The organism is Acidithiobacillus sp. IBUN Pt1247-S3, from assembly GCF_041146875.1.
Lineage (GTDB): Bacteria > Pseudomonadota > Gammaproteobacteria > Acidithiobacillales > Acidithiobacillaceae > Igneacidithiobacillus.
In genome coordinates, this window is the sequence record NZ_JBFRXP010000008.1 from 1 (window position 1) to 110,196 (window position 110,196).

The 110,196-nt window shown below is 59.5% G+C and carries 121 protein-coding genes, 1 other RNA gene and 2 pseudogenes (1 of these 124 only partly in view); 69 read left to right on the forward strand and 55 right to left on the reverse strand.

Features of this window, described 5'->3' with window-relative positions; translation table 11 throughout:
- A pseudogene (locus AB4090_RS07045) lies at positions 1–543 on the reverse strand (IS1380 family transposase); the annotation flags it as partial.
- A 295-nt stretch (positions 544–838) separates the two neighbouring features.
- On the opposite strand from AB4090_RS07045, the gene rplU reads away from it, so the two are divergent.
- From rplU to proB, 4 genes are read left to right on the forward strand one after another with little or no spacing between them, the layout of a single operon-like run.
- Complete coding sequence (rplU, locus tag AB4090_RS07050; protein WP_369573166.1) at positions 839–1,150, forward strand: 50S ribosomal protein L21; 312 nt, start codon at positions 839–841, stop codon at positions 1,148–1,150.
- A gap of 17 nt (positions 1,151–1,167) precedes the next feature.
- Entirely contained in the window at positions 1,168–1,425 is a 258-nt protein-coding gene (gene rpmA, locus AB4090_RS07055; protein ID WP_215872921.1) for a 50S ribosomal protein L27, read from the forward strand.
- Positions 1,426–1,476: 51 nt separating this feature from the next.
- A complete protein-coding gene (gene cgtA, locus AB4090_RS07060) occupies positions 1,477–2,610 on the forward strand; it encodes an Obg family GTPase CgtA (RefSeq protein ID WP_369573167.1) in 1,134 nt (377 codons plus the stop codon).
- Positions 2,607–3,731, forward strand: coding sequence for a glutamate 5-kinase (proB, locus tag AB4090_RS07065; RefSeq protein ID WP_369573168.1), 1,125 nt, complete (start codon positions 2,607–2,609; stop codon positions 3,729–3,731). The genes cgtA and proB overlap by 4 nt, the downstream gene beginning before the upstream one ends.
- Before the next feature lie 3 nt (positions 3,732–3,734).
- Here the strand turns inward: proB and AB4090_RS07070 are convergent, their stop codons facing one another.
- A complete protein-coding gene (locus tag AB4090_RS07070) occupies positions 3,735–4,709 on the reverse strand; it encodes a cation diffusion facilitator family transporter (protein ID WP_369573169.1) in 975 nt (324 codons plus the stop codon).
- A gap of 113 nt (positions 4,710–4,822) precedes the next feature.
- On the opposite strand from AB4090_RS07070, the gene htpX reads away from it, so the two are divergent.
- On the forward strand, positions 4,823–5,701 hold the full coding sequence (gene htpX, locus AB4090_RS07075) for a protease HtpX (protein WP_369573170.1): 879 nt from the start codon (positions 4,823–4,825) through the stop codon (positions 5,699–5,701).
- 5 nt (positions 5,702–5,706) lie between these two features.
- Here the strand turns inward: htpX and fur are convergent, their stop codons facing one another.
- Positions 5,707–6,150, reverse strand: a complete 444-nt coding sequence (gene fur / locus AB4090_RS07080; RefSeq protein ID WP_369573171.1) for a ferric iron uptake transcriptional regulator — start codon at positions 6,148–6,150, stop codon at positions 5,707–5,709.
- A gap of 69 nt (positions 6,151–6,219) precedes the next feature.
- On the opposite strand from fur, the gene AB4090_RS07085 reads away from it, so the two are divergent.
- Positions 6,220–6,558 carry an outer membrane protein assembly factor BamE gene (locus AB4090_RS07085; RefSeq protein ID WP_369573172.1) on the forward strand — a complete coding sequence of 113 codons (339 nt, stop codon included), beginning with the start codon at positions 6,220–6,222 and terminating at the stop codon, positions 6,556–6,558.
- A gap of 10 nt (positions 6,559–6,568) precedes the next feature.
- On the opposite strand, the gene AB4090_RS07090 is transcribed toward AB4090_RS07085, so the two are convergent.
- Positions 6,569–7,018: a type II toxin-antitoxin system RatA family toxin gene (locus AB4090_RS07090; protein ID WP_369573173.1), complete on the reverse strand. Its 450-nt coding sequence runs from the start codon at positions 7,016–7,018 to the stop codon at positions 6,569–6,571.
- 13 nt (positions 7,019–7,031) lie between these two features.
- Positions 7,032–8,177 (reverse strand): phosphatidylserine/phosphatidylglycerophosphate/cardiolipin synthase family protein, encoded by a 1,146-nt coding sequence (locus AB4090_RS07095; protein ID WP_369573174.1) that lies wholly within the window; start codon positions 8,175–8,177, stop codon positions 7,032–7,034.
- A gap of 175 nt (positions 8,178–8,352) precedes the next feature.
- Here AB4090_RS07095 and smpB point away from each other — a divergent pair, with 175 nt between their 5' ends.
- The 4 genes from smpB to AB4090_RS07115 are packed head-to-tail and all read left to right on the forward strand — an operon-like array spanning position 8,353 to position 11,566.
- The gene (gene smpB, locus AB4090_RS07100; protein WP_369573175.1) at positions 8,353–8,817 is read left to right on the forward strand and encodes an SsrA-binding protein SmpB; all 465 of its coding nucleotides are present in this window, start codon (positions 8,353–8,355) and stop codon (positions 8,815–8,817) included.
- A complete protein-coding gene (locus AB4090_RS07105) occupies positions 8,810–10,465 on the forward strand; it encodes an ArnT family glycosyltransferase (RefSeq protein WP_369573176.1) in 1,656 nt (551 codons plus the stop codon). Before smpB ends, AB4090_RS07105 begins: the two co-directional genes overlap by 8 nt.
- A complete protein-coding gene (locus AB4090_RS07110) occupies positions 10,455–11,072 on the forward strand; it encodes a thioredoxin fold domain-containing protein (RefSeq protein ID WP_369573177.1) in 618 nt (205 codons plus the stop codon). The genes AB4090_RS07105 and AB4090_RS07110 overlap by 11 nt, the downstream gene beginning before the upstream one ends.
- A complete protein-coding gene (locus tag AB4090_RS07115) occupies positions 11,045–11,566 on the forward strand; it encodes a disulfide bond formation protein B (RefSeq protein ID WP_369573178.1) in 522 nt (173 codons plus the stop codon). The genes AB4090_RS07110 and AB4090_RS07115 overlap by 28 nt, the downstream gene beginning before the upstream one ends.
- Here the strand turns inward: AB4090_RS07115 and AB4090_RS07120 are convergent.
- From AB4090_RS07120 to purE, 3 genes are read right to left on the reverse strand one after another with little or no spacing between them, the layout of a single operon-like run.
- Entirely contained in the window at positions 11,547–12,419 is an 873-nt protein-coding gene (locus AB4090_RS07120; RefSeq protein ID WP_369573179.1) for a fructosamine kinase family protein, read from the reverse strand. The two genes, AB4090_RS07115 and AB4090_RS07120, sit on opposite strands and share 20 nt — an antisense overlap.
- A 3-nt stretch (positions 12,420–12,422) precedes the next feature.
- A complete protein-coding gene (locus AB4090_RS07125; RefSeq protein ID WP_369573180.1) occupies positions 12,423–13,547 on the reverse strand; it encodes a 5-(carboxyamino)imidazole ribonucleotide synthase in 1,125 nt (374 codons plus the stop codon).
- Positions 13,544–14,044, reverse strand: coding sequence for a 5-(carboxyamino)imidazole ribonucleotide mutase (gene purE / locus AB4090_RS07130; protein ID WP_369573181.1), 501 nt, complete (start codon positions 14,042–14,044; stop codon positions 13,544–13,546). Before purE ends, AB4090_RS07125 begins: the two co-directional genes overlap by 4 nt.
- A 47-nt stretch (positions 14,045–14,091) precedes the next feature.
- Between purE and trmB the strand changes: the two genes are divergently transcribed.
- The 5 genes from trmB (at position 14,092) to AB4090_RS07155 (ending at position 17,941) form a co-directional block, all read left to right on the forward strand.
- Positions 14,092–14,778: a tRNA (guanosine(46)-N7)-methyltransferase TrmB gene (trmB, locus tag AB4090_RS07135; protein ID WP_369573182.1), complete on the forward strand. Its 687-nt coding sequence runs from the start codon at positions 14,092–14,094 to the stop codon at positions 14,776–14,778.
- Positions 14,775–15,473: a Crp/Fnr family transcriptional regulator gene (locus AB4090_RS07140; protein WP_369573183.1), complete on the forward strand. Its 699-nt coding sequence runs from the start codon at positions 14,775–14,777 to the stop codon at positions 15,471–15,473. Before trmB ends, AB4090_RS07140 begins: the two co-directional genes overlap by 4 nt.
- A 95-nt stretch (positions 15,474–15,568) precedes the next feature.
- Positions 15,569–16,255, forward strand: coding sequence for an MBL fold metallo-hydrolase (locus AB4090_RS07145; RefSeq protein ID WP_369573184.1), 687 nt, complete (start codon positions 15,569–15,571; stop codon positions 16,253–16,255).
- A gap of 12 nt (positions 16,256–16,267) precedes the next feature.
- Positions 16,268–16,765: a hypothetical protein gene (locus AB4090_RS07150; RefSeq protein ID WP_369573185.1), complete on the forward strand. Its 498-nt coding sequence runs from the start codon at positions 16,268–16,270 to the stop codon at positions 16,763–16,765.
- A gap of 33 nt (positions 16,766–16,798) precedes the next feature.
- Complete coding sequence (locus AB4090_RS07155) at positions 16,799–17,941, forward strand: NAD(P)/FAD-dependent oxidoreductase (protein ID WP_369573186.1); 1,143 nt, start codon at positions 16,799–16,801, stop codon at positions 17,939–17,941.
- Here AB4090_RS07155 and AB4090_RS07160 read toward each other — a convergent pair.
- From AB4090_RS07160 to AB4090_RS07170, 3 genes are read right to left on the reverse strand one after another with little or no spacing between them, the layout of a single operon-like run.
- A complete protein-coding gene (locus tag AB4090_RS07160) occupies positions 17,932–19,065 on the reverse strand; it encodes a glycosyltransferase (RefSeq protein ID WP_369573187.1) in 1,134 nt (377 codons plus the stop codon). The two genes, AB4090_RS07155 and AB4090_RS07160, sit on opposite strands and share 10 nt — an antisense overlap.
- Positions 19,065–20,198: a PilT/PilU family type 4a pilus ATPase gene (locus AB4090_RS07165; protein WP_369573188.1), complete on the reverse strand. Its 1,134-nt coding sequence runs from the start codon at positions 20,196–20,198 to the stop codon at positions 19,065–19,067. The genes AB4090_RS07160 and AB4090_RS07165 overlap by 1 nt, the downstream gene beginning before the upstream one ends.
- Positions 20,199–20,212: 14 nt before the next feature.
- Entirely contained in the window at positions 20,213–21,262 is a 1,050-nt protein-coding gene (locus AB4090_RS07170; protein WP_369573310.1) for a type IV pilus twitching motility protein PilT, read from the reverse strand.
- Positions 21,263–21,349: 87 nt separating this feature from the next.
- Here AB4090_RS07170 and AB4090_RS07175 point away from each other — a divergent pair, with 87 nt between their 5' ends.
- The 4 genes from AB4090_RS07175 to bioB are packed head-to-tail and all read left to right on the forward strand — an operon-like array spanning position 21,350 to position 24,073.
- Entirely contained in the window at positions 21,350–22,015 is a 666-nt protein-coding gene (locus AB4090_RS07175; RefSeq protein WP_369573189.1) for a YggS family pyridoxal phosphate-dependent enzyme, read from the forward strand.
- Positions 22,016–22,840, forward strand: coding sequence for a pyrroline-5-carboxylate reductase (proC, locus tag AB4090_RS07180; protein WP_369573190.1), 825 nt, complete (start codon positions 22,016–22,018; stop codon positions 22,838–22,840).
- A gap of 2 nt (positions 22,841–22,842) precedes the next feature.
- Positions 22,843–23,112, forward strand: coding sequence for a YggT family protein (locus tag AB4090_RS07185; RefSeq protein WP_369573191.1), 270 nt, complete (start codon positions 22,843–22,845; stop codon positions 23,110–23,112).
- A 25-nt stretch (positions 23,113–23,137) separates the two neighbouring features.
- Positions 23,138–24,073 (forward strand): biotin synthase BioB, encoded by a 936-nt coding sequence (gene bioB / locus AB4090_RS07190; RefSeq protein ID WP_369573192.1) that lies wholly within the window; start codon positions 23,138–23,140, stop codon positions 24,071–24,073.
- Positions 24,074–24,096: 23 nt separating this feature from the next.
- Here the strand turns inward: bioB and AB4090_RS07195 are convergent, their stop codons facing one another.
- Positions 24,097–24,858 (reverse strand): acyloxyacyl hydrolase, encoded by a 762-nt coding sequence (locus AB4090_RS07195; RefSeq protein ID WP_369573193.1) that lies wholly within the window; start codon positions 24,856–24,858, stop codon positions 24,097–24,099.
- Between AB4090_RS07195 and AB4090_RS07200 the strand changes: the two genes are divergently transcribed.
- On the forward strand, positions 24,824–25,837 hold the full coding sequence (locus AB4090_RS07200; RefSeq protein ID WP_369573194.1) for an efflux RND transporter periplasmic adaptor subunit: 1,014 nt from the start codon (positions 24,824–24,826) through the stop codon (positions 25,835–25,837). The genes AB4090_RS07195 and AB4090_RS07200 overlap by 35 nt on opposite strands.
- Positions 25,838–25,888: 51 nt before the next feature.
- Here AB4090_RS07200 and AB4090_RS07205 read toward each other — a convergent pair whose 3' ends face one another.
- From AB4090_RS07205 to AB4090_RS07215, 3 genes are read right to left on the reverse strand one after another with little or no spacing between them, the layout of a single operon-like run.
- The gene (locus AB4090_RS07205; RefSeq protein ID WP_369573195.1) at positions 25,889–26,575 is read right to left on the reverse strand and encodes a pyrimidine 5'-nucleotidase; all 687 of its coding nucleotides are present in this window, start codon (positions 26,573–26,575) and stop codon (positions 25,889–25,891) included.
- The gene (gene argB / locus AB4090_RS07210; RefSeq protein ID WP_369573196.1) at positions 26,572–27,435 is read right to left on the reverse strand and encodes an acetylglutamate kinase; all 864 of its coding nucleotides are present in this window, start codon (positions 27,433–27,435) and stop codon (positions 26,572–26,574) included. Before argB ends, AB4090_RS07205 begins: the two co-directional genes overlap by 4 nt.
- Positions 27,436–27,447: 12 nt before the next feature.
- Positions 27,448–28,083 carry a TetR/AcrR family transcriptional regulator gene (locus AB4090_RS07215; protein WP_369573197.1) on the reverse strand — a complete coding sequence of 212 codons (636 nt, stop codon included), beginning with the start codon at positions 28,081–28,083 and terminating at the stop codon, positions 27,448–27,450.
- Between the two features lie 150 nt (positions 28,084–28,233).
- On the opposite strand from AB4090_RS07215, the gene AB4090_RS07220 reads away from it, so the two are divergent.
- Positions 28,234–29,169 carry a hypothetical protein gene (locus tag AB4090_RS07220; protein ID WP_369573198.1) on the forward strand — a complete coding sequence of 312 codons (936 nt, stop codon included), beginning with the start codon at positions 28,234–28,236 and terminating at the stop codon, positions 29,167–29,169.
- An 11-nt stretch (positions 29,170–29,180) separates the two neighbouring features.
- On the forward strand, positions 29,181–29,468 hold the full coding sequence (locus AB4090_RS07225) for a zinc ribbon domain-containing protein (RefSeq protein ID WP_369573199.1): 288 nt from the start codon (positions 29,181–29,183) through the stop codon (positions 29,466–29,468).
- A 64-nt stretch (positions 29,469–29,532) separates the two neighbouring features.
- Here the strand turns inward: AB4090_RS07225 and AB4090_RS07230 are convergent, their stop codons facing one another.
- The 9 genes from AB4090_RS07230 to AB4090_RS07270 all read right to left on the reverse strand — a co-directional run bounded on the left by AB4090_RS07230 (position 29,533) and on the right by AB4090_RS07270 (position 36,830).
- Positions 29,533–29,895: a hypothetical protein gene (locus AB4090_RS07230; RefSeq protein WP_369573200.1), complete on the reverse strand. Its 363-nt coding sequence runs from the start codon at positions 29,893–29,895 to the stop codon at positions 29,533–29,535.
- Between the two features lie 60 nt (positions 29,896–29,955).
- The gene (locus AB4090_RS07235) at positions 29,956–30,975 is read right to left on the reverse strand and encodes a CDP-6-deoxy-delta-3,4-glucoseen reductase (RefSeq protein WP_369573201.1); all 1,020 of its coding nucleotides are present in this window, start codon (positions 30,973–30,975) and stop codon (positions 29,956–29,958) included.
- Positions 30,976–30,978: 3 nt separating this feature from the next.
- Positions 30,979–31,632 carry a ribonuclease T gene (gene rnt, locus AB4090_RS07240; RefSeq protein WP_369573202.1) on the reverse strand — a complete coding sequence of 218 codons (654 nt, stop codon included), beginning with the start codon at positions 31,630–31,632 and terminating at the stop codon, positions 30,979–30,981.
- Entirely contained in the window at positions 31,629–32,411 is a 783-nt protein-coding gene (gene fetB, locus AB4090_RS07245; RefSeq protein WP_369573203.1) for an iron export ABC transporter permease subunit FetB, read from the reverse strand. Before fetB ends, rnt begins: the two co-directional genes overlap by 4 nt.
- An 81-nt stretch (positions 32,412–32,492) precedes the next feature.
- Positions 32,493–33,350: a M48 family metalloprotease gene (locus AB4090_RS07250; protein ID WP_369573204.1), complete on the reverse strand. Its 858-nt coding sequence runs from the start codon at positions 33,348–33,350 to the stop codon at positions 32,493–32,495.
- Positions 33,351–33,438: 88 nt separating this feature from the next.
- Positions 33,439–34,077, reverse strand: coding sequence for a dethiobiotin synthase (gene bioD / locus AB4090_RS07255; RefSeq protein ID WP_369573205.1), 639 nt, complete (start codon positions 34,075–34,077; stop codon positions 33,439–33,441).
- On the reverse strand, positions 34,077–34,916 hold the full coding sequence (gene bioC, locus AB4090_RS07260) for a malonyl-ACP O-methyltransferase BioC (protein ID WP_369573206.1): 840 nt from the start codon (positions 34,914–34,916) through the stop codon (positions 34,077–34,079). Before bioC ends, bioD begins: the two co-directional genes overlap by 1 nt.
- Positions 34,906–35,649 (reverse strand): alpha/beta fold hydrolase, encoded by a 744-nt coding sequence (locus tag AB4090_RS07265; protein ID WP_369573207.1) that lies wholly within the window; start codon positions 35,647–35,649, stop codon positions 34,906–34,908. The genes bioC and AB4090_RS07265 overlap by 11 nt, the downstream gene beginning before the upstream one ends.
- Entirely contained in the window at positions 35,646–36,830 is a 1,185-nt protein-coding gene (locus AB4090_RS07270; RefSeq protein ID WP_369573208.1) for an aminotransferase class I/II-fold pyridoxal phosphate-dependent enzyme, read from the reverse strand. The genes AB4090_RS07265 and AB4090_RS07270 overlap by 4 nt, the downstream gene beginning before the upstream one ends.
- A gap of 80 nt (positions 36,831–36,910) precedes the next feature.
- Here AB4090_RS07270 and AB4090_RS07275 point away from each other — a divergent pair, with 80 nt between their 5' ends.
- The 6 genes from AB4090_RS07275 to ovoA all read left to right on the forward strand — a co-directional run bounded on the left by AB4090_RS07275 (position 36,911) and on the right by ovoA (position 42,457).
- Complete coding sequence (locus AB4090_RS07275) at positions 36,911–37,126, forward strand: type II toxin-antitoxin system VapB family antitoxin (protein ID WP_369573209.1); 216 nt, start codon at positions 36,911–36,913, stop codon at positions 37,124–37,126.
- Entirely contained in the window at positions 37,113–37,508 is a 396-nt protein-coding gene (locus AB4090_RS07280) for a PIN domain-containing protein (RefSeq protein WP_369573210.1), read from the forward strand. Before AB4090_RS07275 ends, AB4090_RS07280 begins: the two co-directional genes overlap by 14 nt.
- Positions 37,509–37,533: 25 nt before the next feature.
- A complete protein-coding gene (locus tag AB4090_RS07285) occupies positions 37,534–38,256 on the forward strand; it encodes a double zinc ribbon domain-containing protein (RefSeq protein ID WP_369573211.1) in 723 nt (240 codons plus the stop codon).
- Entirely contained in the window at positions 38,253–38,732 is a 480-nt protein-coding gene (trmL, locus tag AB4090_RS07290; RefSeq protein WP_369573212.1) for a tRNA (uridine(34)/cytosine(34)/5-carboxymethylaminomethyluridine(34)-2'-O)-methyltransferase TrmL, read from the forward strand. Before AB4090_RS07285 ends, trmL begins: the two co-directional genes overlap by 4 nt.
- Positions 38,733–38,835: 103 nt before the next feature.
- A complete protein-coding gene (locus tag AB4090_RS07295; RefSeq protein ID WP_369573213.1) occupies positions 38,836–40,236 on the forward strand; it encodes an MFS transporter in 1,401 nt (466 codons plus the stop codon).
- A 100-nt stretch (positions 40,237–40,336) separates the two neighbouring features.
- Entirely contained in the window at positions 40,337–42,457 is a 2,121-nt protein-coding gene (gene ovoA / locus AB4090_RS07300) for a 5-histidylcysteine sulfoxide synthase (protein WP_369573214.1), read from the forward strand.
- A 38-nt stretch (positions 42,458–42,495) separates the two neighbouring features.
- Here the strand turns inward: ovoA and waaA are convergent, their stop codons facing one another.
- The 8 genes from waaA to AB4090_RS07340 all read right to left on the reverse strand — a co-directional run bounded on the left by waaA (position 42,496) and on the right by AB4090_RS07340 (position 49,442).
- Complete coding sequence (waaA, locus tag AB4090_RS07305) at positions 42,496–43,752, reverse strand: lipid IV(A) 3-deoxy-D-manno-octulosonic acid transferase (protein ID WP_369573215.1); 1,257 nt, start codon at positions 43,750–43,752, stop codon at positions 42,496–42,498.
- On the reverse strand, positions 43,752–44,429 hold the full coding sequence (locus AB4090_RS07310; protein ID WP_369573216.1) for a protein tyrosine phosphatase: 678 nt from the start codon (positions 44,427–44,429) through the stop codon (positions 43,752–43,754). The genes waaA and AB4090_RS07310 overlap by 1 nt, the downstream gene beginning before the upstream one ends.
- A complete protein-coding gene (gene waaC, locus AB4090_RS07315; RefSeq protein ID WP_369573217.1) occupies positions 44,426–45,484 on the reverse strand; it encodes a lipopolysaccharide heptosyltransferase I in 1,059 nt (352 codons plus the stop codon). The genes AB4090_RS07310 and waaC overlap by 4 nt, the downstream gene beginning before the upstream one ends.
- Positions 45,481–46,005 (reverse strand): N-acetyltransferase, encoded by a 525-nt coding sequence (locus AB4090_RS07320; protein WP_369573218.1) that lies wholly within the window; start codon positions 46,003–46,005, stop codon positions 45,481–45,483. The genes waaC and AB4090_RS07320 overlap by 4 nt, the downstream gene beginning before the upstream one ends.
- Entirely contained in the window at positions 46,002–46,286 is a 285-nt protein-coding gene (locus AB4090_RS07325; RefSeq protein ID WP_369573219.1) for a DUF1778 domain-containing protein, read from the reverse strand. The genes AB4090_RS07320 and AB4090_RS07325 overlap by 4 nt, the downstream gene beginning before the upstream one ends.
- A 70-nt stretch (positions 46,287–46,356) precedes the next feature.
- Positions 46,357–47,136 carry a glycosyltransferase family 2 protein gene (locus AB4090_RS07330; RefSeq protein WP_369573220.1) on the reverse strand — a complete coding sequence of 260 codons (780 nt, stop codon included), beginning with the start codon at positions 47,134–47,136 and terminating at the stop codon, positions 46,357–46,359.
- On the reverse strand, positions 47,133–48,332 hold the full coding sequence (locus AB4090_RS07335; RefSeq protein WP_369573221.1) for an O-antigen ligase family protein: 1,200 nt from the start codon (positions 48,330–48,332) through the stop codon (positions 47,133–47,135). Before AB4090_RS07335 ends, AB4090_RS07330 begins: the two co-directional genes overlap by 4 nt.
- Positions 48,333–48,335: 3 nt before the next feature.
- A complete protein-coding gene (locus tag AB4090_RS07340) occupies positions 48,336–49,442 on the reverse strand; it encodes a glycosyltransferase family 9 protein (RefSeq protein ID WP_369573222.1) in 1,107 nt (368 codons plus the stop codon).
- 161 nt (positions 49,443–49,603) lie between these two features.
- On the opposite strand from AB4090_RS07340, the gene AB4090_RS07345 reads away from it, so the two are divergent.
- Positions 49,604–49,930, forward strand: a complete 327-nt coding sequence (locus AB4090_RS07345) for a type II toxin-antitoxin system Phd/YefM family antitoxin (RefSeq protein ID WP_369573223.1) — start codon at positions 49,604–49,606, stop codon at positions 49,928–49,930.
- Here the strand turns inward: AB4090_RS07345 and AB4090_RS07350 are convergent.
- Together AB4090_RS07350 and AB4090_RS07355 are read right to left on the reverse strand one after the other, a co-directional pair.
- Complete coding sequence (locus tag AB4090_RS07350) at positions 49,887–50,294, reverse strand: type II toxin-antitoxin system VapC family toxin (RefSeq protein WP_369573224.1); 408 nt, start codon at positions 50,292–50,294, stop codon at positions 49,887–49,889. The two genes, AB4090_RS07345 and AB4090_RS07350, sit on opposite strands and share 44 nt — an antisense overlap.
- Positions 50,294–50,545 carry an antitoxin gene (locus AB4090_RS07355; RefSeq protein WP_369573225.1) on the reverse strand — a complete coding sequence of 84 codons (252 nt, stop codon included), beginning with the start codon at positions 50,543–50,545 and terminating at the stop codon, positions 50,294–50,296. Before AB4090_RS07355 ends, AB4090_RS07350 begins: the two co-directional genes overlap by 1 nt.
- 166 nt (positions 50,546–50,711) lie before the next feature.
- Here AB4090_RS07355 and AB4090_RS07360 point away from each other — a divergent pair, with 166 nt between their 5' ends.
- Positions 50,712–51,161: a hypothetical protein gene (locus AB4090_RS07360; RefSeq protein WP_369573226.1), complete on the forward strand. Its 450-nt coding sequence runs from the start codon at positions 50,712–50,714 to the stop codon at positions 51,159–51,161.
- A 6-nt stretch (positions 51,162–51,167) separates the two neighbouring features.
- Here AB4090_RS07360 and AB4090_RS07365 read toward each other — a convergent pair whose 3' ends face one another.
- Positions 51,168–52,139, reverse strand: a complete 972-nt coding sequence (locus AB4090_RS07365; RefSeq protein WP_369573227.1) for a cation diffusion facilitator family transporter — start codon at positions 52,137–52,139, stop codon at positions 51,168–51,170.
- A gap of 76 nt (positions 52,140–52,215) precedes the next feature.
- Here AB4090_RS07365 and AB4090_RS07370 point away from each other — a divergent pair, with 76 nt between their 5' ends.
- On the forward strand, positions 52,216–52,650 hold the full coding sequence (locus AB4090_RS07370; protein ID WP_369573228.1) for a Cd(II)/Pb(II)-responsive transcriptional regulator: 435 nt from the start codon (positions 52,216–52,218) through the stop codon (positions 52,648–52,650).
- 120 nt (positions 52,651–52,770) lie between these two features.
- Positions 52,771–53,427: a peroxiredoxin gene (locus AB4090_RS07375; protein ID WP_369573229.1), complete on the forward strand. Its 657-nt coding sequence runs from the start codon at positions 52,771–52,773 to the stop codon at positions 53,425–53,427.
- A gap of 57 nt (positions 53,428–53,484) precedes the next feature.
- On the opposite strand, the gene AB4090_RS07380 is transcribed toward AB4090_RS07375, so the two are convergent.
- The 17 genes and pseudogenes from AB4090_RS07380 to secA form a co-directional block, all read right to left on the reverse strand.
- Entirely contained in the window at positions 53,485–54,339 is an 855-nt protein-coding gene (locus tag AB4090_RS07380; protein WP_369573230.1) for a hypothetical protein, read from the reverse strand.
- A pseudogene (locus AB4090_RS07385) lies at positions 54,336–54,683 on the reverse strand (M23 family metallopeptidase); the annotation flags it as partial. The pseudogene AB4090_RS07385 and the gene AB4090_RS07380, both read right to left, overlap by 4 nt.
- A 568-nt stretch (positions 54,684–55,251) precedes the next feature.
- Entirely contained in the window at positions 55,252–58,404 is a 3,153-nt protein-coding gene (locus tag AB4090_RS07390; RefSeq protein ID WP_369573231.1) for a type I restriction endonuclease subunit R, read from the reverse strand.
- A 198-nt stretch (positions 58,405–58,602) separates the two neighbouring features.
- Entirely contained in the window at positions 58,603–59,511 is a 909-nt protein-coding gene (locus tag AB4090_RS07395; protein WP_369573232.1) for a hypothetical protein, read from the reverse strand.
- Positions 59,504–60,085 carry a hypothetical protein gene (locus AB4090_RS07400; RefSeq protein ID WP_369573233.1) on the reverse strand — a complete coding sequence of 194 codons (582 nt, stop codon included), beginning with the start codon at positions 60,083–60,085 and terminating at the stop codon, positions 59,504–59,506. The genes AB4090_RS07395 and AB4090_RS07400 overlap by 8 nt, the downstream gene beginning before the upstream one ends.
- Positions 60,082–61,836, reverse strand: a complete 1,755-nt coding sequence (locus AB4090_RS07405) for a restriction endonuclease subunit S (RefSeq protein ID WP_369573234.1) — start codon at positions 61,834–61,836, stop codon at positions 60,082–60,084. Before AB4090_RS07405 ends, AB4090_RS07400 begins: the two co-directional genes overlap by 4 nt.
- Positions 61,820–62,233, reverse strand: a complete 414-nt coding sequence (locus AB4090_RS07410; protein WP_369573235.1) for an HI0074 family nucleotidyltransferase substrate-binding subunit — start codon at positions 62,231–62,233, stop codon at positions 61,820–61,822. Before AB4090_RS07410 ends, AB4090_RS07405 begins: the two co-directional genes overlap by 17 nt.
- Positions 62,226–62,432 (reverse strand): hypothetical protein, encoded by a 207-nt coding sequence (locus tag AB4090_RS07415; protein WP_369573236.1) that lies wholly within the window; start codon positions 62,430–62,432, stop codon positions 62,226–62,228. The genes AB4090_RS07410 and AB4090_RS07415 overlap by 8 nt, the downstream gene beginning before the upstream one ends.
- Entirely contained in the window at positions 62,429–64,126 is a 1,698-nt protein-coding gene (locus tag AB4090_RS07420) for a type I restriction-modification system subunit M (RefSeq protein ID WP_369573237.1), read from the reverse strand. Before AB4090_RS07420 ends, AB4090_RS07415 begins: the two co-directional genes overlap by 4 nt.
- 90 nt (positions 64,127–64,216) lie before the next feature.
- Positions 64,217–65,305, reverse strand: coding sequence for a glycosyltransferase family 4 protein (locus tag AB4090_RS07425; protein WP_369573238.1), 1,089 nt, complete (start codon positions 65,303–65,305; stop codon positions 64,217–64,219).
- 1 nt (position 65,306) lies between these two features.
- Positions 65,307–65,576 (reverse strand): CopG family antitoxin, encoded by a 270-nt coding sequence (locus AB4090_RS07430; RefSeq protein ID WP_369573239.1) that lies wholly within the window; start codon positions 65,574–65,576, stop codon positions 65,307–65,309.
- Positions 65,557–65,859 carry a BrnT family toxin gene (locus AB4090_RS07435; protein ID WP_369573240.1) on the reverse strand — a complete coding sequence of 101 codons (303 nt, stop codon included), beginning with the start codon at positions 65,857–65,859 and terminating at the stop codon, positions 65,557–65,559. Before AB4090_RS07435 ends, AB4090_RS07430 begins: the two co-directional genes overlap by 20 nt.
- Before the next feature lie 37 nt (positions 65,860–65,896).
- Positions 65,897–66,613, reverse strand: a complete 717-nt coding sequence (locus AB4090_RS07440; RefSeq protein WP_369573241.1) for a polysaccharide deacetylase family protein — start codon at positions 66,611–66,613, stop codon at positions 65,897–65,899.
- Positions 66,613–67,575 carry a glycosyltransferase family 2 protein gene (locus AB4090_RS07445; protein WP_369573242.1) on the reverse strand — a complete coding sequence of 321 codons (963 nt, stop codon included), beginning with the start codon at positions 67,573–67,575 and terminating at the stop codon, positions 66,613–66,615. Before AB4090_RS07445 ends, AB4090_RS07440 begins: the two co-directional genes overlap by 1 nt.
- Entirely contained in the window at positions 67,568–68,566 is a 999-nt protein-coding gene (locus AB4090_RS07450; RefSeq protein WP_369573243.1) for a Nudix family hydrolase, read from the reverse strand. Before AB4090_RS07450 ends, AB4090_RS07445 begins: the two co-directional genes overlap by 8 nt.
- A gap of 3 nt (positions 68,567–68,569) precedes the next feature.
- Positions 68,570–69,787: a bifunctional glutamate N-acetyltransferase/amino-acid acetyltransferase ArgJ gene (gene argJ, locus AB4090_RS07455; protein ID WP_369573244.1), complete on the reverse strand. Its 1,218-nt coding sequence runs from the start codon at positions 69,785–69,787 to the stop codon at positions 68,570–68,572.
- A 9-nt stretch (positions 69,788–69,796) separates the two neighbouring features.
- A complete protein-coding gene (secA, locus tag AB4090_RS07460) occupies positions 69,797–72,535 on the reverse strand; it encodes a preprotein translocase subunit SecA (protein WP_369573245.1) in 2,739 nt (912 codons plus the stop codon).
- Positions 72,536–72,563: 28 nt separating this feature from the next.
- Between secA and AB4090_RS07465 the strand changes: the two genes are divergently transcribed.
- Entirely contained in the window at positions 72,564–73,079 is a 516-nt protein-coding gene (locus tag AB4090_RS07465) for a DciA family protein (RefSeq protein WP_369573246.1), read from the forward strand.
- Here the strand turns inward: AB4090_RS07465 and lpxC are convergent.
- Positions 73,016–73,933: a UDP-3-O-acyl-N-acetylglucosamine deacetylase gene (lpxC, locus tag AB4090_RS07470; RefSeq protein ID WP_369573247.1), complete on the reverse strand. Its 918-nt coding sequence runs from the start codon at positions 73,931–73,933 to the stop codon at positions 73,016–73,018. The genes AB4090_RS07465 and lpxC overlap by 64 nt on opposite strands.
- Positions 73,934–74,171: 238 nt before the next feature.
- Here lpxC and AB4090_RS07475 point away from each other — a divergent pair, with 238 nt between their 5' ends.
- Both AB4090_RS07475 and AB4090_RS07480 read left to right on the forward strand, forming a co-directional pair.
- On the forward strand, positions 74,172–74,792 hold the full coding sequence (locus AB4090_RS07475) for a glutathione S-transferase N-terminal domain-containing protein (RefSeq protein ID WP_369573248.1): 621 nt from the start codon (positions 74,172–74,174) through the stop codon (positions 74,790–74,792).
- Positions 74,792–76,495: a long-chain fatty acid--CoA ligase gene (locus AB4090_RS07480; protein ID WP_369573249.1), complete on the forward strand. Its 1,704-nt coding sequence runs from the start codon at positions 74,792–74,794 to the stop codon at positions 76,493–76,495. Before AB4090_RS07475 ends, AB4090_RS07480 begins: the two co-directional genes overlap by 1 nt.
- A gap of 18 nt (positions 76,496–76,513) precedes the next feature.
- Here the strand turns inward: AB4090_RS07480 and AB4090_RS07485 are convergent, their stop codons facing one another.
- Positions 76,514–76,780, reverse strand: coding sequence for a hypothetical protein (locus AB4090_RS07485; protein WP_369573250.1), 267 nt, complete (start codon positions 76,778–76,780; stop codon positions 76,514–76,516).
- Between the two features lie 99 nt (positions 76,781–76,879).
- On the opposite strand from AB4090_RS07485, the gene rnpB reads away from it, so the two are divergent.
- From rnpB to AB4090_RS07590, 21 genes are all read left to right on the forward strand, one after another.
- Positions 76,880–77,225: RNase P RNA component class A (gene rnpB, locus AB4090_RS07490), an RNA gene on the forward strand.
- Between the two features lie 222 nt (positions 77,226–77,447).
- Positions 77,448–77,900: a division/cell wall cluster transcriptional repressor MraZ gene (gene mraZ, locus AB4090_RS07495; protein WP_369573251.1), complete on the forward strand. Its 453-nt coding sequence runs from the start codon at positions 77,448–77,450 to the stop codon at positions 77,898–77,900.
- On the forward strand, positions 77,897–78,850 hold the full coding sequence (gene rsmH, locus AB4090_RS07500; RefSeq protein WP_369573252.1) for a 16S rRNA (cytosine(1402)-N(4))-methyltransferase RsmH: 954 nt from the start codon (positions 77,897–77,899) through the stop codon (positions 78,848–78,850). The genes mraZ and rsmH overlap by 4 nt, the downstream gene beginning before the upstream one ends.
- On the forward strand, positions 78,840–79,103 hold the full coding sequence (ftsL, locus tag AB4090_RS07505) for a cell division protein FtsL (protein WP_369573253.1): 264 nt from the start codon (positions 78,840–78,842) through the stop codon (positions 79,101–79,103). Before rsmH ends, ftsL begins: the two co-directional genes overlap by 11 nt.
- A complete protein-coding gene (locus tag AB4090_RS07510) occupies positions 79,100–80,842 on the forward strand; it encodes a peptidoglycan D,D-transpeptidase FtsI family protein (protein ID WP_369573254.1) in 1,743 nt (580 codons plus the stop codon). The genes ftsL and AB4090_RS07510 overlap by 4 nt, the downstream gene beginning before the upstream one ends.
- Positions 80,829–82,271, forward strand: coding sequence for a UDP-N-acetylmuramoyl-L-alanyl-D-glutamate--2,6-diaminopimelate ligase (locus AB4090_RS07515; RefSeq protein ID WP_369573255.1), 1,443 nt, complete (start codon positions 80,829–80,831; stop codon positions 82,269–82,271). The genes AB4090_RS07510 and AB4090_RS07515 overlap by 14 nt, the downstream gene beginning before the upstream one ends.
- Positions 82,268–83,617 carry a UDP-N-acetylmuramoyl-tripeptide--D-alanyl-D-alanine ligase gene (gene murF, locus AB4090_RS07520; protein WP_369573256.1) on the forward strand — a complete coding sequence of 450 codons (1,350 nt, stop codon included), beginning with the start codon at positions 82,268–82,270 and terminating at the stop codon, positions 83,615–83,617. The genes AB4090_RS07515 and murF overlap by 4 nt, the downstream gene beginning before the upstream one ends.
- Positions 83,618–84,700, forward strand: coding sequence for a phospho-N-acetylmuramoyl-pentapeptide-transferase (mraY, locus tag AB4090_RS07525; RefSeq protein WP_369573257.1), 1,083 nt, complete (start codon positions 83,618–83,620; stop codon positions 84,698–84,700). It abuts the gene before it with no gap.
- Positions 84,697–86,055 (forward strand): UDP-N-acetylmuramoyl-L-alanine--D-glutamate ligase, encoded by a 1,359-nt coding sequence (gene murD, locus AB4090_RS07530; RefSeq protein ID WP_369573258.1) that lies wholly within the window; start codon positions 84,697–84,699, stop codon positions 86,053–86,055. Before mraY ends, murD begins: the two co-directional genes overlap by 4 nt.
- The gene (ftsW, locus tag AB4090_RS07535) at positions 86,048–87,229 is read left to right on the forward strand and encodes a putative lipid II flippase FtsW (protein WP_369573259.1); all 1,182 of its coding nucleotides are present in this window, start codon (positions 86,048–86,050) and stop codon (positions 87,227–87,229) included. The genes murD and ftsW overlap by 8 nt, the downstream gene beginning before the upstream one ends.
- The gene (gene murG, locus AB4090_RS07540; protein ID WP_369573260.1) at positions 87,222–88,295 is read left to right on the forward strand and encodes an undecaprenyldiphospho-muramoylpentapeptide beta-N-acetylglucosaminyltransferase; all 1,074 of its coding nucleotides are present in this window, start codon (positions 87,222–87,224) and stop codon (positions 88,293–88,295) included. The genes ftsW and murG overlap by 8 nt, the downstream gene beginning before the upstream one ends.
- Positions 88,288–89,685, forward strand: coding sequence for a UDP-N-acetylmuramate--L-alanine ligase (gene murC / locus AB4090_RS07545; RefSeq protein WP_369573261.1), 1,398 nt, complete (start codon positions 88,288–88,290; stop codon positions 89,683–89,685). The genes murG and murC overlap by 8 nt, the downstream gene beginning before the upstream one ends.
- Positions 89,682–90,560, forward strand: a complete 879-nt coding sequence (gene murB, locus AB4090_RS07550) for a UDP-N-acetylmuramate dehydrogenase (protein ID WP_369573262.1) — start codon at positions 89,682–89,684, stop codon at positions 90,558–90,560. The genes murC and murB overlap by 4 nt, the downstream gene beginning before the upstream one ends.
- A complete protein-coding gene (locus tag AB4090_RS07555) occupies positions 90,553–91,467 on the forward strand; it encodes a D-alanine--D-alanine ligase (RefSeq protein WP_369573263.1) in 915 nt (304 codons plus the stop codon). The genes murB and AB4090_RS07555 overlap by 8 nt, the downstream gene beginning before the upstream one ends.
- A gap of 3 nt (positions 91,468–91,470) precedes the next feature.
- Complete coding sequence (locus AB4090_RS07560) at positions 91,471–92,340, forward strand: cell division protein FtsQ/DivIB (protein WP_369573264.1); 870 nt, start codon at positions 91,471–91,473, stop codon at positions 92,338–92,340.
- A complete protein-coding gene (gene ftsA, locus AB4090_RS07565; RefSeq protein WP_369573265.1) occupies positions 92,337–93,620 on the forward strand; it encodes a cell division protein FtsA in 1,284 nt (427 codons plus the stop codon). The genes AB4090_RS07560 and ftsA overlap by 4 nt, the downstream gene beginning before the upstream one ends.
- Positions 93,621–93,659: 39 nt before the next feature.
- The gene (gene ftsZ / locus AB4090_RS07570; protein WP_369573266.1) at positions 93,660–94,829 is read left to right on the forward strand and encodes a cell division protein FtsZ; all 1,170 of its coding nucleotides are present in this window, start codon (positions 93,660–93,662) and stop codon (positions 94,827–94,829) included.
- Positions 94,830–95,067: 238 nt separating this feature from the next.
- Positions 95,068–95,850, forward strand: coding sequence for a ferritin-like domain-containing protein (locus tag AB4090_RS07575; RefSeq protein WP_369573267.1), 783 nt, complete (start codon positions 95,068–95,070; stop codon positions 95,848–95,850).
- Between the two features lie 133 nt (positions 95,851–95,983).
- On the forward strand, positions 95,984–96,346 hold the full coding sequence (locus AB4090_RS07580) for a glycine zipper domain-containing protein (protein ID WP_369573268.1): 363 nt from the start codon (positions 95,984–95,986) through the stop codon (positions 96,344–96,346).
- Positions 96,347–96,349: 3 nt separating this feature from the next.
- A complete protein-coding gene (locus AB4090_RS07585; protein WP_369573269.1) occupies positions 96,350–96,793 on the forward strand; it encodes a hypothetical protein in 444 nt (147 codons plus the stop codon).
- A 30-nt stretch (positions 96,794–96,823) separates the two neighbouring features.
- The gene (locus AB4090_RS07590) at positions 96,824–97,414 is read left to right on the forward strand and encodes a TMEM175 family protein (RefSeq protein WP_369573270.1); all 591 of its coding nucleotides are present in this window, start codon (positions 96,824–96,826) and stop codon (positions 97,412–97,414) included.
- A 3-nt stretch (positions 97,415–97,417) separates the two neighbouring features.
- Here AB4090_RS07590 and AB4090_RS07595 read toward each other — a convergent pair whose 3' ends face one another.
- Positions 97,418–97,723: a hypothetical protein gene (locus AB4090_RS07595; RefSeq protein WP_369573271.1), complete on the reverse strand. Its 306-nt coding sequence runs from the start codon at positions 97,721–97,723 to the stop codon at positions 97,418–97,420.
- Between the two features lie 111 nt (positions 97,724–97,834).
- Here AB4090_RS07595 and AB4090_RS07600 point away from each other — a divergent pair, with 111 nt between their 5' ends.
- The 13 genes in view from AB4090_RS07600 to AB4090_RS07660 are tightly spaced (at most 4 nt apart) and all read left to right on the forward strand, a layout consistent with a single transcriptional unit that may run on beyond the window.
- Positions 97,835–98,194, forward strand: a complete 360-nt coding sequence (locus tag AB4090_RS07600) for an NADH-quinone oxidoreductase subunit A (RefSeq protein ID WP_369573272.1) — start codon at positions 97,835–97,837, stop codon at positions 98,192–98,194.
- On the forward strand, positions 98,185–98,670 hold the full coding sequence (locus AB4090_RS07605; protein ID WP_369573273.1) for an NADH-quinone oxidoreductase subunit B: 486 nt from the start codon (positions 98,185–98,187) through the stop codon (positions 98,668–98,670). Before AB4090_RS07600 ends, AB4090_RS07605 begins: the two co-directional genes overlap by 10 nt.
- On the forward strand, positions 98,670–100,352 hold the full coding sequence (locus AB4090_RS07610) for an NADH-quinone oxidoreductase subunit D (protein WP_369573274.1): 1,683 nt from the start codon (positions 98,670–98,672) through the stop codon (positions 100,350–100,352). The genes AB4090_RS07605 and AB4090_RS07610 overlap by 1 nt, the downstream gene beginning before the upstream one ends.
- Positions 100,353–100,356: 4 nt before the next feature.
- Entirely contained in the window at positions 100,357–100,827 is a 471-nt protein-coding gene (locus AB4090_RS07615) for an NAD(P)H-dependent oxidoreductase subunit E (protein WP_369573275.1), read from the forward strand.
- The gene (locus tag AB4090_RS07620; RefSeq protein ID WP_369573276.1) at positions 100,824–102,086 is read left to right on the forward strand and encodes an NADH-quinone oxidoreductase subunit F; all 1,263 of its coding nucleotides are present in this window, start codon (positions 100,824–100,826) and stop codon (positions 102,084–102,086) included. Before AB4090_RS07615 ends, AB4090_RS07620 begins: the two co-directional genes overlap by 4 nt.
- Positions 102,079–104,355 (forward strand): 2Fe-2S iron-sulfur cluster-binding protein, encoded by a 2,277-nt coding sequence (locus AB4090_RS07625; protein WP_369573277.1) that lies wholly within the window; start codon positions 102,079–102,081, stop codon positions 104,353–104,355. Before AB4090_RS07620 ends, AB4090_RS07625 begins: the two co-directional genes overlap by 8 nt.
- On the forward strand, positions 104,355–105,314 hold the full coding sequence (gene nuoH, locus AB4090_RS07630; RefSeq protein WP_369573278.1) for an NADH-quinone oxidoreductase subunit NuoH: 960 nt from the start codon (positions 104,355–104,357) through the stop codon (positions 105,312–105,314). The genes AB4090_RS07625 and nuoH overlap by 1 nt, the downstream gene beginning before the upstream one ends.
- Positions 105,311–105,814 (forward strand): NADH-quinone oxidoreductase subunit NuoI, encoded by a 504-nt coding sequence (nuoI, locus tag AB4090_RS07635; protein ID WP_369573279.1) that lies wholly within the window; start codon positions 105,311–105,313, stop codon positions 105,812–105,814. The genes nuoH and nuoI overlap by 4 nt, the downstream gene beginning before the upstream one ends.
- Positions 105,811–106,305, forward strand: a complete 495-nt coding sequence (locus AB4090_RS07640; RefSeq protein ID WP_369573280.1) for an NADH-quinone oxidoreductase subunit J — start codon at positions 105,811–105,813, stop codon at positions 106,303–106,305. The genes nuoI and AB4090_RS07640 overlap by 4 nt, the downstream gene beginning before the upstream one ends.
- Positions 106,298–106,612 carry an NADH-quinone oxidoreductase subunit NuoK gene (locus AB4090_RS07645; protein ID WP_369573281.1) on the forward strand — a complete coding sequence of 105 codons (315 nt, stop codon included), beginning with the start codon at positions 106,298–106,300 and terminating at the stop codon, positions 106,610–106,612. Before AB4090_RS07640 ends, AB4090_RS07645 begins: the two co-directional genes overlap by 8 nt.
- Entirely contained in the window at positions 106,605–108,470 is a 1,866-nt protein-coding gene (gene nuoL, locus AB4090_RS07650; protein ID WP_369573282.1) for an NADH-quinone oxidoreductase subunit L, read from the forward strand. Before AB4090_RS07645 ends, nuoL begins: the two co-directional genes overlap by 8 nt.
- Complete coding sequence (locus tag AB4090_RS07655; RefSeq protein WP_369573283.1) at positions 108,467–109,915, forward strand: NuoM family protein; 1,449 nt, start codon at positions 108,467–108,469, stop codon at positions 109,913–109,915. Before nuoL ends, AB4090_RS07655 begins: the two co-directional genes overlap by 4 nt.
- On the forward strand, positions 109,902–110,196 hold the 5' portion of the coding sequence (locus tag AB4090_RS07660; RefSeq protein WP_369573284.1) for an NADH-quinone oxidoreductase subunit N. The gene runs 1,043 nt beyond the window's last position; only the first 295 of its 1,338 coding nucleotides appear in the window; its start codon is at positions 109,902–109,904; its stop codon lies off the right edge, out of view. The genes AB4090_RS07655 and AB4090_RS07660 overlap by 14 nt, the downstream gene beginning before the upstream one ends.

Here is a 110,196-nt window from a genome sequence, read left to right on the forward strand (position 1 = left end):
ATCGTCATGAATGACGACCCCGGCTTCCGCCAAATGACCGACCATGGGCATGTAGCCCCGCTCTCCCTTGTAGGTCCACTCGGCTGTGCGTTTTTCGGCAAGGATTTGCGTGGCATCCATGTCCAGCGTGTGGGTGTGACGCCCGAGCTTCCGCAACCGGCGCGCAACCACCCGTTGATTCACGCGGCTCAGACCGTCGAGTCCCGCTCCGGCTCCGGTGCGTCGCAACCAATCCCCCGTCGCATCCGTGCTGGGCAGCGCATCCAGATGCAGCAGGCGCCGCAATACCGGGTCTGCATGAATCATCCGTAGATCCTCCAGAGAACGTCCCCCGCCGGTCAACATCAACACCAACGGCAAGGCCTGCTGGATCGCAGCGTAGGCATGACCACTGCCCGGCTTCGGCATCTCCCGCTCCACCCAGCGCGAAAACTGGATGCCGTACAAATACTCCCCAAAAAGCGTCAGCCCCGCCTGTGCGGTCATTGATTCTTCCGTTGCCTGCAACTGGAATGGAAGCACGCTCTGTGCCATCTTACTCATCGCCCCTCCTGCAAGTTCACCTTCTGGGTGATGCTTTTCGACAAAGCTATTCTAACAGAAATGCTTGCAGATCGGGGCCTTATCTATCTACCTCGTTACAGCAATCGCGGAATTAGGGTAAGGTCTTGCCCCTTGCCCAAAAGCTTGTCTCCAAATGGTGCAGAGAGTTTCTCGCTTATTACCCGTACTGCCCTGTACGCATTCCCGCCAAGCGCTTGACGGCAGAGGGCTTTCTCCCTATGATTCTGGCCTTTTCCGGCAGCGCCCGCCGGTAGTCCCTTTGCTGGAGGTTCAGATGTACGCGGTATTTGAGAATGGTGGTAAGCAGTATCGAGTTGCAGTGGGTGACAAGCTGCGTCTGGAGAAAATGGAAGCCGAAGCTGGCAGCGAGTTGGTTCTCGACCGCGTATTGATGCTGGGCGAAGGCGAAGAAGTACAGGTGGGACAACCGCTCGTGGCTGGCGCCACTGTCAAGGCCACCGTGTTGAGCCAGGGGCGCGCCGACAAGATCCACATCTTCAAGATGCGCCGCCGCAAGCATTTCCGTAAGCGTCAGGGACATCGTCAGTACTTTACCGAAGTACGCATTACCAGCATCGACGCCTAAGCAAGGAGCAAACCAATATGGCACATAAGAAAGCAGGCGGTTCTTCGCGCAATGGTCGCGATTCCGAGTCCAAGCGCCTGGGCGTCAAGCGTTATGGCGGGCAAGCGGTCATCGCTGGCAACATCATCATTCGCCAGCGCGGCACCCAGTACCACCCAGGCGCCAACGTCGGCATCGGCAAGGATCATACCCTCTTCGCCCTGAGCGATGGTGTGGTACAGTTTGAACGCAAGGGTCCGCGCCAGGTGCGCACCGTCAGCGTCATCAACGGCTAAAAACAGCCATCGGGAAAGCCCCGCCCCGGTTCTGCGGGGCGGGGTTTTTTCATGCAATTTCTCGACGAAGTCCGCATCGTGGTCGGGGCCGGCACCGGCGGCCACGGCTCTGTCAGTTTTCGCCGGGAAAAATTTATTCCCTTTGGTGGCCCGGATGGTGGTGACGGCGGACGTGGCGGCGATGTCTACCTCGTTGCGCACGAAAACCTCAACACGCTGATCGACTTCCGCTTTCAGCGTCGCTATCGCGCCGAAAACGGTCACGGTGGTGCAGGCCGACAGATGACCGGACGCGCCGGCAAAGATCTGGAAATTGCGGTGCCCATTGGCACCCTGATCTATGACGAAGACACCCGCGAGTTGCTCGGTGACCTGCGCGAAGGCCAACAACGCTTGCTCATAGCCAAGGGAGGGCGCGGCGGCCACGGCAATCTCTGGTACAAGACCAGCGTCAACCGCGCGCCACGGCAATTTGAAAAGGGCGGCATTGGCGAAGAACGAAACCTGCGCCTGGAACTGCGCCTGCTTGCAGACGTCGGCCTTCTCGGGCTACCCAATGCCGGGAAAAGCACCTTCATCCGCGCCGTCAGTGCCGCCAAACCGAAAGTCGCCAGCTATCCCTTCACTACCCTGCACCCGCAGCTGGGCGTGGTACGCGTAGGGGAACACGAATCTTTTGTTCTTGCCGACATCCCCGGCCTTATCCCTGGCGCTGCCGAAGGCGCAGGCCTCGGCACACGCTTTTTGCGCCATCTTCGCCGCACCCGCCTGTTACTGCATCTGGTCGATATTGCACCGCTAGAAGAAAGCGACCCGGCCGAGAACGTCACTGCCCTGGCCACCGAACTCGCGGCTTACAGCAGCGAACTGGCCAGCCGCCCGCGTTGGCTGATTGGCAATAAAGCCGACGTCTTGCTACCCGAGGAGGCAGAAGAACGCTTCCGAGCCATTTGCCAGGCTCTTGCCTGGGATGGCCCAGCCTTTCTCGTCTCGGCAGCGACCGGGGCCGGCTGCAAGGAACTGGCGCAAGCCATTTGGCGCGCCCTGCCGGAACTTCCGCCTGCCCCCGAGCCGCGCAGCGATGTCGATTGGGAAGAAGAAGACGAAACCGCAGAGGAAGGGAACTGGGGCGAGGAGGATTGGGGCGATGCCGATTGGGATGACGAGGACGCGGAGGAGGAATGAGCCGCAGCGAACTCGTAGAAACCCGGCGTTGGGTCGTCAAAATTGGCAGCAGCCTGCTCACCAGCGATGGCAAGGGTCTGAACCACCCCGCCATCGCTGGATGGGTGGCGCAACTTACCCAGTTGCGCAAGCAAGGTCTGGAAATGATCCTGGTGAGCTCTGGCGCCGTGGCAGCGGGTATGGAGCGCCTCGGCTGGCAGACCCGTCCTCGCGCCTTAGCCGAATTGCAGGCCGCGGCTAGTATTGGCCAGGCCGCCCTCGTTCAAGTCTACCAGGGGTATCTGCAAGCCGGGGGCATGATTGGTGCCCAGGTACTCCTTACCCATGAGGACTTGCGTGATCGCCAGCGCTATCTCAGCGCCCGGGCGACCCTACGCACCCTATTAGAGATGGGCAGCTTGCCGATCATCAACGAGAATGATGCCGTCGCCAGTGCGGAACTGCGTTTTGGCGACAACGACACCCTGGCGGCCATGGTAAGCAATCTGCTCGAAGCCGACCTGCTGGTGATTCTTACCGACCAGGCGGGACTCTATGAGGCCGATCCGCGCCAACAACCCAATGCCGCCCTTCTTCACGAAGTGCGTGCGGGTGACCCAGAGTTGCTGGCGATGGCCGGGGGTGCGGGCACCGGGGTGGGCACCGGCGGCATGCGCAGCAAGGTCATGGCCGCAACCCGAGCGGCACGTTCGGGCACCAGCACCATTGTCGCCAGTGGGCACGAGCCCGAGGTGCTACTGCGCCTGCAGCGTGGCGAGGTCCTCGGCACGCGTTTTCACCCGCAAATCCCCAAACTCACCGCACGCAAACGCTGGTTGCTCGGGCAACTGCGCCCGACGGGCACGCTGCAACTGGATGCCGGTGCCGCCCGCGTCTTGCGCGACAAAGGTTCCAGCCTCCTGCCCGTGGGCGTGACCGCCGTCGAGGGCGTATTTCAGTGCGGTGACCTTGTCTCTTGCTGCGACCCCGAAGGGCGGGAAATTGCCCGCGGTCTGATCAATTTTGCCAGCGCCGAAGTCCTGGCTCGCCTGGGGAAGAACAGCGCTGAAATTGCCGAGCTTTTTGGCGAGCAGGAAGCGGTTGAGCTGATTCACCGCGACAATCTCGCCCTGCTCCCCTAAGTCCTAGACATGTCCCTCCGGGGCGAGCACACAATAGTGCTCGCTATCCCCAATTTCCACTTGCAAGGTGGGATGGTGGATATGAAAATGCTCCGACAACTCTTCGGCAAGGTGATGTAAAAAATCGTCACCGTGCAGTCCATCTGGCATTAGCAGGTGTGCAGTCAGCGCATTTTCGCTGGTGCTCATGGCCCAAATATGCAAGTCATGTACTTCTTCTACCCCCGGCTGGTCCAGCAAAAACTGGCGCACAGCAACGGCATTGATGCCCATGGGCACCGCATTCAGGGCCAAGCCCACCGACTCGCGCAGCACACCCCAGGTAAACCAGACAATAAACGCACTCACCAAGATACTGACAGCCGCGTCGAGCCAGAGCCAGCCGGTGAACAAAATCGCGATCCCAGTACAAACCACCCCAAGAGACAGCGCTGCATCACCAGCCATGTGCAAAAAAGCGGCGCGCAGATTGAGGTCCTCTTTTTGCCCGGCAGCAAAGAGGAGGGCCGTGGCGGTGTTGATGACGACACCAATGGCAGCCACGATGATAATGTCCCAGGCCGCAACCGGCGCCGGCTGCAAGAGGCGCAAGACTGCTTCCCACACAATGCCGCCGGTAACGAGAAGCAGAAATACCGAGTTCCCCAGGGCAGAGAGGATCGAAGCCCCGCGCAGGCCGTAGGTAAAGCGTAACGAGGGAGCACGCTGGGCCAGCCGGCTACCGCCCCAGGCCAGCAGCAAGCCAAAAACATCGGCAAAATTGTGCCCAGCGTCGGCTAGTAGCGCGAGCGAGTCACCGAGGATTCCGAAAGCAACTTCCACCAAAACAAAGGCAAAATTCAGGCAGATGCCAATGGCGAAGGCACGGCCGAAATTTGCTGGCGCATGGCTGTGACCGTGATGGTCATGCCCGTGATGGTCATGCCCGTGATGATGATCCTGGTGGTGATGATCAGACAGGTCCGCCGTGTGCTGCATTGCCCCTCCCAAGGTCCGTTAGCGTGCAATTGTACGCGCCGATTCGCGCGCTTGCATCCAGCAGGTGGATTTGCGTTTAATATGGGTAGAGCGTCTGCGCAGGAAGTCAAATCATGAAGCGCGTCATGTTGTTTCTGGCAACCAATCTGGCCATATTGGTCGTCTTGAGTATTTCCTGGACGATTCTCTCCCATCTCTTCGGTTTTGATCAGGCCAGTACGGGCATACAGCTTCCGTCATTGCTGTTTTTCTCTGTGCTCTTCGGCTTTGGCGGCTCTTTCATCTCCCTGCTGATGTCGAAATGGGTAGCCAAGCGTAGCGTCGGCGCTCGGGTGATTCAGCAGCCCAGTAACTCCAGCGAACAGTGGCTTTTGCAAACCGTTCAGCGGCAGGCAACTGCAGCCGGGATTGGCATGCCCGAGGTCGCCATCTACCCCTCGCCGGAAATCAACGCTTTCGCGACCGGGGCCAGCCGCAATCATGCCCTGGTTGCCGTCAGTAGCGGTCTCTTGCAGCAGACGAATGCCGATGAAGCGGAAGCGGTACTCGGGCATGAGATTGGGCACATCGCTAATGGCGACATGGTCACCCTGACCTTGATCCAGGGCGTGGTGAACACCTTCGTGATTTTTTTTGCACGCATCATTGGCAATCTGGTCGATCGCGTCGTTTTCCGCAATGACGAGGGGAACGGTATCGCCTACTGGATTACCACCATCCTCGCCGAGATGGTCCTTGGCGTGCTCGCCAGTATCATCGTCCTGTGGTTTTCGCGCCAGCGAGAGTTTCGCGCCGATGCCGCGGGCGCGCGATTTGCGGGACATAACAAGATGATTGCCGCCCTGGAACGACTGCGTGCCTTGCATGAACCGAGCCACTTGCCCAAAGCCATGGCGGCCTTTGGCATCAATGGAAATAGCGGCATGGCCCACCTGTTCATGAGTCATCCACCGCTGGAAGAGCGCATCGCGGCCCTGCGCCAGCAGAGCTGAGAGTGTTAGCTACCCTGCCCCTCCAGGGAGCAAACGCCTTTTTCTTGCATGCCCTTGCAGGTACCGTAGAGCGAGAGGCTGTGATCGGTAATATGAAAGCCGCGCTCGGCAGCGATTTCCAGCTGGCGGCCTTCCAGGGTTTGGTCAAAAAATTCCAAAACCTTGCCGCACGCAGTGCAGACCATGTGATCGTGATGCCCGCTTTCATTCAGCTCGAAGACGGCGCGGTCGCCCTCAAAATGGTGTCGGCGAACTAGCCCCGCCATCTCGAATTGGGTCATGACCCGATAGACGGTTGCCAGCCCAACTTCTTCACCAGCGTCGAGGAGTTGTCGATAGACTTCCTCAGCGGTGAGATGCCGGGTATCGCTCGCCTCCAGTATCTGCAAAATCCGCAGACGCGGCAGGGTAGCCTTGAGACCGGCGCGTTTCAGTTCTTCACTATTCATGCAATCCACAATGGCAAGTAGCGCTCTGTTTTAGTAGCATAGTGGCACCGTACGCCCAAGACAAGGACTATGCGCACACTCTCTCTTCTCGCCAGCTCCCTCCTCGTCTGCACTGCGCTAAGCGCTTGCAGTATTTATCGCGTCAATGTGCAGCAAGGTAACGTTGTCAGCCAGAAAGAACTGGCACAGATTCACAAAGGCATGGACAAGGCCGAGGTAAGCGCTGTGTTAGGCGCACCGCTGCTGCAAGACCCGTGGCACTCGGATGAATGGGTGTACAGCTACAGCGACAAGCCCGCCTACGGCAGCACCACCGTGCGCAACATCATGCTGCATTTTGGGCAGGACGGTGCCCTGCAAAGCATCGGCGGGGATGTGCACGCGTTGCAAGGTGAAAAGCAGGGCTGAAAACTCAGCCCTAGTTTTTCGCTACCCGCTGAATACCGTAGACCTGCCGCGCACGCTGGCCAAAACGCTGCACCATGGTCTCGGCTGCCTGCTTGAAGATAGGCTCTAAAAACGCACCGATTAAACGGCTGGCGAACTCAAAGCGCATGTCCAGGGTCACGCGTGTGCCCCCTTCTACCGGTTCCAGTTGCCAGAGCCCTTCCAGAAAGCGGAAGGGGCCATCCACTAGGCGCACCTCAGCCAGTTTGGGGCGTTGATAGCGATTGCTGGTAGAGAACGCCTTGCCAAAGGAATTGTGGGCAATACGAATCTCGGCCACTACCTCGTCTCCCCGATCCTGAAGGATGCGCGTGGCGCCACACCAGGGCAGAAATTGCGGATAACTGCGGATATCTTCGACTAGGGCAAAAATCTCTTCGGCGCTGTAGGGCAACACCGCCGTCTTGCGGATATGGTGCATTGAGCTCCTCGACTCAGTAACGGCGCGAACCCAACGCTCGCGCCTGAATGCGACGATCGACCTGGGCAAGCACCCACTCCAGCGGACGCCGCCACCAGGGTCGACGCCGCCAGTGCTCCGCAGAAATCTCTCGGGAGCGGGCAAATTCGCGCAGAAACAGGGTGCGCAGAAGGGTCAGAGGAGGCAAGCCTGTTATCTCCAGGTTTAGCTCGCGGTTGAACCAAAGGCTCAAAAAATCGAGATTGGCCGAGCCAACACTCCCCCATTGACCATCCACCAAAATATATTTGGCGTGCAGGAAACTATCCTGATATTCGTAAACGCGCACACGATGTCGCAACAGTTTTTGATAATACGCCTGAATACCCAGGCGCAAAAGGGGATGGTCTGTGACCCGCCCGGCCAGCAGCACGCGCACGTCAACGCCACGGCGCACCGCAGAGTACAGGGCGGAAAGGACGATGGGATCGGGATTGAAATAGGGCGTGGCTAACCACAGGCTCTCGCGCGCCGAGCGAAAGGCCGCCAGATAACGGCGGCGGATGGTAAAGCGATCCGGCGGCGAGCCGGCGAGCAGGCGAACGACGACGTCAGGATCCGCGTCCATTGCGACGCTGGGCAGAGCACGCAGCTCCTTGCGCGACAAGGGGCGATTTTTCAGGAAGAGATGACGTACCAAGGGCACGATCGGACCCCGGCAGGCAAAGAGCATTTCGCGGTAGGGAAGCTGTCCTGGATTACTGCACAGCCAAGCGTCGGCGAGGGCAAAACCGCCTACTGCCAGCCATTCCTGATCGATGAGCACAATACGCCGATGGCTACGGCGCAGACTCTTCTCCCAACCGCGCCAACCCACGCGATGATACCACTCGAATTCTCCTCCAGCAGCCTGTAGGCGCTGTATCCAGCGCTCGGGGAAGCCATGGCTTCCTAAAGCGTCCAGACGCAGATGCACACGCACACCTTCGCGCGCCTTCACACAAAGAATATCGAGGATCTCCTCCGGCCAGTTACCCACCTGGAAGATATAATTCTCGAAGAGAATTTCGTGCTCTGCGGCACGTAGCCGTTCCACCAGCCAACGTGCAATTTTTGGCATCTCGGCAAGCAGGGTCCAGTCCTCTGCTGGCAGCCAGGCCGGGTTACGCTGCCGCTTCATTCTTCTTTTCCCGGACACTTTTCATGCAATCGTGTCAGTTTCTCTGCTGCTTTCCGATCATTTCAGTCTACCCCAAGCACTGCGCAGGGACTACGACGCGGCTTACGCGGTGCATTGTGCGTCGCGGCGCGCTTTGCGCTAAGATCGCCGCTCTGATCTGGGGATTGTGGATGATATGAGCAGCAGTACCATTGCCCTCAATCGTGAGGCGAAGCACGAGTATTTCATTGAAGAGCGGTTCGAGGCCGGCATCGCCCTCGAAGGCTGGGAGGTGAAGTCTTTGCGTGCAGGGCGCTTGCAGCTCAAAGACAGCTACGTGGTCATCAAAAATGGTGAGCTTTGGCTCCTGGGTGCGCATGTCAGCCCTCTGCCTACCGCCAGCACCCACATTCAGCCCGATCCTACCCGTACTCGCAAGCTGCTGATGCATCGCCTAGAAATCAATCGCTTGATTGGCGCGGTGGAGCGCAAGGGCTTTACCATCGTCCCCTTGGCGATGTACTGGAAACAGGGCCGCGCCAAGACCGAGATTGCCCTGGTCAAAGGCAAGCAGGAGCATGACAAGCGCGCGACCCTGAAAGAACGCGAGTGGCAGCGCGACAAGGCACGCATCCTCAAGGGTGGTGCGCGCGATGGCTAAGGGGCAGGAAGCGGGCGAACACCACCTGCTGCACGCTCTGCTGCTCTTCGCCTTTGCCTTCTGGCTCTTTGCCTTTCATACCGGTAACGCCAGCCTTTGGGACATCGACGAACCCAACAACGCCCAGTGCCTGAAGGAGATGATCGCCCACAACAACTATGTGGTGCCTACCTTCAACGGCCACCTGCGGCCCGACAAACCTATTCTCAATTATTGGCTGATGGACTTGGGCGTGCGTACCCTGGGCATGAACAGTTGGGGCTTGCGCATGGGCTCGGTGCTCATGGGTGCGCTGCTGGTGCTATACCTGACCTTGGCATTGCGACGCCTATTGGGCGCGCGCGCGGCTTTGCTTACTGGGCTATTTACCGCGACGGCATTACACAGCCAGATCATTTTTCGCGCGGCGGTGCCCGATCCGCTGCTAATCCTCTTGGTCACTATTGCCTTATTGAGCTATCTACGCGGCTACCTGTACCCCGAAGAGCGGCGCTGGCAATATCTCGTTTCCTATGCCGCTATGGGCCTGGGCACCCTCACCGAGGGGCCAATATTTTTTCTGCTGCCTGGTTTAATTATTACGGTCTTCTTGCTACTGCGCCGTGATCTTCCACATCTTTGGCGGGAAGGACAATTGCGCTGGGGCCTGCCGATCTTTCTCGTGCTCACCTTGCCCTGGTATATCGCCGTGGGCATCGAGACCCACTGGCGCTGGGATCTGCTTTTTATTGCTCAGCAGAATGTTGCCCGCTACACCGGTGCCATGCAGGGACACCAAGGACCCATCTTCTACTATGTAGTCACAACCTTCCTCGGCCTGCTCCCTTGGTCGGTCTTTTTCCCGCAGATGTTTGCAACTTTGTGGCTGCAGCGGAAAGAGTATTTTCGCTCCCGTCCCGATCTGGTGTTTTTTGGCCTTTGGGCGGGGATCTGGATCGCATTCTTCAGCCTCGGCGCCACCAAACTACCCAACTATGTTTGGGAGGCCTACCCGCCGCTGCTCGCCCTGCTCGCCTGGCGCATGGATATTGCCCTGAGCGGAGTGCATGCCTTCTGCGGCCGGGGCGTGATTGCGTCGCTGCTGGTGCTGGGGGCGATTGGCGGGATTCTGTTGGGGCTGGGTGCGACCCTGGTGCCGGACAAGATTCCCCCCCTGGGCTCGGTCGCCTATCTTGGTTTGCCCTATATCGTTGCCGCGCTTCTCGGTCTGTACTTTGTTTATCGGCATCAGTTTCTCGGCGTCATTGGTAGCCTTGGGGCAGGAGCCGTGGCCCTGGCCTTTTGCATGATCTTGCTGCTCATGCCCGCGCTCGACCACCTCAAGCCCTCAGTCACCATGGGCGAGATGGTACACAGCATGGGTGGCGACAAACCCTACGCCATTGCCACCTGGAACTGGTGGGAACCGAGCTATCTCTTTTACGCCGGTCGTGGGGCAATGACCGCCACGCAAATCAAGCAGCCCGAGCGGCAGATTCCGGCGCTCCTTGCGCGTACGCATGGCCCGTTGTTCCTGGTCCTGCCGGAAAAAGACATCAAAGCACTGCGTCCCAAGCTCACCGCGCAGGAAAGCATGACGGAACTCTACGCAGCATACGAGCTCTATAGCCGACACAATATTGCCCTGGTACGGATCAATGCGAAATAAATCCCTCTTTCTGCGTTTTATGGTTCTCTGCAGCACACTGCTACTGCTCAGTGGCCTCAGTTTGCAAGCCGCTTGGGGACAGGGTGCGCCAGCAGACCATGATGAAGACTTCTGGAAGGCCCTGACCCACACCCAGTACATTCAGGAGGGGAACAAGGGGCCAATAGTCTATTTGTTCATGGACCCCAACTGCCCCTACTGTCACCAACTATACACTTGGTTACAGAATCCGGCGGCGGCGAACAAAATACGGCTACGGGTAATCGTTGTTGGCTTTCTCACTCCGTCGAGCGAAGCGAAGGCGGCGGCGATCCTCGGTGCCAGCAATCCGCGCGCTGCCTTGCAGAAAAATGAAGACGGTTTTGCCATCCATGACGATGCGCCGGAAGGCGGCATTGCGCCCGCTGCGCCTGCCCTGGTGAAGAAAGAGGCGGGAATCTTACACAGGAATTTTGCCTTTCTCATGGGCAAGGAATCTCTGCTCAGCGACGTTCCTCCAAATACCGCGACTGTTCCTCTTTTGGTCTATCTCTACCACGGCCAAACGCGCTACCTCCCCACGCTTCCAGACTATCAGCAATGGCAAGAAATCCTGCACAGCAATTAGGCGTTGCCCGACTATCTCCAGTCCTGGCGGCAGTTTCTTTGCTGGCGGGACTCACAGCATTGGGAGCAGTGCTGTATCTGCAATTTGCCGATATCGTACAGCCTTGTAGTCTATGCATTTATCAGCGTTTAGCTGACTTAGCGATGTTGCTTGCCATTGCCGTGGGATTTTTTATTGCACGACGTTGGCTCTGGACCCTAGGAGTACTCGCGGCATTGACGGGAGCGGTACTGGCGGGATGGCAGTGGCACTTGACGAGCGCAGCGGCGCGTCAGGTCCACGCCTGCGCTGCCATCCAACTGCTGCCTAGTCAGGGCTTCTCGTCGGACAGTTTTGCCGGAAATCTGGCTACGGCGCTAGCCGGGCACGGCTCCTGCGCCGTGGCCGGGCAACAGAAAATCGCCGGCTGGCCAATCACTCATTGGAGTCTCGCTTTTTTCCTCGTTTGCGCCGCGCTGCTCCTGCTTGCAGTGCTCAGCGCGCGGCGGCGCTGAGGGCAGCCTGCGCTGCCGCCAGGGCCCGCCCGGTATAAGAGCGGCCAAAGAGCAGCCAGTGATTGAGTAGGTGGTAGAGCTGGTAGAGGGGACGCCGAGCTGCGTAGCCCGCGGCATCGAAGTCGGGGGTCGCCAGCTCTTGATAACGCTGCCAGAACTGCATCGGCGGCTGGGCAAAGAGCTCAAGCATGGCGAGATCCATCTCTCGGTCGCTTACGGCAACGGCCGGATCAAAGAGCCAGACGCCACCATCTACAGCGGCACCCCAGTTACCGGACCAGAGATCGCCGTGGGTGAGGGAACCTTGTGGGGCATGATCGCGCAAGATCTCCGGTAGGGCCCCGAGTAGATTTTGCAAGAGTAACTTTTCCTCGCGCCGCAAATCGATTTGCGCGAGCAAGATTGCCAAACGCTGCTCGTGCAAGAACGCTAGCCAGTCTGCCGCCGTGCTTCCCGAGGTCTGCTGATTGTGCTGCAGGGTAGCCCCGAGAAAATTGTTGCGCGCCCAACCAAATTGCGGCCACGCTGCGCGATGCAAATTGGCAAGAACCCTGGCCAGTTCGCTCCAGGCATCGACGCCCTTGTGCTGAAAGGCAAGTAGTTGCAGGGCAAGAACACTTTCCCACGCAGCATCCCATAAACCAAAGACCTGGGGCACCGGGGCACCCGCTGCTTGTAACGCACGCAGACTATCGGCCTCCGCCTCTGCCTGCTCGCGCGCCTTGCCCACCTTGAGAAACAGGGATTGGTCGGCGCTATGGGCGCGAAAAATGCGAAAAAAATCGCTGGCACCACTGGCCTCAACCTGCCAGTCTCCACCAAGTTTCTGGTTTAGCAGGCGTTCGAGGTCCATTGCTTACTCCAAATCACATCCGCGCAGCGTGGCCACCGTACGCAAGGCAGCGGCCCGGCTCTCCGCCAGAATGTTGAGATGCCCCATCTTGCGCCCCGGACGTGCTTCTGTTTTTCCATAGAGATAGGGCTTGACCTGTGGGTGACAGAGCCAAGTGTCCCAATCAACACCAGCGTCCTGCCAGAGCTCACCGAGCAGGTTCTGCATCACCACCGGCGAAAGAAGCCGCGTGTCGCCCAAGGGCAAGCCGGCCAAGACACGTAGCTGTTGATCAAACTGACTATGCACGCAAGCGTCCAAGGTGTAGTGACCACTGTTGTGCGGGCGCGGCGCCATCTCGTTGAGGAGCAGCTTGCCGTCTTCGGTTAGGAAAAATTCGACCGCGAGGACCCCCACGTACCCCAGGGCCGCGGCCACCCGCCAGGCCCAGTGCCGCGCCTGTTCCTGCAGTTCTGCGGAAAGCTCGGAAGGCACGATGCTGAGGTCCAAAATTCCCTGCCGATGACGATTTTCGGCAATCGGATAAAAGACCGCCAGACCATCGCTGTTGCGCGCAAGGACAACGGAAAACTCCTGCCGCAGCACTACCCGCGCTTCGAGAACGGCGGGCCGATGTCCGAGTTGCTGCCAAGCCGACGCCAACTGGGCAGCATCTTCTATCGACACCTGACCCTTGCCATCGTAGCCATCTTGCGCCGTCTTGAGGATTGCCGGAAACGCAATTTCGGCCGCCATCGGCAAATCAGCTTCCTGTTCCAACATTGCAAAAGGGGCGGTGGGTAGACCCAACTCACGGAAAAAGGCCTTTTCCAGGCGCCGATCCTGGGCAATGCGCAGGGCCTCTATGCCCGGACGCAGGGGCCGCCGCTCGGCGCAATATTCGAGTGCTGGCACGGGAATCTGTTCGCGCTCGACCGTAATGGCAGCAACACCAGCACAAAACTCCGCCAGTCCGGATTCATCCGTGAACGGCGCGCAGAAGTGTCGCGCCGCGACCTCTGCCGCCGGCGCATTGGGATCGGGGTCGAAGACCCAAACGGCATAGTTGAGTCGGCGGGCGGCCAGGGCAAACATCAGGCCCAGTTGCCCGCCGCCAAGAACGCCGAGGATGCTGCCAGGAGGAATCATGGCGCGGCCGGGGGTATGGTGCTCTGCAGTGCCTGCTCGGTTTGTGTCGCACGGAATTGCTGCAGACGAGCATGCAAGTTGGAGTCGTGTAGCGCCAATTGCGCCGCGGCAAAAAGGGCGGCATTGGCAGCCCCGGCTGTGCCAATGGCAAAGGTAGCGACAGGCACGCCCTTGGGCATTTGCACAATGGAAAGTAGGGAGTCCTGCCCCTGCAAATGCCGCGAGGGTACCGGCACGCCCAATACTGGAATCAAGGTCTTGGCGGCGAGCATGCCCGGCAGGTGGGCAGCACCACCGGCGCCAGCGATGATGGCATGCAGCCCACGCGCGGCGGCCTCTTCAGCGTATTGAAAGAGGAGATCGGGGGTACGATGGGCGGATACTACGCGAGCCTCATAAGGTATCTGCAAGTCCGCGAGAGTCTTGACGGCAAACTGCATCACCTCCCAGTCGGTTACGCTGCCCATTACCACACCGATAATCGGCCCCTGCTGCATTGTTCTCTCCTTCGGCACTACGCCGGAAACCAGCTATAATGCCGGGCATGAATGAGACTCTCAAGCCCGAATTTCGTCCCATCCGTAGCTTTGTCTTGCGCCAGGGGCGCTTAACCACTGCGCAAGAGCGCATTTTGCAGGAGCGCGGGGACTTCTACTGCCTGGATGCGCGCAAACCCTGGCAATCGCCTTGGGATACATCCCGCCCCCTGATGCTGGAAATTGGCTTTGGTAACGGCGAACATCTGGCACAGTTCGCGCAAAGCCACCCGGACTGGGGCTGCCTAGGTGCTGAGGTACATGGCCCTGGCGTCGGCTCGCTCTTGCTGCGCGCCGAGGCAGCGGGACTGATGAACCTGCGTGTGCTGCATGAGGATGTCGTACCCTGGCTGCGTGCCCTACCCGACAGTACCCTCTCCCTGATCGTAGTCCAGTTTCCCGACCCTTGGCCGAAAAAACGCCACCACAAACGCCGTATCATCCAGGCCGATTTTCTGGCGTTGCTGGGGCGGGTTGTCAGGCCCGGGGGCGAACTGCAACTGGCCACCGACTGGGAGCCCTATGCCGAACAGATGCTGGCGCTGCTCGATGCTGCGGACGGCTGGGAAAACCTGGCCGGCGTCGGGAATTATGGCTCGCCCCCGGAAAACCGTATTCAGACGCGCTTTGAGCGGCGTGGAACAGCACTTGGACATCAAGTTTTCGACCTGCATTTTCGGCGCCGCGGCAGATGAGCCAAACGCGCCTGTCGGACTGCCTACACTGCCAGATGCGCGGCGAGAGCATCTTTGCCGGGCTTGATCCGGTCGAGCTCTGTACCCTGGGCATGGAGGTGCAGGACATCGACTGCGCCGCCGGTGATGTCCTCTACCGCGCAGGAGACCAGGCGCGCTACGCCTACACCCTGCGTGAGGGAGCGGTGAAACTGGTAAAAACGCTCAGCAATGGTCAGGAGGTCATCCTGCGCCTGCTGCATCATGGTGACCTCTTTGGCTTTGAGGGCATGCACGAGATGGAGCATCGGCACGACGCGATCAGCTTGGCCCCAGGAAAGCTTTGCCGTCTGGATCTCATTGAACTGCGACGCCTTTCCGAGCGCCTTCCCAAAATTCGCGACGCCATCTTTCAGCGCTGGCAAGATGCCCTACGCGATAGTGAGGAACGGGTGGTAGAGCTGGGCGCCAAGAAGGCCGAGGCCCGCCTAGCGACTTTTTTGCTGCACTGGGCACAACGCTATCCGCAGTTGCGCATCCTACCCTTCCCACTGACCCGCCAGGATCTCGCCGCTTTTCTCGGACTCTCGGTGGAGCATGTCAGTCGACTCATGGCCGAGTTCAAACGACAGGAACTACTTCGCGAAACGCGCAACCAACTGGAGATTCTTGGCACGCAGAGACTCCAGGAGATTGCCGAAGCCAAACCCGACTAATTCACTCAAGATTGATCTTTATCAATGCATGCCTGGCTTACCGGGTGCAAGATAACGACATTGACGAGGTGGTCCCTTGGACAAGGAGTGAACCCATGTTTTTTCGCCAGCTATTCCATCGCGAAAGTAGCACCTATACCTATATCCTGGCTGACAGCACCTGGCGTGATGCGGTCGTGATCGACGCTGTTTCCGATGCCACCGACGAGGTACTCGCCATCTTGCGCGAGCAGGATTTGCATTTGACCCATATTCTCGAGACCCATTTGCACGCCGATCACATCAGCGCCGCCCGCAAGCTGCGCGAGGCCACGGGCGCGCAAGTGGTACTCAGTGACCAAGCAGGAGCAGATTGCGCCGATCTTCAGGTCAGCGACGGGGATTTCGTGGTCCTAGGCGACGACGTCATCCGGATATTGACCACTCCCGGACATACCCCTGAGTCCCTCAGTTTTCGCTGGCATGATCGCGTTTTTACCGGCGATGCCTTGCTCATCGGTGGCTGTGGACGCACCGACTTTCAGGGCGGCAATGCCGGCACCCTGTATGACAGCATTACGGAAAAGCTCTTTACGCTTCCCGAAGAAACCTTGCTCTATCCGGGGCATGACTACAAAGGTCGTATGGTGAGCTGCATCGGTGAAGAAAAGCAGATGAACCCGCGTCTGGCGGACAAGTCGCGGGACGAATTCATCGAGATCATGCGCAATCTCGATTTACCCAAGCCCAAGATGATCGATGTGGCGGTACCCAGTAATCGCCTCTGCGGCACAGCAAACTGAGGGGACTAGACTATGAACGACACCAGTTCCCCGATGATTCGCAGCAGCGGTTTTGGCCGGGGACGGGCGGGCGCAGATCCCGCTCGCGCTGCCCGACACCAACATGACCAGGCCGTATTTCACCGCCTGCTGGCCCTGCACGAGAAAATCGAGCGGGAGTTGGAACTTCTGCCACACGGCGTGCGAGCCCGTACCCGCTCCAACGATCCCGAGATCGTCGCCCTGCTACACGATCATGTCCCGTCGATGAAACAACGCTTGGAAGAAAAATTCGGGCTGCGCTTCTGGGATCCGGCCTTTGCCGAACTGTTTGCCCAGCACGACAAAATCCATATGGAGCTCACTCTGCTTCCCGATGGTGTATTGATCGAGGAGACCAGCGAAGAACCCAACGTCGTCACCCTTATCCAAGCCCACGGCCAAATCATCAATCTCTTCGTCGCCCATGGCGGCATGCAGGCGCAGCAGGAGAGCCCATTGCCCGACACATACCAACGTGTGCTGGTCTGAGTTATCTTGATAAGAACACAAGGAGGAATGAGTATGGCGCAATTTACGATCATTGGTAGCGGTTTTGGCGGCCTGACGGCGGTACGCGAACTGCGCCGGCAGGCCCCGGACGCGCAGATTCGCCTCGTCGCTCCCAAGCCGGAGTTCATCTATTACCCCAGCCTGATCTGGGTGCCCACCGGGCTGCGCCAGGGAGACGACCTGCGTATCGATTTGCGAGATTTCTTTACACGGCAAAAGGTGGAATTTATACCGGGCATGGTGCAATCCATTGACAAAGAAGGACGCGTGCAACTGGAATCCGGCGCCAGTCTGGACCAGGATGCCCTCATCATTGCCTCCGGTGGACGCGGGCTGCGCAAGCTGCCAGGGATCGAGCACAGCCTCGCGATCTGCGACGGCATCGAAACCGCGCAGCAGATTCGGGAGCGCCTCCACGCCATGCAAAGCGGCAACATCGCCTTTGGCTTTGCTGGCAACCCGCAGGAGCCCAGCGCCGTGCGCGGCGGGCCCATCTTTGAGCTGCTCTTTGGCATCGACACCTACCTGCGGCGTCAGGGTACGCGCGAAAAATTCACCCTGACCTTCTTCAACCCCATGCGCGAGCCCGGCAACCGCCTCGGCGCGGATGCCGTCGCTGGGCTTCTGGCGGAAATGGAAAAACGCCAGATTCATGCCCACTTGGGACACAAAATCACTGGCTTCGACGCCCAGCAGGTACATACTGAAGGCGGCAACATCGATGCCGATCTGATCCTCTTCATGCCCGGCATGACCGGTCCGGCCTTTGCTGCCAATAGCGCCCTGCCGCTTTCTTCTGGTGGTTTTCTGCAAGCCGACAATCACTGTCAGGTTCCCGGCATGCCCGGCGTCTATGTGGTGGGCGATGCGGCCTCCTACAGTGGCGCCCCTGACTGGCTACCCAAACAGGGGCACAGCGCCGACCTGCAGGCGAAAACCGCGGTGCACAATGCCCTGCGCCATGTGCAAGGGCAAGCGGCAGACACGGAATTCCGCCAGGAACTGATTTGTATCGTTGATAGCCTCGATGGCGGTAACTTGGTCTATCGCTCACCGAGTATGGCGCGCATAGTGCCGGGTTCCTGGTGGCATCTGGCCAAACGTGCCTTCGAGTGGCGCTACCTAGCCCCCTACCGTCCGCGTTCTCAGGGGTAAGTACGCCCCTTCCAGGCCCCACCGCGTCCGCGATAATGGCGGCGCGCGGAGTCCAGGGTCATCAGGGTATAGAGCCAGGCTGCTGGCTGCAGACTGAAGACCCAGAGAGGAGAGAGTCCGTAGTCACGCAGGGTCGGCCAAAACATCCGCCAGGAGAGTAACAGGCTGATCAAGGCCAAGCCCCACACCCAAGGCTGCGCATTCGCCAAGCCAACGATCACAAGAACCCAGGGTAGCAGATAGAGAAATAGCATCCCCAAGGTCGCACCGAGCAAACGTGGCAGACGAAAATCGAGCTGCACGTAGGCCGAGCGCACCACCATTTGCCAGATTTCCGCCAGATGCGTATACCGGCGCAGGCTAAAACTATGGTCAGCGAGGCCCAGCCAGATGGATCCCTGCGCCTGGAGTTGCGCGGCCAGTGTGCAGTCGTCGATTAAGGCGCCGGACATGGCCTGCAAGCCGCCACTCGCCGCCAGTGCCGCGCGTGCTACCAGCATGCAGCCGCCCGCGGCACCCGCCAGTTTGCGCTGCGGGTCATTTACCCAGGCAAAGGGATAGAGCTTTTGGAAGAAGAAGAGAAAGGGCGGAATCAGCCAGCGCTCCCAGATCGTCTGGCAAGACAAACGCACCATGAGGGACACCAAGACCCGATTTTCCGTTACCGCTTTGGCAACCAGTGCGCGCAAAACCTGCGGCTGGTGCACAATGTCGCCATCGGTAAACCAAAGATAGGGAACGGAAGCGGCGGCCTCCACACCCTGCGCCATGGCCCAGACCTTGCCTGCCCATCCTGGGGGCAGTTCTCGCCCTAACAAAACCGTCAAACGCGATGCGGCGCCAAGTTCCATAGCCGCAGAACGCGCCAGCTCGGCGGTGCCATCCGCACTTTGATCATCGATGACCAGCAGGCGCAGGTCTCCCGGATAGTCCTGGGTGAGAATCCCGCGCACACAAGCGGCAATCCCCTCTGCCTCATTACGCGCCGGTACCACTGCCGTAACGGCTGGCCAATCCGCCATCACGTTGCTAGGAAGGCGTTGATCAGCGCGCCAGAATCCTCCGCGCGCCAGGTACAGTACCAGCCATGCAAACAAAACAGCGGCGGCAGTGGCCAACAGCATCAGGTATCGCCACTAATACGCCAATTCGTCGCCTCGGCTTTCGCACCCGGATCCTCCAGGCCGCGCTTCATACACTCCATCTTGATCGCCAGTCGCAGGTCATTTTGCGAATCTGCGGCGCGGATGGCATCCTGATATTCGATCAGCCCGTCCATGTATAATTTCACGAGAGACTGATCAAAGGTCTGCATCCCCACATCATTGGGTCGCGCCATTGCATCTTTCAACAACCCCACTTCCCCGCGATAGATAAGATCAGCAATGGTAGGCGTATTGATCAAAACCTCCATGGCTGCAATTCGCCCTGACCTGCCCTTCAGGGGCAGAAGACGTTGCGAAACCACGGCTTTCAAGTTCAGTGACAGGTCCATCAACAGCTGTTTTTTACGCTCTTCCGGGAAAAAGTTAATGATACGTTCTACGGCCTGATTGGCATTATTGGCATGCAAAGTAGACATACAAAGATGACCCGTTTCCGCATAGGCGACGGCATGCTCCATGGTATCGCGGCTGCGCACCTCGCCGATCAAAATCACATCCGGTGCCTCACGCAAGGCATTTTCCAGGGCATTCTCGTAACTGCGCGTGTCAATACCGACTTCGCGTTGATTGACAATCGATTTGATATTTTTGTGCAGATACTCGATGGGATCTTCGATGGTAAGAATATGCCCTGCCGAGCTGGCATTGCGATGCTGAAGCATGGAGGCAAGCGAGGTACTTTTTCCCGAGCCAGTAGAGCCGACGAAGAGCACCAGTCCGCGTGAGGTCATCGCCAGCTCTTTCAGAATCGGCGGCATATGCAATTGGTCGAGTGTCGGAATCTGCGTCTTGATGGCGCGAATAACGAAGGAAATTTCGTTTCTCTGAAAAAACCCATTGACGCGGAATCTGCCGACGCCGGGGAGAGACAACGCGAGATTTGCTTCTTTTTCGTGTTGAAAGTCCTGCAGACGCTCAAGACCCAAAATTTCTTTCGCCAAGGCCAGACTTTGGCCCGGTTTCAGGGGCTCATCGCCAACCGGCACGGCGCGCCCATCAATCTTGATTACCGGCGGCGATCCGACGGTAAAATATAAATCAGAACCATTTTTCTCGACCATCAAACGGAGCAGATCATCAAGCACTGGCATTCATTTTTCTCCCATCAAGCGACGTTGGAAAAACTGTCTTTATTCTGCGCTCTACGTAGCGCGTCGTCGCGGCTGATCTTGTGCGCGCGCAGTAAATTGCCAAGACATTGATCAAGGGTCTGCATCCCCTGATTCTGGCCGGTCTGGATGACAGAATACATCTGCGCCACCTTGTTTTCCCGAATCAAATTGCGGATCGCGGGATTGGCAATCATGATTTCATGCGCCGCCACTCGGCCTCGATGATCCGCCGTGGGGATAAGGGTCTGCGCAACCACCGCGCGTAAAGACTCTGAAAGCATGGCGCGCACCATATCCTTTTCGCCGCCAGGGAAGGAGTCGATAATACGATCAATAGTCTTCGGTGCGGAACTGGTATGCAGGGTACCAAACACTACGTGACCCGTTTCTGCCGCGGTCAGGGCCAAACGCATGGTTTCCAAGTCACGCAATTCACCCACCAGAATCACATCGGGGTCTTCGCGCAAAGCCGAACGCAGGGCATTTTCGAAGGATTTCGTATTCGGCCCTACTTCACGCTGGTTGATCAGGCACTTGTTCGGTGTGTGCAAAAATTCGATCGGATCTTCAATGGTAATGATGTGATCCTGACGATTGTTGTTGATATGGTTCACCATAGCCGCCAGGGTAGTAGACTTACCAGATCCAGTTGGCCCCGTCACCAGAACCAATCCCCGTGGCACATCGATGATTTCCTTGAACACCGTTGGCGCATTCAACTCCTCCAGGCTCAAGACCTTGGCCGGAATCGTACGAAACGCGGCCGCGGGTCCGCGATCCTGTTGAAACGCATTGATACGAAAGCGTGCTACCTGGGGAACCTCGATCGCAAAATCGATCTCGAGGTTCTCTTCATACCATTTGCGTTGGGCATCATTCATGATGTCGTAAATCATCGAATGCACGAGCTCTTTGCTCAAGGGAGGCACGTTTACCGGCTTAATTTCGCCATTGATACGCACCATCGGTGGCAAGCCGGAAGAAATGTGGATATCGGAGGCATTGTTTTTTACCGCAAAACCGAGCAAATCGGTCACATCCATTTGGCTCATCTGCGACTTCCTTGTTTGGGAAACTAGCGTTAAGCCCGTAATATAGACGAGCTTCTCGATTCCGCCCAAGAGATCTTCATGGACCTTCAGCAACGTTTGCAGAGCATACAAGCACAGCTCCAGGAGCATTCGCCGGCCCGCCTGCTTGCCGTTAGTAAACACGTGAGCGCCGATCGTATACGTGCTGCCCACGTATTAGATCTGCGCCATTTTGGTGAAAACTATGTGCAGGAGGCCCTTGGCAAGATGGTAGAGTTGGCAGATCTCGAAGATATCTGCTGGCATTTCATCGGCCGCATACAGCGCAATAAGACGCGCGAGATTGCCCGGCACTTCGATTGGGTGGAGAGCGTTGACCGCGAGATTCTGGTGCAACGCCTGGATCGCGAGCGGACAGGGCTCCCGCCATTACAAGTACTGATCGAAGTAGCCGCGAGTGGCGAGGAGAGCAAGGGCGGCTGCGCCCCCAGCGATGTTCCCATGCTAGCGGAAGCCATCGTCGCCAGCACCAATCTCCGGCTGCGCGGGCTCATGGCCCTAGTCCATCCCAATCCTGAGCAAGCCCCAAAAAACTTTGCGCAACTGGCAGAATTATATAAACAATTACAGAAACAATTTACCAACCAGCGTGTCGACACCCTTTCCATGGGCACTTCAGGCGACTATCCTGAGGCGCTGGCCCATGGGGCCACGGAAATTCGACTGGGGACCGTGCTCTTCGGCACCCGTCCCAAGGAGCATTGATTGCAACAACAGCAGATTGTTTTTCTTGGTGCCGGCAACATGGCCCGTGCCCTCATTGCCGGTATCTGTAAAGGCGGTTTCCCGGCCGAGCGGATTCAAGTACACGCCCCCCATCCCCAGCGCCGCAGCGCCCTGGCAGCAGACTTTGGCATACAGAGCCGAGATGCCGAACCTTGCGCCCTGCCGCAGGGTGCCATCGTCTTCTATGCCGCAAAACCCAAGCAGATGCGCGCTGTGCTCAGTGCTTGGGCGACTGAACTACGCGCCGCACAGGCGCTGCTGATATCGGTGGCCGCAGGGATTCGCATCGCGTCTTTGCAGCAACTGGTCCCAGACATCGACATCGTGCGCGTCATGCCCAACACACCAACACAGATTGGTGCTGGTGCCAGCACTCTCTGTGCAGCCCCAGGTGTGACTGCCGAACATCAGGGACAAGCGGAAAAGCTGGTGCAGAGTACCGGACTGGCCGAGTGGCTGCCCGACGAAGAGAGTATGGACATGGCTACGGCCTTGGCAGGAAGTGGTCCTGCCTATGTGTTTTTGTTCTTGGAGGCCTTGGAAGATGCCGCCGTGGCTGGCGGACTCTATCGCGACCAGGCTCGGCGGCTGGCCATCGCCACGCTGCGCGGGGCAGCAGAGCTGGCCGCGCAAAGTGAGCTAGCACCGGCTTTATTACGCCAACAGGTGACCAGCCCCGGCGGCACCACCGCGGCTGGCCTGGCCGCTTGGGAAGAAAATCTGCGTCCCCTCGCCAAACGCGCCCTCGACGCCGCCAGCCAACGCAGTCAGGAATTGGCAGACAATCTGGCAAAAGGACTCTGACCATGCTGCTTTTCGATCTCTATCGCCTGCTGGAATTTGTCCTGACGCTACTGTTCTGGGCAATTTTCATCCGCGCCATTCTGTCCTGGGTACAACCCAACCCGTATAACCCCGTAGTGCGTTTTCTCGACCGCGTGACCGACCCTATCCTGCGGCCGCTACAGCAACATCTGCCGCTCCTTGGCGGGATTGATCTCAGCCCCCTGGTTGCCATGTTGCTGATCGAGGCGGCCAAGATGCTCCTGCCACGCTTACTCTTCGGCAGTTTCTAATCGTTTACCTTTTTGGACCCACACCATGACCCAGCCCACTCTGGAAGAAATTCTCGAACTCTTCGCCCTACCCTTCAACGATCTGCTTTTTCGCGCGCAACAAGTGCATCGCGAGCATTTTCCTGCCAACGCCGTGCAGTGCTCCACGCTGCTTTCGATTAAGACCGGAGCCTGCCCCGAGGACTGCGGTTACTGCGCCCAGAGCGTACATCACGAAGCCAAGCTACCCGTGACGCCATTGATGCCTTTGGCAGAAGTGGTAGCCGCAGCACAAGCCGCGAAGTCTCAGGGAGCGCAACGCTTCTGCATGGGTGCCGCTTGGCGCAGCCCACACGAACGTGACCTGGAAAAGGTGGCGGAAATGGTGCAGGCGGTGAAAGAGTTGGGCCTGGAAACCTGCGTCACCCTGGGGATGCTCAAGCCCGGTCAGGCCGAGCGCCTGCAAGTGGCGGGCTTGGATTACTACAATCATAATCTCGACACCTCGCCGGAATTCTATGGGCAGGTGATCCACACCCGCGGCTACGCGGAGCGTCTGGAAACCCTGGCTGCCGTCCGCGCTGCGGGGCTCAAGGTTTGCAGTGGCGGAATACTGGGCATGGGCGAGAGTCGCCGTGACCGCGCCCGTTTGCTGCAGAGTCTCGCGGCCCTGGAGCCCGCCCCGGAAAGCATTCCTATCAATGCGTTGGTGCCCATCGCTGGCACGCCTTTGGCCGAGGCCGCGCCAATTGATGAGATCGAATTTGTGCGCACGATTGCCGTGGCGCGAATTCTGTTCCCCAGCAGTTATGTGCGCTTGGCCGCGGGGCGGGAAAAGATGGGTGATAGTCTGCAAGCGCTGGCCTTTTTGGCTGGCGCCAATAGTATCTTTTTGGGCGATCGCTTACTCACCACCAACAACGCCAGCAGCGACCACGATGCTGCACTCTTCGCCAAACTCGGCTTGCAGGCGGCGGTCTGATAAGGGCCGCCTGCACGGCAAGCTCAGGAATGTTCGCCGAAGGAGAGCGGAAACGAGTAGGTAATTAACGCCTCATTCTCGCCGGGGTCTTGGGAAACAATATAGGCATTCGAAATATGGGCGATTTTTAGCCCCAAGCGCCCCCCATTGGCAAACTGATAGGCAAGACCGAGTTCCAGACGAAATTCAAAAGGGCTCCCCAATTGCTTGCCATTGCCAGCGTCATAACCACCAAAGCCAAGCACCGGCGTCAGTACCCAACGATCCCAAGCAATATCAGAGTAAAAACCTGTATAGCCCATAAAACCGCCACGGGTGTTGGCCATCAGGCCCCATGCCGCACCGATGCCAAAGAGCTTCGATGCCGACTGATACTCGACGTTGATCTCCGGCACGCGGGGATTGGGACCAGCAATCGGGTGAATCCCAACCCCATTGAATACACCTACGCCAGCGCTGAGGTAGGCCGGCCCACCCTGGATCACGTGCAATCCTTCTGCACTGGCAAACGGTGCCACCACTAACATGGCTGAGGCCATGACCCATGTCTTCATGCGAAATAACCGCATTCTGTGCTCCTTGTCTCTACACAAAAATGACTTGCCCAGTGGCGCGCCATGCGCTACCTTATCGACCGAACGGTCAGTATGTCTTTTGTTACGAATTGCGTCAAAGGTTTTGGTGCCTTGTAACGCTGCCCAGGCGGGAATGTAGTATCTTGCGTTTTGCTGCGGGAGAAGGGAAATCGCTATGCGTTGGATCAAACGGTTTGCGGTGATCATCATTGTTGCAGTGGTTGCCTTTGGCGCTTACGCCTATTTCCAAATCTCCGACTACTACCCGAGCACCGACGATGCCTATGTGCATGCGCATGTCGTCAATGTTGCCCCACGCGTAACTGGGCATGTGATAGCCCTCTATGTGCGCGATAATCAGGTCGTTCACCAAGGCCAGCCGCTGCTCAAGATTGATCCGCGCGCTTATCAGTATAAGCTACAGCAGGCCGAGGCTGAACTCGCGCAAGCACAGCGTCAGCGCGCCAGCATTGCCGCCAACATCGCCTCGGCACAGGCACAGATGCAAGCCAACCAAATTAACTATGCCAACGCCGCGCGCAATGCCGAGCGCGCCAAGAGCTTGGCTGCCCAACGCTACCTCTCGGTTCAGGCAGCAGACAATGCACAAACCAAGGCAGCAGAGTTCCAGGCGCAAATTCAGGCGAACCGCGCCACTGTATCGGGTGCCACCGCCCAGGAAGCGCTCAACAAGGCTCGCATAGCGGCGGCGCAGGCGGCCGTGGGTATGGCCAAGCTGGATCTGTCCGAGACGACGATCTACGCCTCCATCACCGGAGTCGTCAGCAAGGTAGACAAGATTCATGTCGGTGATGTGGTGTCGGTCAATCAGGATCTTTTTCCTTTGATTGGCAACCAAGCATACTGGATCGAAGCCAATTATAAGGAAACCGATCTTGACCGTATTCACCCAGGTCTGGACGCAGGCATCAATGTCGACATGTACCCGAACCATAGCTTCAAGGGTAAGGTAGTGAGCATTAGCGGCGGGGCAGGAAATGCCTTTTCACTACTACCCCCAGAAAATGCGACTGGCAACTGGGTAAAGGTCACGCAGCGCGTGCCGGTGCGCATCGAAGTACTCAACCCGGATACCAAGCTACCCCTGCGGATCGGCACGAGTGCCACGGTTACCGTGACGACAAAAAATATTCCTGGTTGGGTGACCTTCCTGCAACCGTATTTTTGATGCCATAAAAATCCGACAGGCAGGCGCGTCGCGCTTGCCTTCAATTTCGACTTACTCTCGATGCGGCGGTAGCTGCGCCCATTGCTCCCGCCGGCGCTGGCGTGGATGAACCCAGGTAGTACGCATTCCAAGGAGGCGCGCAGTATGTAAATTGGCGCGGCTATCATCAAAGAAATGGCAGTGGCAGGCAGGCACCCCATAGAGTCGCAATAAACGTCGATAAGCCTGGGCATCCGGCTTGCCACGCAAATCTGCCGCTGGCAAATCAAAAATTCCCAAAAAGTGCTGGCGTACCTGCAAGCGTTCCAGCACCCGCTCGGCATGCGCCGCAACACTGTTGGTGAAGATATATGCTGGACCATCCAAGCTGGCCAGCCAGCGGTCGAGCCGGGGATTCGCCGGTACGCTCGCGGCCAGGGCGGGAGGATGAATGGCACGCAAAAATTCTTGCGGGTCGGTATCATGATGCCGCATCAAACCTGCCAAGGTCGTGCCATAACGACGCCAATAGCGCTGTCGCACCAGCTCGGCTGCCGCACGATCCAGACCCAATCTTTCCTCCAGATAGGCATGCATATAGCGATGCATCTGTGGAAAACAGTGTACATTGGCATCGTAGAGGGTGTTATCAAGATCGAAGAGATACACCTGCCAGGGGCGCCGGCGCAGGCCAAGAAAGCGCGGCAGAAAGGCGTCCGCGCGTGGCGCCCCACGCCGTTGTCCGCGTCGTTTTTTCAATCGAGGTCCGAGATGAGTGTGCCGACTCCAAGGCGGGTAAACACCTCGAGCAGAAGTGCGTGCGGCACGCGGCCGTCTATAATGTGCGCGGCACGCACTCCGCCAGCCAGGGCATCAAGGCAGCAACGCAGCTTGGGGATCATGCCCCCGCTAATCACGCCATTACCCATTAACTGCTGCACCTCGGCAATGCGCAAACGCTCATAGAGCTGTCCGTCAGGATCAAGCACACCAGCAACATTGGTCATGAGAACAAATTTGTCAGCATGCAAGGTGCTCGCCAGAGCTCCAGCCACAAGATCGGCATTGATGTTATAGGATTCACCGCCAATACCGACGCCAATGGGAGCAATGATCGGGATCAGGCCACCAGAATCGAGAAAGCGGATGAGATCGGCATTCACGCGCGTCACCTCGCCTACCCAGCCCAAATCGACACCATCGTCGCGATCTAGTTTCCGCGCCTGGATCAGATTGCCATCCTTGCCCGTCAACCCCACCGCCTTGCCACCAGCGCGCTGAATTCCTTGCACAATCTGCTTGTTTACCAGCCCACCGAGGACCATCTCTACTACTTCCATGGTCGCGTCGTCGGTGACACGCATACCATCAAGCATCTTTGATGGTAGACCTAAGCGTCCCAAGAGCGAGTTGATCTGGGGACCGCCACCATGCACGATGATGGGGTTCATACCCACCTGCTTGAGCAGGGTAACGTCATAAGCAAACTGCTCTTGCAGGGCAGGTTCGGTCATGGCGTTGCCGCCATACTTGATCACCAGGGTGCTGCCCTGGAAGCGTTGCATGTAGGGCAAGGCCTCGATGAGAAACTCGGCCTGCAGGCGGGGATCAGTAGTCATGGAAGGCAAATCCTATGCGTTGGAACTTTGGCGGATTCCGCGTAATAGCACCTCGACCATCGCCCGGTCATAGTCCTCGGGGCGATCGACGAAGTGCACTGTGGGATATTGTCGCAACAAATCGCGCGATTGGAAAAAGATGACGTTGGCGCCGAGTAACATGGTCGCTACTAGGGCAGGATCAAAATCGTTACGCAATTCGCCCCGTTCTTGGCCGACTTGTAAAATCTGCACCAGACTGGCGAAGAGGTCGGCCAGGCCGGCATCCGCCAGATCGCGAGCGCGAGGTTCCCCCTTTTCCAGTAGCTCCCGCAAAAAGAGGCGTACCAAACGTGGGCGTGCCAACAGATGCTGTAAGTGATTGGCGGCAAAATGATGCAAGGCCTCACTCGCGGTGCCACTACTGTCGACCGCTTCCTGCAAGAGCGCGCGCAGGCTTGCCCCAGCACTCTGCAACACCGCCAAATAGAGGGCATCTTTGTTGGGAAAGTAATGGTAGATATTCGCCTTGCTGATGCCCGCATCTGTCGCTATCGCATGCATGGAGACGGCATCGAAGCCATGGTCGGCAAAAAGCTTTTCCGCTGCTGCAACAATCTTGCGGCAGCCTTCCCCTTCACTGCATACGCTGCTGGCGTCATTTCCCATTCCGTTTCCCGTGACCGCCCGATACTGACTCGTCGGTCAGTCAGTCTAGCATCGTAATACTGCGTAAGGCCATCCGTTCAATGCGCATCCGTTCAATGCGCGTGGCTTCGCCATTTGCTATTCTAGTCGCCGTTCATAGAAAGGTGCCAAATGTTTCATCAGCAAAATAGCCACGGTGATTTCTCTTTTAGCCTGCTGCTGCAGGCCTTACGCGGCGTCACACTCTGGCGCCCCAATGTGGTGTATGGCGGCTGCATTCTGATTGGGGCAATCATTTGGGAAGGGCTGGATGCCTGGGGTCAGGATACAGCTAGCGCACTTTTGGGCGCAGTCCTGTTCGTGCTAGCGATTTTGATCGGCTACTTGGCAGCGGGACGTTTATTGGTATTTGATGCCCGCGGTGAGCGTAGCCCAGGTATTTGGCGCAGCATCGGCTTTGCGCTGCGCGCCTGGCCGCGTCTTCTATTACTGGTGATAATGGAGGGCCTGTTACTGTTGGGTATTGGTGCTGTCGAAATGCTGGCCTTCGGTCTCACCCGTATACCCGCGTTCGGGCCGTACCTCGTCGTGCCACTCTTTCCTTTGGCCGTGCTCTTTAATGCAGCGTTACTCATTCTCGCCATTATTGTCTTCAATTTATCCGGCCCAGCGCTCTGGCACGGGGAGGGCGTGGCAAAGGCGTTGCGGCATACCATTGCTATTGCCAGTAAACGACCTGGCTCCGTACTGCTGATGATGTTATTGCTCGGACTATTGAGCAGTGCAGTAGCATTGGTAATCATTATGGTACTGTATGGCGGCTATGCCCTGACCCTGGCGGCGGCAACACCATTCCTAGGCAACGTTCTCTTCGATCATGGCGGTGGCGAAGCACTATTTCTCGATTGGCTACCCAATTTGAATGTCGCCGCGCAGCAATGGCAGCTAACGGTCTCCCCCATTGTTCACTGGACTCATATCGGCCAGCGTTTGTCCTGGTTCGCAGCTGGCACCCTCACCTTTTTGTTGCCCAACGTCGTATTTCTGTTGGGTATGGCTCACCTATACCTGGAGGCCCTGGAACTGGAAGCCCCAGAAGACTTGTAATGAAGGATTGAATGAAAAAACTGAAACGGCAGTGGGAGTTGGAAAAGCAACGTTGCCAGAGCTGCGGCATGCCTCGCTGCTTCGATCCAAAAGGTGGTGGTACAGAGGCTGATGGTAGCATAAGCAAAGAATTTTGTAGCTTTTGCTATGACTCTGGCAAGTTCAAAGAACCAGAACTTCAGCTCAGTCAAATGCAACAGCGCGCGCGCATGTTACTTCGCAAGCGAAATCAGCCTTGGTACATTCGTGCCTACATGGCGCACCGGATCACCACCCTATCGCGTTGGCGAAAGAAATAACGTGGCCAAAAGAGAAGGGCCTACTTTGCTAGCAGGCCCTTTCTATCACTGCATTACCGCGTGATTAAATACTGTTGCGCGGGCGACGTCCACGACGCGGCTTGAGTTCCTGCATCAAAGCCTCACCACGCTGGTGCAGCGCATTCATCTTTGCTTCGTCACCATTTACTTTCTCATACACTTCGGCAACTGCGGCAAGGATTTGCGTCGCCTCCCAGCCATTGGCCAAACGCGAGATCCGATCAACCAGCATGCGCCGCTGCGCGTCACGCTCACGCTTGAGCTTGGGATTTTCCTGCAAGCGGCGCTTCTGATCCTCAATCTTACTCATTTGTTCGCGCATACGCGCTTCCATCTGTTGACGCTTTGCTTCCAAATCTGCCAAGCGCTCTTCCGCCGTACGCCGATGTCTTTTCTGCTTTTCCATTTCCTGATCTCCCGATTACCTAAAACTTTGGCGTCAGCTCCGCCATAGGCGGTGATTATGTCAGCTCATTTTACTTTTCGCAAATACAAATGCATCAGAAAATACATACTCAGAATCGAGACCGGACTGCTGCAAATGTGCCGATAAGTCGAAGACCATATCTGGATGTCCGCAGAGATAGGCAACCACATCGTTTGGCTGCGGGAAGTCTGCACTGATGGCATCGGTAATATAGCCCGTTCTCCCCGCCCACGATGCGTCGGGACGAGAAACGACGGGATGAAAATGAAAGCTCGCGTGCTTCGCCTGCCATTGCTGTAACAATTCCTGATAATAAAATTCCTGGGGATAGCGCACGCCCCAGTAAAAATGAATATCTCGGGTATCGTCATTGGCAAAGAGTTGTTCCAGCATTCCCTTGATCGGCGCAAACCCGGTTCCCGTTGCTGCCAACAACAGCGGACGTTGCGGCCAGTCATCGCGGATAAAGAAAGTACCAAGCGGCCCCTCAAAGCGAAGAATATCTTTTTCTTTCATGGTAGAGAAAACGTGTCCCGTAAATTGTCCCCCTGGCACATGTTTGATGTGCAGCTCCAGCTGCGCGCCAGGGCCGGGAATATTGGCCAAGGAAAAGCCACGTCGACTGCCGTCCTTGAGCAGAATATCGATATACTGTCCGGGCAAAAAACGAAACTCCTGCGTGCTTGGCAACTGCAAAAAGAGCGCCCGCACCTCGGGCGCCAGGTCGACAATACGCGCCACCCGCGATGGCAGGGTCTTGATCTCGATCCCGGCTGCCGCTCCCACTTCCCGCGCCTCAATAGATAAATCGGTTAATGGCGTCGCCTGACAAAAGAGGGCAAAACCGGCTTCCATTTCTGCATCCGGCAGCATTTTTTCATCTACTTCCCCATAATCTACCGAGCCCTCCAAAACCTTTCCTTTGCAGGTGGCGCAGGTACCACTGCGGCAACTATAGGGCAACGCATAACCGTGGCGCAGGGCCGCCTCAAGAATGGTTTCATTGGCCTCGATATCCATCTCGTGGCCACTGGGTTCGATGCGCAAACGATAAGTCATGAACTACTCCTGTCGGGAAGGGGTCGTAGCCCCTGCAAGAGGATGAAAGGGCGAAAGCGTGCTCCGATCAAAACGGTTCCAGATCCAACAAAATAATGCGGCAGTTCTCTCTGCATCATATAGCGCCGAGTGCGCCTGTTTTCCATCCCATTCCAGGCCCGCTCTCATCACCGCCTTGGCGAGGACCGTTTCGCCCAGGGCGAGGGCGGCGAGGGTTACGGTATCTAGGGTGCTGAAGGGATGAAATGGACTATTTTTGAGGTTTTCCCGTGCTGCTGCCGCGTGGATAAAAGAGAGATCGAAATTGGCATTATGACCGACCAAAACCGCGCGCCGGCAGCCCTGGCTACGCACCTGCGTACGCAACTGCCGAAACAAATCGCGTAGTGCTTCTGCCTCGGAAATCGCGCCACGCAGGGGATGTTCGGGATCAATGCCATTGAATGCCAAGGCTTGTGGATCGAGGATAGATCCGGCAAATGGTTGTATGTGGTAGTGCAGGGTCTGCACCGGCTGCAATTCGCCGCTCTCTCCAGCAATTACTACAGCCGCAATCTCCAGTAGGGCATTCCGCTGGCAATCGAAGCCAGCGGTTTCGACATCCACCACTACTGGCAAAAAGCCGCGTACGCGCTTGGCGATAGGCGTCGCACTCATGCGAGACTCCCCCTAGCCGGAAAGCGCAGGGCCCGTGGTCCTGCCAAGACCACAGCGCTGGCGACGCTCAGGCTAACTGCGGCGGTCAGCATGAGCATCACCACAAGCTGCATGGATACTGCCGCCAGGGGCGCCATGCCGGCCAAGATCATCCCCGCAGTAATGCCAGGAATGTGGATCATGCCCACACTTTTCAGACTATCTAGGGTAGGAATCAGGGAACTGCGCACCACCATGGCATAGAGTTGGCGCATGGCCTGACGCTCGGTGGCACCCAAAGCCAGCATGGCCAAGAGCAGATCCTCGCGCTGGTCGACCTCACTGCGCAGCCGATTGAGCGCCAAGGAAACGGCATTCATCGAGTTGCCGATGATCATCCCGCCAATCGGCACCAGCGATTGCCCTTTCCAGGTGACGAGACCCGAAATCAGCATCCACGCCAAGGTGACACTGGTAGCAATAAAGATGCTCACAGTTCCCACCCAATAGGCGTGCGGAATTCCGGCGCCACGTTTGCGATTGAAAAACCCCGCAGCAAAAATCATCAGGGCCAGAAACAGGACGAGCAAGGGTGGCGACTGCTGGCGAAACAGCCAACCCAAGACAAAGCCCATAGCTGCGAGCTGAACAGTAGCGCGCAGTGCTGACCACCACAATTCCCGCCCCACTTCGAGCCGCTGCCAGGCAGACAGGGCCCAAGCGCTGCCCAGCAGGCCAAAGACCCCGGCAATTGCCCAGGGCGAAAAATGACTGAACAGGCCAGTTGCAGCGTAACCCATGCAATTCTCAGAGATTGGAAGAGCTGGGACTATAGCAAAAAAAGCTTTATTTGGCTTTTCTGCAGCGCCAGCGCAACAACGTTATTCCAACTTTTGCAGGGCTGCGATACGTTGTTCTACCATCGGATGACTGGCAAAAAACCCCCGCGTTTCCCCAAAAGTTGCGAGGGGGGCCAACGGTCCGCAGCAGGCATCATGTGCCGGAACAGCAGCATGCGTGCGCAGCAGCGAAAGCATCCCTGCTACGCCATATTGCTCTGCTGCAAAGCGATCTGCAGCATACTCCCGCCGTCGCGAAAACCAGGCAATAGGAAGCAGGGAAAAGAGAAAAAAGAGCGCCTGCAACACAAGAATGAGAAGAGCCCGCATAGGTTGTTGCGCATGGAAGAGCGTCGCCAGAACCTGCGCAAAGGCAAAAGCAAAAACAATGGTCGTCCCTTGCAACAGTTGCATGCTCAGCATGTCACCAGAGTAAATATGGGCCATTTCATGGGCAACCACAGCGCGCAGTTCTGCATCCGAGGCTGATTGCAGCAGGCTGGAGGAAAAGAGCAGCCAAGCCCGCTGCCGGCCAAGGCTGAGCACCAAGGCATTCGGGCCCGTGCCTGCAAAGCTGTAGAGTTCTGGTTCGCGCATCCCCAATCGTTGCGCAAGATTGCTGGCAATCTTCTTGGCAAATGCCTCTCGCTCCGTTGCCATCAACGGCTGTAACGCAAGCGAATGTTTGACCACCTGTGGCATCAGCAACCAAGAAAACAAGGCGCTGAACAGGCCGAAGCAAAAGATCGTGAGAGCCAAGTAGACGATGGGTAGGGCAGCCACAGAAATTGCACAGCACGCGGAGAGTATCTCTGCGGCGAGATAGACCATGAGCACCATCCCGCCGGTCACGAGGAGATTGCTCAACAATAGCCACAGCAATGCCTTGATCCACACCATCTTGCGCTCCCATCTCTATTTTTGCGGCGTGGCGGCGTTGACAGAAACGCCTTTTGCATCTGTGGCCAGTGTAGACGGAATGGAATCGTTACGGAAGCGCAGCGATAGAAAATTCCGTAGCTGCGTATGGAAGCTCGCCGAGAAAAGATCCGCGCAAAACATTGCGCAAAGTCTCCAGGGTGCCCGCGGCGACCTGCTGCTGGCAGTGATTCGCGATCCAACCCGCATAGGGTACGGCACGCTGCTGAATAACAGTCTCCGTGAGGCGAGCATGATTGATGGCACCAAGGCGCAAGCCTACCACCAAAATGATGGGCAGCCCCAGTTCCTCGGCCCAATCAAGGGTGTCCCAGCCTTCTCCGAGGGGAACGAGCAAGCCACCCGCACCTTCCACCAGAATACGATCGACCTTTTGCGCACGCTTGCGCACAAATTCCGTGAGACCAACACGATCCATTTCTTGCCCCGCCAACCGCGCTGCCCAGTGCGGGGCGATCGGCGGCACGAAGCGATAGAGATTGCAATCGTTTTGCGCCAGCGGTGGATGACTGGCCAGCCGTAACTGCTCGACATCTGTCCAGCTACCATTCGCTTCTCGCCCGGAGGCATAGGGTTTGAGGGCGGCAACCGTGGCGCCGCTTGCAGCAAAGGCGCGGGCCAGGGCAACGGTGACCCGCGTTTTGCCCACTTCGGTGTCGGTCCCGGTAATGAAATAGCCTTGTGCCATTACTCGCGTCTCCGCGGAATGAATTGTAGTGGCTGAAAGTCTTGCGCCGGGCGATCGGCAGCACGCCAGGCGTGGGCATGCACCACCTCATAATGCAGTGGGAGCTTACCGGCGGGGGTGCGGAATTCCTCGTAGGCGGCACGCAAGCGCTGCAATTTGCGCGGCGTGAACAGCCCTTGCCGCGCCTGGGAATTACCGGCACCAATGCCGCGCAGATCACGCAATAAACCATCGAGATCATCGTAGTGCAGTTCGTAGTGCTCGACGTCGAGCACGGGATCGGCAAAGCCTGCCTGCACCATGGCATCCCCCAAGACGTGCATATCGAGAAATTCATGCACATGCGGTTCACTGTCCACGGCACGGAAGGCCTGGCGCAGCTCGCGCAGGCTATCTGGGCCCAGAGAACTGCACAACAACAAGCCCTCTGGCTGCAATACCCGTCGCATTTCGCGCAAAGCGGGCATGGGGTCGGGCAGCCATTGCAGAACGAAGTTGGAATAGATCATCTGTAGCGACTGGTCGCGCAAGGGCAGTTGCTCGGCATCGCCCTGCAAATACCACTGCCGCTGCCGCCAGGACTTGCGCCGCCGCGCCTCTTGCAACATCGGTAGGGCAAGATCGATGGCCAGAATTCGGGCGCGCGGGTAGCGACGATTCAGGCGTCGGCTCTGCAATCCGGTGCCAGCACCAAGGTCGAGAAGAAATTGTGGATCGATTTTCAGCAAATCCAGACGTTCAAGCATCTCTTGCCCTACCTGGTCCTGCAGGGTGGCCAGCGCCTCGTAGTCTTGCGCGGCATGGGAAAAGTGTCGGCGCACCAGACGCTTATTGAGCATGAAGAAATACCTCGCGCAGGGCTTGGGCGCAGGCCACGGGTTGGCTCAGGAAGGGGGCATGGCCGCAATGCAGTACGCGCAGCACGCTCGTCGGCAGGGCGCGCCGCAGATATTCCGCCGCCGCTGACGGCACAATACGATCGCCTTCTCCCTGCAGCAGCAACACGGGTATATCCAAAGCATGCAAAGCGGGGCGAAGATCAATGTCCTGCAGAAATTGCAAGCCCGCCAGCAGACAAGCCGTATCTGGCAGCGGCCAGTCATCGACCTGCGGCATACGTCCGCGGGCGTTGGGATCGCCCAAGACCTGTAAGGCGAAAAAACGTCGCCGCAGCCCCTGGGCATTCTGCGTCAGCTCCGCAGCAAAGTCGTCGAGCAGTTGCGGGGCAATGCCAGCAGGCCAGTCCACTCGTTGCTGGAAGCAAGGCGAGCCAGCAAGCAAAACCAAGCCAGAAAGCGGGGCCTGGGGGCGCAGCGCCAGAGCCAGACTAACGAGGCCACCCAGGGACCAGCCGAGGAGAATAGGTCTTTCCAGAACGCTCAGGTGCGCTTGTAACAGATCGAGCTCTGTCTCCCACTGCCAGCCCTCTGCCGGGCAAGGGCGCGCGCCGTGCCCAGGGAGCTCCCAGGTATGCACCGTAAAATCCTCTGCCAGCATCGGCAACCACGGCGCGAATACCCGTCTTTCCATGCCCCAGCCATGCAGCAGAACCAGGTTACGCCGCTCGCTCATCGCGCATTACCGTCCACGCCCTGCAAGGCAGCCAGAAGACCCTCGATATCGTGCAGATCATGCGCGGCGCTCAGGCTGATGCGTAGTCGTGCCTGGCCAGCGGGTACCGTGGGCGGTCGTACCGCCGGGCAGTACATACCGGCAGCACGCAGTTGCGCCGCTGCCTGCAAGGCCGCGTCATTGCCACCCAGGATGAGGCCCTGGATGGGCGTGCTACTCGGCAGATAGGACCGTCCCTGTAGCCCCGTCTGCAGGGTGTCGCGCAGATCACCCAGATGTTTGCGTAAGGCTTCCCCCTGCCGCAGGAGATCAAGAGCGGCGCGACTGGCAGCAGCGACATTTGCCGGCAAGGCAGTATGGAAGAGATAGCTGCGTGCTGCCTGCTGCAACCAACGCATGAGGCTACGCGGCCCGGCAACAAAGGCACCATAAGAACCGAAGGCCTTGCCCAGGGTACCCACCCGCAGCGTCACTGCGTCCGCAGTCAGCCCCCAGTGTGCCAAACTGCCTCGCCCCTGTTCGCCCAGCACGCCAAAGGCATGCGCCTCATCCAGTAGTAGTCCAGCGCCATAACGCTCAGCTAAGGCTGCAAGCTCCGGCAAAGGTGCCAGATCACCATCCATACTGAAGACACCTTCTGTCACAATCCAGGCGCGACCGGCGGTTGGCTTTTGCAATAAGGTCTCCAGATGGGCGAGATCGTTGTGACGAAAACGCTGAAAACGGACACCACTGAGCCGCGCGCCATCGATGAGCGAGGCGTGGGCGAGACGATCCAGAAAGAGCTGATCGCCGGCCTCGACCAGAGCAGTCAGGATGCCCAGATTGGCCAGATAACCCGAACCAAAGAGCAAGACCTCTTCCACCCCCAACCATTCAGCCAGGGCCAGCGCCAGCGCCGCATGCTCCGTGCGCACGCCGCCGAGCAAGGGCGCGGCGCCCGCTCCATACTCTCCTCCTTCCAGACTCTCAATTGCCGCGCTGCGCAGGGCAGGATGCCGCGCCAGGCCCAAATAATCATTGCTGGCAAAGGAGAGTAGCGTCATCCCGGCCGTGTCCCGATAGCACGGGCGCGATCCCGGCAGGGGCTGCAACACTTCCGTTTGCCGTAACAGGCCGGCACGGGTCCGCACCGCGACCGCTTCTTCCCAACCTGTCTGCAAGGTACTTGGTATGGACATGGGCACGGTATAGGGGAACCGGGCGCGCCTTGTCAACGCGCGGAAAGGCGGCGTACCCTACACATCAGGAGGTGTATGACATGCGCACCAATATTGTTCTGGATGACAAGCTGATTGATGAAGCCATGCGGGTAACGCGGGTGCGGAGCAAGAAAGCGGTTGTCGACCTAGCCTTGCGCGAACTGGTCGCGCGTCATGCGCAACGACGCCTGCGCGAGTTGGTCGGGCAAGGTCTTCTAGCGCCCGATTACGACGTAGCCAGCGTACGTGCCGGCATGACCCGTGATCTTGGTTGATAGCTCGGTGTGGATCGATTGGCTACGCGCAGGAAACCATCCGGCGACGCTGCAGCTTGATCGCCTGATCGACGAAGACGAGGTAGTGCTGAGCCCGGTCACAGAGCAGGAAATCCTGATGGGCGCACGCGGCGCGGCACAACTCGCAAAATTACGCAGTTATTTTGGTGCGATTCCGGTATTGATGCCAACCCGGAGCACCTTCTCTGATGCTGGCGCACTATATGCGCGCTGCCGCTGGGCGGGTGTTACGCCGCGCAGCCCGCATGACTGCCTGATTGCACAAAGCGCCGTAGAGCATAAGATTCCACTGCTCACAAACGATCGCGACTTTGCACAGATCGCCAAGATCGAGGAACGCTTACAGTTGTTGGCTTTTTGATGATCGCACATCATTTTGGGGAACTGTGTTGCTGACAAGGATTATCGGATCGCAGGGGCGAGAATTTTGGGGTAATGGCAGTAGGCGCCTGGCGTCCTGGTTGCTACCGGAAAACTGCCGTTTCTGCTCCGCTCCTGGGGCTGCGATTTGTGCAGACTGCTTGCGGGAACTACCGCGCCTGCCAGCAGATCGCTGCAGTTGGTGCGCCTTACCGGTGAATGATGATGGCGACTGCCCGGTCTGCAGTGTCGAAGCGCCAAGCTACGACTATACGTTTTGCCCCTTTGTCTACACGACACCCCTGGCAGAGGCCATCAGCGCCTGGAAATTCCATGCGGGCCTGGATTGGACCCGGCCGCTGGCCAACGCCTGGATCGAAGCCTGGGCGGACGCGGCGCCAGCGAAGCCAGATGCACTGCTGCCGGTACCTGCGCATCCAGCCCGCCTGCGTGAGCGTGGCTACAATCAGGCGATGCTGCTCGCGCAGCACTGGGGGCGTCACTATGGCATAGCACGACGCGACGTCCTGCGGCGGGTGCGTAATACCCCGCACCAAGTCGGGGGCAGCCGTGACCAGCGTCGCGCCAACCTGCGGTCCGCTTTTGCCGTGCGGGCACAATTGCCGGCACACGTAGCGCTGGTGGATGACGTATTGACCACCGGCAGTACCGCGGAGGCTTTGGCTCGATTACTCAAGGCACACGGTGTCGAACGCGTTGATTTGTGGATACTGGCGCGTGCCTTATGAGCGACGTCTTTCTCGATCTCGTGCTCTACCAACCGGAGATCCCGCCCAATACCGGCAATATCATCCGTCTCTGTGCCAACACTGGCGCACGATTGCACCTGATTGAGCCCCTCGGCTTTGCCTGGGATGATCGACGCCTGCGCCGCGCAGGCCTGGATTATCATGAATTTGCCGAGGTGCAGCACCACGCCTCCTGGGAAGACTGCGCGACGCCATTTGCCGGGCGACGGATCCTCGCCTTCAGCACTAAGGGCGCGCCGGGGAGCTTTGCCCAAGCCCGTTTTGCGCCAGGCGATGTCCTGCTCTTTGGCCCAGAGACCCGCGGCCTGCCAGACCATATTCTCGCCAGCTTCCCCGCCGAGCGACTATTGCGTCTACCCATGCGTACTGGGCAGCGCAGTCTCAACCTCTCCAACTCCTGTGCCATTGCAGTATTCGAGGCCTGGCGACAACTGGGTTACCCCGGCGGGACGTAACTTGTCATAAAAGTGTCACAAAAGCTTCATCATACTGTCACAAACAAGTTGTAGACTCAGTTTGCCGATACATACACTGCCGCAAACTGCAGGAGGTCACACCATGAGCAACACCGCCACCGCGGTGAGCGATAGCGATATCGCCAGCGCCCTAAACACCGCCACCTTTAGTCCCTTTCACTTGAAGGCCATCTGGGCCTCCTCCATGGGCTTTTTCACCTCAGCCTATGATCTCTTCATCATCGGTACCGCCCTGGTGCTGATCAAGGAACAATGGCACCTGAGCCCCGACGAGGTGGGGCTGGTCGGCGCCATCTCTCTTATTGCCACCTTCGTCGGCGCGTACTTCTTCGGCATCCTCGCCGACAAGCTCGGACGCAAAAAGATTTACGGTCTGGAAGCCCTGCTTATGACCATCGGCGCACTGCTCTCTGCCGTCGCCCCCAATGTCAGCGTGCTGATTATCGCGCGCATCATCCTGGGGCTGGGCATTGGCGGCGATTATCCGATGTCGGCGGTGTTGATGTCGGAATATGCCAATGCCAAATCGCGCGGACGTATGGTGTCCCTGGTCTTTTCTGCGCAGGCCATCGGCTTGGTCACCGGCCCCGTGGTTGCCTTGACCCTACTTGCCGCTGGGGTGAATCATGACCTTGCCTGGCGCCTGATGCTCGGCCTCGGTGCCTTACCTGCCCTGGCAGTGATCTATATTCGCCGCACGCTGCCCGAATCCCCCCGCTGGTTGGCGCGGGTGAAGGGCGACAGCGAGGCAGCCGCGCGCGAGCTGGCCTCCTTCAGTCTGGGTACCGCCGTAGCCAGAAAGCCGGAAACCAAGATCATTAAGCAGCCCTTGTCCAAATACCTGCTTACCCTGCTCGGTACGGCCGGCAGTTGGTTCGTTTTTGACTACGCCTACTATGGCAATACCATCTCGACACCAATGATCATGCATCGCCTAGCCCCCCATGCCGATGTCATCCAGAGTACAGCGCTGAGCCTGATTGTCTTTGCCGTAGCGGCCGTCCCCGGCTATTTCCTGGCCGCCTTTACGATCGACCGCATCGGCCACAAGACCCTGCAAATGCTCGGCTTTTTCATGATGGGTTTGATGTTCCTGCTCATTGGCGCTTTCCCGCTGATTTCCGAGTCCATCGGCGTCTTTCTGGTCATCTATGGCCTGTCCTATTTCTTTGCGGAGTATGGCCCTAATACCACCACCTTCGTCATTGCAGGCGAGGTCTTTCCGGTCAACCTGCGTACTACCGGACACGGGATTTCGGCGGGAACAGCCAAGGTTGGCGCCTTCATTGGTGCCTTCCTCTTTCCCGTCTTGCTGCATGACTTTGGGCTGCACGGCACGCTGATGATTACCTTCTTCTTTGCCCTTGCGGGTCTCTTGTTGACCGTATTCTTCATCCCCGAACCCAGCGGCAAAACTCTGGAAGAGGTAAGTGGCGAAGACACGGTCGTACCGATGAAGCATTCGAACCCAGCGCACGTCTGAGTCCCGCAGTTAGTGCCAAAAACCCCGCTTACGCGGGGTTTTTGTTTTCCGACCGACCGGTATCTTGTGTTATACTGGTTCTACATCGGGAGGGCACTTAATGAGCGGAATGCGGATTCACCCTTTGCGTCTGGATGGCCAGCGCAGCGAAGAAAAGCGCGAAGAAATTCGCCGGGTCTTTCATCAAACCTTCAGCCTTAACGAAACCCTGTTCGAGCACTTGCGCGACCCCGCAGCATGGACTGGGAAAGCAATTTCTCTGCGTCATCCCCTGATTTTTTACTTTGGCCATGCAGCCACCTTTTATACCAACAAATTTCTCGTTGCTGGCCTGATCGATCAACATATCGACGCAGATCTGGAGTCGATATTTGCCGTGGGCGTTGATGAAATGTCGTGGGACGATCTCGACGAGACCCACTACGATTGGCCGAGCGTGGAACGGGTACGCGCCTATCGCAATCAAGTGCGGGAGATGGTCGACAGCGTGATCAGCCGCCTGCCCCTGGACCTGCCAATTACCTGGGACTCGCCCTGGTGGGCAGTGCTGATGGGCATCGAACACGAAAACATCCACATCGAGACCAGTTCGGTACTGATGCGCCAGCTACCTTTGGCACGGGTGCGCCCGGTAGCGGCCTTTACGCCAGCGCCCCTAGATCGAAGAGCCAAAGAATTTCCACAAAATCACTTGCGCGCAGTGGCAGCTGGGCGAGTGCGCCTGGGTAAGGCAGAGGATGCCCCACGCTACGGTTGGGACAATGAGTACGGCTACCACGAACAGGACTTACAGGGCTTTGCCGCCAGCGAATTCCTCGTCAGCAACGGCGAATTCCTCGCCTTTGTCGAGGATGGCGGCTACCGGGAATCACACTGGTGGAGCAACGAGGGGGACGAGTGGCGTCGCTTCAGTCGCGCCGAGTACCCGACCTTTTGGGTACACGATGCGGGTGGCTGGCGGCTACGCCTGATCGCCGAGGAGCGGCCCATGCCTTGGGTCTGGCCGGTGGAGGTCAACTATCACGAGGCTGCAGCCTTCTGCCGCTGGAAATCTGCTCAGACAGGGCAGAGTCTGCGCCTGCCAAGTGAGGACGAATGGCGTCGTCTGCGTGACCTTTCGGGCCTGGCCGACAACGATAGCTGGGGTGAGATGGCGCCAGCGCAGATCGGTCTTGCCCACGGTGCCTCGCCCTGCCCGGTGGATCGGCATCGCCACGGTGACTTTTACGACGTAGTCGGTAATGTCTGGCAATGGACGGAGACGCCCATCTACCCCTTCGATGGCTTCCGCGTACATCCGTACTACGACGACTTCACTGTCCCCACCTTCGACCAGCGCCACAATTTGATGAAGGGCGGCTCCTTCATTAGCCTTGGCAACGAGACCCAGATCGAGGCGCGCTACGCCTTCCGGCGTCATTTCTTTCAACATGCCGGCTTCCGCTATGTGCACTCAGACAACCTCCGGCCGGAAGTGCCCATCTACGAAACCGATACCGCCGTGGCGCAGTATTGCCATTTTCATTTTGGCCCGGAGTACTTTGGTGTGGCGAATTATGCCCAAGCCATTGCCGATCTTGCCCTGCGTGCCTGGGGTAATCGCCCCCTACGTCGAGCCCTCGACATTGGCTGTTCTGTGGGTCGCAGCAGCTTTGCCTTGGCCACACGCGCTGAGGAAGTAGTCGGCATCGATTTCTCCACCCGTTTCGTACAGGTGGCGGCGCGCCTGCAGGAAAAACACCGTTTTCCGTACGCCATTACCGAAGAAGGGGAACTGCAGAGTCATCACTGGGCCGACCTGCGGGTCCTAGGGCTGGCAGAGACCGCGCCTCGCTGCCAGTTCGTGCAGGGTGATGCCAACAATCTCAAGCCGGTACACCGTGACTTCGACCTGGTCGTCGCCGCCAATCTGATCGATCGCCTCAGTAATCCGGAGAAATTCTTGCGCGGTATTGGCGAACGCATCCGTCCCGGAGGAATGCTGGTAATCAGCTCACCATACACATGGCTGGAGGAGTTTACCCCCAAGGAGCGCTGGATTGGCGGCATGCGTCGCAATGGCGAGACCCTGGACACCCTGCAGGGCTTACTTTCGATTCTGGCAGAGCAGTTTGATCTGCACCCCGACTACCCGCAAGATCTGCCCTTCGTCATTCGCGAAACCGCACGTAAATACCAGCACAGCATTGCCCAGGTTAGCGTGTGGAGCAAACGCGCGTGAGTGATTCGACTAGGTCGCCGAGCAGCGTTGTACCAAGACTAAGACCCTACATAATCTTGAATGCGTTGCAACGAGCGTTCCAAGGCGCCGCGTTGTCCGGCAAACCAGTCTGCGGCGCGTTGACCTAGCGCCAGCGCCGCTGGCGGGTCTTGCAGCAGATGTCGTAGGGCCGTCAAAAGCGCATCTTCATCGGTACAACGCTCGATGGCGCCGGCGCTGAGCATGTCATCGTTTAGGCTCTGAAAATTATCCATGTATGGCCCTACCAATATCGCTTTGCCCAAAGCCGCCGGCTCCAGCGGATTGTGCCCACCATGGGGCACAAAGCTCCCCCCCATGCTCACCACATCGGCGGCGGCGCAAAAATCCACCACCTCCCCCAGGGTATCCACCAAAAATACTCCCATCTGCGGATCGGGTTCCTGCCCCTGGCTGCGCCGGGCCACGCGCAAGCCCGCAGTCTCCATCAGCTTGGCGATGGCCTCGCCGCGCTCGGGGTGGCGGGGGATGAGGACCAGCAGCAGGCTGGGCACTGCTTCGCGCAGGCGCGGCAAGATTGCGGCAGCCATTGCCTCTTCCCCCCCATGGGTGGAGGCAAAAACCCAGACTGGGCGGATGCCAAAGCACTCCCGCCACTGCCTCCCCCGCTCCCGTTGCGCCGGGCTGATCTCCAGATCGAGTTTGAGCTGACCCAGCATGGCTACGTGCTGCGCCCCCAGTAGGGCAAAGCGCTCGGCATCCGCCGGCGACTGCGCCGCCACCAGGTCCAGCCCCGCCAGGGCCGGGGCGAAAAGCCCGGCAAAGCGTTGGTAGCCGTGCAAAGACCGGGCCGAGAGCCGTGCATTGAGGAGCAGGACGGGCACCCGCTGATGTCGGGCTGTAGCCAGCAGATTGGGCCAGAGCTCCGTCTCCATGAGCAGGCCCAGGCGCGGTTGCTGGCGGCGCCAGAAGCGCGCCACCGCGCCCGGCAGGTCGTAGGGCAGATAGAGCTGGGTGACGGTATCACCCAGACGCGCACGCAGCAGCGCCCGACCCGTGGGGGTGGTGCTGGTGACCAGGATGGGCAACTCGGGATGGCGTTGTTGCAGGGCATGGATCAGGGGCAGGGCGGCAATCCCCTCCCCCACACTCACGGCGTGAATCCACAAGGGCCGATCCTGGCGCCGGGGGACAAGGCCGAAACGCTGCCACCAAAATGCCCGATAGCTGGGCCGCCGCCAGGCCCGCCATAGGGTAAAGCCCAGCACCGCAGGCGTCAGCAGCCAGAGCAGGACGGCGTAGAGGCGGCGCAACATTACTCGCGGCGCAGCAGGCGGTCGGTGACCCAATCGAGCCGATACCAAGGCCGAAAGCTCGCCAGCAGGGCCTCGCGGTCATAGGCGGTGGCCACCCACTGGCGCAGGTCGAAGCCTGCCGCGTTTCCGCCCGCCGCCGCGACCTGGGCCAAAAACCAGTCGAGAATGCCGGTGTTGGCGTAGCGGATGTGCCCGTAAGGCCAGAGCCGCAACTGTTGCCGCGCCTGCTCCAAGGACCAGCCGCATTCCTGCCAGACATACAGGGCGGAGATCAGCCCCGCCCGATCCGCCCCCGACTTACAATGGATGAGCAGGGGCCGTTCCAGTTGCGGGAAGAGCTCCAGGGCCGCCAACAAGCGTTCACGCTCGGGCAGGTCGCGGGACCCAAAGCCTTGCAGGGGCAGATGGCGAATGCCCAGTTGATCGCAGATGTCCTGCTCCAAGCGGTAATGGGGCTCGTGGGGCGCCGGAGAACGAACGTTAAGCACGGTACGTAAGGGCACTTGGGCGTGCCAACGCCGCAGTTGCGCCGGAGAAGGCTGCGCCGAGCGGTAGACCCCCGGCGCAATCTGGTGAAAGTTGGCATAGAACAGCTCCCGAAAGACCCCGTGATCGGTCCAGAACTGATGGCGACGGAAACGCCGATAGTCGGCGGGACTGAGGGAGCTGATGCTCATTGGGGTGCGATCTCCAGCAGGAGGGCCAAGGCCGACCATAGCGACTGGGGTAGCAAAGACTCTTGGCAGGGGATGGGCTCTCCCGCCGAACTGATCCGACGGCAGCGCACCGTCCCGCAGGGGGCACAAGGCTCCCCGCTGACCAGCGTGGGCCAGCGTCCCTCCTCTACCCCTTGCTCCGGCGCCGTCGGCCCATAAAGGGTCACCCCCCGCACCCCCAAGGCCGCAGCCAGATACGAAAGCCCCGTATCCATCCCCACAAAGGCCTGCGCCCGCACCATCACCATGGCCAACTCCTCCAACCCCGCCGCCGGCAAGGGCAGCACGTTATCCGATGTTTTGGCAATGGATTCTACCCGGCTCCGCTCCCGCGCGTCGACGGCGGGCAGCAGCAGGCGCAGGCCTGCCGCTGCCAATTGTCGGGCGAGCGCCTGCCAGTGCTGCACAGGCCACTCCTTGTTGGTCCACGCCTGGGAGGTGGCGTGAAAGCCGATCACAAAAGGCTGCGCCGTCAGCCCTGCCCAGGGTGCGGACAGGGGCATCCGACGCCAAGCCTCCGCCACCGCCGCCAGGCCATAATCCGGCTGCTCATTGGGGAGGCCATAGCCCAGGGCCTGGGCAAAAAGCTGACGATTGCGCAGGATGGCCGGCTGCCCCCAAGGCACCGCAAAGCGCCGCGTGTAGAGCCGGCTGGCCCCCGGCTCGCGCGCGCTCTGCCGGTCCAGCCCCCACACCGGAGCCCCCGCCAAACGGGCCAGCAATGCGCTCTTGTAGAGCCCCTGACTGTCCAGCACGCCCGCGTAGCCCGCCGTTCGCAGCTCCCGACGTAATTCCACCAAGGCCTTGGGAAGCCCTCGCCAACGCCCCTTGAACTGACGCAAGGAAAACGGCAGCACCCGCGCCACCGCCGGATGCCAAGCGGCAATGGCGGCAAAGCCCGGCTCCAGCAACCAGTGCAGTTCCAGCTCCGGCCGCGCCCTATGCAGGTCCGTCAGGGCCGGCAAAGTATGCAGCACATCGCCCAGGGAGCTGAGGCGAACAAGCAGGAGTTTCATTGCCGATCCGCGAATAGCTGCCGAATGGCCCGGAGAGGAATCCATAGGGTTAGGGGATGATCGGGGAGGGTGTCGAACTCATAACGACCATAAAAGCGCCGGGCAGTCTCGTGCTTTGCATCTACCAAAAGGGCGACGAAACCCAGCGCACCGGCGACCTGCAAGGACCGGTACAGGGCATCCATCAGGAGGGCCTCGCCCCAGCCCTCGCCCTGGCGGCCCAAGGCCACAGCCAAACGGGCGAGGCGGACTACCGGCAGGGGAAAGCGCGGAAAGCGGCGGGCAAAGGCAGCAGGAAAACAGGTCTTATCAATGGCTCCAGCACTCAGGGCGTAATAGCCGACGATTTGCGTTGGCGCCGCATCCTCCACCGCCACAAAGCTGCGCGCCAATCCACTTTTCTGGCTCTGCCCGCCATAGCGTTGCAACCAGTCATCCAACGCCGCCTCGCCACAGCGAAAGTCCTGCCGATGGTGATGATCCTGCAAGGCTTCCACCCGCCATCCGGTGGCTGGAATCATGGAGCAGAGGCCCGCCCGCGATAGCGTTGGGCCGCGGCTGCCAAGCGCGGACGCTCCCGCTCCGCATCATCCAGACCTTGCACAAAGGCCTCCCAGTCCCGTGCCGACAGGGTCAGGTTCTCCGCCTCATCAATGATCTGATCCGCCCGTTCCACGGCGGCAGAGAGCAAAAACACGGACAAGGGCATTCCCAGATGTGAGGCCGCCCGCCCCAGGCGCTGCTTGAGGGCCGCCGGTAGGCGTATGTCGATACGGTCGTTCTTGTCCAAAACCGATGGCATCTTGCATCCCTCCGCGCCCAAAAAGTACGGTCATTGTACGGTAACCAACCCGACGGCGTCGATAACGTCTTCAGTGCCCGTCGGACAGGCCCTGCCCCTGCTGCATCTCCCGGGCGATGGCGTATTTCATAAAGGCCCCCAGGGCGGTCGTCCAGGCAATGGCCGCGCCGTCCACGCCATCCAAAAAACCCAGGCGCAGCAAATAGGTGCGCAGAAATGCCGCCATAGCGTGGGACATGGGGGCGGAGGCCGCTACCGGCCTGCCCCGGGCGTAGACCTTTTGCGCGTTGAGTTGGGCGTATTGTTGCATTTTACCGAGGAGCTGGGCGTAATCGGTGTAGGAATAATGATCCAGGGCCATGACCCCCAAGTCGCCCACGGGCCCCTCACAATGCCAGGACTCGTGCACCGTTTCTGTCAGGTCGTAGCGGCCCCGCCGCCGGTCAAAAAGGCGCAGTACCGTGTCCTGGGCCCAGTCGCCATGACGAATCCGCCGTCCATGAAAGGAACTGCACCGGCGCAGACGGTAGGCAGCCTGGCTAGGTGCCATAAGGGTAGCTTGGATGGCCTCTCGCCCTTCGGGGCGCAGCACCTCATCACTATCGAGCATGAGCACCCAGTCCTGCTGTGCTTGCTCCACGGCAAACTGTCGCTGCGCCGCAAAGCCCGCCCAAGGCCGATCGATTACCCGCGCCCCAAACCCTTCGGCGATCTCGCGCGTCGCATCCGAAGAGCCCCCATCCACCACCACAATTTCATCTGCCCAGCCCTGCACACTCGCAAGGGAACGCGGCAGGACGGCCGCCGCGTTCTGCGCCACATACACTACCGACAAGGGTAGTCGGTTCACGGCATGGCCTTGGGTGACCAGCGCATCAACAAGGGCAGACCGGCCATCCAAGCAATATTCACTGCATCGGCATAGCCCCAGCTCAGGGAGTCGAACAGGCCGCCAATCAAAAAAATCGCCACATAGGTCAAGGCAAACCACCCCTGTGGCGTCCAGCGCGCCCGCCAAGATTCGCGCGTAATGGCCCACAGTACCCAGAGAAAGAGTAGCAAACCGATAATCCCCAGACTTGCCGCCTCACTGATATAACTGTTGGCAGCGGTATTCATCACAAAATCTCCGGTTGCAGGAATCACATGCTGCGCCTGCAACTGCATCACGGCGGGATAGAAATTGCCGGTACCCACGCCAAACAAGGGATGCATCCAGAACAAGACCAGCCCCCCCCACATGGCGACCAGACGAATCCCCCAGCTACTATGTACGTCGGCTTGCGCTGGAGAGAAATGCTGCAACTCCTGAATACCCACCAGAAAATGGGCGCGCAAATCCGGGATGGCAAACAACCCCACCGCCGCCAGCACACCCACTACGGGTACAGCCCAACGCCAACGCCCGGGATAGAGGATAAACAAAGCCACCGGCAGCAACAGCACCAAGAGGAGTTGCCCCGAGCGCCCTGGGGTCAGGGCCATTTGCAGGGCAAAAACGACAATCAACAGCCAATTGGCCCAACGCGGGAAATTCCATTGCTGCTTTTGGTCATATACCAACCACAATATCGCATGGGCAAGCACCAGCGATAAGAAGATATGGTCGCAAAATCCAGTGTAGGGGATCCAGTCGGTATTTTGCCAAGGCAGAATTTTCCAAGTCATCAAAAATGCCAGCAATTCGTTAATAAAAATCCCGGCCAAGAACCAACGAATCACCCACTTCACCCAACGCTCGCGCCAGGGCAAAGTCGCCCCCATAAAGGCAAAGATGGCGTCGAAAGTAGAGACCGTGACCTTTTGCCCGAAAAACATATTGCTCGTCCACAGCAAGCCAATTGCCGTCCACGCCATCAACAAGAGCCAGGGCAGCCACCATCCGCGCTCGCCAATAGCGCGCCAGTCGCGCCAATGACCACTGAGACCATAGGCTACAATCAATAACCCCATGGCAATGCCCGAGCCGGCGGTGCTCAAGGGAAAGAAAAAAAGCGGCAGGGCGTACAGGCTAAACATCCAGGGATCGGGAATACGCAGGCGCATGGTTTACTCGGGTAGGGGCAATAGGCAGTGAAGGGCGTCGCTAATCTGCTTTGCACTGGGGTCGACCAGTACCTTGAGACCTGCGGCCACATGATAGTGCTCGGGATTGGCCCAGCGAAAGAGGGCCATCGTCGCCTTTCCCAGACCCACAGCCATATGGTAAGGGCCTGAATCGCTGGAGAGAAAGACGTCACAACTGGCAATAATGCCGGTAAGCAGTACCAAAGAACCCGCCCCCGCCAAGTTGTGTAGGGGGACGGCATCCCCCCAACGCTGCCGATACCGACGTAAGAACTCGTCGTTGATCTCGGCTTCATTGGCCGCCCCCGTCAGCCACAGGGAAAATGACTGCGGAAAGGCGCTTGGGTTCAGGGCTTCCACCAACAAATCCAAATCGGGCCGCTTGGGTAGGGCATCGGGTGTGCCGCAGCCAATGTTAAGCCCAATGCGCCACTCCCCTGGCAACCGGGGATGGGCCGATTGCCAAGCGCGCCCTTCGGGGCCAACTTTCAGGACAATGCCCTGCCCGTCCCGCTCCAGCCCCAGCGCCGCCAGGGCCGCAAAGTCGCGATGGGTGTAGTCCATGGGATCAGGCAGGCCCCGCTCCTTGGCGTAACGGCCAAAACTCGGGCCCGCCATGTCGTAGAGCGCCCCGCGGCCCGGCACCTGGGCGACACCCACCGTCACCGCGCCGGGGCTATAGGCGCGCAGGATGCGCGTTGCTACGGTGCTTTCCAAGCCATGGGGCTCATGGTCGATGATCAGGTCCGGTCGGATCTTCTGGGCCAAACGCCGCAACTCCGGCAGCAGCGTCCGCCAACCCGTCGGCCCCACCCCCCGCATCCCCAGCCAGCGGCCCTCCCGCAACGGCAAAAAATGGGCGCTGCGCAAGAGGTGGTGGCCGGCAATCAGGGATTCACTGGGGTAACCCGGCCAACGGGTCAGAAAGATCAAGTGCAGTTCCGCATCCGGCCAACGCTTTTTGAGCGTCGCCCAGGCCGCAGAACTGCGCAGGATATCCCCCACCCCGGCGCTGTGCGCCTTGATCAGGACAATGCGCCGGGGCGGTCCAGACAATCGGCGACGCATCCGCACTTCTCCCCAAGTCATGGATCAAGGGCATCCATGATACGGAGCCCGCTGGTTGCTGTCATGCTCCGGAACCCTTTCAAAGCACTGCAGAATGCAAATACCCTTTGGCCACAGGCCCAAAGTCCCTGTATATTTCAGCTCTATCAAGTCAGACTCATCAAGTCGTTGAGGAAACGATCATGCACAGTTGGCAAATGCAAACCGCCAAGGCGCGGTTCTCGGAACTGGTCAAGCACGCGGCACGGGAGGGCCCCCAGGACATCACCCTGCACGGTCGTTCTGTCGCGGTAGTGGTATCGCGGGAACTGTTTGATCGCCTGTCTGGTAACGAACAGTCTCTGGTGGACTTCATGCGCAACTCACCGCTGGCCGGACACGACGACATCAACTTCGAACGTGACTACAGCCTGCTGAACATCGACGAGAAAATCGCGTATCATTGGGGCCGCACCAGGTTGGCGGCTACACTGTCCAATCCTCCACAGTCAAATCCGGTACCCGGCTAAAGACCTTGTCTCGCGTTACCAGAGTTGCCTGGTGCGCCATCAGGTGCTTTGCGTGTGCAGCGATCATCATATCCATCGGTGCCAGAGTGACGCCGATTCGTTCGCACACCGTCCGCAATTCGCTGTAGGTTTCCGCCGTACCAGACTCCCAAGGCAATATCGACACGCGCGACAAAAACTCCCGAACCCGCAGGGTCAAGCCTTGAGGATGCCCGCGCCGGGCAACCCCATATAGCAGTTCAGCCTGTGTAATCACCGACACTGCCAGCCAATCTATTGGTACCGCGACCAATCGCTCTCTTGCTTGAGGAATATCCCCTTTGATGATGTGGCTGGCGATGTTCGTGTCCAGCAGATAAAGCATCATAAGTCTCCAAAGGGGTCACGGGCCTGCGCCCCCTGACAACGATCGGCCTCACTCATAAAGTCTTCTGGCACGTCCGTTGTGGCGTCTAACGCAAAGAAAGCGTCCCAAGATCCGGGGCGACGCGACAGAATCACGTCTCCCGTTACCGCGTCTCGGCGAATGTAGACTTCCTTGGCATCAAACCGATACTCCAAAGGCAATCGCACTGCCTGACTGCGCCCAGTCATGAAAATTTTGGCTGTTTGCATACATCCTCCAAGTCAGATGGATGGCTGATATATATCCAAAAGCATACCACCGCCCTCAGTGACTGCCAACGCGCGGGTCGAGGACTGTTAGCCCCAAGCACTGGAAAAGTCCCCCACTGGCTCCAAACTGTTAGGATAACGAACCGCGTATAGTCAGGAGGACACCATGAGTAGTCAGATGAAATTTGCTAAAGGATTCGCAGAGCTGCCGATCACCTTGCGGCTCGATCATCCCCTGCGCCTGCGTCCGGCGCGGGAGTTTCGCTCGCGGCTTCTGCGCTATGTTGCGGTGGCTACGGGGTTCTTGGGGTTTTCCCTGGGGATTGGGGTGTTTGGTTATCACGCCATCGCTGGCCTGAGTTGGATCAACAGCCTGCTCAATGCCAGCATGATTCTCAGCGGCATGGGCCCCGTATCGAGCCTCAATGGCACCGGCGCCAAGCTCTTTGCCAGCGCCTACGCCCTTTACAGTGGGGTGGTGTACTTGGCGGTTTCGGCGGTGATTCTCTACCCCTTGGTGGAACGCCTGTTGAAGATTTTGCACCTGCAGGCCATCAACACCCTGCAATCTGACCCCGGCAGCGCAGCCGATCCGTCCCAGAATCCTCCCCATTAGACTCGGCTAAACCCGGTCGTCGAGGGCTAGGGCACAGGCATGACCAACGGCGCCGGTCTCCACTTGCAAGGTGGGATGATGGATCTGGAAGCGGGCCTCCAGGGCCTCGGCCAATTGGTGGAGATAGGGATCGCCGGGGGCGCCATCGGGCATGACCAGATGGGCCGTGAGGGCGGTTTCCGTAGTGCTCATGGCCCAGATGTGGAGGTCGTGGACCGCAGTCACCCCCGGCTGCTCCAGCAGCCATTGGCGCACCGCCGTCCCTTCAATCCCGGGGGGCACAGCATCCAAGGCCAGGCCCACCGACTCCCGCAGCAGGCCCCAGGTAAAGAGGACAATAAAGGCGCTGATGACGATACTCACGGCAGACTCCAGCCAGAGCCAGCCGGTAAAAAGGATCAGCACACCGGTGAGGACCACCCCCAGGGACAAGGCGGCATCGCCCGCCATATGCAGAAAGGCGGCGCGCAGATTGAGGTCATTTTTGCGCCCGGCCATGAACATCAAGGCAGTGGCGGTGTTGATGAGCACCCCAATGGCGGCGACGACAATCATGATGGGCGCTGACACAGGCTCGGGATGGAGCAGACGGAGCACCGACTCCCAGACAATGGCGCCCGTCACCAGCAAGAGAAAAATGGCGTTACCCAGGGCCGAGAGGATGGAGGCACCCCGTAGACCGTAGGTAAAGCGGGCGCTGGGGAGGCGCCGGGCCAAGTGGCTGGCGCCCCAGGCCATGAGCAGGCCGAGCACGTCGCTGAGGTTATGCCCCGCATCGGCAATCAGGGCCAGGGAGTCCCCCCAGAACCCAAAGACCACCTCGGCAATCACAAAACCCAGGTTGAGGGTGACACCGACGGCAAAGGCGCGGCCAAAGCTCTTGGGGGCATGGTGGTGACCATGCCCCCCGTGCTGGTGTCCGTGGTCATGGTCATGGTCATGGTCATGGTCATGGTCATGGTGGGAGTGCTCGCTCATCTCGCAGTTCCTGAAAAATTCGATTATGCTGATTAAAAACCTTGTAGCCACTTCAAAGTAAAAAGGGGGGGGGTAGATGCGTATTGGAGAGTTAGCCACCGCCACGGGTGTGGAGACGGAGACCATTCGCTATTACGAGCGCCTGGGTCTAATGCCCGCGCCCAGTCGTCAGGCCAATGGCTACAGAACCTACGGGCCGCTCCACCAGGAGCGTCTGGCCTTCATTCGCCACTGCCGGGACTTGGATATGCCCCTGGCAGATATTCAGGCCCTGTTCCAGCTGCTGAGCCACCCCGAGGCCAACGGCCATGCGGTGGAGCAGCTCATCGATACCCAGTTGGCGCGGGTGCAGGAGCGCTTGGAGTCTTTGCAAACCCTGGCTACCCGCCTGCGCCAGTTGCGCAACAGTTGCAGCGGCGAGCACCCCCATCAGGAGTGCGGCATCCTCCAAGAGTTGCGAGCAGCGGCCCAGGGCGCCGACTGTGTCTGTCACGGAACAGTGCCCTCCTAATAACATCTACTTAGTTTATATTTAGACTATTTACAATCCGTCTTGGCACGTATTAGACTATGCTTGTGCTGATGCACCGAGAGCAGTTGTTCACTGGATTCATTTTGAGGAGAGCGTTTCATGTCTATTCGTATCAATGATGTAGCCCCCGATTTCACCGTAGACTCCACGGCGGGTGAGTTGAATCTGCATAAATGGATCGGCGACAGCTACGCCATCCTCTTTTCCCACCCCCGCGACTTTACCCCGGTCTGCACCACCGAGTTCGGCGCCGTAGCCCAACTGGCCCCCGAGTTTGCCAAGCGCAACACCAAGGTCATGGGTGTCTCGGTAGACACCGTCGAGGAGCACAAAAAGTGGAAGCGCGACATTGAAGCCATGGCCGGGGCACCGGCGGACTTCCCCATCATCGACGACACCTCTTTGCACGTCTCCAAGCTCTACGACATGCTCCCCGCCGAGGCCTATCTACCCGAAAAGCGTGATGCCAAGAACACCGCCACCGTGCGCACGGTGTTCATCATCGGGCCGGACAAGAAGGTACGCCTGACCATGTCCTACCCCATGTCCGTGGGTCGCAATTTTGCCGAAATCCTCCGCGCCCTGGACGCCATCCAGGCCACCGACGGCGTGCCCGTTGCCACCCCGGCCAACTGGGTTCCCGGCCAGGACGTCATCGTCGCCCTGTCCTTGACCGACGAGCAGGCCAAGGAGAAGTTTGGGGCCATCGACATCAAGCTCCCCTACCTGCGCTACGCCAAGGCGCCGAAGCAGTAAGACAGCGTCATCTTGCTAAACATACCCCGGCCTGTGCCGGGGTTTTTTGTAACGACGTCAGTCGAGGTCATTGCTGGCATCTTCCCGGCTATAGGTGCAGGCCACATCCGCCGGGTCGGCGGCGCGTATGGCGCCCGTTCTAGGATTAACGAGAAGGGCGAAGATGACGTCGCGGCTTTCTTGCGCTGGCCAAAGCAGGTTTCCGTACTTGTCCTTATGTATCTGCTCTGGTCGCGAGGCAGCAAAGACCTCTGCCCCTTGCCACACCCGTGGGTAAAATTGCGGACGGGTCAGGTGACAGCCAGCGCATAAAGTGTCAGAAAATCCATATCCGTAGTTTTGTTCATAGACAGCCTTACCTTTTTTCAGCGGGGCTGCATTCTTCGGTACTAATATCCAAGTAAAGCTACCAGCAGTAGCAACCAGCCTGTCCAACGGCACCGGTTTTTTTGGCGACTTTATAATTTCGTAATCCATATCTCGTAGTAGCGTTCTGGGAAGTATCATGACATCCAGGGGCCAGGTTTTTTTAGGCACAGATCCGGTGTAAGCAATGACTATGTCTGGATAGTGGGCCATGACATGCAAATAGATATCCTGGCCTGGACTTTTCGTGACGAGCTCGGTGAACAAGTCAAACCAACCCATGTCGGTTTCTGTTTTTACTTTATTGTTAGATCTAATAACATTTACGAAGTACATTTTTATTGGTTCTGGAAGTGACAAAACAGTTTCATTTATTGTGTGATCATTATTGATGATTCTTTCGTCTGGATGCCCTAGTTTTGGTGTGCTAGTGTATCCGTGTTCTGGCAAGACTTGTGGATTGGATGACCTATTTTGGACCAGGCTGCTGGCGCCTGCATTGGGGATGCACAACAGCGCCAACAGAATAATTATCAAGGTTTTCATCTTGTTGCCCTCCAGTCCTCGCTAATACAATCACGATCCGGGTTGATGTCTATGCTGGCTGTAAATGCTTCCATTGGGGTCCTGGTTAGTGGAATTACGTTTTGGGCTGTACCGCTCATGTTTGCCATTGCCTGTGCCCGATGGGCGCTATCATTCCACACTATGGGAGACAATCTTTCTTCATAGTGCAGGTGGGGAGGATGCCCTCCCGATCCCCCCACTTGAGCAATCACGCTTCCGGCCTTGATCAGCTGTCCCTTTTTAAGTTTGGGAGCGTTGAGTAAGTGCAGGTAACGGGTGACAAAGACCCTCCCATCGGGCAGGTAATGCTCCAAAACCAGGTAGTTTCCAGGGCCATTTTTTTACCATTATCGCGTATAGTTCCCACTACAATCCCATCGAAGGGCGCGCGAATGGGGGTGCCAGGCGCCTGGGCTAGGTCCACACCATGATGATAGCTATGATTATTATATTCCCTCGGTCCATAGGGCGAGACATAGCGATATCCCGTCACGATATTGCTGTAGTCGCGACAGTGGTGCCAATGATCCCCTCCACCTTTGATGGGATGGGCGCAGTGCAATTTTTGGGCGCCGGCAGCGCCATACCATTTCCACTCCATGTCGCTCCCCACGTTGCCTATTAGTTATATGTCCAGAAGATAGTCATGGCGGGGCGATGGGTCAATTTTTTCGGATCGTTTATTTTATTCTTTTATATCAGTATATTACAAATGAGTTTAGAGTACGATGGATTGGCGCCAAGGGTATCGCTCTCAAGATTCAGACCTGGCCCATATACAAGGGGGGGGGCGACCGCCCAGAACCCCCATGCTCCGGAGGGGAAAGCGCGACATTGAAGCCGTGGCGGGGCCACCGACGGCGTGCCCGTTGCCACCCCGGCCAACTGGCATCATGGAACAGACCACAGATCCGCCAGGGACTCTGCCTGCTGTAGCACCAGCTCCACTGCCTCGGGCTGCTGATCCGGGGGGTATTTCCACTTTTGCAAAGTACGCCGCACCAGAATCCGCAGTTTGGCACGCACGCTTTCGCGCACCTGCCAATCCACTGTGGTGCTGGCTCGGAGTTTTTCGGTGATTTCAATGGCAATCTTTTTCAGGATGTCATCACCTAGCTCACGGACCGCGCTTTCGTTGTTGGCCAAAGCGTCATAAAAGGCAATCTCGTCCTGACCCAAGCCCAGCGCGGCTTCGCGCTCCAGCACGGCCTGGAATTCCTTGGCCATCTGGATCAACTCTTCAATGACCTGCGCTGTCTCGATGGCACGGTTGTGATATTTGCGCAGGGTCTCCAGCAGCCGCTCGCCGTACTTCTTTTCCTGCACCACGTTGTTGCGCGCCCGCGCTTTGATCTCGTCGCGCAGCAGCTTTTCCAGCAGTTCGACTGCCAGATTTTTACTTTCCATCTGCCGCACATCTTCGAGAAACTCATCCGACAGCAAACCGATGTTCGGCTTGTCCAGGCCCGCCAGCGCAAAAATGTCGGCCACGCCGTCGGCGATGATGGCGTTGTCCAGAATCTGCTTCAGCGCGCTGTTTTTCTCTGCGGTGGACCGCTTCTTGTCCACCGTGGTGAACTTGGTGATGGCCGCCTTGATGGCGGAGAAGAAGGCGATCTCCTTGCGCAGCGCGGCAGCCTCATCCAGCGTGCCACACAGCGTGTACGCCTTGGTCACCGCCGTCATGGTGTCGAGGAAACGCTGCTTGCCATCCTTCAGACCCAGCAGATGATTGGCGCAGGGCACCAGCAGTGCCGCCGCACGGGTTTCAAACCCGCTGTAGTCGCAGCCGTGCATCATGCCGCGCACAATGTCCATTTTCTCCAGCAACACGGCCAGAGCCTCAGCGGCATTGTGTGTGGGGTCGCCCTTGCCCTTGGCTTCGGTGTAGGTCTTGAGTGCCGCCTTCAGTTCGTTGGCTATGCCGATGTAGTCCACCACCAGGCCGCCCGGCTTGTTCTTGAACACCCGGTTCACCCGCGCAATGGCCTGCATCAGGTTGTGGCCCTTCATGGGCTTGTCCACATACATGGTGTGGCAGCACGGCGCATCAAAGCCGGTCAGCCACATGTCGCGCACAATCACCAGCTTGAGCGGGTCTTTGGCATCCTTGAAACGCTTTTCCAAGCGCTTTTTCACCTGCTTGCTGTATAGGTGCGCTTGCAACAGCTCCTTGTCGGCTGCGGAGCCAGTCATGACCACCTTGATCGCGCCCTTCTCGGGGTCAACATCGTGCCAATCCGGGCGCAGGCTGACGATGGCGTTATACAAATGCGCGCAAATATCGCGGCTCATGCACACGATCATGGCCTTGCCGTCGATGGCCTCGGTGCGCGTCTCGAAGTGCTCGACCAAATCCTTGGCTACTTGTGCCAAACGCGGCGCGGCACCCACCAGTTTTTCCAGCGCGGCCCATTCGCTCTTGGTTTTTTCGCGGCTGGCGAGGTCCTCTTCGTCCTCCACCACCTCATCGACCTGCTCGTTGAGCGCGTCGATCTCAGCCTGCTTCACATCCAGCTTGGCCAAACGGCTCTCAAAGTAGATGGGCACCGTCGCGCCATCGTCCACCGCATCCTGAATATCGTAGATGCTGACGTAATCGCCAAACACCGCGCGCGTGTCCTTATCCTCCAGCGCAATCGGGGTGCCGGTAAAACCGATGAAGGTGGCGTTTTTCAACGCATCGCGCAGATGCTTGGCATAGCCGAACACATACTTTCCCGTTTTCTCATCAAAACGCCCCTTGGTGCCGTACTGGCTGCGGTGCGCTTCATCCGAGATAACCACGATATTGGATCGGTCGGACAGCAGCGGGTGTTCGTCCTCGTCATCCAGCAAGGCAAATTTCTGCACCGTGGTGAAAATGATGCCGCCCGCCTGGCGCGAGACCAGCATTTCGCGTAATTCATCGCGGCTGCCCGCCTGCAATGGCGTGGTTTTGAGCAAGTCGCTGGCCGCACTGAAGGTGGCAAACAACTGACCATCCAGATCGTTACGGTCGGTCACCACCACCAGCGTGGGGTTCTTCATTTCTGGCTGTTGCAGCAGCTTGCCAGCGTAGCAGGCCATAGTGATGCTCTTGCCCGAGCCCTGCGTGTGCCACACCACGCCGGCCTTGCGCGAACCCGGCTTGACCTCTTTACCGTAAGTGGCGCGCTCTTCCCGCACCGCAAGCCTTCCCTTGTCGGGCGAACTGGCCGCAATCACCGTGGCGCGCACCGCCTCGCGCACGGCGTGGAACTGGTGGTAGCCCGCGATCTTCTTGACGATGCTGTCGCCATCCTGCTCGAACAGCACGAAGTGACGGATGTAATCGAGAAACAACTCGGGCGCGAAAAAGCCGCGCACCACGGTTTCCAGCTCCCATTGCAGGCGGGGGCGGTCATCCTCATGGGCAATAGTGCGCCAGGGCAGCATCCGTTCGGCATTGGCTGTGAGCGAACCCACCCGCGCCGTCCAGCCATCGCTGACCACCAACGCCGCGTTGCTGTTGAACAAGTCGCCGATCTCGTCCTTGTAGGTCTGCAACTGGTTGAAGGCATCCCAAATATCGGTTTGTTCGTTAGCCGGGTTCTTTAACTCGATCACCACCAATGGCAGACCGTTGATAAATGCCACCAGATCAGGCCGCCAAGCTTGTTTGGTGCCGGTGACCGTAAACTGATTGATGACCAGAAATTCGTTGTGCTGCGGGTTGGCGAAGTCGATCAGGTGCACCAGATCCGTCTTCTTTTCCTCGCCCACCGAGAACTCCACCGCCACGCCCGAGAGCAGCAGCCGATGAAAACTGCGGTTGCGCACCACCGCCTGCGGCTCGCTGAGGGTTTGCAGCCTGTGCGCGGCCTGCTCCAGCGCGGCGGCAGGAATCTGCGGGTTGATGCGCGCCAGGGCTGCCAGCAGCCGGTCGCGCAGGATCACCTGCCGATAATCGGCGCGTTCCGGGTTCACACCGTCGGGCGCAATGTCCGGCCCATGCACAAACTGCCAGCCGGTTTCCTGAAACCAGGCTATGCAAAGGTCTTCGAGTTGTTGTTCGTTCAGCATGTTGGAACCTCTACACCCCCCTGGTGGTGATTAGCGACCGATCCGATTTGCGTGAAATAAACCTTGACCTAATTCGGTTGGCTTCGGTATTGTTGGCAGCAATACGGCCGACGCCTCTGCACTCTGTGTACGCGTCGGTTTTCATTTTGAAGTCCAGCAGTCGCAGCCGTGAATTTGTCACTCTGTATAGCATCCGCATCAACCATTCACATCATCCAACGACATCAAGGTATAACGCGGTCGCCCCTGGCCGACTTGAATGACACCGAGCTTTACGGTCACAGGCTTGTGCAGCCATTCCCGGTTGAGCACATCTGCATTTGCAACGGCTCGGTCAATCTTGCCTTTGATTAACCCATTCTGGTCAGCAAGTTTGAATTCGAAAGTTCGCCCCGCTGGCAACACCCCTTGAAACTCGCCGCGATAAGCTTGTTCGCGCTCTTGAATGTTGTCTGCTTTCAAGCGTGAGCACGATGTTTCGATCTGCGCCAGATCCGTATAACGGAAAGCATGATTGGCAAATTCCAGACCGCACCACGCCTGCTGCTGTACCAGCAGCTCCAGAAACTCGTACACCTTTCTGACCGCTCTGGGGTGCACTTCCTCAATGACTTCGGTAACTTCATCATCGGTACCTTCTGCCGCAAGCCTGAACAGCGCCTCGATCTTCTCCATTGCATCCTGCGGTTTTGAGTCCTCATCGAACAGCATCAACTCCGGCGCTGGCAATTCGAACTCAAATCCAAAGGAACCGATGGCGGTGCCGGTAATGAGCAACTGGTTCTTGTCGCGGTTGGGGATGGGACCCATATCGCTTAACCCCTGGCTCAACCCGGCGGCGACAGCAGCAAAAGCATCAGAGAAAGCGCCAGCGGCCTTGCCACCGAAGTCAGCGACAATGCCATGACTGCCGAACACAGGCTTGCCACGAAAGGTCAGCTTGGCTTTTTGCCGGAATTGCTGTGGTAACGCTGCCAATGCTGCCCGGACAAAAGCCAGTCGCGATTCGAGGCTCATGCGCTCAATGATGTTGTCTACCGGGATGGAGGCCAGCAACGTTTCCAGTTCGTTTATTTCAGAAGCAAGTGAGAGGGCTTCGTTATTCATGATGAATGCCTCCATGAGGATTTAGAACTGCTCTGGCATCCGCATCCTGAGCGGGGTCAAGTTCGATCTGAACAAATCCCTTCCACAGCCCATCGCGTCGGTGCGACCACATGCTGTACCAGTAGGCCACTCGCTTGATCGAATCAGCATCAAGTCTACCGCCGACCTGGAAGAAATAGGCGTCTACTGAATAGCAATCCTTTGCTTGCTGGTGATCAAAGAGGGTGGAATGCTCCCTGACGAGAGCACGTTGATCTACCCCAGATAAATCGACAAAGCTCACCACATCCATATCGCGAGGTGGACGGCCTTCCAGCAGCTCCACCTGCTCCAGAAAGCTACCATCCAGCCACTGAAAACCAGACACTATGCCTGCCCGGTGAATGTCTGCGCGAAACCGCAGCAAGCCATCGAATATGACGATGCGTTCCGGTGACATGGCGAAACGATCCACCAGCGTTGTCAGCTCGACGAAATATGGCGAGCGATCCTCGCTGTTCCCTGGCGATGATGGCCGAACGGGCGGTAACACACCCGCGTTATTCCAGGCGGGAATAGTGGCATTCAAAGTCATGGCTGGCTCCTTGTGCGCTGAGTGACTTCCTGTAATGGTGTGGTATCAGTGAGCGGCTCTGCACCAGCAACAGAAAGCTCGCCAGAGAGGAGTTTGGGGAGGAGGGTGTCGCGTGTCTCTGAAAGAAACGCAGACTCCTTTTGTCTCGACAAGATCTCACTAAATAGTGGCGCTACAAAAGAACTAAATTTCGCCAGTATTCCAAAGCCGGGCATAAGAACGTTCACCTTTGAAAAGGTAGACGTGTTCATGTTTAAAGTTGCGCTGCCGCCACTTGCCAAATCATGAAATTCTTTTTCCTTTTCGCTCATTTGAAAGTACAGGTAAACCGTGTACTCAGCAAAATTCGGGACGATGCTATTTATTTGCTGATTCGTTTGTGATGGCTCGTGCGTTATTACTACCTTGCCAATGGTCGCGATGCAGCTTACGCAGATTGAGCCAGCGGGAATGGTCTTCTTTGCTTGCGACGCCGCGCCAAGTGCAGCCAATTGCTCTGATGGATTTATCACATACACGCTGCTGTGCATGTCTGGAATTTTTATGAATGGAATGCCCACACCAAAATATTCTGGATTTGCCTTCGATGGAGTTTTCCCGCAAACCACATTACCAAATTGGCTAATTTGATTGACCTCCCACCCCCTCGGAATCTCCCCCAGCTCCGACTCTTCCATCGCATCTGGAAACAGCGCGGCGGTGGCGGCGAGTTGGGCGTATGGCTCGGGCGTCAGGGTGTCGAGTTCGGCGTCGGGTTTGCCGCTGATGGCGCGCATGGCGGCGCGCAGCGGGTCACGGCCTTCCTGTATGGCGGCGATTTTGGCTTTGACCGGGTCGAAATCTACAAACCACGATTTGAAGAGGGCTTGCGCCATGGCTTCGAGGGTTTGGTTGATGCGGCGGTTGAGGGCGATTTTGTCGTCCAGCCTACCAAGCACATACGAAAAGATCTTGCGTTTTTCTTTGTCTTTAGGCCATAGAACCTTGATTTTTTCGATGTTGTAGATCGGAAGTTTGGGCTGAACAGCGCCCACGGTGCCTTGCGCAATTTCTTGCTGTCCAAGGCGAGATGATAGGTAGTAGTAAAGATACAGTGCGTCGTGATAATCGAGCCCTGTCAACCTGACACAGTTTTCAGTCAATGATGCGTAATCGTAAAATTTATCTACGATGCTGAGCGCCCCGATTGTTCCGACGATTGATAATACGACATCGTTTTCTTGAACGATGTAGCGTGATATCAAAGGGAATACGTCATCAGGAACATATTCAATTCCTTCTCTTGGAAGGGTACGTTGACCAACATCTCTAACTCGTATGTACGGATGTTTTGACGGTGTCGATTGCAGGTTTTTGCCTGCAGGAAGGCGCTTCCCTCCCTTTATCGTGACAATTTCTGCAAGATAAATTTCAGGCGGATTAAAAATCATAACCCAACCCCGCCCCGCCTTCTGCACCACCACCCGATCGCGCTCAATGATCTTTCTGAACGATTCACTGGTCGTCGCCCAATCCACCACATCCACCTTGTAGGGCAAGTCGGAATCTTCAAACGCTTCCTCCAGCAATCCCAAAGTGCGAAAGCCGAGCGGCGTGTCGCCCACAACGCACAAGTCGAGGTCGGAATACTCCTTGGCCAGCCATTTGGCGCGAGAGCCGAAAGCCCAAACTTCACGCTCCGGGACAAACTTATGCAGAATGTCCTGAACGATCTTCAGGTGGTCGGCGCGCACATCAAGCAATGGCGTCATTGAGTCTCACCAAAAGATCTCGGGCATCGGGCAAAAAGGCGGGAATTTTTTCAAACACTTGCGCCGCAAGCTGAGCATCATAGGCATGAGAGGTTTGATTGCGTGCCGCCAGATGTCGCATCCATGCCTCGGCGTCGGCTATCAGGCCAAAACGGGCAGCCTCTCGAATGAAGGTTTTGTTGTTGGCTGTTATGTCGTCGAGCGCAAACTTCTCTTTGAGCACACGCAGAATCAGTTTTCGCGAAAGATCCATGGCACTTTCAAAGCGCTGGATCGCGCCATCGCGAACACTCAGCAGCAGGCGAGACTGGGTTTCTTCGGCATAACGGTAGTCACTCAGCGCATCATCCACGGCTTGAACCGCCATATACAAGGCGTCCAGACTGATTTCAGACATGATTCTCCCCCGCTAACTTCAGGTAAACCCCATATTCTCCTTGGTCGTCGATAGCCAATAGCTTGCCTTGTTGCAGAGCGGTCAGGTGTTCCTGCTTCAGCGTGATCAACTGACTGGCCCAGCGTTTTCCAAAAGGTCTTCGGGTTTCTTCTGTATCGAAGGGCGCATCGACAATCGCAATATATTCATCGCTATTCATAAATTAAACCCCAACCCCGCCAAATTCTTCTTAATCTCACTTTCCAGCTTGGCACTCTCGGCAAACTGCTCCGCCAGTTGCGCTGTGAGCCGCGCCATTTTGTCGGCAAAGGCTTCGCCGTCGTCTTCTTGCTCTTCGGCGCCCACGTAACGCCCTGGGGTCAGCACATGCTCGTGCTTGCGGATGTCGGCGAGCGATGCCGAATAGCAGTAGCCAGCCACATCTTCGTAACCTTCACCCAACTGCCAGGCGTGGAAGGTGTCGGCTACTTTCTTGATGTCGTCCACCGTGAAGTCGCGCAGTACGCGGTCTTTCATGTAGCCAAGCTGGCGGGCGTCGATGAATAGGAACTGACCGCGCCGGTCGCGTTTGCTTTTGGTCAGCGCCAAGCCGTTGCGCTTGTCGCGGGTGAGGAACCAGATGCAGGCCGGGATTTGCGTGTTGGTGAAGAGCTGGCCGGGCAGTGCGACCATGCATTCCACGTAATCGTCTTCCACCAGCCGCTTGCGGATTTCGCCTTCGTTGTTGGTATTGCTGCTCATGGAGCCGTTGGCCAGTAGCAACGCCATGCTGCCCGCCGGTGCCAGATGGTAGAGCATGTGCTGCAGCCAGGCGAAGTTGGCGTTGCCCTGGGGCGGGGTGCCGGCGATCCAGCGCGGGTCGTTTTCCAGCTTGGCGTTCCACCATTCCTTCATGTTGAAGGGCGGGTTGGCCATGACGAAATCGGCGCGCAGATCGGGGTGCAGGTCGCCCAGCAGGGTGTCGCCCGGTGCGCCGCCGAAGTTGAAGTCGATGCCACGGATGGCCATGTTCATGGCGGCCAGACGCCAGGTGGTGGGGTTACTTTCCTGACCGTAGACGCTGATCTGGCCCTGGTTGATCTTGCCGCCGTGCTGTTCGATGAATTCCTCGCTCTGCACAAAGAAGCCACCCGAACCCATGGCGGGGTCGTACACCCGACCCTTGAAGGGTTGCAGCATTTCGACGATGAGCGTGACGATGCTTTTGGGCGTGTAGTACTGGCCGCCCTTTTTGCCTTCGGCCAAGGCGAATTGCCCAAGAAAGTATTCATAGACGTGGCCGAGGATGTCTTTGCTTTTGAGGCCCAGCGGCTGGCCGTTGTAGTCCTTACGGTTAAAGTCGGTATCGGAGAAGTGGGCGATCAGGTCGGCCAGTTTGTGGCTGTCGATCTGGGTGCGGGCGAAGTCCTTGTTGAGCACGTTCTTGAGCTTTTTCTCGTTTTCGCGCTCGATGGCCTCCATGGCGTTGTCGATCAGCCAGCCGACGCTGCGCATTTCTTCTGGTTCGTCTTTACCCGGTTTATTCCACGGCAGCGGTGCCTTGGGCGGCAACTGGGCGCAGTCGCGCAGGGTCTGCCAGCGCGCTTCCAGCGGCACCCAGAAGACGTTGTTCTCGGTGTAGTAGTCGCGCACCTCCAGTTCGGCGGCGATGTCGGCCGCATAGTCTTCGGGGTAGTCCGCGGGGTCCATGTAGTAATCGTGGTCGGGGTTCTGGAATTGTTCGCGCAGTTCTTTCTGGCGTTCCTCGAAGGCGTCGGAGACGTATTTCAGGAAGATCAGACCCAGCACCACGTGCTTATAGACGGCGGCATCCAGGTTGGAGCGCAGCTTGTCGGCGGCGGTCCAGAGCTTTTTTTCGAGGTCATTGAAAAACTGTTGTTCGATGGAGTGCATAACGGCTTCCCAAAACTCTGCGGTATGGACGATCCCGTAAAAAAGGATACCCCATTGCCCCGGCGGCAGGTACTTGCCCTCCCCGATGCCTCAAGCGCTGGCGAGGGTCGCCAAGAAATGTTGCGCGATCTGCTCCGCCGCGAAGCCGGCGGCAAAACTTGGCCCGGCGGCCCCCAGGCCCTCGCGCAATGCGGCGTCGGAGGCCAGACGTAGAACCCCATCGCGCCAAGCATCCCCATCCCCCGGCGGCAGGAGCAGACCCGTTTGCCCCGGCGCAAAGCTCTCGGGGATACCGCCCATGGCCGCCCCTAGCACTGGCGTTCCACAGGCTTGGGCCTCCAGACAAACGCGGCCGAAGGTATCGGGTTCAATGGATGGCAAGGCCAGGGCATCCATCACGCTGTACCAGGGCGTGACCGGGTTCTGCCAGCCCTGCACATGCTGCCATTCCCGCCCCGCCAGGCGCGCCCGCAAGTCCGGCTCATGGGCACCACCGCCCAGCCACAGGCCCTGAATCCTGGGGTTGACGGCGTGGGCCGCGTCGATGGCATCGGCCAGCACAAAAACGCCCTTGCCCCGGTGCCAGGCGCCCCCAAAGCCCACGACAAAATCCTCCGGCGACAGGCCCAAGCGTTGGCGCGCCGTCGTCCGGGCCTCGACATCCCGCGCAAAATCGCTCAGGAATAGGGGATTCGGCAAGACCTCCACCCGCGCGGCGGGAATCCCTTGGGCCAGCAGACGTTCGCGCAGGTATTCAGAGATGGCGATCAGGCGCAGGGGCCAGCGCGCAAGCAGCCAGCGGGTGCTGGGACGCAGGCGCAGGTCCATGTGGCGGAACAGGATCAACGGGCAGCCTGCCGCCCGGCTGAGGAGGGCCAACGGCCAATACTCCTTGCTGAAACTACCGACCACCGCCTGCGGGCGGAGCGCCCGCAAGGCCCGCCACAGGGCACGCAGCCCATCGGGGTCGGCACTGTTGCGGAAGCGACCGTAGTGCACCTGTACCCCAGTGCCCACCAGGGCCGCCGCAATCTTTCCCTCGGGGTGCACCAGGGCGTGGACCTCGACACCGGCCTCGGCCAAGGCACGACAAAGGGTGATCATGTGGGTTTCCGTCCCACCGCCCCCCGGATTGGTGCCCACCCAGAGTAAGCGAATCCCCCTGCAGTTTGCAGGCACCTCAGTTGTCCGTGCGCGCCAAATCTGCCTCCAGCAGCATCCGCACGTAGCGGGTGTAGGGCAACCCCTTACGCGCCGCTTTGGCCTTGATGGCCTCCAATAGTGCCGGAGGCAAACGCATGTTCAAGGCAGCTTCCTTCCGGGAAAACTCAAAGCCCATCGGCCGAAAACCGGACAGATCATATTCCGCGAGATTGGCTTCGCTGACGAAGGCCTCTGCAGCCTCGTCATTCGGCAAGGACGGCAATGGTTTAAGCCGTTTGTTGCTCATAATGCTCTATCTCCTTCCGATGCATGTAACGGGCGCTGATGGGGCGGATCCAGCTTTGCCCCTCCCAGTCTTGCAAGCAAAACACAATGAAGAGATAGCGCCCTTGCGCATTTTTGCCAATCGCCCGTACCCTCGGTTCCTGCGGGCAAGGATCTGGAAAAACGGCGGGGCACCCTGCAAAAACCGCTTCAATCTCTGCGCGGGAAACACCATGCTTGCCGCACTTAGGCCAATTACCAGTGTCCCAAAGAAAGCCAGCTACCTGCACGAGAAAATCCACCACAAATGTCTACACAAAATACAACAGCGCGGACCGGAGCTCAATGGCGGTCCTCGTGCCGGGTGAGGATCTGCAAGGGGAAGACATGGGGCGCGTGGTGCCCGCCCACGCTCACCCGTGGCAGGGACCAGAGGGATTCACCGGGTCGGGCCCGCCCGCGGCGCACGGTTACCGCAGCGGCATACCCCGCAGCCTGGGCCGCCGTCATCTCCCGCTCGCCGGCTTCGCCGTAGGGATAGCAGAATTGGGTCACCGGCAGCCCCAGTAGCTCTTCCAGATCCTGCCGACTGCCACGGATTTCGCCCTCCAGATCCGTAGCCGCCAACTGCGGCAGATGCGGGTGCGTGCGGGTATGGGCACCGATTTCCATGCCCGCTGCCTGCCACGCCCGCAGCCCCGTCGCATCCATGAGCGGCTTGCGCACCCCCAACTGTTCGGCATCCCAGCGGTTGTAGCTCCCCACCGCCCCACTCACCACAAAGCAGGTGGCGCTGAAACCCAAGCCGCGCAACACCGGCAGGGCATGTTCCAGATTGTCCACATAGCCATCGTCAAAGGTGACGACGGCCACCTTGCCCTCGCGCTCACCCCGCAACCAGGGCAGGGCCGCGCCCATGGACAAGCCCTGATAACCCAATCGGCGCAAGAGCTGCATCTGCCGCGCAAAACGCCCCGGCGATACATAGAGCCCGCGCAGCTTCACCCCCCGCGGGGCCGCGGCAATATTGTGGTACATCAGGATGGGGATGGGGCGCATCAGGACTCGGGGTCGAGGTGCACGCTATTACGCAGCACGTAGGTCGTCTTCCCCTGCCCTTCAAAATAGACGCGCGAGAGCATCTCGGCGACGATGCCGGTATTGAGAAACTGCAGACCCGCGAGAAAGAACAGCACCCCGGCAATGAGCATGGGCCGCCCAGAAATAGCTGCACCCTCGGCAAATTTGTCGATGAAGAGATAAATCAACATCCCCGAACCGATAAACAGCGAAAAGAGCCCGACGACACCAAAAAAATGCATGGGACGCTGGCTGTAGCCCAAGAAGAATTTGACGAAGAGGAGGTCGACCAGCACGCGAAAGGTACGCGAAATCCCGTACTTGCTCTTGCCCGCCCGGCGCGCGTGATGGCGTACCGGCACCTCGACAATGCGGTCCGTATAGGTGAGGGTAGAGAGCCAGGCCGGAATGAAGCGGTGCATCTCACCGTACAGGCGCACCCCCTTGAGCACCGAGGCGCGGTAGGCCTTGAGGGTACAGCCGTAGTCATGCAGGCGCACACCGGTCAGACGGCGGATGAGGCGATTGGCAATGCGCGACGGAATCTTGCGCAATAACAGGCCGTCCTGGCGGTTCTTGCGCCAACCGGCGACCACGTCCAGCCGTTCCTCCAGCAGGCGATGGGCCAGGGGTAGGATGTCGAGGGGGTCATTTTGCAGGTCGGCGTCCAGGGTCACGATCACCTCTCCCTGGGCGGCATCGATGCCCGCCTGCATGGCCGCCGTCTGACCAAAATTGCGCTGCAGGTGGAGAATCTTGAGGCTCGACCCCCAGGCCTCGGCGGCCCGATCCAGGGCAGCGGCGCTGCCATCCCGGCTGCCGTCGTCGACGATAATGACCTCGGCATCAGCATCAGCTAACGCGGCGCGCAAGGCTTCTACCAAGGGCTCCACGTTTTCGATTTCGTTGTACAACGGGATGACGACAGAAAGTTCAGGCATGGGAGTCCCAGGCAGAAAGAAAAGCACGGGTGGCGACCGCGGGGTCAGCGGCCTCAAGAATTCCTGACAACACCGCAACCCCGTGGGCACCAGAAGCACGCGCCGTTGCCACCCGCTCGGGTGTCATCCCGCCGAGGGCGATCACCGGCAGCGCCGCTGGCGCTACGATCTCGGCAAAACGCTCGGCACCCAGGGCCACTGCATCGGGATGCGTCTGGGTGGCAAAAAGCGGCGAGAGCAAGGCATAACGGGCGCCCAGCTCGGCGGCATGTTCCAGGCATTCAGCAGAGTGGCAGGAAACGCCAAAGGGCAAGTCCGGCGCATGCGTAGCCGCCCGCAGCCGCGCCTCGGTCCAGTGCAGCCCGGTACACGGCCACTGCGGCAAGGGCTCGGGATGATTGAGAAAAACCTGTACGCCAGTCTCCCGTGCCTGACGCAAAAAGACCGACATCGCCGCCGCCAATCCCGGCGCCACGACTTCCTTGACGCGCAGGATCACGCCTCGGAGCCCACCGTCGATGGCTGCGGTCAGGGCGGGCAAAAATTGCTCCGCTGCCACCCGCGCCGGGTCGGCGATCAACCACAGGGGCGGTTGTGGCAGCTCTTCGGCCAGCAGTTTCGCCACTACCGGTAGGTTAGGCGCCAGACAATTCAGGGAAGCAATCTCCCAGGGATACACCCAGCGAATCTGCTGCCCTTCCCGCCCGTAGGGCTCCCCCTCCCAGCTCCGCACCCGGAAAAAGTGCAGCGCTACAGTGCGTTCGGGATAGGGATGATCACGGCGCAGAAGCAGCTCCGCATGCCCAACACGAATGCCTATTTCCTCGTCCAGCTCGCGCGTGAGGGCCGCCTCCGGCGCCTCGCCGGGCTCGATCTTACCCCCCGGAAACTCCCAAAAGCCGGGCCAAGGTTTGCCTTCCGGCCGCAACGACACCAGCACCCGCCCGTCGGCACGCTGTAAGACCCCGGTGGCCACGGGTACTACGGCCATGTTCTAGCTCCGGTAATCGGCGTTGATGCGCACATAGTCATAGGAAAGGTCGCAGGTCCAGATCTGCTCTTCTGCCGTTCCCCGCCCAAGTGCGACATGGATGGGAATCTCGGCCTGGGCCATGACCGCCTGCCCGGCCTCTTCCGTATACCCGAGGGCACGGGCACCATCCTGCACGATGCAGAGATCGCCCAAGTGAATTTGCACCCGCTCGACGTCGAGATCCTCGATCCCTGCCGAGCCGATGGCGGCAAGCAGGCGCCCCCAGTTGGGATCAGAGGCAAAAAACGCCGTCTTGATGAGAGGACTGTGGGCCATGCGGTAGGCCACCTGCAAACATTCTGCCTCGCTGCGCCCGCCGCTGACGCGAATGGGGATAAACTTGCTCGCCCCTTCTCCATCACGAACGATGGCCTGCGCCAGCTCCATGGCTACCGCGGTAATCGCTTCCACCAGGACCGCGGCATCGGCCAGGGCGAGCAGTGCATTGCCGGCCTGCCCGGTGGCGATCAGCATGCAGGCATCGTTGGTGGACATGTCGCCATCAACGGTGATGCGATTAAAGGAACGATTCACCGCCTGCTCCAGAATCGGGCGCAGGGCCTCCGGCGCGACAGCGGCATCGGTGGCAATGTAGGCCAGCATGGTGGCCATATCCGGGCGAATCATGCCCGAGCCTTTGGCAATGCCGGTGACGGTCACGCGCTTGCCGTCGATCTCCAGCTGTCGCGAGGCGCCCTTGGCAACGGTGTCGGTGGTGAGGATGGCGCTCGCCGCCTCCAGCCAGCGGTCCTCGGCCAGATTCGCCACACAGGCCGGCAAGGCAGCAGCAATCTTGCCCGCCAGATCTATCGGTTCGCCAATTACGCCGGTAGAAAAGGGCAAAACCTGCTGCGGCTGGCAACCCAGAGCATCAGCCACCACCCGGCAGCTATTCTCCGCAGTATGCTGGCCCTGCGCACCCGTTCCCGCATTGGCATTTCCGGTATTGATCACCAGGGCCCGAATGCCTTGCCCAGCGGCAAGGTGCGCCTCGGCTACCAGTACGGGTGCCGCACGAAAGCGGTTACGGGTAAAAACGCCCGCCACCTGTGTACCCGGCGCCAGCGCCAGCAGGGTCAGGTCGCGGCGGCCAGCATAGCGGATATGTGCCTCGGTAACGGCAATCCGCACACCAGCCACTGTCAGGAGAGAACTCGGGGGATCAAGGGCAACAGGCATGACGGCTCCTCAGCCAAGGCGACCGCAACAGTGTTTGTATTTTTTACCCGAGCCGCAAGGGCAGGGTTGATTACGACCGACCTTGTGCGTTTGGAAGGGCATCGCCGCCGCCGAACCGAGGGCCGCCACTGCCGGCAAATCAAGGTCCTCATCCTGGCTCGAGCCACCGGCCAGATCAGGGTGCTGAAAGACCAGGCCCTGATTCGTTGGGCGACTAGGGAAGAGGCTGCTCCAGTCCATGGTTTCTGTAGGCGTCTCGGAAACCGGGCTGACCTGCACGTGCGACAGGGTGCTGACAATCTCTTCGCGCACCCGCGCCAGCATCGCATTGAACAGGGTTAGCGACTCACGCTTGTACTCCTGCTTGGGGTTTTTCTGTGCATAACCACGCAGATGAATCCCCTCGCGCAAATGATCCATGCTCGCCAGATGGTCCTTCCACTGGCTATCGAGTACCTGCAGGGTAATGCTCTTTTCCAGATGGCGGGCCATGTCTTCACCCATCAACGCTTCACGCTCCTGCCAACGTGCATGCACCGACTCCAAGATGCGCTCCTGCAAACCCGCATGATTGAGAGTACGGTCAGTAGCTAGCCATTCCCCCACAGGAAACCTCTCGGCAAAGACCCGCTCCAGTGCCGTCTCCAGGTCCTCGATATCCCACTGCTCCTCCATGACGCCGGCAGGGGCATAGGCATCGAGCAGGGCTTCGAGCACATCCGCGCGCAAGGTCTCCACTTCATTGTGTAGATTGTCGCTGTCCATGAAGGCGTTGCGCTGCGCGTAGATGATCTTGCGCTGGTCGTTTGCGACATCGTCATATTCTAGCAACTGTTTGCGGATATCGAAGTTGCGCGCCTCGACTTTGCGTTGCGCATTTTCGATAGACTTCGTCACCCAGGGATGCTCAATGGCCTCGCCCGGCTGCATACCGAGCTTCTGCATCAGCCCACCCAGGCGGTCGCTGCCAAAGATGCGCATCAAAGGGTCTTCAAGAGACAGATAAAAGCGACTGCTGCCGACATCGCCCTGGCGCCCGGCACGGCCACGCAACTGGTTGTCTACCCGCCGCGACTCATGGCGTTCCGTGCCAATGATGTGCAGCCCCCCCGCGGACAGGGTTTTTTCGTGTTCCCCCGCCCAGCCATCGCGCAGGCCCAGTGCCTGTTCGGCCTTGGCGGCATCATCCAGATCTTCGCGCGCCTCGATCATCTCTACCTGATGGCCCACATTGCCACCCAACACAATATCAGTGCCGCGCCCGGCCATGTTCGTGGCGATGGTCACCGCGCCCGATTTGCCCGCCTGCGCGATGATCTCCGCCTCGCGCTCATGTTGCTTGGCATTGAGCACGGAATGCGGGACTTTCTTCTGCCGCAAAGCATGGGAAAGGTACTCGTTGTGTTCGATAGAAGTAGTGCCCACGAGTACGGGCTGCCCGCGCTGCCGACAATCCTCGATATCGGCAATGATGGCGCCCCATTTTTCTTCCGCCGTGCGGTAGATTTGATCGGCCAAGTCGTTGCGCTGCACCGGCCGATGGGTTGGGATGACCACCACTTCCAGACCATAAATCTGGTTCAGCTCAAAGGCCTCCGTATCGGCGGTGCCGGTCATACCCGAAAGCTTGCTGTACATGCGGAAATAGTTCTGGAAGGTGATAGAAGCCAGGGTCTGGCTCTCATTCTGGATTTCCACGCCTTCCTTGGCCTCCACCGCCTGGTGCAGACCATCTGACCAGCGCCGACCCGTCATCATGCGCCCGGTAAATTCATCGACAATGCAGACCTCACCATCGCGCACGATATAATCGGTCTCGCGGTGGTAGATATGATGCGCACGCAAGCCCTGATTGAGGTGATGCACCAGGCTAACATTCTGAATGTCGTAGAGGCTTCCCTCGCGCAGCAAACCATCATCAATCATCAGCTGCTCGGCCTTTTCGACGCCGTCTTCCGTCAGCAGAACCTGCTTGGCTTTTTCATCGATGGTGAAATCTTCTTCGGCAACGAATTGCGGGATCAGTTTGTCAACTTTGTTGTATAAATCGGTGTTCTCTTCCGTCGGCCCGCTAATGATCAGCGGCGTGCGCGCCTCGTCGATGAGGATGGAGTCGACCTCGTCGATGATGGCGTAATGCAGGCCACGCTGCACCCGCTCGGCGGGCGAGAAGGCCATGTTGTCGCGCAGATAATCGAAACCAAACTCGTTGTTGGTGCCGTAGGTAATATCGGCGGCGTAGGCGGCCCGGCGTTCTTCCGGAGAGAGGTTGGCAATGATGGTGCCAACGGAGAGGCCCAAAAAACGATGCACGCGCCCCATCCAGTCGGCATCGCGACTAGCCAGATAATCGTTGACGGTAACGACATGCACGCCCTTGCCGGTAAGAGCGTTGAGATAGGCAGGCAGGGTAGCGACCAGGGTCTTACCCTCACCAGTGCGCATCTCGGCAATCTTGCCTTCATGCAGCATATAGCCACCAATGAGCTGCACATCATAGTGAGACATGCCCATGACCCGACGCGCTGCCTCGCGCACCGTGGCGAAGGCCTCGGGCAGGACGGTTTCGAGCGACTCACCTTGATCGACGCGCTCGCGCAAGAGGGCAGTTTGCCCCTGTAACTCAGCGTCGCTCATGGCGCGATACTGTTCCTGCAGGCCGTTGATCCGGGCGACAACGCTGCGGGCTTTCTTGATCAGGCGGTCGTTGCGACTGCCCACCACATGACGGATGATGGTTCCTAGCATGAATGCCAAAACTCTAAGTCAAAAAAATATGCCCGAGGGTAGCACGAAGCCCGCGCGGGCGAAACGCCGCGCCCGCGATCAAATCGGCCCAGGGCTCGCCGCCGTGTTTCGTCATGGGCAAGAGCTGCACCATCGGCAGCAGGACTGGAACGCCCTGCTGAGCTTGGAAGCGCAGGAACGTACCTGTCTGGTCGACTGGCGCGGCGGCAGCTTGCAGGTCTTGGTGGAAAGTGGCGTCTGGTTGGCTTGGTTGCGGCGCAACCAGAAACGTATTTGCCAGCGCTGGAACACGCGCTTCCCACAAGATCCCGTAATACGGATTGAGGCGGTGGTTCGCCCCTGGCGACAATCTATTCGTGCTGCACAAGAGCCAAGTACCACGCAGGTACTGGGACCAGCGCCCCTAGTGCTAAAGCAACTAGCAGAAAACAGCGACGGCGCCCTTGGCGCCGCCCTGACACGCTTGGTAAAAACCCTGGATCAGGCAGGCACTGAGGCCAGCGAATCGACGAAGGAAAAGGGCGCCCGCTCGGGAGAGGAGTAATCGACATACTCCCAGGCATCTTCCCGCTGCAGCAGCAGGCGCAGGAGCTGATTATTCAGGGCATGGCCCGCTTTGTGACCGGAAAAATGGCCAAGTAGAGGGTGACCGAGCAAATACAGGTCGCCGATAGAATCGAGCACCTTGTGGCGCACGAACTCATTGGCATAGCGTAGGCCGTCTTCGTTGAGCACGCGATAGTCATCGACAACAATGGCATTGTCGAGATTGCCACCCAAGGCCAAGCCCATGCGTCGCAAGGTCTCTACTTCCCGCATGAACCCAAAGGTACGCGCACGCGATACTTCTTTAAGATAAGAGGTATGGGCAAAATCGACACTCACCTCTTGGCCGCCATTGCGTACCACCGGATGATCGAAGTCGATGGTAAAGCTTACCTTGAATCCATCGAAAGGCTCGAGCCGCACCCAGCGATCGCCATCTCGCATCTCCAACGCCTTGGTAATGCGAATAAAGCGCTTGGGTGCATTCTGCTCTTCCACGCCGGCACACTGAATGAGGAATACGAAAGGTGCCGCACTACCATCCATGATCGGCACTTCGGCGCCGTCCAGGTCAACATAGACGTTATCGATCCCGAGTCCGGCAAAAGCGGACGTCAGATGTTCGATGGTACCGACGCGAATTTCGCCATCACCGATATTGGTTGATAGTCGCGTATCAACGACATGCAGAGGATCGGCTTTAATGTAGGCATTACCGGACAGATCGCTACGATGGAACACAATTCCGGTATTCACGGGCGCAGGGCGCAATCCAAGGTACACCTTTTTGCCACTATGCAGGCCAATACCGGTGCCCCAAATCATATTTTTCAGAGTGCGTTGCTGGATCATATACCTTTTTGCGATCGCCGGGATCGCCCTCCCACGTTTCACTAAGACCAACGATACAACGACTGTTGCGAAGTTACAACTTTTTCCTGTCGCGCCAGTGTAACGCCAGCCCCAAGCGCTTACAATCCACTTTGACATTCGTTCATGATTGGCCACCCATTCCCGCGCGCGTTCTGCTACACTCTGCCTTTCGATATTACGGCGAACCACTTTTTATACCGATTTTGAGGACCCTTGCATGGCAACACCAAGCAACAAAAAGACCCTGATGACCCTCTATTCTGCGCAGGATTGCGTCTTTGCCCATCGCGTCCGCTTTGTGCTGGAAGAGAAGGCCATGGAATATCAAGTAGTCGATATCGACTTCGCTGACAAGCCAGACGACCTATTCGAGTTAAATCCATACGGCGAGGTACCCACCTTGGTCGACCGCGACCTGGCCATCATTGAGTCTTTTTTGATCATCGAATATCTCGACGAGCGCTTTCCCCACCCGCCGTTGATTCCTGTCGATCCGATCTCGCGCGCACGCGTGCGGGTTGGCTTGATGCAGTTTGATCGCGACTGGTTCGGCCCGCTCTTCCGTCCCGGGTTCAGTGCGGAAGATCAGACGGCAGCAAAAGACTCTCTGCGGCGTTCGTTGGCCCAGCTCAGCACCCTATTCAGTCAACAACGCTATCTTTTTGGCGATGAACTTTCCATTGCCGACTGCGCCCTAGCGCCGCTCTTATGGCGGCTCCCCACCCTGGGTATCGAAATCCCCAAAGGCGCTAAGGCCACCCATGATTACATGGAACAGATCTTTGCCTTGGAGAGCTTTCAACGCAGTCTGACCCCGGCAGAAAAAGCCCTGCGCTAATGGCAGCTTCAGTAGCCGGCCAAGACAACCTCGCGGCCGGCCTGTTTGCCCGTTGCCAACGCGATCCCGATGGGCACATCGCCTGGATGCGTGCAGATGACCGATTTATTCCTTTGCGCGCTGCCGATTTTGCCGAGGCCGTGCGGCGGCGGTCACGTGCACTGTCGCGTCTTGGGGTGCGCAAGGGCGACCGGGTTCTGCTCATGGCGTCTAATTCTGTCGATTGGGCCATCCTCGATTTTGCCATTCTGAGCATTGGCGCCATTACCGTCCCACTCTATGTGAGCTTTGGGGCGCGTGAGATCCATTACGTACTAGGTGACTGCACACCGAGCGTCATCCTGCTGCAAAACCAGGAAATCTACGCACGCCTGGACCCGGCGTCCTGGGGCGTCGCGCCGGGACACACTTTTCTGCAGGAAGCAGCGGCCGAACTACAAACCTGGACGGCGCTGGATGCCCTGGGTGCCGGCGAATCCCCTACACCCCCAGTGGAGCCAGTAGGGCGCCAAGATCTCGCCAGCATCGTCTACACCTCTGGTACTACGGGTTGGCCCAAGGGGGTCATGCTTAGCCACGGGAATTTTCTTAGCAATATTGAGGGCTTTTTGCATCTGGTACCACTGCGGGCGGGACAACGGCTCCTGTCGGTACTGCCGCTGAGTCACGTCTTTGAGCGTGCCACCGGCCATTTTGGCGGCTATCTCCTAGGGCTGGAGACGGCCTATGCCGAACGGCCCGACACCGTGCTGCGCGATCTGCGTGCGACCCGCCCCGACCTACTGATCGCCGTCCCGCGCATCTTTCAAGTGCTGTACGAGCGGACATTACGAACCCTGAACGATCGCCACGACTGGCTGGGGAAATTTCTCCGCCGCGGGATTGGCGTGGAGGGAAAGACTGCCGCCGGCTGGCAACAGGCGGCGAGCAGCTATTTACTGCGGAAACAGCTACGCAAAAAGCTCGGCGGGCGCCTGGGGTATTTCGTCTCTGGTGGCGCCGCCCTGGATCCGGCCATCGCAAAGTTTTTTCTGCAGCTTGGCCTGCCCATTCTCGAGGGCTATGGCATGACCGAAGCCAGTCCGGTCATCGCCGCCAACCCCCTCGACGCTATTCATCCCGGAACCGTTGGGAAACCTCTGCCCAACCTCGACCTGCGCATTGTCGAGGATGGTGAAATCCTCGTTCGCGGCCCTTCAATCATGCAGGGGTATTGGAACAACGACGCAGCGACCCGCGAGACCGTGGTAGATGGCTGGCTGCACACGGGTGACGTAGGCGAACTCGACAACGACGGCTACCTGCACATTACCGAACGCAAAAAAGAAATCATCGTCAACAGCGCCGGCGAAAACATTGCGCCACAAAAGATCGAGATGCGCTTGTGTAGTCAGCCAGTCATCGCCCAGGCCGTCGTCTTCGGCGACCATCTTCCCTACCTGATCGCTCTGCTCTATCCGAATGCGGAAATCGTCCAATCGATGCTAGGTGAAAACCCCGATCAGCGTCGCCTTGAGCAGGCTCTGCGCCAAGCCATCGACGTCGCCCTGCGCGGGCTACCGAGCTTCGAGCAGGTGCGGCGCTTTGCCATCCTCCCCGAAGCCCTGAGCGAGAGCGCCGGCACCCTCACCCCTACCCTAAAGGTAAAGCGGCGGCGAGTGGCAGAATGCTATGCCACCGAGCTTGCCGAACTCCGTCGCTAATACCACTGCCGGGACGCGCTAATCGCCCATGCGTCCGTGCTTATTGACGGAGCTGCTGTGTCCCCAAGCCTCCAGGTTCTGAACCTGCACCCCCACCCACCAATACTCCGCCACACTGTCCTTGCCATGCCCACCAACGAGTGCTTGACCAGGAGCCAGGTGGACATGTTCCAAGAGTTGTCGCGCGGCATCTTTCGTGCGGAACACCGACCATGCCACCACCCGTTCCATTGCTACCACTGAGGGCAATTCGCGCGCTTCATCCAAAAACTTGTCACTGATCATGGCATTTTCTCCTCACGTTATTGGTTGCCTTCAGTATAGTTCCTGTTCGGCCACGTGTGCGGATTTGTGCGGCGGGCGAAACTGCGTATAGTGCGCCCTGGAGTGAGTCAGACGACCGCCGCGGAGCAATCCGGGGAGGAAAGTCCGGGCTCCACAGGGCAGGGCGCCGGCTAACGGCCGGGAGGCGTGAGCCTACGGAAAGTGCCACAGAAAACATACCGCCTAAGCGTGCAAACGCCGGTAAGGGTGAAAAGGTGCGGTAAGAGCGCACCGCGCTCCCGGTAACGGGAGTGGCAGGGTAAACCCCGCCCGGAGCAAGACCAAATAGGCGCACCATGCTGTGGCCCGCAGCGTGCGCGGGTAGGTTGCTGGAGCCGCCCCGTAAGGGTCGGCCTAGAGGAATGGTCGTCCACGACAGAACCCGGCTTACCGACTCACTCCACTTTTCCCCACCCGCCGTTAATTCTGCCAATAATATTTGAAAAATATGTTGTTATTTAACTGGTTGGCGCCTTTTTCTAAGAATCCTCACGAAACCCACTTGCACTTACGCTAAGATACCGAATTATTACGGGTTTTTACCTTGACAGGAAAGGTACCGCCCCCTAATCTTGGCAATGTGGGAAGAAGTGGGGCAAAGTGGTAAAAAAAGGAGAGCCACCCAGACATGTTTCGCGGCACGCATCGTCATAATCTGGACAGCAAGGGACGCCTGAGCGTGCCGGCGCGCTTTCGCGACCAGCTCAACGCCCTTTGCGACGGCCAGATCGTGCTCACCATCAACCCCACCAGTGAAGAAAACGAGCGCTGCCTCTGGGCCTATCCCCTGCCACGCTGGGAGGAGGTAGAGCAACAAGTAGCCAATCTACCCACTAGCCAAACCAGTAGCCGCCGCTTCCAGCGTCTGTTCATTGGTCACTCTGAGGAACTGCGCCTCGACAACCAGTCCCGTGTACTTTTGTCCGCCAATTTGCGGCAATACGCGCGCATTGAACGGGACGTGGTGCTGGTGGGGCAAATCGGCAAATTTGAGATTTGGGATGCGGCACTCTGGGATCAGCAAGAAAGCCTACTGAGCGAAGGGGATCTTCTCGCCAGCCTGGGAGATCTGCAGCTATGAACGCCCACCACCAGCCGGTTTTGCCCAACGAGACCCTCGCGGCGCTGCAACCCGCGTGGCAAAGTCGCAGTCCGCGGCGCTTGGTTGATGCCACTGGCGGGCGCGGGGGCCATAGCGCCCTGCTCCTGGCACAACTCGCGATTGACGACCGCCTTTGCATTTTTGATCGTGATCCTGCAGCCATTCAGTCCCTGGGCGAACGCTTCGCGAACGATCCACGGGTGGATCTGGTACAAGCGCCCTTCGATGCCCTGGCGCAGGTGTTGGAAACGCGCGGCTGGCTGGGGCGAGTCGATGCTATCCTCGCCGATCTGGGAGTATCATCCCCACAATTGGACGAAGCCAAACGCGGCTTCAGCTTTTTGCGCGACGGCCCCCTGGATATGCGCATGGACCCCGAGCAGGGCCAATCTGCCGCAGATTGGTTGGCGCAGGCAGAATTCCCGGAACTGCGGCGCGTCCTGCACGAATACGGTGAAGAGCGGGCAGCGACACGTATCGCCCGGGCGATTATCGCCAGACGCCAAACCGCACCGCTGCTGCGTACCCGCGAACTAGCCGAGCTGATTGCCGATTTGCTCCCGCCCGGCAAGGGTATCCACCCGGCCACCCGCAGTTTTCAGGCAATCCGCATCCAGATCAATGACGAGCTCGGCCAACTCCAGCGTTTTTTGCCGCAAGCCTTGGCCGCGCTGCGTCCCGGCGGCAGGCTCGCAATCATCAGTTTTCACTCCCTCGAAGATCGTTTGGTAAAACGCTTTTTCCGCGCTGCGGAAGAACGTCCCGATCCGCGCGTACCGCTGCGTGCCACAGAGCTACCCGCGCAGCCCTGGATTGAGATCAGCCCCGCCATTCGCGCGCAGGAAGAAGAGATCGTCAACAATCCTCGCGCCCGCTCGGCCGTGCTGCGCGCCGCCAGCAAGAATCCGGAGTATCGCCATGCGTCGTAGCACCATTATCCTCGTCGCTCTCATCACCCTGACCCTGTTCGGCATCGTCGCCGCGCGGGAAAACAGCCGGGCGCAATTCATCCATCTGCAGGCGCTGCAAAATCATATCTTCAGTCTCAACAATCGCTGGGGACAGCTACAACTGGAACAAGCAACGCTGGCTTCCGACACCCGCGTTGGCGACATCGCGCACCAAAAGCTCGGGCTAGAAGCGCCCAAAAATAGTCAGATCGTTATGGTGAAAGCGCAGTGACTGCGATCGCTTACTCTCCCCTGCCACGCTGGCGCCCGCGTCTCGTACTGGGGGTGCTGGGCGCCGGATTTTGCGCCATCCTGTACCAGTCTTGGCAGACGCAGGTGGAGCAAAGCGGGTTTCTTCGCGCCCAAGGGCAACAACGCTATCAGCGGCAACTTCCGTTACCGGCCACGGCTCGAGGGGAGATTTTCGACCGCAATGGTCAACCTTTGGCCTTGTCGGTACCCAGCAGCACGGTCTGGATAGACCCTAAGGTTTTTGGGCAGCAGCAAGCACGCTGGCCGGAATTGGCAAAAATCCTCGGGATTTCCACCGCAGGGATGCAAGCGCATTTGCAACACGGCGGCACTGCCTTCGCCTACCTAGCGCGGCAGATCGATCCGCAGCTTGCGGCGCGAGCGCTAGCGTTGGGAATACCTGGCGTGCACGAACTGCACGAGTATCGCCGCTTCTATCCTGCAGGTGAGGTCACTGGGCCGTTGTTGGGCTTCACCAACCTCGACGGGGCTGGTAGCGAGGGCTTGGAGATGGCCTATGATCATGTCCTGCGCAGTCACGCCGGCAAGCGCGAGATCTTACGTGACAATCATGGGCATCTACTTTCCAGCGCGCCGGAGAGTGCCAGCGAAGCGGGGAAGAGCCTCACGCTGAGCATTGATCGCCGTCTACAGTATGCCAGCTACACAGCCTTAGCCGCTGCCGTGCAGCGCTTTGCCGCACGTTCCGGCTCCGCCGTCCTTCTTGATGCCCATAGCGGTGCGATTCTGGCCATAGCCAACTATCCCGCCAGTAACCCCAACGATCGGGACCAATATCACCCCGCTGACGCCAGCGATCGCGCCATTACTCATACCTTCGAGCCCGGCTCGGTGATGAAACCCTTTGCCGTGGCAGCGGCATTAGATAGCGGCAGCATTCAGCCGAACAGTAGCTTTAACGTCGACACCAATTGTTTTCGTGTGGCCAGCTATTGTATTCAAGACGACGCTCGCCATGGCACCCTCGACATCGCGCAAATTCTGAAATATTCCAGCAACATCGGGGCGGCGAAAATTGCCCTGCGCACACCGGCAAAGGATCTTTACGCGGAGCTGCAGACGGCGGGCTTTGGCGAGTCTGTGGGCTTGGGTTTGCCGGGGGAGAGCGCGGGACGCCTCCCGCCCTATCAAGAGTGGGGTCCGGCCACCCACGCCGCCATTGCCTACGGCTATGGTATCTCCGTGAACACCCTGCAACTGGCCGCAGCCTATGCGGCCATTGCCAATGACGGCGTTTACGTTGCTCCACATTTGCTCAAGGGACAACGGGGCGAGGAACACCGGCTAATGTCTGCCCGCACCGCCGCCAATCTGCGCAAGTGGTTGGCAGGAGTGGTCGCGCCGCAGGGGACCGGTTTCCTGGCCGCCATTCCCGGCTACACAGTAGCTGGCAAAACGGGAACGGCGGCCATGGCCAATGGCAAGGGCGGTTTTCATCGCCACCAGGTCAATACCACCTTCGTCGGCTTTGCACCGGCACAGAATCCGCGTTTTGTCATGGCCGTAACGGTACGCGACCCCACGCGCGGCTGGCGCTACGGCGGCGTGGTGGCGGCCCCCGTTTTTCGCAGCGCCATGAGCGTGGCCTTGCGTGATGCGGGTATTCCGCCACAAGTGGGATTGGCACAAGGAGTACACCCACGCAGCATAGCCGAGCAGCAGCGCTGGGCCGAAGGGGCGGGCGATGCACGCCACTGACACCCTCGATCGCCTCCTGCCAGAGCTGCAGCCTGCCAGACAAATCCCCATCAACAGGATTGACAGTGACAGCCGCCGCCTGCCGAGCGGCGCTCTCTTTTTTGCCCTGGATACCCGCCATGGAGCGGCTGCACATTTTCTGCCCGCTGCCTGGCAGGCGGGCGCCGCCGCTGCCATCGTTGAGGGAGATTCCGAAGGATTTACAGAGGGTGATACAGGGCCGATCTGGACACGTCCAGACGCCCGCGAACTCTTGGGCCTGGCTCTGCGTCGCTATCACGGTTGGGACAGCGATGCGAACCCCCGGCTGATTGGTGTTACCGGAACCAATGGTAAAAGCAGCGTAACGCGTCTGATCGCACAACTGGCGCCGGCGTCGGCGCAGATCATTGGCACCTTGGGCTATGGGCCGGTGGCGGCGCTACAGCCACTGCCGAATACTACGCCCGAGGCAGTGGAACTCTGGCGCTTGCTCGTTGCCGCGCGCGAAGCCGAAGCGCAAACCGTGAGCATGGAGGTTTCCTCCCACGCCCTCGCCTTAGGGCGGGTAGCAGCCATTCCCTTCCGCGTTGCCGTGTTCACCAACCTCAGCCAGGACCATCTCGACTTTCATGGCGACATGACCAGTTACGGCGCGGCCAAGGCACGTTTGTTTACCGTGCCGGAGCTGCGCTACGCCGTGCTCAATGCCGACGATGCTTTCAGCGCAGAATTGCGGCGCAAAATTGCTGCGCCGGTACAAGTACTGAGCTATGGCTTTGGCAGCGGCGACATCGCCGTGCGGGAGTATCATCCGGGCGCCAGCGGTACCCTGCTGGAATTGCAAACTCCGCAAGGCAAACGGCGCGTGCGCAGCCCCTTGCTGGGGCGCAGCAATACCTACAATCTTCTCGCTGCCCTCGCCACTGCAAGCGCGCTCGGCTGGGAAATCACCGACGAGCAGATTGCACAGCTCAGCTTACCGGCTGGCCGCTACCAATGCCTGCCAGCAGTGCCCAAAAAAGGGCGGGTGATGATCGACTACGCCCACACCCCCGATGCCCTGGAACGCGTCCTGGAGGATTTGCGGGCCATCGCCAAAGGGAAAATCACCATAGTCTTTGGCTGCGGCGGCGATCGCGATCGCAGCAAGCGCCCGCAAATGGGCGCCATTGCAGCACGCCTCGCCGATCGGGTTATCGTTACCGACGACAACCCACGCTTTGAGGATCCCGAACAAATCAGCGCGGATATCCTGGCTGGCATCCCCACTGGCGGGGCGGTGTTGGAACATGACCGGGCACGCGCCATTCAACTGGCCATTGCCGAGGCGGAGATTGGCGACTGGGTACTGATTGCCGGCAAGGGACACGAAAACTATCAGGATAACCGTGGTCAGAAGCGACCATTTGATGACGCCTGCCATGCACAAGAGGCTTTACGGCAATGATCGAACTGAGCCTCAGGGAAGTTGCCAAGATCTGTCGGGGGAAAATTCTGCCGGGCAGCACCGACGACATCCATATTCGTGGACTTGCTACCGACAGTCGTGCAGAGCAGTCTGACGTCCTCTTCGTCGCCCTCTCCGGACCGCACTTCGACGCCAACGACTTCGTCGAGCAGGCGCGTGGTAACGGCGCCGCAGCGGCCCTCGTCAACCGCGCGCTACCCGGTCCTGGGGTCCTGGTCGCGGATACCCTGCAAGCCCTGCAAGATCTCGCTAGCGCCTGGCGGCAAAGCTGCACGGCCAAAGTGATCGGCGTAACCGGCTCCTGCGGCAAGACCACGGTCAAGGAGATCTTGGCCACGATCCTGCAGGAGACTGGGCCCGGCATCGCCACTCGCGGCAACCTCAACAACCACATCGGGGTTCCCCTGACACTTGCCCGCCTCAGCCAAAAAGATCGCTATGCGGTAGTAGAAATGGGGATGAACCATGCTGGCGAGATTCGCGTGCTCAGCCGCATGGCCGCGCCCGATCTGGTCATCATCAACAATGCCGGAACCGCACACCTGGAAAATCTGGGTACGGTGGAGGCCATTGCCGCCGCCAAGGGAGAAATCCTGGAAGGTCTCGGTACGCAAGGCATCGCTGTGCTCAATGGCGATGATACGTTCTGCGAGTATTGGGCAGAGCGGGCGCCCGGCGAAGTCTGGCGCTTCAGCCTGGAGGATCGGCCGGCGCGGGTGCACGGCAGTTGGCGCGGCAACGCGCAAGGCGGGGAGATGGAAGTACGTGCGCCACAGGGAAGCTTTGACCTGCAGATCCCCCTGCTCGGCCGCCACAACGGCGCCAATGTACTTGCGGCCGTCACCGCTGCCCTCGCCATCGACACTCCCATCCCCGCTATCATGCGCAGCATTGCCCAGCTACGAAGTGTTTCCGGGCGCCTGCAGTGGCTACCTGGGCTGCGCGGCAGCCGCCTCCTGGACGATAGCTACAATGCCAACCCGGCGAGCCTGGAGGCCGCTATGCAGGTCCTCGCGCAGCAGCCAGGGCAGCGTTTTCTCGTGCTTGGCGATATGGGCGAACTCGGGCCGGAAGCGCGCGCCTATCATGCCCAGGCCGGCAAGCGCTTGCGCGATCTGGGGATCAATGGCCTCTTTGCTACCGGTTCTCTGACTGCGGCAGCGGTCGAGAGCTTTGGCACCGGTGCCACCCACTTCGCCGATGTCGATGCACTCGTCACCGCGCTGCAACCCGTCCTAGCCGCAAACGTTACCGTGCTGGTGAAAGGCTCCCGCGCCGCGCGTATGGAACGGGTGGTTAGCGCTCTGCGGCAGGAGGCTGGCTAGATGCTCTATTACCTCCTGCTGCAGCTCCAAGGCATCTATCATGGCTTTCATGTCTTCTCGTATCTGACCCTGCGTGGAGTCTTGAGCATCCTCACCGCCCTCGTATTGTCGTTGGGCCTTGGCCCTATCGTCATCGCGCGCCTGCGCCGCTATAAAATCGGCCAGATAGTGCGCTCGGATGGACCGGAAACCCACCTTAGCAAACAGGGCACGCCAACCATGGGTGGCGCATTGATTCTGTTGGTGGTCTTGCTCACCACTTTGCTCTGGTCCGATCTTGGCAATCCGATGGTGTGGATTGCCATGCTGACGACACTGGCGTTTGGTGCCGTGGGCTTCATCGATGATTGGCGCAAACTGCGCCGCAAGAATACCAAGGGACTCTCGGCACGGGGTAAATATGGGCTGCAGTCGCTCTTCGCGGTCGCCGCTGCCATCGGTCTGTATTTTTGGGCTCAGGGCACTACGCCACACAGTCTGATTGTGCCCTTCGTCCCGCACATCATGATCCCACTCGGACTTGGTTTTATTATTTTTAGTTATTTCGTCATCGTCGGTACCTCCAACGCCGTCAATCTCACCGATGGTCTGGATGGCCTCGCGATCGTCCCGACAGTGATGGTCGCCGGCGCCCTGGGCATCTTCAGTTACGTCGCGGGTAATGCGGTTTTTGCACACTACTTGGAGATACCCTTTGTTCCCGGCGCCGGGCAGTTGATCGTTTTCTGCGGCGCCTTGGTCGGTGCTGGACTAGGTTTTCTGTGGTTCAACACCTACCCTGCCGAAGTCTTCATGGGCGATACCGGGGCACTGGCCTTGGGCGCAGCACTGGCCATCGTCGCCATTGTCGCCCGGCAGGAGTTGGTCTTGGTGATTATGGGTGGCGTCTTCGTGGTCGAGACACTATCGGTGATGATCCAGGTTGCTTCCTTCCGCATGACTGGTAAACGCGTCTTCCGCATGGCGCCCCTGCACCATCACTACGAGAAAAAGGGTTGGCCCGAGCCGCGCGTGGCCGTTCGTTTCTGGATCATCACCGTGATTCTGGTGCTGATTGGCCTGTCGAGTCTGAAAATACGATGAAAAACGTAGACTGGCGAGGACGCAAAGTGGCCATAGCCGGGGCAGGCAAGACGGGGGAATCCCTGCTGCACTTTGCCCAGGCACAGGGGGCGGAATGCAGCCTGTGGGATACCCGCGCACACTTGGACGCGCAGGATTGGCAGGCGCGCTACCCTGGGCTCGACGTGCATTTTGGTCCCTGGTCGGAAGACGTCTTTTTGCCTTATGAGCGTGTCCTCTGTAGCCCAGGTTTATCGCCCTTGCTCCCGGCCCTGGCAGTAGCGCGGCAGGCGGGGATTCCGCTCTGGGGCGACATTGAGCTCTTTGCCCAGACCGCCCAGGCGCCGGTCCTTGCCATCACCGGCAGCAATGGCAAGAGCACCGTCACTACCCTGCTTGGCGAGATGGCGCAGGCGGCAGGCCTACGAGTGGCAGTAGGCGGCAATCTCGGCACCCCTGCCCTTGAGCTGCTACCGCAAGATGGCCAGCCAGAAGCAGATCTTTATGTGCTGGAACTATCCAGCTTCCAGTTGGAATATTGCGAAAGTCTACGCCCACGCGCAGCAGCCATCCTCAACATCAGCCCGGATCATTTGGATTGGCATGGCGACTTTGCCAGTTATGTGGCCGCCAAGTGGCGCATCGCCCAGCATATGGGCGCCGGGGATACGCTGGTCTTGCCAAGCCACGACGCGGAACTGCAAGGTCTGCCTTCTACCCTGTCTCCGGAATTACGGGTGCGACGCTTTGGCCCAGGTGCTGCTGGCGATGTTGTTGCTGAACAACTCGTTGTGGACGGTGAAACATTCCTGTCCTGCGAGGAGCTGCGCATCGCTGGACGCCACAATCAGGAGAATGCCCTCGTTGCGACGCTTCTGGCGCAGGCGGCGGGGATTCCCCGTATAGCCATCCAAGAGGTGCTGCGCAGCTTCACGGGATTGCCACATCGCTTGCAATGGATCGCAACCGTGGATGGGGTGGATTATTACGATGACTCCAAGGGTACCAATCTGGGTGCCAGCCTGCGCGCCATTGAGGCGCTCTCCGGTCCCTTGGTCCTGATCCTGGGGGGAGACGCCAAGGGTGCCGATCTACAACCCCTGGCTCCAGCCTGTGTCGGGCAACGCGGCGCCGTATTATTGGGTAGGGCGGAAGACGAACTCGCCATTACCCTGAATAAGGTTCTGCCCATCCGACGTACCGGACAGGCGGGCATGCAGGAGTGCGTGCGCCAGGCCGCTGCTCTTGCCCAGCACGGCGATCAGGTGCTGCTCTCACCGGCCTGCGCCAGCCTCGACATGTTTCAGGACTATCACGATCGCGGCCAGCAATTTGCCGCTGCCGTCCAGGCCCTGGCAGGAGTTCAATATGCATAAGCCGAGCTGGTGGCTGGCGGAAAAAGGCAGCGCCGATAAGGTGCTGTGGTGGATTTTGATCATCCTCATCTGTTTTGGGCTGGTAATGGTCTATTCTGCCAGCGCCCCTGTGGCCCAGCAGGAAACCGGCAACCCACTGTTTTTCGCCGAGCGACAGGTGCTCTATGCCTTCCTTGGTTTGGGGGTAATGTACTACTTCAGCCGCATAGAGTTGGAGTTCTGGGAGCGGATGACCTTTCCCTTGATGGGGATTTCCCTCGTCGCACTCCTGGTCGTTTTTGTGCCGGTCATTGGCGTCGGCGTTAATGGTTCGCATCGCTGGATCAACTTTTTGATCGTCCGTCTGCAACCTTCAGAATTGCTAAAATTTGCCCTGCTGCTGTTTATGGCCCGCTATGTGGTGCGCAAGGGAGAATTGCTCGGCAATTTCAAGGAAGGCTTGTGGCCGATCTTTATTTTGCTCTTTGTGCTGGGATTATTACTGCTGCTACAACCTGACTTTGGTTCGTTCTTTATGGTGGTAGCGATTACCGGCACCCTACTGTTTCTTGGCGGTTTGCCGATGCGATATGTATTGTTCGCAGGCATCGTTGCCGGCTCGGCGCTGGGTGTCCTCGCCGTATCCGCCCCCTATCGTCTGGCCCGCATTACCTCTTTCTCCAATCCCTGGGCAGACCCTTATGGCACAGGTTTCCAGTTAGTCCAATCGCTGATCGCGTTTGGCCGTGGCGGCATCTTTGGCGTTGGGCTCGGCAACGGCATTATGAAATATTTTTACCTGCCAGAGTCTTATACCGACTTCATCCTTGCGGTAATTGGCGAGGAACTCGGCATGATTGGTGTCTGGGCCTTGATCATCCTCTATGCAGTTGCCAGTTGGCGCATCTATCGCGTTGGCCGTCGTGCGGCAGCCGCTGGCGATGCCTTTTATGCCCTGTTCTGCTACGGCAGCCTGATCTGGTTTGGCGGCGAGGCAGTGATGTCCATGGGCGTCAACCTCGGTGCGCTGCCAACCAAGGGCTTCGCCCTGCCCCTGATCAGCTACGGTGGCAGCGCCCTGGTTTTCCTCTGCGCCACCCTCGGTGTGGTGCTGGCCGTAAGCCGCCGTTATCCGCCGCTTGCGAAAAAGGCGAAGGCGAAGGCGAAGACGCAGGCGGAGGTGGCGCATGGCTAAGGGCGTGCTCATCGCTGCCGGCGGCACTGGGGGGCACATCTTCCCTGCTCTCTCCGTCGCGCGCGAGCTGCGCGCCCAAGGTGTCGCGGTCGACTGGATTGGTACCGCGCAAGGCATGGAGCAGCGACTGGTTCCTGCGGCAGGCTACCCCCTGCACCAACTGCAGATGCAAGGCTTGCGCGGCAAGGGCTGGAAACGCTGGCTCAGCGCCCCTTGGCGTTTGGGACGAGCGGTGCTACAGGCGCGCCAGATTCTGCGTCAGTGCGAGGCCGAAGCGGTGCTGGGCATGGGAGGATACGTCTCGGCGCCCGCCGGAATCGCTGCCTGGACCCTAGGTCGGCGCCTCTGCTTACATGAGCAGAATGCCATCCCCGGACTCGCGAATCGTCTACTCGCACCTCTGGCCGCGCAGGTCTTTGCCGGCTTCCCCGATACCGGGCTGCGCAAGGCCCGTTGGGTGGGGAATCCGGTACGTGCAGAGATTGCCGCCTTGCCAGAGCCTCGGGTCCGTTTCGCGCAACGGCAGGGTAAGCCGCGGGTCTTGATCATGGGTGGCAGTCAGGGGGCGCAGGTACTGAACGATATCTGCTCCGCCACCCTTGCCGGCCTGCCAGCAGAGCAGCGACCGGAAATCTGGCACCAGTGCGGCACGGCTCACTTGGAAAAGACGCAAACCGCCTATGCCGCTGCCGGCGTCAAGGCCCGGGTCGAGGCATTCATCGACGATGTGGCAGGAGCCCTTAGCTGGGCGGATCTCGCCATTTGCCGTGCCGGTGCAGCGACGGTAGCGGAGCTCAGTGCTGCGGGGCTCGGCAGTCTGCTGATTCCGTTCCCTTTTGCTGTCGATGACCACCAGGCGGCCAATGCCCGTTTTCTGGAAGATGCCGGCGCGGCACGCATGTTGCGCCAAGAGGGGCTTGATGCCGCGCAACTGCGCAGCATTCTGCTACCACTGCTCCAAGATCCGCAGCTGCGCCTGCGTTGGGCGGAGGCCGCCCGGCGCCAGGCACGCGTCCATGCGGCGCAGGAAGTCGCCGCTGCCTGTGGAGGACTTACAGATGCGTAACTGGGTACGACAGATCCATCTGGTAGGCATCGGCGGCGCCGGCATGCGCGGCATCGCCGAGGTCCTTCTGAATCTTGGCTATGCCGTTTCTGGCTCCGATCTACGCCCAGGTCCGGCGACCTTGCGCTTGAGCGACCTGGGCGCCAGCATTTTCACTGGCCATGTAGCCGCTAACGTACGCGGCGCCGACGTCGTTGTGGTATCGTCCGCCATCAGCAACGACAATCCCGAGATTGTCGCCGCACGCGAGCAGCGCATCCCGGTCATCCGCCGGGCGGAGATGCTGGCGGAACTGATGCGCTTCAAGCAGGGCATCGCTATCGCCGGTACCCACGGCAAGACCACCACCACCAGTCTGGTGGCGAGCATCCTCGGCGCTGGCGGCCTCGACCCCACCTTCGTCATTGGTGGCCGCCTGAAAAGTGCTGGCACGCACGCCGCCCTCGGCAGTGGCGAGTATCTCGTTGCTGAAGCGGATGAGTCCGATGCCTCTTTCCTCTATCTTGCACCAGTTATGGCCGTGGTCACCAACATCGATGCCGATCACATGGAGACCTACGGCAACACCATGGCACAATTGCGCGCTGCCTTCCTGCAATTTCTCCAGCGTCTACCCTTCTACGGCCTGGCGGTGCTGTGCACCGACGAACCCATGGTGCGCGGCCTGTTGCCAGAACTGCGTACCCCGGTGTTGGGCTATGGTCTGCAGGACGACAGCGACCTGCAGGCACGCAACATTCGCTACCGCGGCATGGGTAGTGAGCTGGAGATCTGGCGCCGCGCCGATGGCCAGGCAGTACACTGGTTCGACCTGCAGCTCAACATCCCCGGTGAGCACAATGTCCTCAACGCCCTCGCCGCCATTGGCATTGCCAGCAAGGTCGGGGTGAGTCAGGAAACCATTGCCCAAGCCCTGGCCGAATTCCGTGGTGTGGCGCGGCGCTTTGAGCTGCTCGGCGATTGGCAGGGGTACAGTATTGTCGATGATTACGGCCACCATCCCCGAGAGCTGGCGGCCACCATCGCTGCCGCGCGACGGATTTGGCCGCAGCGGCCCCTGGTCCTGCTCTTTCAGCCGCATCGTTTTACCCGTACCCGCGACCTCTTCAGTGACTTTGTCGAGGTCTTGGCGCAAGCCGACCGCAGCATTCTCCTGGACGTCTATCCCGCCGGGGAGGCGCCCATCGCCGGTGCCGACAGCGTCAACCTGGCTGCCACGCTACAGCAGCGCGGCGCCGACGTACTGCACCTGCCCGACATTTTGCAGGAGCCGCAACAGCTTCTTGCCCATCTTCCCGACAATGCCGTGCTGCTCTGTATGGGCGCGGGCAACATCAGTCAGCTTGCCGGTCGTTGGGATGAGGTCTTCGGCATGGAGGGGCAAGGATGATTGGCGGCCGCTTGCGCCTGGGAGAATCCCTCGCCCGGCATAGCAGCTGGCGCGTCGGTGGGCCGGCAGAGAACTTTTACCTCCCCGCTACCGCTGATGATTTGGCGGGCTTCTTACGCGACTTTGCGCGTGGCCCGATCACCTGGCTGGGCTTGGGTAGCAATGTCCTGCTACGCGATGGCGGCCTGCGCGGCACGGTGATTTGCCTGGCCCACGGCCTTGAGCAGATGGAACTGGCGGCCGATGGCGAAATCATTGCCGAGGCTGGCGTGTCCGCCGTCAAACTCGCCCATTTTGCGGCCAAGAATGGCCTGGCTGGGGCAGAATTTCTGGCTGGAATCCCCGGTACCCTGGGGGGATGTCTAGCGATGAATGCCGGCGCCCATGGTGGTGAAACCTGGCCCCTCCTGGAATGGGTTGAGCTGCTGCATCCGAATGGCGAACGCGAGCGTCGTGCCGCGAGCGCCTTTCAGGTGGGCTATCGCTCGGTACGTGGTCAGGGCGATGCCTGTTTTGTGCGTGCCGGTTTGCGCTTGCCCACTGGGGAGCCAGAGGCGCTACGCGCGCAACTGCGTGCCTGGCAGAACCAACGGGCAGCGACACAACCTTTGTCCTGGCCCAGTTGTGGCTCGGTCTTCCGTAATCCATCAGGCGATCACGCGGCGCGGCTTATCGAAGCAGCGGGGCTGAAAGGTCGCCGGGTTGGTGACGCGGAGGTCAGCACGCAACACGCCAATTTCATTCTCAACCGCGGGCAGGCGCGCTCGCGCGAAATAGAGGCCCTGGTCATGGAGGTGCAGGAAACGGTGCGCAAGCAGTTCAACGTCGTTTTGCAACCGGAAATGCGGGTACTAGGAGAGCATCATGATGACTGAGATGCAACGCATTGGCGTGCTCTACGGCGGCCCATCAAGTGAACGGGAGGTCTCACTGCTCAGCGGCGCGGCGGTGCTAGAGGCCCTGCAAAGTGCTGGCTTCGATGTCTGTGGTATTGACGTGGAGCCGCAGCGCATGGGTGAACAATTGCGCGATCAAGCCATCGACATCGCCTTCAATGTCTGCCACGGTGCCTTTGGCGAAGACGGGCATCTCCAGGCCAGCCTCGATAATCTGGGGATTTCCTACACCGGCAGCGGCGTGCTCGCCAGCGCCTTGTCGATGGACAAGTGGCGCTGCAAACGCATCTGGCAGAGCGCCGGACTGCCCACTACTCACGGCATCCTGTTACGCAGCGACGATGCGATACCCGGCACGTTGTCTACCTGGGGCTGGCCGCTCTTCGTCAAGCCCAACCGCGGTGGTTCCAGCATTGGCGTCAGTCGCGTGGGCAATGCGCAAGAGCTGGAAAGCGCGCTCGGCGCGGCCTTCGCCTACGACAGCGAGGTGCTGGTGGAAGCCGCCATTACCGGTAAGGAAGTCACCGTTGCCATCGTCCATGGTCGTGCCCTGCCCCCCATCGTCATTCAAGCCAGTGGCAGTTTCTATGACTACCACGCCAAGTATATTGCCGAAGATACCCGCTATCTGCTGCCCTCCGGCCTTGGCGATGCGCTCGACGGCAAATTGCAAACCCTCGCCACCCAGGCCTTTGCCGAAATCGATGGTAGCGGCTGGGGGCGAGTGGATTTTCTCTTGGACGAGTCCGGTACGCCGGCCTTGCTCGAAATCAATAGTGTTCCTGGCATGACCAGCCACAGCCTGGTGCCCATGGCGGCCCGCGCCGTCGGCTGGGACTTTGCCGAATTATGCAGACGCATCCTCGATCCGAGGAGGGGAGGATAGGCCATGGTGAGCGCAATTCGTGATCTACAGGGATATCGGCGGGAGCCTGTGGCCAGAGCCGCACCGCAGGAGTCGGCGGAGAAACCCGTAGCGGCCAGCGCCCCGACCCATCCGTTTCCCTGGGGCAAGGCGCTGCGCGGCACGCTCTGGGGCGCCGGCCTGCTGGCTATTGGCTTGGGCGCTTGGCAGGGCTGGAATTTCATCCGCCAACCGTCGTTGCTACCCATTGACAGCGTTCATATTGAGGGGCTCGCGCCAAGCATACCGATCTACCGGGTCAATCGCGCCATTGCGCCGTTTCTTGCGCAGGGCTTTTTCTGGGTTGACCTGAGTACCATGCGCCACGCTCTGCAGAATGTGCCATGGGTGGCGAATGCCGATGTACGCCGGGTTTGGCCCGACCGCATCGAGGTTGATCTGCAAGCAGTGCAGCCGGCAGCACGCTGGTTGGGGGGCGCCGGTGAGGTGCTGGGCAAAGACGGTAAGGTCTATCAGGTACCGGCAGACGAAGTGCCGAAGCAACTCCCCGCCCTCTTCGGTCCAGCAGATGCCGGACTGCAGATGCTGCAAAAGCGGGAAAAGATCAATCAGGCCTTGGCGCCGCTCCAGTTACAGGTGCGCGCCCTGGAGCTCAATCAGCGCGGCGGCTGGCGTTGCATCCTGAGTAACGGGGTGCGCCTGGTGCTGGGTCGCGAGAAGGTCATTAAGGGGGTACAGCGCTGGGTTGCTGTCGCCCCGGAGATTCAACAGTACCTGGTACCCGGCGCCAGCATGGATTTGCGCTACAACAACGGTTTCGCGGTCGCCTTGCCTGAGGCGGCTTCTACGAGTGTCAGTGAGGGGCCGGCAGCCCCAAGGAGTGAAAGGAAATGAAACGCGGCAATCAAGAACTCATCGTCGGTCTGGATATCGGCACCTCTAAGGTCGCCTGCATCGTGGCGCAAGCGCGCTCCACGGGCGAGGCAGAAATCATTGGCGTCGGCCAACACCCCTCTCGCGGTCTGAAAAAGGGCGTGGTAGTCGACATTGAATCCACCGTCCAGGCCATCAATCGCGCCGTGCAGGAAGCCGAGCTCATGGCCGGCGTGCAAATCCATGGCGCAGTAGTCGGCATTGCCGGCGGGCACATCCGCGGCTACAACAGCCACGGTATCGTCGCTATCAAAAACAAAGAAGTTAGTAATGATGACCTCGGTCGGGTGATGGACGCGGCGCGTGCTATCGTCATCCCGCAAGACCAGAGTGTCGTCCATGTCTTGCCCCAGGAATTCACCATCGACAGTCAGGAAGGGGTACGCGAGCCCATCGGCATGTCCGGCGTGCGGCTTGAGGCGCAGGTGCACATCGTCACCGGCTCGATCAGTGCTACGCAAAACATTGCCAAGTGCGTAGAACGCTGTGGCCTGCAAGTGCAGGGATTGGTCCTTGAGCAATTGGCTTCAGCCGATGCCGTGCTGACGGCCGATGAAAAAGAGCTGGGGGTCTGCCTGGTCGATATTGGTGGCGGCACTACCGACATCGCCATTTTCCGTGATGGCGCAGTCCGTCACACGGCAGTCATTCCGATTGCCGGCGACCAAATCACCAACGACATCGCCCTCGGTCTGCGCACACCCCCAGTCGAGGCCGAGCAGATCAAGAAGCTCTATGGCTGTGCGTTGGGTGACCTGATCGAGCAAGATGACGACATCCCGGTGCCCAGCGTCGGCGCGCGTCCGCCACGGACCATTTCCCGGCGGGTGCTCAATGACATCATCGAGCCGCGGGTGCGCGAGCTTTTCGAGCTGATTCAGGCGGAACTGCGTCGCACCGGCTTCGAAGATCTGGTCGCTGCGGGCGTGGTGCTCACCGGTGGTTCTAGCCGCCTGCAGGGAATGGCCGAACTGGCCGAGGAGATCCTCCACCTGCCCGTGCGCACCGGCGAGCCGATGCATCTTGCCGGTATGGAGACGGTAGTGCGCGCGCCCTGGCATGCCACCGGGGTCGGATTGGTGATGTATGGCCTGCACAACGGCCTCGCGGGCCAGGCCGAGCCGCTGCAGCAACCTGCCGCCGCCGCTACCGGTACGGTACGCGATGACGGCCATCGCGCCGCGGCCATGGGCAGCGTCCTTGGCAAACTGCGCAATTGGGTGCAGACCAGCTTCGGCTGAGCCACCCCTATCCCACATATCTAGCGAGAGGAACTGACAATGTTTGAATTGAACGAAATGGAACAGGATGGGGCCGTCATCAAAGTCATCGGCGTCGGTGGCGGCGGCGGTAACGCAATCAACAATATGGCGGCAACCGGGCTGGAGGGCGTAGAATTCATCAGCGCCAACACCGATGCCCAGGCCCTGCGCAACTCCAATGCGCAGCGTACCCTGCAGTTGGGTAACGAGTTGACACGTGGACTGGGTGCGGGTGCCAACCCGGAGATCGGAAAGAAGGCGGCGGAAGAGTGCCGCGAAGAGATTCGCGGCGTCCTCGAAAATACCGATATGCTTTTCATTACCACCGGCATGGGCGGTGGTACCGGCACCGGCGCGGCACCCGTGGTCGCCTCGATCGCCCGCGATATGGGTATCCTAACCGTGGGCGTGGTTACCAAACCCTTCAACTTCGAAGGTAAAAAGCGCCAGCAGTACGCCCTCACCGGCATCGACGAGCTCGCCCAGCACGTTGATTCTTTAGTCATCATCCCCAACGAGAAATTATTGGCGGTACTGGGCAAACAGATCAGTCTGCGCGATGCCTATCTTGCTGCTGATAATGTTTTGATGGGCGCCGTGCAGGGTATTTCCGAGCTGATCACTCGTCCCGGGTTGATGAACCTCGACTTTGCCGACGTACGCACGGTAATGTCGGGCATGGGTCTGGCGATGATGGGCACTGCCGCCGCCCGTGGCGAAAGCCGCGCCCGCGACGCCGCCAATCGTGCTGCCAGCAGCCCGTTGCTGGATGACATCAACCTCTCCGGCGCACGTGGCATCCTCGTCAACATTACCGCCGGCAACGATCTATCCTTGGGTGAATTCGAGGAAGTGGGCGAGCTGATCCGCAGTTACGCCTCCGACGATGCCAACGTGAAGGTCGGCACCGTCATTGATGAGAACCTCGAGGGTGAGATGCGGGTAACCGTTGTCGCTACTGGCCTGCAGCGTGAGCCGGTGCGTCTGGCGGTGGAAAACAACCGTCTGCGCCCTGAAGTAACGACGCCGGCCAATGCGGTCGATTGGCGGCAACTGGATCGTCCGGCGGCCCTGCGCCAGCAGGCCACGCGCGCCGCGACCGGCACCGACAATCGCGCCGCGCCGCGCCCCGTAGCGGATTATGCCGACCTCGATATTCCGGCATTCCTACGTCGCCAAGCTGATTAAAAACGCCTTTGCACTGACACCCCACCCCGCCTCCGGCGGGTTTTTTTATTGCTGGTTGAACAGGTATGGGCGCGCTATGCTACGTAGCGGCTACCCGATCGCTGGTGGGGGTATCTCCTTATCAGCACTTTGCCGTAGAATGAGAAATACTCCTGTTTAACAGGCAAGATTTTTGAGAGAGGTTGGCACCATGTTATACCCGGAAATGTTCAGAGCTCTGGAAGCCGCCCGCTGGAACATGGAAAAGGACATCCCCTGGGATCTGTTCGACGCCAGCAAGGTTAGCCCAGAGCACCTGCAAACCATCAAGATGAACGCCATTACCGAGTGGTCGGCCCTGCCCGCCACTGAGATGTTCCTGCGCGACAACCGCGACGATTCGGATTTTTCGGCTTTCATGTCCATCTGGTTTTACGAAGAACAGAAGCATGCCCTAGTACTCATGGAGTACCTGCGCCGCTTTGCTCCCGACTATCTGCCCACGGAAGCAGAGCTGCATCAGGTACGCTTTGAGTTTGATCCCGCGCCGGCCATGGAAACCCTGATGCTGCACTTTTGCGGCGAGATTCGCTTGACCCACTGGTATAAGGCGGCATCCGAGTGGCATGAAGAGCCGGTGATCAAGTTCATCTACGAGACCCTGTCGAAGGACGAGGCCCGGCACGCCGGCATCTATCTCAAATACATGCGTCGCGCCGTAGAACGTGTGGGCGACTCGGCGCGCCTGGCCTTTGCCAAGATTGGCGTGCTCATGGCCAATACCAAGACCGCCAAAGCGCTGCATCCTACTAATTTGCACGTCAACAAGGACATGTATCCGCAGGATAGCGTGCAAAGCCACCTGCCTGATCCCGGCTGGTTGGAGCGTTGGCTCGACACCCAGATCCATTTCGACAGCATCTGGGAAGGTAAAGTGGTCAACGGCATCCTACGGAATTTGTCGTCGTTACTCGACGTGCCGATTCGCAGTGCCAAGGACCTGAGTCAGTATCGCAAACGGATGGCTGCCTCGGCCGGCTAGTGTCGCCGCCCCCCGACAGGAACAGTCTGAAACACAGACAAACGCGTTGATTTACAACAGGTGCCCATTGGGCACGGTTCCTGCTAATCGGTTCGGGAGTCAGCTTCTGACTGGGATAACGAGGAGAAAAACGATGAAAAAATTATTGGGAGTAGGCTTTGCTACACTGCTTCTTGCAGGCTGCGCAAACAGTCCCTACGGTAACCCGTATGGATATAATGGATACGGTAGTAGCAGCCCTCTCGGTGGCAGTCCCACCACCACAGATACCGCTGCTGGCGCGGCACTAGGCGCTGTGGCTGGCGCAGTCATTGGTAATCAGAGTGGAAGCCCGCTAAGTGGCGCCGCCATTGGCGCTGGCCTGGGTGGCCTGGCTGGCTATGCGCTATCGAAAAACCAGCAACAGCAGCCAAGCAACTGTCCGCCCGGGTATAACTGTGTCCAAAATGCCCCACCCCCTTCTTGCCCGCCGGGCTACACCTGTAACCCGCAATAACGGATGCCGGTAGACGAAAAACTAGATCTACCCTCCTGGCGCAGCTTGGATCTTGAGGCCCGGCTACGCTGGGCCTTGGCGCCAGAAATTCCAGACTCTTATCGACAGGCCTTGGCGCAGGAGCAATGGATGCAAACCCGCTGTTACTTTGCCCGCCGGCAAGACCTGCACACAGACGAAGTGGCCCACTTTGCCAACGATGGCGATTATGTAATCCGCCTGTGCATTGCCAAGCGGCCCGACCTCACGCCTGAGCAGGTATCCACTTTCTGCACCGATCGTGATCCCAACGTGCGCTATGCCATTGCCCGCAATCCTTTGCTCAGCGGGGCGCAACGGCAAATGCTATTGAACGACCCCGATGAAGTCGTGCAGCAGGCTGCGGCCAAAGGCGCACGCCCCAGCCAGACCCGCCAGCGCAAGGGGCAGGCAGCGCTGTACCGCTAGTCACAAATTTCCATCAGCAGAGAAGAACGCATGGGCAGAACCCGCTTGGAGGCATTTAGCGATGCGGTCATCGCCATCATCATCACGATCATGGTGCTCGACCTGCGCCCGCCCGAGAACCCTTCCTTCAGTGCCTTGCTACCAGTTGCGCCAGTGTTTATCAGTTACGTCCTGAGTTTTGTATACGTCGGCATCTACTGGAACAACCATCACCACCTGTTCCACCTTAGCCCTCGGGTCAATGGCGGCATTCTTTGGGCTAATCTGCACCTGCTCTTTTGGTTATCGCTCTTTCCCTTCACCACTGCGTGGCTCGGTGAAAACCATTTTGCCGCCCTACCGGCATTGCTCTATGGCGTGGTCTTGCTGGCCGCAGCCCTTGCTTACTGGCTACTGCAAGCGCGGATCATCGCCCTCCAAGGCCCGCAATCACCATTGCGTGCGGCCCTGGGACGGGACTGGAAGGGAAAGTTTTCGCCGCTACTCTACCTTCTGGGCATCGTCGCCGCTGCCCTTGGCTATGCGTGGCCAGCCTTAGCATTGTATGTGCTAGTGGCCCTACTCTGGCTGGTACCCGATCGCCGCATCGAAAAGGCTCTGCGCCACGCGAGCTTGGAATAAGCCTCAGCAGCTGCCGCCACGGCACAGCCAAGCATCACGCACCACGCCGTCACTACCAAGGACCACGTGCAACTCGCCCTGTTGGCGCAGGCGCTGGCGATCTGCGGCGCCAAAGCCGAGCTCTTCTTCAAAATCCACCAAGCAACTAACAAGGTTCTGGTCCTTGCCCGCCTCTACCAGTTGACACTGGCAGTGCGCACCATCCCGCACTGCCAACCCCCCCATGCTGGTAAAACTCGCCAGAAGTTGGTGCGCATCCAGATAATCCAGAATCTTTTCCTGTACTTGTGTTTCATCCCAAAGTGCCATCGTCGTCTCCTTGGGGATCGTTACCCCGTCGCTGCATCCCTCTTTTCAGAATAGTCCACAATGCCGCGCAATTCTTTGACTATACTTGTAACCAAGTTACTCGGAGAGCCTATGCCTCTGCACCATGCCGCCGCCGTTGCCGTCTTTGCCCTGCTGGCTTTGGGCCTATTGCTCGTGCTCTTGGCAGTGGCGCGCTTTTTGGGTGGGCGACATCCCAACCGCAATAAGGACATTCCTTTTGAGAGTGGCCTCGGCGAAACCACCGCCGTGCATCCCGCCACACCTGTACGTTTTTACCTGCTGGCCGTTTCCTTTCTCGTCTTCGAACTTGAGGGTGCCTTTCTCTATGCCTGGGCAGTGGCCTTTCATGGCCTGCCGCCAGCGGCACTCTGGGGCGGCATTGGCTTTCTCGTCATCCTCGCGTTGGGCTGGGTCTATGAATGGGCCATGGGAGGATTACGATGGACATGAAACGCGGCCCGCTGGCTTTTTTTGCCGGACGCCTGGACGAAATTATTGCCTGGAGCCGGGCGGGCTCCCTTTGGCCGCTCAACTTTGGCACCTCCTGTTGCTTTATCGAAATGGTCGCCGCCCTTACGCCACGCCATGATCTGGCACGTTTTGGCGCCGAAGTGATCCGCAGCTCGCCGCGCCAGGCCGATGTGCTGATCTGTTCGGGAACGGTCTTTGCCAAGATGGCGCCGATGATCGTCGAAATCTACGAGCAAATGCTCGAACCCAAATGGGTCATTTCCATGGGTTCCTGCTCCAATTCCGGCGGCATGTATGACGTCTACAGCGTAGTGCAGGGGCTGGATCAGATCTTGCCGGTGGATGTCTATGTGCCGGGCTGCCCGCCCCGCCCTGAGGCGCTGATGGACGGGCTATTGCTGCTGCAACGCAAGATACGCGCGCGTCCAGCGCGCGTATTGGCGAAGGAGAGCTAATGCTGCTCGCCGAGATCCTGCAACGCCGCTTCGCCGCCCAGCCCGCGAGTGACGCGCGCGACAATCTGCCGGATTTCTTTCTCCCCGAAACGCAGATCCTCGCTGCATTGGCATATCTGCGAGAAGAACACCAACCACCCATGCGCCTGCTCTTCGATCTCACGGCGCGGGAGGAGATCGACGCGGCAGGCTCTCATCTAACCCTGCTCTATCATCTCCACAGTCTGCAACCCGGTGATTGGCTACGCCTGCGCGTGCCCCTGGCGGGTGAGCATGCGCCCAGCTGTACCGCGATCTACCCGGCCGCCAACTGGTATGAGCGCGAGGTCTATGACCTCTTTGGCATCGTATTTGCCGACCATCCCGACCTGCGCCGCATCCTGCTCAGTCCTGACTGGGAAGGCTATCCGTTACGCAAGGTGGAACCCATCCGCGCCACCGAGCGCCCGCCTCTGCGCTTCGAGCGCGGCTGCCTGCAGGAGCAACTCGCGGTCTACAGCCCCGAAGATGCCCCCGGCGAAGGGGAGATGCTGCTCAATGTCGGACCGCACCACCCTGGCACTCATGGCATTTTGCGCTATCGCCTGCGTCTGCGTGGCGAACGCGTCGTCAGCGTCGATCCCGACATTGGCTACCATCATCGTGGCGTCGAAAAGATTGCCGAGGGACACAGCTACCACAATTTCATCCCCTACACCGATCGCGTCGACTACCTCGGCGGCGTGCTCGGCGAGTGGCCCTATCTGCGCGCCGTCGAGGCCCTGGCTGGCATTACCCTACCCGAGCGGGCCGAAGGTATCCGTACCCTACTGGCAGAGATCTGCCGGATTGAATCGCATCTGGTTTGGCTGGGCAGCTATGGCAATGATCTGGGCACTATGGGGCCTGCCTTTTATGCCTTCCGTGACCGCTCCTTGCTGCTCGATCTGATCGAAGAATTCACCGGCGGGCGGCTACATCCCCAGTTTTTTCGGATTGGTGGGGTGGCTGAGGATCTACCCGAGGGCTGGCAGGAGCGTCTGCGGGTGGTCCTGGACAAGGTCGAGAACGGCTTGCGCGATACCGAAACGCTCAGCGTCGACAACGCCATTTTCCGCGCCCGCACCCGTGGTATTGGCAAGGTCAGTGCCGCCATGGCCGAGCGCTGGGGTGCCACCAGTATCGTCCTGCGCAGCACCGGTACCGCCTGGGACCTGCGCAAGACCGAGCCTTACGGACTCTATCCGCAGTTGCAGTTCGATGTTCCGACCAGTACCGACGGCGATGCGTGGAGCCGTACCTGGCTGCACTTGCAAGAGATTCGCGAGAGCATTGGCATCCTGCGCCAGTTGCTGGAGCAAATGCCGGGCGGACCGATCCTCGCTCGCGATGCCGCAGAGGTATTGATGCCTAAAGACCGGACGTTGCGCGACATTGAGACCCTGATCCACCACTTCGAGCAAATGGCGGCGGAATTTGGCCCACCTGCCGGGGTGGCACTGGGTCTGGGGGAATCGGCGCGCGGCATGCTCGGGTATTTTGTGTGCAGCGATGGCGGTCCACGTCCGCAACGCCTGCGTGTGCGTACAGGCTCCTTTCCGCACGTGCAGATGATCACCGAGCTGGGGCAGGGCCTCGGTATCCCCGATTTCATCGCTTCTATTGGATCACTGGATTATGTCCTCGCCGACCTCGACCGTTGACATCGTGCCCGAAGCCTTACTCGCCCGTTTGCGACAGGCAGTGCAGCACGTCGGTAGTCACCCCGAGGCAGCGGTCTGCGATCTTCTACGCATTTTGCAGGCCGAATATGGCTGGATCGATGATGCCCGCTTGCACTTGGTGGCGAAGCTCTGCGGCATCAGCGCCGTGCGGGTGGAAGAGCTATGCACCTTCTATCCGTTGGTCTTGCGCGAAAATCCCGGGCGGCATGTGCTACGTATCTGCGACAGTGTCGCCTGTCATCTGGCCGGGGCACCGCAGTTGCTGAAACTAGCAGAAGAACGCAGTGGCGTCGCACTGGGCCAGAGCAATGGCCGCTATAGTGTCCTGCCGCATGTCTGTCTTGGCCTCTGCGACCGTGCGCCAGCGGCCTTCGTCGATGGCAGGGAAGTCGTCGCGCCGCTCTCTAGCGAGGCACTGCAACAGCAGCTGCAGGACTGGGTGGACGAAACATGAGTGCCCAACCCCTGAGCATGCTCTTTGCCAGCCCCGATCCGGCCAACCTCGACGCCTATCGTGCCGCGGGCGGCTATGAGGGCCTCGCCAAGGCCCTGCAGATGACACCTGCGGACCTGATCGCCCTGGTGGAGAAATCCGGGCTGCGCGGCTGTGGTGGGGCAGGTTTTCCAACCGGGGTGAAATGGCGTCTGCGCGGCTTGGATGCCCCGGAGCCCCGTTATCTGGTCTGCAACCTGGATGAAACCGAACCGGGCAGCTTCAAGGATCGCGCCCTGCTCTTCGGCGCGCCGCAGCAAATTCTGGAAGGCATGCTCATTGCCGCCCACGCCCTGGGGGTACAAGAAGCGATCATCTTCATCCGTGGCGAATATGCCGCCGGGGCAGAGGTCTTTGCCCGCGCCCTGGCAGCCGCGGAGGCGGCCGGGCTACTGGACTTGCCCGCCGGCAAGCTGCAACTCGACATCCATCTCTCGCTAGGGCGCTACATCTGCGGCGAGGATTCGGCCATCCTCAACGCGATCGAGGGGCGGCGCGCCAATCCGCGCAAAAAACCGCCGCACATCGCGCAAAAAGGCCTCTGGCAGCAACCCACTACCGTCAATAACTCCGAGTCCTTTGCCCAGCTCCCCGGCATCCTGCGCGCAGGAGTCGAGACCTACCAGAGCTGGGGCATCAATGGCGGTGTGGGGAGCAAGCTGTACACGGTCTGCGGGCCCGTACACAAGCCCGGGGTCTTTGAACTGCCCATGGGTACGCCCCTGCGCGAGATCCTTTACGAACACGCCGGTGGCCCGCTGCCCGGCAGGGAGATTCGCGGCGTGCTGCCGGGCGGGGCCTCGACGCCCTTCGTCCAGCCCCAGGATTTCGACACCCCCATGCACTTCGACGCCATGGCCAAGATCGGCTCGCGCCTGGGTACGGGTGGCTGCATCGTCCTCGACGACCAACACTGCCCGCTGGATTTCCTGATTGCCACCACCCGTTTCTATGCCCGCGAGTCCTGCGGTTTTTGCACTCCGTGCCGCGAGGGTCTACCTTTTTTACTATGGCTATTAGAAAAGATCGAAAGGGGTGAAGGGGAAATGCGCGATCTCGACAAAATCGAAACTCTGGGCAAGGAGATCGCCCCCAACAGCTTCTGCGCCCTGGCGCCGGGCGCCCTCATGCCCTTGCTGTCCGGAATGGTGATCTTCCGCGACGAGATTGCGGCCCATGTGCAACAGGGGCATTGTCCCTACACGGTGCAGTATGGCTGAGGTCTTTTACCTGGACGGCGAGGCCATCCCTTTTACGCCGGGGCAGAATGTGCTGGAGGCCGTTCTGGCACACCAGCAGGAAAGCAGCATCCCTTACTTCTGTTTTCATCCTGCCTTGGGAAGTCTCGGTGCCTGCCGCCAGTGTGGGGTGAAGGTCTATCCCCACGACGGCAAACACCCGCCGCGCCTGGTGATGGCCTGCCTGCTGCCCGCCAGCCGCGATCTGCAACTGGTGCGCGCCGAAGCCGATGTGCGCCACGAACATCAATTGATCAGCGAATTGCTGATGCGCAATCACCCCCACGATTGCCCCATTTGTGATGAAGGTGGCCAGTGCCATCTGCAAAACATGACCGTCGCCAGTGGCCATGCCTATCGCGAATATGAGCCATCCAAGCGTACCTACCAAAGTCAGCAACTTGGCCCACTGATTCGTCAGGAGATGAATCGCTGCATTACCTGTTACCGCTGCGTGCGCTTTTATCAGGACCTGGCAGGCGGCGAGGACTTCGGTGTCTTCGGCTCGCGCGACCGGGTCTTTTTTGGGCGCATGGAGGATGGGCCGCTGGAAAGTCCTCTGGCCGGCAACCTGGCCGAGGTCTGCCCCACCGGGGTCTTCACCGATAAGGTCTACCATCAGGACTACCTGCGCCCCTGGGATCTGGAGGAAACTAAGGGCGTCTGCCCGCATTGTAGCCTCGGCTGCAATACCGAACCCGGTGCTGCCCGCGGACGCCTGCGGCGCATCCGCCAGCGCACACATCCCGAGATCAATCCGCACTTCCTTTGTGATCGCGGTCGCTATGGTTTTCGCTACGTCGCGGCGAGTAACCGACCACGGCAGGCACATGCCGAGGGGCGGCCACAAGACATTGATGCTGTCCTCGACCGTCTGGCTGCACGCCTGGCCGAGGGGCGCACGGTCTTTCTCGGTTCGGCGCGCGAAGATCTCGATAGCAATCTCGCCCTCTTTGCCCTGGCGCGCGTTTGTGACGCGCCCTTCGCCGCCTTTTTCGAACCCTGGGAGGAGGCCAAGGCGCGCGAGATCCTTGCCCTGCCGCGCCCCCCAGCGCCCGCTCGGATTCCCGAATATGCGCAGATCCTCGTCATTGGCGCGGTGGAGCGGGTAGCGCCAACCCTGCCTCTTTTCCTGCGCGAGGCGCAGCGTCGCGGGGCGGCCATCAGCCTTTTGCGGAGCCTGCCTAGCCCGCTTACCGAATTGGCCTGCGAGGACCAGCTCTTACCGCCAGCAGACCTGCTTGATGCCGCCTGGGACTGGCTCGGACGCCGCCATCACCGACCTTTTTTACTGCTTATCGATACCGAGTCTGTCGGCCCAGAGCTGTTACACCTGTTGCGCCGGGAAATCTCCTCGTGGCCCGACGGCAGCGGCATCCTCCCCGTCTACCGTCAGGCGAATCTGCCCGGTGCCTCCTTTTACGCGGTAGATGGCAATGCTACCCGTCTACGCGCCGCCCTCAACGACGGACATTATGACCATATCCTCGCCCTTGGTCAGGATCCCCAGGAAATGGATGGGACGTGGTGGCGCAGCTGCGGCGACACCGATCTCAGCCTCATCGACCAACGCCAGAGTCTGTCCTGGGATGGGGCTTGGCTGGCACTGCCCTGCGCTGCCTTGAGCGAACGCGCGGGTCTCCTCTACAACGGTGAGGGCCGTTTGCAGGCGGTAGCGCAGGCCTACAGCCCGGCACGCGAAGAACGTCACTGGCGGCCAGAGCTCGGCCCATTTCCCTTGGCTGCCGGTGGTGCGCTGCAGCCAGATGCACTGCCTAGCCCGGTAGAGCTCTGCTCGGCCCTGGCGCAGCGCCTGGAGGTATCTGCGCGCTGGCAGGAGCGCATGGCCTTCTATCGCGATTTTCTGCTGCGCGCGGAACCCCAACCGGGGGATGACGGCGTATTTTTACCCGAGGAGCTGCGTGCGCGCTTCCGTTTGCACTCCGCCCCCCCGCCGCGCGCCACGGACCAGGGCTGGAGCATCGCCCGTTTTAGCCATTACAGCGAGGAAGAACTCGCCAACGGCGCCCGCGAACTGCACAGCCTGGCGCCCACCAGCGCCGCCTGGATTGCCCCTGGGCAACACACTGCACGACAGGTACGCCTGCGCGCCGCCGATGGTGCCACCCGCACCCTGCCGCTTAAGGAACTGGCGGACATGACGCCGGAAGTCCTCGCCATTCCACGCGCGGAACTCGCCTACCTTGGCCTGCGCCCGGGCGATGGCATTCACCCGGAGTGGCTCGACTGATGCTGCTCATCGCGCAAATCGTCGCCATGCTCATCACCCTGTTGGTGTTGCTCGGCATTGCCGGTTTTCTGGTCTTTGCCGAACGCCGGGTGCTTGGGCTGTTCCAGAACCGTCTTGGCCCCAATCGCCTCGGGCCATTTGGCGTCGGACAGGCCCTGGCCGATGCCCTGAAGCTGCTGTGCAAGGAAGATTTTGTCCCGCCCTTTGCCAGCGCATTCCTCTATCGCGTTGCCCCCCTACTGGTCGCCTTCAGTGCCTTGGCGGGCTTTGCCGTGCTCCCTCTGGCACCCGGCATTTCCTGGGCGGGCGATTGGGAAATCGGCCTCCTGCTCATCCTCGCCCTGAGTTCGCTGCACGTCTACGGGGTCTTTCTCGGCGGCTGGTCGTCCAATAACAAATTCGCGCTCTATGGTGCCATCCGCGCCGTGGCACAACTGGTGAGCTACGAACTGCCCATGGGCCTCGCCCTGCTCGCTTTGGTGCTGCTCGCCGGTAGTCTCTCCCTTCAGGGCCTGGGCGCGGCGGGCGAGCCGGTACCGCTGATCGTCTATCAACCCCTGGGCTTTTTGATCTTTTTCATTGCCGGCATCGCCGAAACCCAGCGTCTGCCCTTTGACCTCGCCGAGGCCGAGAGTGAGCTAGTGGCGGGCTACCACACCGAATACGGTGGAATGCGCTTTGGCTATTTCTTCCTTGGCGAATATCTCGGCCTGGTCCTCATCGCCGCCCTCATCAGCCTGCTCTATCTGGGTGCCTGGAGCGGCCCCTGGCTGCCGGGCTGGTTATGGATGTTGCTCAAGACCGGTTTCGTCATCGGGCTCTTCTTCTGGCTGCGCGCCAGCCTGCCGCGTCCGCGCTATGACCAGCTCCTGCACTGGGGCTGGAATGCCCTGTTGCCGCTGTCTATCGTCAATTTGCTGCTAACGGCCATCGCCGCGGCACTGTGGGGGACGCCATGAAGCTCTGGCACACCCTCCTCGCAAGTTTCTGGACCACGCTGCGCCAACTGCGGCGGCGCGATACCCTCGAATATCCAGAGCAAGAGCCAACATTGGGCGAACGCTGGCGCGGACGTCCGGTGCTCACCCGCGATCCCGATGGCGAAGAACGCTGTGTTGCCTGTGAGCTCTGTTCGGCGGTCTGCCCCACCCAGTGCATTGCCCTGGAGGGCGCAGATCGCCCCGATGGCCGCCGCTTTGCGCAGAGCTTTCGCATCAACTTTGCCCGCTGCATTTACTGCGGGCTCTGTGAAGAGGCCTGCCCTACGGTGGCCATCCAGCTCTCGCCGGAATTTGCCTTCGCCAAGACCGAGCGCGGCGACTTCGTCTACCATAAAGAGGCCTTGCTCATTGATGGTACTGGCAAGCACCCGGAATATCGCTACTACGATCATGCCGGGGTGCGCATCCAGGCCCTGCCAGCGCAGGCGCACTGCGATCCACGGAGCAATCTGCCATGATCTTTCTCGGATTCTTGTTGCTCGCCGTGCTCGCCGTCTTGCTCCTGAGCGTGCTGTTAGTGCATGACGCCATGCATGGGGTGATTGCCGTCGCTGCCATCCTCGGCGTTCTCGCCATTGTTTTCTATCTCCTAGGCGCGCCCTTTTTGGCGGCCATGGAGATTCTGCTCTACCTGGGCGCCATTCTGGTGCTATTCCTCTTCACTCTTATGCTGCTTGGGCCGGAGGCGCGGGCAGCGGCGGCGCGGCAGAGCTGGCGCAGCGGCTGGCTGCTCGGCGCCCTGTTACTGCTCGTTTTTGCGCTGGTATTGGCAGCTCTGGTCTGGCAACAGCAACCCATTACCGCCGTGGTGCATTCTCTCGGGCCGGTCCTGCTGGGACGTGCCCTTTTTGGCCCCAATCTCTGGTGGAGCGAGGCGGTGGCGGTGCTGCTCTTTGTCGTCATTGGCGCGGTACTGGTGCTCCATGCCGGGGAGAAAGACGATGATTGAGATCGCCCTGGTGGCTTCGGCCCTGCTCTTCTTTGCCGGACTGGCGCTGATCCTGCTGCGCCGCAGCTTGGTCTTTTGGCTGCTGGGCGCGGAGTTACTCTTCAACTCCGCGCTGCTGGTAGCACTGGCGGGTGGCGCGCGCTGGCATGCCATCAGCGGTCAGGTACTGGCACTATTTATCATGGCCCTGAGTGGTGCAGCGCTTGCACCCAGCCTCGCCCTGCTGCTGCGGGTGCGGCGAGAACTCGGCACCCTCAATGTCGATGGCCTGCGTCTGCTGCGCGAACGGGAGGAGAACGATGGCTGACTGGCTCTTTCTCATCCCCGGCTTTCCGCTGCTCGGCGCCCTCATCAATGCGCTGTTTGGGGAACAGCTCGGACCCCGTTGGTGCGGGCGTCTGGCAGCCAGTATGCCCTTCCTCTCCTCTCTGGTCGTACTCGCCATCTGGCTTGGCCCCGGCACCCAGCCGGCCCTGCTCGACCGGCTCTGGACCTGGATGACGGTGGGGAATTTGCACGTCGATATTACCTTACGTCTGGATGACGTGAGCCTGGTCATGGTTTCCATCGCCAGCTTCGTCGGCTTTCTCATCCATCTGTTTTCCCAACAATATCTGCACGGCGACTACGGCGAGCGGCGCTATTATTTTTATCTCAACCTCTTTGTTTCCGGCATGCTCGTCCTCACCATGGCGAACAATCTGCTCTTGCTGTATCTGGGTTGGGAGACTGTGGGCCTCTGCTCCTATGCCCTGATCTCGCATTGGTACCGGGAGTCGGAAAATGCCTGGGCGGGGCGCAAGGCCTTCGTCGTTACCCGCATTGGCGATACCACCCTGCTACTGGGCATCTTCCTGCTCTTTGCCCAATACCACACCCTCACCATCAGCAAGTTGCTGCCTCTGGTACAGGCGCACCCGGCGCCGGCCTTGCTGCTGGCGGCGAGCATTCTGATTCTGATTGGTGCCTATGCGAAGTCGGCGCAGTTCCCCTTCCATATCTGGCTACCGGATTCCATGGCCGGGCCGAGTACCGTCTCTGCCCTGATCCACGCGGCTACCATGGTAACGGCGGGGGTCTACCTCTGTATCCGCTTGCTGGGACTATTTGCCGTCGTCCCCGGCATGCTCGAGGCCATCGCCGTACTCGGTGCCTTTACTGCCTTCTTTGCCGCCTCCTGTGGCCTGGCGCAAGTCGATGTGAAACGCGTCCTCGCCTACTCCACCATCAGCCAACTGGGTTATATGTTCATGGGCGTGGGCATCGGCGCGCCCAGCCTTGGGCTATTTCACCTGCTCGTGCATGCCTGCTTCAAGGCCCTGCTCTTCATGGCCTCCGGTGCCATCATCTTGATCTACGCCGAAGATCACGATATCCGCCACATGGGCGGGCTCAAATACCGCCAGCCCTTTCTGCGCTGGACTTTTCTGGCGGGCATCTTTGCCCTCGCTGCCGTGCCCCTGATTTCCGCTGCGTTTTACAGCAAAGATGCAATCATCAACGCCAGCTACCTGGTGGCGGGCGGCGGGGTGCCTTACGCCTTGGGCCTAAGCGGTGCGGTATTGACGGCGGGCTACGCCTTTCGCCTGTATTTTCTGGTCTTTGAGGGCAAACCCTCGGAGCTGGAAGAGCCCTATCAGATGGGTTGGGGGATGAAGATCCCGCTGGCGATCCTGGCGGCAGGGAGTATCGGAATCGGCTGGTTGCAGTTTCCGCCGGGCTGGCCGGGACCGCATCTTTGGGTGCACTGGCTGGCACCCGAGCTGGGACTACCACCGCGGCCCTTGGGTCTGGAGGGCATGCTGCTGACCATCATTGGCGCTTTGGCTACCTTCCTCGGCATTGGTCTGGGCTACTGGGCGGCGCGGCGCGAACGTGCCGGACGCGGCTTGAGCCGCTGGCGCTTCTTAGCCAGCGGCTGGTGGATCGATGGCGCCATCCTGCGCCTTGTCCCCGCGCCCTTTTATGCCTTTGGCCGACTGTTGCGCGGCGGCGTCGAAAATCTTGGCGTGCAAGGGCTGGCCCAGGGCGGCATGCGCGATGGCCTGCGCCTCTCGGCCTATGCCCTGGCACGCGGGGAAAATGGCCTGGCGAGTCGCTACGCGGTGAGCATGATTGCCGGACTGCTTCTCCTCCTGTTGCTGATCTGGACCTGGCCGTTATGATCGTCTCGCTGCTGGTCTTGCTACCCTGGGGCATCGCCCTCTGGCTCAGCTTGGCGCAACGCTCGGCAGCCGCCTTGAGCGTTGCCGGGGCGCTAGCGGAGGTTCTGCTCTGCATTCCGCTGCTGGCCGGCGACCCTTCCGGGCTGGCAGCGGTGCACATCCCGCTCCTGGGTGCCTTGTGGCAGTTACAATCCAGCCCCCTCGCCGATCTTTTTGCCCTGACCGTCGCCCTGCTCCTGCCCGTCGCCCTGGCGGTGCAATGGCATCATGGGGAATACCTGCATCAGGCGCGGATTCTGGCGGTGCTGCAAGGGGCCTTGATGGGTACCTTCTTTGCCAACAACTTTCTCGGCTTCTACATCTTTTACGAGATCGTCGCGCTGGCAGCTGCCTGGTTGATCCTGCGTAGCGGCCAGAAAGACCGGCGCGCCGCCCTGACCTTTTTGTTGTACACCATTACCGCCTCGCTGTTTTTGCTTCTGGCGGTCTTGCCCATCTATCTCGCGCGCGGCAACAGCACGGGCATTTATGATTTCTCCTGGATGCGGTTGAGTGGCAGCGGTCTCTCCGGGCAAATCCAGCTACTGCTCTTCTTGGGGATGCTGGCTGGACTCGGGGTAAAACTTCCCCTCTTTCCGTTGCATGGCTGGGCACGCGGGGCATACGTACAGAGCGCGCCCGCTGCTGCCCTCCTTCTCTCGGGGGCGACGGTATTGGCTGGCGTCTACGGCCTAGTGCACTGGGCAGTGCCGTTGTTGCCCCAGGGCGCATTGCTCTTCAGCCCGGCCGGAATCATCCTCGCCAGCATTGGCACCCTCTACGGCGCCTTCCTCGCCCTCAGTACCAGCGAACTGCGCGAAACCGTCGCCTACAGCAGTGTCAGCCACATGAACCTCGTTGCGCTGGGGATCTTTGCCCTGCAAGAACAGGCCTGGAGCGGGGCGCTGATCCTGAGCATCGCGCATGCGGTTCTGGCCGGCGGGCTCTTTACCGTAATTGCGATTCTCGAAGCCCGGGGGCTGAGCAGCAACTGGGACGCCCTCGGCGGACTCTTTCGCCGCATGCCGCGTTTTGGTGCCTGGACCCTGTTGTTTTTCCTGATGGCGCTGGGGCTTCCAGGGCTGGGCAACTTCCCTGGGGAATTTCTGACCCTGCTCGGCAGTTTTCAGGTCTTGCCCGTCTGGGCCGGCATCGCCACCCTGGGCATGATCGTCAATTTGGTAGTCTTTCTGCGCGCCTATGAGCGCAGCATGCTCGGGCAGCTCAACCCGCGCCTGCCGGGGCACATCGCTGATCTCAGTCAGCGCGAACTGTGGATTTTCCTGCTTCTGGGGGCGGCCAGTCTCTATGTGGGCTTAGGGAGCCAGACGCTATTGGCGGATTTCCAGCAACTCCTGCCGGTGCATAGCCATTTGCTTTTAGGAGGGATGCATGGTGGTCATTAGTGCTACCCTCTGGGCGCCCATCGCCGTTGCTGTCGCGGCACTCGTGGCCTTTTTCTTCGATGTATCCCCACGCCTGGGCCGCTTTGCTCCCTACTGGGGGGTGCTCGGCAGCCTCAGCGCTACCGCCCTGGTGTTACATAGTCGCCTGGATTTGGGCGAGGGCTTTTATTGGGACAGCAGCGCCAGCATCCTCGGCGCCTACCTGGGCCTTGCCAGTGCCGCCGTGCTTCTGCTGCTTGCCCGCCATCCCCTGTTGCGGCGCATGCCGGGGGCCTTTACCG

Coding starts and splice junctions, on each gene's coding strand:
- rplU (WP_369573166.1), top strand. CDS start 839: ATGTACGCGGTATTTGAGAATGGTGGTAAGCAGTATCGAGTTGCAGTG.
- rpmA (WP_215872921.1), top strand. CDS start 1,168: ATGGCACATAAGAAAGCAGGCGGTTCTTCGCGCAATGGTCGCGATTCC.
- cgtA (WP_369573167.1), top strand. CDS start 1,477: ATGCAATTTCTCGACGAAGTCCGCATCGTGGTCGGGGCCGGCACCGGC.
- proB (WP_369573168.1), top strand. CDS start 2,607: ATGAGCCGCAGCGAACTCGTAGAAACCCGGCGTTGGGTCGTCAAAATT.
- AB4090_RS07070 (WP_369573169.1), bottom strand. CDS start 4,709: ATGCAGCACACGGCGGACCTGTCTGATCATCACCACCAGGATCATCAT.
- htpX (WP_369573170.1), top strand. CDS start 4,823: ATGAAGCGCGTCATGTTGTTTCTGGCAACCAATCTGGCCATATTGGTC.
- fur (WP_369573171.1), bottom strand. CDS start 6,150: ATGAATAGTGAAGAACTGAAACGCGCCGGTCTCAAGGCTACCCTGCCG.
- AB4090_RS07085 (WP_369573172.1), top strand. CDS start 6,220: ATGCGCACACTCTCTCTTCTCGCCAGCTCCCTCCTCGTCTGCACTGCG.
- AB4090_RS07090 (WP_369573173.1), bottom strand. CDS start 7,018: ATGCACCATATCCGCAAGACGGCGGTGTTGCCCTACAGCGCCGAAGAG.
- AB4090_RS07095 (WP_369573174.1), bottom strand. CDS start 8,177: ATGAAGCGGCAGCGTAACCCGGCCTGGCTGCCAGCAGAGGACTGGACC.
- smpB (WP_369573175.1), top strand. CDS start 8,353: ATGAGCAGCAGTACCATTGCCCTCAATCGTGAGGCGAAGCACGAGTAT.
- AB4090_RS07105 (WP_369573176.1), top strand. CDS start 8,810: ATGGCTAAGGGGCAGGAAGCGGGCGAACACCACCTGCTGCACGCTCTG.
- AB4090_RS07110 (WP_369573177.1), top strand. CDS start 10,455: ATGCGAAATAAATCCCTCTTTCTGCGTTTTATGGTTCTCTGCAGCACA.
- AB4090_RS07115 (WP_369573178.1), top strand. CDS start 11,045: ATGGCAAGAAATCCTGCACAGCAATTAGGCGTTGCCCGACTATCTCCA.
- AB4090_RS07120 (WP_369573179.1), bottom strand. CDS start 12,419: ATGGACCTCGAACGCCTGCTAAACCAGAAACTTGGTGGAGACTGGCAG.
- AB4090_RS07125 (WP_369573180.1), bottom strand. CDS start 13,547: ATGATTCCTCCTGGCAGCATCCTCGGCGTTCTTGGCGGCGGGCAACTG.
- purE (WP_369573181.1), bottom strand. CDS start 14,044: ATGCAGCAGGGGCCGATTATCGGTGTGGTAATGGGCAGCGTAACCGAC.
- trmB (WP_369573182.1), top strand. CDS start 14,092: ATGAATGAGACTCTCAAGCCCGAATTTCGTCCCATCCGTAGCTTTGTC.
- AB4090_RS07140 (WP_369573183.1), top strand. CDS start 14,775: ATGAGCCAAACGCGCCTGTCGGACTGCCTACACTGCCAGATGCGCGGC.
- AB4090_RS07145 (WP_369573184.1), top strand. CDS start 15,569: ATGTTTTTTCGCCAGCTATTCCATCGCGAAAGTAGCACCTATACCTAT.
- AB4090_RS07150 (WP_369573185.1), top strand. CDS start 16,268: ATGAACGACACCAGTTCCCCGATGATTCGCAGCAGCGGTTTTGGCCGG.
- AB4090_RS07155 (WP_369573186.1), top strand. CDS start 16,799: ATGGCGCAATTTACGATCATTGGTAGCGGTTTTGGCGGCCTGACGGCG.
- AB4090_RS07160 (WP_369573187.1), bottom strand. CDS start 19,065: ATGCTGTTGGCCACTGCCGCCGCTGTTTTGTTTGCATGGCTGGTACTG.
- AB4090_RS07165 (WP_369573188.1), bottom strand. CDS start 20,198: ATGCCAGTGCTTGATGATCTGCTCCGTTTGATGGTCGAGAAAAATGGT.
- AB4090_RS07170 (WP_369573310.1), bottom strand. CDS start 21,262: ATGGATGTGACCGATTTGCTCGGTTTTGCGGTAAAAAACAATGCCTCC.
- AB4090_RS07175 (WP_369573189.1), top strand. CDS start 21,350: ATGGACCTTCAGCAACGTTTGCAGAGCATACAAGCACAGCTCCAGGAG.
- AB4090_RS07185 (WP_369573191.1), top strand. CDS start 22,843: ATGCTGCTTTTCGATCTCTATCGCCTGCTGGAATTTGTCCTGACGCTA.
- bioB (WP_369573192.1), top strand. CDS start 23,138: ATGACCCAGCCCACTCTGGAAGAAATTCTCGAACTCTTCGCCCTACCC.
- AB4090_RS07200 (WP_369573194.1), top strand. CDS start 24,824: ATGCGTTGGATCAAACGGTTTGCGGTGATCATCATTGTTGCAGTGGTT.
- AB4090_RS07195 (WP_369573193.1), bottom strand. CDS start 24,858: ATGATGATCACCGCAAACCGTTTGATCCAACGCATAGCGATTTCCCTT.
- argB (WP_369573196.1), bottom strand. CDS start 27,435: ATGACTACTGATCCCCGCCTGCAGGCCGAGTTTCTCATCGAGGCCTTG.
- AB4090_RS07215 (WP_369573197.1), bottom strand. CDS start 28,083: ATGGGAAATGACGCCAGCAGCGTATGCAGTGAAGGGGAAGGCTGCCGC.
- AB4090_RS07220 (WP_369573198.1), top strand. CDS start 28,234: ATGTTTCATCAGCAAAATAGCCACGGTGATTTCTCTTTTAGCCTGCTG.
- AB4090_RS07225 (WP_369573199.1), top strand. CDS start 29,181: ATGAAAAAACTGAAACGGCAGTGGGAGTTGGAAAAGCAACGTTGCCAG.
- AB4090_RS07230 (WP_369573200.1), bottom strand. CDS start 29,895: ATGGAAAAGCAGAAAAGACATCGGCGTACGGCGGAAGAGCGCTTGGCA.
- AB4090_RS07235 (WP_369573201.1), bottom strand. CDS start 30,975: ATGACTTATCGTTTGCGCATCGAACCCAGTGGCCACGAGATGGATATC.
- rnt (WP_369573202.1), bottom strand. CDS start 31,632: ATGAGTGCGACGCCTATCGCCAAGCGCGTACGCGGCTTTTTGCCAGTA.
- fetB (WP_369573203.1), bottom strand. CDS start 32,411: ATGGGTTACGCTGCAACTGGCCTGTTCAGTCATTTTTCGCCCTGGGCA.
- AB4090_RS07250 (WP_369573204.1), bottom strand. CDS start 33,350: ATGGTGTGGATCAAGGCATTGCTGTGGCTATTGTTGAGCAATCTCCTC.
- bioD (WP_369573205.1), bottom strand. CDS start 34,077: ATGGCACAAGGCTATTTCATTACCGGGACCGACACCGAAGTGGGCAAA.
- bioC (WP_369573206.1), bottom strand. CDS start 34,916: ATGCTCAATAAGCGTCTGGTGCGCCGACACTTTTCCCATGCCGCGCAA.
- AB4090_RS07265 (WP_369573207.1), bottom strand. CDS start 35,649: ATGAGCGAGCGGCGTAACCTGGTTCTGCTGCATGGCTGGGGCATGGAA.
- AB4090_RS07270 (WP_369573208.1), bottom strand. CDS start 36,830: ATGTCCATACCAAGTACCTTGCAGACAGGTTGGGAAGAAGCGGTCGCG.
- AB4090_RS07275 (WP_369573209.1), top strand. CDS start 36,911: ATGCGCACCAATATTGTTCTGGATGACAAGCTGATTGATGAAGCCATG.
- trmL (WP_369573212.1), top strand. CDS start 38,253: ATGAGCGACGTCTTTCTCGATCTCGTGCTCTACCAACCGGAGATCCCG.
- AB4090_RS07295 (WP_369573213.1), top strand. CDS start 38,836: ATGAGCAACACCGCCACCGCGGTGAGCGATAGCGATATCGCCAGCGCC.
- ovoA (WP_369573214.1), top strand. CDS start 40,337: ATGAGCGGAATGCGGATTCACCCTTTGCGTCTGGATGGCCAGCGCAGC.
- waaA (WP_369573215.1), bottom strand. CDS start 43,752: ATGTTGCGCCGCCTCTACGCCGTCCTGCTCTGGCTGCTGACGCCTGCG.
- AB4090_RS07310 (WP_369573216.1), bottom strand. CDS start 44,429: ATGAGCATCAGCTCCCTCAGTCCCGCCGACTATCGGCGTTTCCGTCGC.
- waaC (WP_369573217.1), bottom strand. CDS start 45,484: ATGAAACTCCTGCTTGTTCGCCTCAGCTCCCTGGGCGATGTGCTGCAT.
- AB4090_RS07320 (WP_369573218.1), bottom strand. CDS start 46,005: ATGATTCCAGCCACCGGATGGCGGGTGGAAGCCTTGCAGGATCATCAC.
- AB4090_RS07325 (WP_369573219.1), bottom strand. CDS start 46,286: ATGCCATCGGTTTTGGACAAGAACGACCGTATCGACATACGCCTACCG.
- AB4090_RS07335 (WP_369573221.1), bottom strand. CDS start 48,332: ATGCGCCTGCGTATTCCCGATCCCTGGATGTTTAGCCTGTACGCCCTG.
- AB4090_RS07340 (WP_369573222.1), bottom strand. CDS start 49,442: ATGACTTGGGGAGAAGTGCGGATGCGTCGCCGATTGTCTGGACCGCCC.
- AB4090_RS07345 (WP_369573223.1), top strand. CDS start 49,604: ATGCACAGTTGGCAAATGCAAACCGCCAAGGCGCGGTTCTCGGAACTG.
- AB4090_RS07350 (WP_369573224.1), bottom strand. CDS start 50,294: ATGCTTTATCTGCTGGACACGAACATCGCCAGCCACATCATCAAAGGG.
- AB4090_RS07355 (WP_369573225.1), bottom strand. CDS start 50,545: ATGCAAACAGCCAAAATTTTCATGACTGGGCGCAGTCAGGCAGTGCGA.
- AB4090_RS07360 (WP_369573226.1), top strand. CDS start 50,712: ATGAGTAGTCAGATGAAATTTGCTAAAGGATTCGCAGAGCTGCCGATC.
- AB4090_RS07365 (WP_369573227.1), bottom strand. CDS start 52,139: ATGAGCGAGCACTCCCACCATGACCATGACCATGACCATGACCATGAC.
- AB4090_RS07370 (WP_369573228.1), top strand. CDS start 52,216: ATGCGTATTGGAGAGTTAGCCACCGCCACGGGTGTGGAGACGGAGACC.
- AB4090_RS07375 (WP_369573229.1), top strand. CDS start 52,771: ATGTCTATTCGTATCAATGATGTAGCCCCCGATTTCACCGTAGACTCC.
- AB4090_RS07380 (WP_369573230.1), bottom strand. CDS start 54,339: ATGAAAACCTTGATAATTATTCTGTTGGCGCTGTTGTGCATCCCCAAT.
- AB4090_RS07390 (WP_369573231.1), bottom strand. CDS start 58,404: ATGCTGAACGAACAACAACTCGAAGACCTTTGCATAGCCTGGTTTCAG.
- AB4090_RS07395 (WP_369573232.1), bottom strand. CDS start 59,511: ATGAATAACGAAGCCCTCTCACTTGCTTCTGAAATAAACGAACTGGAA.
- AB4090_RS07400 (WP_369573233.1), bottom strand. CDS start 60,085: ATGACTTTGAATGCCACTATTCCCGCCTGGAATAACGCGGGTGTGTTA.
- AB4090_RS07405 (WP_369573234.1), bottom strand. CDS start 61,836: ATGACGCCATTGCTTGATGTGCGCGCCGACCACCTGAAGATCGTTCAG.
- AB4090_RS07410 (WP_369573235.1), bottom strand. CDS start 62,233: ATGTCTGAAATCAGTCTGGACGCCTTGTATATGGCGGTTCAAGCCGTG.
- AB4090_RS07415 (WP_369573236.1), bottom strand. CDS start 62,432: ATGAATAGCGATGAATATATTGCGATTGTCGATGCGCCCTTCGATACA.
- AB4090_RS07420 (WP_369573237.1), bottom strand. CDS start 64,126: ATGCACTCCATCGAACAACAGTTTTTCAATGACCTCGAAAAAAAGCTC.
- AB4090_RS07430 (WP_369573239.1), bottom strand. CDS start 65,576: ATGAGCAACAAACGGCTTAAACCATTGCCGTCCTTGCCGAATGACGAG.
- AB4090_RS07440 (WP_369573241.1), bottom strand. CDS start 66,613: ATGCGCCCCATCCCCATCCTGATGTACCACAATATTGCCGCGGCCCCG.
- AB4090_RS07445 (WP_369573242.1), bottom strand. CDS start 67,575: ATGCCTGAACTTTCTGTCGTCATCCCGTTGTACAACGAAATCGAAAAC.
- AB4090_RS07450 (WP_369573243.1), bottom strand. CDS start 68,566: ATGGCCGTAGTACCCGTGGCCACCGGGGTCTTACAGCGTGCCGACGGG.
- argJ (WP_369573244.1), bottom strand. CDS start 69,787: ATGCCTGTTGCCCTTGATCCCCCGAGTTCTCTCCTGACAGTGGCTGGT.
- secA (WP_369573245.1), bottom strand. CDS start 72,535: ATGCTAGGAACCATCATCCGTCATGTGGTGGGCAGTCGCAACGACCGC.
- AB4090_RS07465 (WP_369573246.1), top strand. CDS start 72,564: ATGCCCGAGGGTAGCACGAAGCCCGCGCGGGCGAAACGCCGCGCCCGC.
- lpxC (WP_369573247.1), bottom strand. CDS start 73,933: ATGATCCAGCAACGCACTCTGAAAAATATGATTTGGGGCACCGGTATT.
- AB4090_RS07475 (WP_369573248.1), top strand. CDS start 74,172: ATGGCAACACCAAGCAACAAAAAGACCCTGATGACCCTCTATTCTGCG.
- AB4090_RS07480 (WP_369573249.1), top strand. CDS start 74,792: ATGGCAGCTTCAGTAGCCGGCCAAGACAACCTCGCGGCCGGCCTGTTT.
- AB4090_RS07485 (WP_369573250.1), bottom strand. CDS start 76,780: ATGATCAGTGACAAGTTTTTGGATGAAGCGCGCGAATTGCCCTCAGTG.
- mraZ (WP_369573251.1), top strand. CDS start 77,448: ATGTTTCGCGGCACGCATCGTCATAATCTGGACAGCAAGGGACGCCTG.
- rsmH (WP_369573252.1), top strand. CDS start 77,897: ATGAACGCCCACCACCAGCCGGTTTTGCCCAACGAGACCCTCGCGGCG.
- ftsL (WP_369573253.1), top strand. CDS start 78,840: ATGCGTCGTAGCACCATTATCCTCGTCGCTCTCATCACCCTGACCCTG.
- AB4090_RS07515 (WP_369573255.1), top strand. CDS start 80,829: ATGCACGCCACTGACACCCTCGATCGCCTCCTGCCAGAGCTGCAGCCT.
- murF (WP_369573256.1), top strand. CDS start 82,268: ATGATCGAACTGAGCCTCAGGGAAGTTGCCAAGATCTGTCGGGGGAAA.
- mraY (WP_369573257.1), top strand. CDS start 83,618: ATGCTCTATTACCTCCTGCTGCAGCTCCAAGGCATCTATCATGGCTTT.
- murD (WP_369573258.1), top strand. CDS start 84,697: ATGAAAAACGTAGACTGGCGAGGACGCAAAGTGGCCATAGCCGGGGCA.
- ftsW (WP_369573259.1), top strand. CDS start 86,048: ATGCATAAGCCGAGCTGGTGGCTGGCGGAAAAAGGCAGCGCCGATAAG.
- murG (WP_369573260.1), top strand. CDS start 87,222: ATGGCTAAGGGCGTGCTCATCGCTGCCGGCGGCACTGGGGGGCACATC.
- murC (WP_369573261.1), top strand. CDS start 88,288: ATGCGTAACTGGGTACGACAGATCCATCTGGTAGGCATCGGCGGCGCC.
- murB (WP_369573262.1), top strand. CDS start 89,682: ATGATTGGCGGCCGCTTGCGCCTGGGAGAATCCCTCGCCCGGCATAGC.
- AB4090_RS07555 (WP_369573263.1), top strand. CDS start 90,553: ATGACTGAGATGCAACGCATTGGCGTGCTCTACGGCGGCCCATCAAGT.
- AB4090_RS07560 (WP_369573264.1), top strand. CDS start 91,471: ATGGTGAGCGCAATTCGTGATCTACAGGGATATCGGCGGGAGCCTGTG.
- ftsA (WP_369573265.1), top strand. CDS start 92,337: ATGAAACGCGGCAATCAAGAACTCATCGTCGGTCTGGATATCGGCACC.
- ftsZ (WP_369573266.1), top strand. CDS start 93,660: ATGTTTGAATTGAACGAAATGGAACAGGATGGGGCCGTCATCAAAGTC.
- AB4090_RS07575 (WP_369573267.1), top strand. CDS start 95,068: ATGGAAAAGGACATCCCCTGGGATCTGTTCGACGCCAGCAAGGTTAGC.
- AB4090_RS07580 (WP_369573268.1), top strand. CDS start 95,984: ATGAAAAAATTATTGGGAGTAGGCTTTGCTACACTGCTTCTTGCAGGC.
- AB4090_RS07585 (WP_369573269.1), top strand. CDS start 96,350: ATGCCGGTAGACGAAAAACTAGATCTACCCTCCTGGCGCAGCTTGGAT.
- AB4090_RS07590 (WP_369573270.1), top strand. CDS start 96,824: ATGGGCAGAACCCGCTTGGAGGCATTTAGCGATGCGGTCATCGCCATC.
- AB4090_RS07595 (WP_369573271.1), bottom strand. CDS start 97,723: ATGGCACTTTGGGATGAAACACAAGTACAGGAAAAGATTCTGGATTAT.
- AB4090_RS07600 (WP_369573272.1), top strand. CDS start 97,835: ATGCCTCTGCACCATGCCGCCGCCGTTGCCGTCTTTGCCCTGCTGGCT.
- AB4090_RS07605 (WP_369573273.1), top strand. CDS start 98,185: ATGGACATGAAACGCGGCCCGCTGGCTTTTTTTGCCGGACGCCTGGAC.
- AB4090_RS07610 (WP_369573274.1), top strand. CDS start 98,670: ATGCTGCTCGCCGAGATCCTGCAACGCCGCTTCGCCGCCCAGCCCGCG.
- AB4090_RS07620 (WP_369573276.1), top strand. CDS start 100,824: ATGAGTGCCCAACCCCTGAGCATGCTCTTTGCCAGCCCCGATCCGGCC.
- AB4090_RS07625 (WP_369573277.1), top strand. CDS start 102,079: ATGGCTGAGGTCTTTTACCTGGACGGCGAGGCCATCCCTTTTACGCCG.
- nuoH (WP_369573278.1), top strand. CDS start 104,355: ATGCTGCTCATCGCGCAAATCGTCGCCATGCTCATCACCCTGTTGGTG.
- nuoI (WP_369573279.1), top strand. CDS start 105,311: ATGAAGCTCTGGCACACCCTCCTCGCAAGTTTCTGGACCACGCTGCGC.
- AB4090_RS07640 (WP_369573280.1), top strand. CDS start 105,811: ATGATCTTTCTCGGATTCTTGTTGCTCGCCGTGCTCGCCGTCTTGCTC.
- AB4090_RS07645 (WP_369573281.1), top strand. CDS start 106,298: ATGATTGAGATCGCCCTGGTGGCTTCGGCCCTGCTCTTCTTTGCCGGA.
- nuoL (WP_369573282.1), top strand. CDS start 106,605: ATGGCTGACTGGCTCTTTCTCATCCCCGGCTTTCCGCTGCTCGGCGCC.
- AB4090_RS07655 (WP_369573283.1), top strand. CDS start 108,467: ATGATCGTCTCGCTGCTGGTCTTGCTACCCTGGGGCATCGCCCTCTGG.